A 111,908-nucleotide genomic window follows, 5' to 3' on the forward strand; every position below is an offset into this window, starting at 1 on the left:
CAGTTCATGGCGTCCACAAAACCTACCTGGGGGTCCAGTTCGTGAAAGGCCTTGACAACTTCCTGCTCATAGAAGGGTACCTGGAGAAGCTTCGAGGGTCTGAAGCGGGCGTGAACGACATCTGGATCGGGGATAACTTCCATATTGCGCCACAGGTCTATGTTCCTCCACGAGCGGCTGCGGCTTACCTCTGGACTCTGCTCGGGGAACATGGCTCATCTGATGCCCGCTTGCCACGTGCCGACGCGATTGACGCAAAACCTGACAGCCAAGGCCTGGTCGACTTGCATCTTCCAGTCATTGGAGTTTCAGAGAAGCCGGATCATTCTGTTGAGCGCTTGCTTGACCTTGAAACTGCGCGAGAGACGCTTGTATCTGCGGGTGTGGGCGCGAAGAGACTGTCGCTCTTGCCGTATCACCGACTATTCTCGTCTCGTTGGCCGTGGCCTTTCGGCGAGGATGTCTAAGCGAACTGGCGGGAGAGCTACGGGCGTCACGATAGGCCCGCGCGGCCACAAAGGAGCGCAGCGCGGATTATGTGCCCGTCTCGTCATCCTCTACGCCGCCCGATGACTTTGATTGGTCCCACGACATCCGGTGCCGCTTGACGGTCTCACTATGCCGCTCGTCATCGTCGGTATGGAGGTACAACGTCGTGGTGTTTAGCGAGGCGTGGCCCAGGTTGTCGCGCACGATTCGAATGTCCACACCACCATCGGCCATATGTGATCCGGCCGTATGCCGCAGCCAGTGAGCCGATGCCTGTTCCAGCTCTTCGGCACGATCTGTATATTCCGGGCCCTTAGCCGCTATCCACTTGCTTGCGCCCTCAAACACGCCCTTGATCGCGTCATGGACGGCGGAGCGGTGAAGGCAGCGCGTCGACCCCCTGAACGGGATCACGAGCGGCGTTTCTTCGGAGCGTGAGGGAAGGGCGCGAAGCCCGTTTGACGTCCGGTATTGCCGCAGTTCGACGATGAGCTCAGACGAGACCGGAACGATACGTTCTTTCTCGCCTTTGCCGACAATCTCAAGCCACCATCGATCCTGGCCGTCGGGGCCCTGGCGCCGGAAAAACTGCTTCATCTGGCCGCCCGCGACCTCCGAGATCCGCATGCCTTGGAGGTAAAAGAGGGTGGTCAGCCAGCGGCATCGCGCATAGTAGGCCTTCTGCGCATCGGTCTCCCGCGGAAGCTGCTCGACAAAACTCTTGACCTCATCCCACAGGGAACTCGACAGATAGCGGGTGATGCGTTTGGCGGAGCCTTTCTTGCGTTGCTTGAGCAGCGCCATCGGGTTGCCGCGAAGGTATCCGGCGTGAACCAGCCAGTTGAACATGCCGTTCAGAATGATTTTCGCCTGGCGCTGGCTGTCTGGCTGCAATGGCCCGTTGAAGGGTCGCCAGCGTTCGTCGTTGCGCGGGTACTTGCCACCATTCGAAGAGACCCATCGGCTAGCCGGTTGCGGGTCCTGGAGGAACGCCTGGAAACGGATAAGGTCTTCGTGGGTGAGCGACGACAAGGGTTTGCCCAGTTCAATGACGCTCCACAACAAGAGCCGCTCGGCTTCCTTACGGTAGTTGTCGAACGTCGTCCTGTTTGCATAGTTCGCGAGCCAGGCGCGTATCGCGTCCAGATCGTTGTCAGCAGCGACCTGGGCATGCTCACGCACACCGCGGTTGGTTCCGTGGCTGCCGTCGAGTTCCGACGGGACGATCAGCGATTCCACTGGCTGGATCGCGGCGACTGCGGCGTTTTGCATTGCAGGGACTCACTTGACGTGGCTATGCTGAAGTTAGCATGAGATTCGATGTGGCGGTGCGCAGGGGAATTGTTCGAGTCTCGAAAGGCAATTATGCGCAATTTTCCCCTAATATACAACACGACATTATAGTAATAATGTCGTGTAACTGATTCGCCCAGGCGCTCCCCTGTAGCACTGGCGCTACAACGTTTGCACGTTTCTGTGTGCGCGTCTATGCTGAATTCCGACACGCCTCGGGAGGCAATGATGCTGTCTTGTATCGAGATGGGACGTGAGCTCCGGCGGATCCGGCTCAGCGCAAGATTGAGCCAGGCCGCCTTGGCCCGCAAGGTCGGCGTCGCCCGCAGCACAGTCTCGAGAATGGAAACCGGCGCCCACTCTGATATGAGTGTTGACACGGTACTCAGGCTCGCAAGCGCTTGCGGCTTCACGATTACCTTCACGGCGGTCAGAGATGCGTCGTCCAGTCGTCAACGGGACAGCAGCGTCTGGCTTTACGCTACAAACCGGAAAGCTTAATTGAGTCGCCTCTGCGGAGCCAGCAATGCCTACATCTTCGGTTAACGTCCACGGCGCGTCGAGGTCGAGGTCTACGAGTGCTGCGGTAAAAAAGAAACTACTTGGAAGCGCATGGCACAACCACGTGCTCGGCGAGTTAATGACCAACTGTCAGGCCATTTTCGAAGAGAGTTTTGGGGCGGACCGGGCGCCCATCTATCAGCGAGAAGCCCGCAGGCAACTAGACCGGATCTTTCAGTCCATGCCCGATCGGTTCAAACGAGTTGGCGAAGCCTGTAGCGAAGAAGTTCGACTGCACAATGCCACGAAGGCGCCCCAATTGCAAAAGGCACTCAGAGAACTCGAAGAAAGACTCAACCGGGCTTCGCGACAGACGTATGAGTTGCCATCCATGCCGTTGACGCTGACAGACCAACAAGTCCTCGCTCCTATTCGCCGTACGATGGACGGGCGTGGACGAGTGCTTCCATCTCCTGTTACAAAGGACTATTTCGACTTTGCAGCCACCGTCAGACTGGCCGCGGGCGTCAAATATGAGAGTGACTTGCCCGGGGATTTCTTGGGCCGTCTTCATTTCGTCCCATTCCACTTGCAAGGCGCGGCGCGGATTGAACGACTTCTTAAAAATGTCAAGGCGCTATCGGGCACCCCACACCTCGAAGTCGATTACAGGGAGGCGCCCTTCTACTTTGTCCTGGTGCCACCGTCCTTTACGCTTGGCCAGACACTGATGCGACTCAACGAACTTAGCGAGGCGCAGGCCCAAGAGAGCGCGGATGTTCGCGAACGGTTTGCCGATGTCGGACTGGGCGGCCGGAATGCGGATGCTAACCGCTGGCGTATTGTCCTGGTGGCAGAAGACGAAAAGCAAAGGACGGCTGCCCGCGTGTCTGGCTTTTCGACGCTCGACGCATCGAAGTTTGCCCAAGGTTCGACGCCGCGGATCGATATGCCGAGGCCGATGGACGTTGACGCCAACACCAATGCAGCCGACACCGACGACTACTGATTGTGCCCGACTCCTGTCTCGAGCCGCGCGGACGAGCCCACACGTCCTGTTTAACACGCCGGCGCACTGGCGGTGGACACCTTACAGGGCCTCCTACAGACTAGCGAACGGGTACCCGTAAAAATCGGCGCCAATCCCGCGCCAGCCATGACGATAAGCCTTTAGAATTCGACCCGTCTTTTGCTGCAGAATTTAGCTTGCTCATACGAGGCGGAGAATGCGCTTGCGGTGCGCGTAGCCCGCCTCTTGGTCTGTTTTTGCTTTCTGCATGTTCCAATGCCCATTTCGAAACGTAGCGGCCGGCCCGGAAAGCGCCGCGTGAATCTGCCCAAACGCGCCCTTCTGCCGCTGCCGCGAGCTACGGTCGATCAGATATCGCTTGGAAACCATCTCGCGCTCGCGGCATGTTCGGGTAGTGGCGGGAGCGCGCATCTGTTCAACGAATTGGTACGAGCGCTATACCTGACGTTTTACATAGGGGAGATGGGATACGCTGCGGGGACCGTGGAACTTTATCGGGCCGCCGAAAGCGGACTCGAACATAGCATCACGCGTGGTAACGAAGATGGAACATGGGTGCTCGAAGCGTCAGCACGGCAGCTTTTGGAGGAAGTGCTCCGCATTCACGACAATCAACTCGGCTCAGCGCGCGCCGGTGATTTCATGATGGCTGAGCAGAAGCTCAGTCAGTTCATTCACAGCGACAGGAAGGCATCTCCGTTCGACTAGGACCTCTTTCCCTATGTCCAGCCTTATCCTGCCACTCATGAAACCTACCACGCATGAGCAAATACAGACCGCTCGGGGACTATCTCAAAGCCGTGACCGTCAACGAGATATCCCTGACCTTCGGTGAAATCGAAGGGCTGCTCGGCCAACTGTTACCGCCGTCGGCGAGGCGGCACGATGCATGGTGGGAAAACTCGGGCCCCGGTGACAAATCTCATGTACACGCCCGCGTCTGGATGGACGCAGGCTGGCGTAAATTCCGTGCCGATCGACAAGCCGGCGTAGTCGTGTTCCGCCGTGCCGGTACCGACCCTGACGCAGAGGCGCTCGACAGTCTTAAGCCGCGTCGCAAACAGGTGATCTACGACATTCTTCGCAACATCCCTATTTCGGTCGACGGCTGGCATTGGACGAAAGACGGCTATCCGGTCGAAGACTATCGTTCGAACCCACAGTTCTGCTACAACTGGTCGTTCGGCTCGATCCCAGAAGGCTACGCGCTGTGCCTTTGGCACAAATCGTTGGAGTCCTCAGGCGGTGTCGTTTTCGGCAACGAATCGGGCAGAGATACAGCCCTCGAACTGGAGCGGATAGCGAGATCGACGAGGGACGCATCAGCACGCTCGCGAGTGCTCGAGCAAGCCGCACGTGCTTGGGCGTTGGACGCGGCCATCCGCGAGTCTTATGAGCGGGGGCTTCCGATTCGCGCCATCATATGCGATGGGCACCGTCGTGATCGGGAGGAGTTTGCTCATACAGCGTCAGCGGTGAATCGCCGGTTCCTCGATTCGGAACTTTGGTACGCCCATAGCTATAGCAGCGATACGGGGGTGGGCAGGATCGTCAGGGGTTTGAAGCCAGACGCACCGGCGACCAGCTCCATCGAGGACGAGAATGACTCTGAAGCTGACGATGTTGTCCAGCATAGGGCGATCAAAACCCGACGCGGGCAGAAGGATTTTCGCGACCGTCTGCTAAGCGCCTACCGCCGTCGCTGCGCCGTGACGGGCAGCTTCACTGTCGAACTGCTTGAGGCGGCACATATCATTCCGCATGCATCGGTCACGGATTACAGCACCCGGAACGGCATCCTTTTAAGAGCAGATGTCCATACGCTGTTTGATCTCAAACTCCTCGCGATCGACGTCAACATGCGCATTCACATCTCGGCGACGCTACGGCATTCCGAGTACTGGGCGTATGACGGCCAACAACTCAAGACGATTCCCGAGCGATCCGACTGGCAGCCGTCCCGGACAGCGCTTGAAGCGCGGATTGCGGAGTTTCGTGACGCCGAGGCGAACAGACGATGAATCAATCTGGCGACGACTCGGCAAGCGCCCTCGCCTCGCGCTATTTGGACATCCTCTCGACGACAGATTTGGGTGAGATTTTTCGGGAGCCGCATCGTTACTCGGGGGTGTTCCTCGCGGGCTTGCCTCACGGGTTCGACGGGTCAAATCTGCGGATCCTCATTGTGGGCAAGGAACCGAAGGCGTGGCGCGATGGCACGTGCAGGTTCAGGGCTGGTGAGCAACCTTCATTGGTAGCAGTGCTCGAAGCGATGGAGTCCCAGCGGGCGTATCTGGCCAGGCGCGCTGGGTCGGTGAAGTTCATCCAGTTCGTCAAGCAGGTCGTTAAAGCAGCAAGCAGAACCCGCGTTCACGCCCGGGTCTCCGTTCACTGGGGTAACCTCTTTTGCGTCAGCCATGCGGCTGGAAGCCCAGTCAAATCGAGGGGGATCGAGTCCGTCGCAGCGTTATCTGCACGCCTGCTACGCGCACAGATCGCCGTAGTCGAGCCGGACATTATTTTCTTCACGACCGGGCACAGCTACGATGCGTTCCTGCATTCGGCTTTCCCTGACCGGTTTGCGAGCAACCCCATTCAGCCGAAATGTCTGTGGGAATTTAGAGTAGGACGCGCCCTCTGTTACCGCACCAGCCATCCGCGCTACGCCGCACATAATGGATGGCGGGAAGAGGCAATACGGTTGGCCTTCGCGAGCGAGGCGCTGGCCTGTGTGGGTCACCGGGTAGAATAAGCGACAGGTGGTCGGCATCCCCGTTCACCGGCGTGTTTCGAGGCGGCCAGTGGCCGCTTTTTTTCATCCCACTCTGCAGCGCCCTCACCTCCCGTACACATGGTGCACTCCGTCCTCGCGTGTGTTGCTCTCCGGACGAAAAAGAGTCCGTTTTGGCGTCAGTTCGCGGGATCGCTTGTTCGCTGGATATGAGACGCTTACGGTCACTTTTACGATTTCTTGAGGTGGCTTGCGACAGGACGGGCCTCCTCGTTTATTCACATGACGAACATCGTTGTAGCAGGCGCGGGAAAACACATCAGCCGTGAGATGGAAGCTGCTAACCGGGCGCGACGCCGCCGCGAGATGCTGGGCCTCTCTCGAAAATTCGTGGCGGAAAACAGCACCATCTCGATGTCTTCGCTCTCCCGCTGGGAAAAATCAGGCATACCGCTCCATCTCTCGCCGCACGAGGCTCTGAGTTGGGAACGCGTGCTGGGCGTCCCGGGAGGCTGGCTTTTCGGTAATAAAGCAGGCCGTGAAAGGGCGGCCATCAGAGGCTCCGGTGGAGAGCCTGATCTTCGGGCGGCCGGCGCTCGCGCGCGCGCCCGGCGCGAATCGCTCGGCCTCGCGCGCACAACAGTGGCGCTGGCGATCGTCGTCCGCGATTCAAGGCTGCGGCAGTGGGAGATAGATGGAGTGCCTCGCTCACTGAGCGCCCACACGATCGCCGCGTGGGAGGCAATGCTACAGGTTGAACCGGGCTGGATTTTGGGAAGGAACGGTGCTGCAGCCTTGGCACCGCGTCCGAGTGAAGGCGAATCGATAGTCCCGACAATCACGGCAGCTCAGGCGATCACCGAAGCCAGCAGCATATTCGCCTGCGGAAGACCGCAGACCGCTGAGCGAAACGCGGCACTATTTGCCAAGCGTTACGGGGTCAACGCGCCTCACGGAACGGGCTTGGCTGTCATCGGGGAAGAGTTTGGTCTCACCGAAAGCCGGGCGTGCCAGATTGTGGGGGTGATGCTGGCTATCGCGTCTGAATCGGGTCTTCCGGAAAGGCTTGTGCAGGTGTTCCAGACCATCGAGGCAACGGTGAAGCGGCATCTGCCCTGTGCGCCGGAACAACTCGAGAGAATTCTTCGCCCGATGCTTGGCGATTCGCTGTCAATCCCCGACGCGACCCGCTTCGCACGTGACGTACTCGGCAAACCGCTTCTTGCGCTTGAGGCGTACATCGAGGAAGTGGCGTCTCTTGAGTCAGGGGAAGACCAGACGGTTATTGCTCTGAAGGCCATGTCGCGAACCATGATTCGTGCTGTTGGAGCGGCTCACGTCGGCCTGCTGATGGGGCAAACTCTGCAGTTGGGTTGGGACGCTGAAGTGGTCAGATCGATTCGTGAGATCCTTCCGACGATCGAAGGCTTCGAATGGCTCGGCGAGCAGGATGGTGATAACCCCGAGTGGTTCTGGTTCGGCGAAGAGACCGATAACAACCCTGTGATTCTGGCCATCCGGCGGGTGTGCTCCGTGGCGGCCGCGCCGCTGACGGCCGATGCCTTAATGGGTGCGATCGACCGCGCAAGAGCCCTGCGCACGGGCAGAGACGAGCGCCGCTCGACGCCCTTCCCTATGCCGCCGTGGCATGTAACCACAGATATTTTCGCGCGCGCGAGTTTCTTCGCCGATAAGACCGGGCGATACCGGGCGAACACGCAACTCGATCCGTCCAGCGAACTCACCGGAATGGAATACGAGCTCTATCAGGAGTTTCTACGGCATCGCTTTGTGGCCGACAGGCAAACGCTGAGCAGGCGCCTTGTCGATACCGGCAAGATGGAAAGCGCTACGCTTTCGAACCTGCTGGCCCGCTCTCCGATCGTTGCGAGCCACGCGATCGGTATCTACGTATTGCGGGGTGCCAGGCTGGCGGCAGACGCTTTGACGCAAGGCCATAGCGGAGCGCAGGTCGACTGAGCGGGCGGAGCCGGCGCCGCGCGCTTTGCGAGCGAGTTCGCCCAGCTCACCATGGCCGCAGTCGATGCTGCAGGTGATGGATCTCATACACAAAGCATCTGCATATCCAAGGGTAGAACTCGTCCATATAATTCCTGCACGATCAAACATATGCGTGAAGGGACTGGAATGCGAAAGCCACGGGCGGTGCCGAAGGTGCGACTGAACCTTGACATGAGTACAGACGTAAGAGATCGGCTTGATGAGCTTCGCGATCGAGCAAACGCTGATAGCAGATCGGAGTTGCTACGGCGCGCGCTTGCCGTCTATGACATGCTGGTCACCAACGAGATCAACGGGGGCGTTGCGGTACTACGCGGTGCGGACGGAAATGAATCCCGGCTGGTCTTCGCAGAAGCGGTATGGGCCAAGTAGCACAAGACTGTTGCCGCAGGCGCTGCGGGGCCTGTGCGTTTGAAGGTCTGTGTCAGTCGAAGCCCTAGCTCGGAGAAGTGGCGATCGACGTGCTCGAGGTGTCGCAGCCGGTGCAGGCATATCAGCATCGCGTGTGTTGCTCTACAAAGCGGGTCGGGCGTTTTCGAGCGCCCTCCCGCCTTTTTGCCGTGTGTGCTCCGCAAAAGCCAGCACATCGGCGATCCGCAACCCAGTGCTACAGTTCGACGCCGCCCATGCCGGCGTGCGGTTTCCAGGCGAACGCCGTGGTGTTCTCGGCGAACTCCTTCACGAGCATGCTGCGACCGACCTTGTCGAAAGTAAGCATCGAGTTCGTGCCGATCTGCTCGCCCAGGTAGTCTGGCGTGCCGTCCTGCTTCGGGGCATAGAGATGCCCCATGTATTCGATTTGCCACTGGGCCTCACGCACGGACATGAGATCCTGGCAGTCGATGTCGTCCGGCTCGAAAATCGAGCAGCGCCGGGATACGCGCTCCTGCGCGGTAGCGACCTGGGGCACGTAATCGTTCACCAGGTGATGCGCCAGTTGTTCTTTGATCCAACCCCTGAGCAGCTCGGTTTCGCTGTCAAAGCACGCACCCGGCGCCATGCCGGTCAGGGCGTGCTTCAGGATCTGATATGCCGGCAGTACGCGCCTTTCCGGATCGCCGCCGATGGTGCGATTGACCCAATCGTATCCGGCCGGGCATTGCAGAACAACCAACACATCCTGACGTGCCAGATGATCCGAAATCTCTTCCAGGTCCGGCAGCATTTCATCGAGATGGTGGTAGCCGAAGAACAGCGTGAAGCCTTGCTTGATCTGGTTCAGCGAGAGATTCACGCCAAACTGGTTCAGCCGGCTTTTGGCATCAAATGCCGGTGCGGTGAAAATTTGAGACATGACGATTCCTTGGCCAAGAGTCGCGGGAATTCGGTGGACGGTTGTTCGTCCCGCTCTTGACGGAGTTTCGTCAGTTCAAAGGTAGGCTATGTCACCTGAAGACTCAGGTGATCCCGTTGTCGGCCGTCCACGTCCGGGGAGGGAAGTCCCTTGCTGCGAGATGAATATAGCGAAACCCGATGCTCTAGGTCAAGGACGGCACTCAGGTCGAGGTGGGCGCAACAGAATCGGCAACCGACCGCAACCGTGCGTTCGTACACCGCGGAACTGTTGATCCGTGGGACGCGGGTTGGGAAGCGTGGCAGCACCCAGCAGACATTGACGGAGACCGAAACAGAATTCGGCGCGCAACCAAGCGGCGAGGTGGCAGCGAGGCTCGCATTCCGGTTCAAATGCCGCTAATATCAAGGAGGCACCCCATGCCTGCTGTGCGCTGCGGCTCAATCCGCAATGGCGAAACTGGGGCGTAGTCCAACATTGTCCTTGCCGACCAACGACATTCGTCGACGTTCGGGAAACGCGCACATCCGAAGACTCGACGAGACTGTCCTGGAGGCATGCGACATGTTCATTATTCCCCAGCAGGTGCGGCGATTCGCCGGCAGACTCACAGAGTTCGCCGGGTCACTGAATATTTCGCTAACGAACGACCAGGCCCTGGATATCACCGGGCACCTCTGGTCCGACTCATTCGTCAGCGCGGTCGAGAAGCCGGACGCGGATGAATGGCATTGCGTTCTCTGGAATCGCGATGCGGCGGCGACTGGCGAACCGTACAATCTCGCCGCGACCGAGGCTGCAGCCCTGGCATCCGTGCAGGTACACGCCGACGCCGAATCCCATGAAATCGACAAGGTTGAACGTACCGAAGTGGGACTTACCGTCTGGACGGGAGATGAGGTCTACGCGCGGATAGAACCGGTTGATTTTGAGGATCCGGAGCCCGATACGAGACGAAGGATGGCGACACTCGTTACGTCGCTGAAAACCTGGGATCACCAAGGGCTTGAGCGTGCTCTCGCGACGCTGCCTTCGTGGCGGGTTGAAACATACAACGAATCGCCCGTGTGCGACGATGACGCGCCTATCACTTCCTTAAGGGGGCCTCGCCGTGGCGAGTGGCTTCCTCCCTTGTCGTACAACCAGTACGACCTGACCGCCGAAGAACGTCGAGCGGCCCTCGAACAGGTTCTCTTGCCGATGTGGGTCACGCCTAACTCGCTGGCAAAGCTGCTGCAACAGTTACTCGCGGGGCACGAGTCGGCGAGGGAGGCGCCCCCGCTTGCGGCCTGCCAGGACGGTCTTGCACGGGTCCTGGGCATCGCGTCATGGCAGACTCTCGTCTCGCGATTTCGCTCCCACATCACTCCCCAGGTGGCAATGCAATGCGTGATCGATGATACCGTTCCGCCGCTCCGGTTCTGGCGCGGACCCGTGGATATGCTGGCGAGCGTCTACGACGATGCGGTCCAGCGAAAACGGTCCGGGTTGTCACCATTGCATGTGCAGGGAGGACTTTGGCTCGATGAATACAGGATGGCCCTTATCTGCCGCTCAGTGTCCAGAAGCGAGTTGAAGCGCGAAGTCGCTACGGTCGCTGGCGTCCATCCCGATCAGTTCGATAACCCTGACGAGCGCAACATGGCGCGGAAGCGGTGGCTAACCGCCGAACTGGAGTGTCGCGTCAGGGCCGAGGAGTGGTCAGACTCGGGCGATAGCCTTGACATCCTTTGGCCTGCCGCCGATGCGATCAAAGCGGCGCAAAAGGAACTGGAAGGAGTCTAGGTTTTCACTCAAGGCCTTCTGAGAGAAAAGCATCCAGTTCCCGGTACTGCTGCGCAATCTCCGCCGTCGAGTAAAGCGACGTGGTAGCCATGTCAGCGTGTCCCAGCATATTTCTGGCGGTGGCGAGCGCCATCCCGCCGGCAACGCCGTGCGAGCCGAACGTGTGGCGCAGCCAGTGTGTCGAGGCTGCGGCGAAGGTCGCGCCTAGTTCGGGCGCTTCAAATGCCGCCGCGCTGGCCGCGTTCGCGAAGAAGCGCTTGATGGCTTCATACAGCTTGTCCGGGGTGATCGGCTTTTCCTTGACGGGAGGCGCGACGCTACCCTCGCCTTCACTGACACCAGCGTTGGCGAGCGCCTGCTCGGCGGCTTTGCGCCTCGCCTTGTCGCGATTGTCTTCGAGCGCTGGGATGAGTGGCGTGTCTGGCGGGCAGCGCGCCGGATCACGGCTCAGGCCACGCTGCTCTAGATAGTCACCGAGCAGTTTGAGCAGGCCGGGCGAGAGCGGGATCTGCCGCATCACATCGCCCTTGCCGAGCACATTGAGTACGGTAATCGTGCCCAGTTCAGCGCCGGCGAATCTGTGGGCAACGTCGCCAGTGCGGGCGCCGGCCAGTTCCGCGCGCCTTAGACCGGTCCCGTAGGCGAAGCGCACAATGAAGCGCATGCGATGAGTGGCCGGTTTGTCGTCTGGCAGCTTGCGCAGATACCGCTGAACGAAGCGCCACTCATCCTGACTCAGGCTACGCTCGATCTGCATCCGGTGAGTGCGCGTCTGCCGCGCGGCGGACCCATTTGCGCCCTCAATATCGAGCGTGGCGATCCGCACCTCAGCGAGGGGGTTGAAGTCCAGGTAACGCGCATTGGTGAGGGACGAAAACAGGCTCTTTAGGGACGTCATGGCCGATTCGCGACTGCTGTAGCCGAGTGGCCCACGGAATGGCCGCCAACGCGGATCGTCGCGCTTGAATGGCCGCTCCATCACCCATGTGTGGGCCGGATGCGGGTTGTTCAGGAACACATTCAGGTATTCGTGGCAGTCGAGGATGCTCAGGCTGGAGAGCGGCTTGTTCTTTTCCAGGTTCGCCCAGAGCAGCAGCCGTTCCGCCTCGTTCCGGTACTTCTCCGCCGTGGTCGGCTTCTGCGCGTACTTCCGAAGCCAGAAATAGATCGCTTCCCGGTCGGTGAACGCGCCCGTCTTGTTCCGTGAGGCTTGTGCGCGGTTCTCGCCGAGCGAGCCGTCGTGTTCAGGCGCGGGCACGTACAGTTCAAGCGGCCCCATCGCCGTCGACGGCTCGCGGGTCAAGCCCGGGACGACGACGGGATACGCGGACGGCCGTTCGAGTGCAGCCGGGGCGATCGCCATGCCAAGCGCCGCTTCGCTCGCATGCAGGAACGCGACGATGCGCGCGGCGCCCTGCTCACCCAGCTTCGGCACGCTCCGATACCAGCGATATCCGATGGCGTTGATCACGTCGACCAGCTGCCCCAGGGTGTGGAGTCTCGCGTCCGCGAGCCGCAACGCGACCGACGTGTCGAACCAGCCCGTCACGTGATGGTCCGGTCTCGGATCCTCGACGAGCAGGCGCTCGAGCTCGTAAAGCGCTGCCATCTGGCGCCTGCGCAACCGCTCATTGCGCGCCTGCCTGCGTGCGGTGGCCGCATCCTCGCCCGACTGCCCGTCTTCCGGGTACTCACGCGCGAACAGGGCGAGCAGATCGCGCTCGGTATAGAAGCCGTCGGGGTCATGCGCCTCCGCGAATTCCTCAAGCGTGGGGCGCCGCGGCACGTTCTCACCAGCACCGGCTGCAGGTGACGTGGAGCGGATAAGCGACGGCCGGATCTTGAGCAGGCGCGCAGCGCCGAAGTCAAGCCGCTTGCGCGCAGCCGCCACCAGTTCTGCAGTCAGCCACCGCACTGTCTTCTGGGCGCGCCGCGCGTCGCGCCCGATTTCCAGATAGCGCTCGGCCTGTTCACTCAGGTCGAGCCCTTCGAGGTAGGCGCGAAAAAACGCGATGTGGTGCAGACCGATTCGGCGCCGCGCGGGCTCCTTCGCGGGCGCAGCAGCACCTTCCCGTCCCGGGGCACCGGCCCGGACTTCGCCGACGGCGTCGCGCGACGTCTCCCGGAAGTCGACGTCCTCAACGTCGTGCGCCCGTAGACGCAGCCCGGCGAGCGCCTCCGCGTCCGCGGTGGCGGCACGGCGATCATCCAGCAGTTTCGTCATCGCGTTCTTCCTGTTCTTCCGATGGCGCGCCGACGGTAGCCAGCGCTGCTTTTTTCTGGCGCTGTGCCGCGCCGCTTTCTATAGTGAGGCTGGAGTCGCCCCTGTCCAAGGGCGCATCCCTGGCTCCCCGACCCCTGCACACATGCCCGTTACAGAAACCGTAACGGACGTTACGGGCGTTTCGCTCGCCCATGTCGAGGCACCCAGCACGGTGTGTGCGACCTGACCGACAGGGCATTTTTGACCGCCGATTCCTCAGACCACCCGTTGATGAGATTTCGAGGTTCTTCCTGCCAGCCCTTGCCCCACGCGCATCCTAGCAGATTCGATTTAAAAAGGGGGTCCTTGTCGCTAAAACGTGAAGCGCTGGATACGTCCGGGTATCCAGCCCTTCAAAACGCGCTTCAGTTTTATATAAGTGTTTATATACCGCGTTTTCGAGGTTTCGCAGGCGAAAAAAAACCCCGCACATGGCGGGGTCCGTTTGCTGAGGGCTTTCACCCTCTTCTCATGCAGTTTCGTGTCACCGGGCGCTCGCACGCCGGCGTAGCGGTCCGGCCAGCACAGTGACGTCCGCGGGGAACGGCACCGAACGGGCGCGGGTCGCCTCCGCCCGTGTCAGGATGGCGAACCGGTGAAGCCGCGCGCGCAGCTGCTCGGACGTTTCCGCCGGCGGGAGCGCGTGACGCACCTTTTTCAGCTTTGCTTTCATGCGCAATCTCCTTGATTTATAACGAATATCATGCCTGCTCATCTCCGTCAAGCCCGGCCGCGCGCAGCAAGTCGCGCGGCACGTCCTGCTCGAGGCGGACGACCCGCTTCTTCCGGCTCTGTTCCCGCCTGAACCCGTAGTCCTTGTAATAGTCGATCAGCGCCGGGTTCGGCTGGTTGATTGCATACACCGAGCACCGCGCAGCAGCCGCAAAGAGTTGCAGGTAACGACTCGCGACACCGACAAACGCCGCGTGGCGGTTCTGCGCGGGATCACGCTCCAGGAAATAGATTGAGGCGACGACGCGGCTGTCGCTGATTCGGCCGAGCACCAGTCCCCACAACTGGATACCGTCCTGGTCATGCGCGTAGAACGCAGCGTCCACGCGACGCGGCCGGCGGCGGAAGCGGCGCACTTCGTGCGGCCAGCTCCAGCCCGGGACGTGTTCCGACCTTGCGTCATCGTACTGCCAGCGCTGCGCGTGAGCGGCCGCCTCGTCGGAGATTTCACGGATGCTGATGGGAAAGCCGTTTTCAGCAGTCAGGATCTCTTCGGCGGTGTACGCGACGTCGCGGCGAAGCTGGGCGAAGCGGACCCGTGCATCCTCCCGGATGCTTTGGGGGATTGTGTTTTCTTTAATCATTCATCGTCTCTCCTTTTGCCGCATGGGCGGCCTACATAAAAAGGAGGCGCAGCAACGCTTTCGCAAACAGTGGTTGCGGAAGCGGGCTGGGATAGACGGGAACCGGTTCAGGTGATTGCCGTTCGAACGGCTGCCCCGATCATACAGGATGAATGTCTGGGGGCATCGCTCGGACTTGTTCGATCAGCTGGCTTGCGCACGCCGATTTGTTCGCGCTGAGTGGCGACGGCTGAACGGGTGCCAGACAGTCGGGTGGCCGCCCGGCTCAGCGCCACGCCCGGATCATCATCCCCGCAAACATCTCCACACTGCGTCCGGACGGCGATAGCCTTGTGCGGCCAGACAGATTGACCACGTTCAGATTGACTCGCCGTGGTCCGTGAAGCCGCCCAGCCGCGCTGGCGGGAGCCGCACGCGTGCCACGCGGGCCATTCGGAATTCAACAATGTTAAGTGTGGCCTTATCAGGCTATACTGTTCATCCATACAGTATTTTCCATGGGGGAGAGCCATGAGCGCCGTCATGCTGCCCGAAGCGATTCATCCCGATTTGTGGAAGGGCAATCAGCTTGCCCGTGCGGCGTCGCGGGTCGTCCCTTGCGGCGACGACGGTCTCGCTGCCGAGCTACCGGGCGGCGGGTGGCCGCGCGGCGCGCTGACTGATCTGCTGGTCCAGCAGACGGGCTGCGGGGAACTGCGTCTGCTGCGACCTGCTTTCGAGCGTCTGGGACCCAAACCGGTCGTGTTCCTGCAGCCGCCGCATAACGTCCAGCCGACCGCGTTGGCGTGGTGGGGCCTCGATCCGTCGAATCTGCTGACTGTGAAAGCACCGAAGACGGCCGACGCGCTGTGGGCTGCCGAGCAGATTCTGCGTGCGGGCACCTGTGGCGCGCTCGTATTTTGGCAGCAGCACGTGCGGCCCGAGGCGGTGCGGCGACTGCATCTGGCCGCGCAAACGTCCGAGTCGCTCTTTTTCATGGTGCGGCCGCTCGCAACCACACGTGACGCATCGTCCGCGCCTTTGCGGCTTGCGATTTGCGCGGCAAAAGGCGGCGTCGATGTCCAGTTTCTGAAGCGCCGCGGCCCCGCCCGCGATGAACCGCTGTTCGTCGCCCTGACGCCCTCTCCAATCCTGAACGTAAAACGCAATGCAACTGTGGATAGGCGTCCATCTCCCGTTGTTGTGCCTCGAAGTGTTCCGGCCGAAGTGGTCGCATGAACCCGATGACGGCGCAGGCCTTGCCGTGCTCGAAAAGGAGCGCGTCATTGCCGCCGACTCGTGCGCGCGAGCAGCCGGAGTCTGCATCGGCATGCGGCGCAGCGGCGTCCTGACGCTCGCGCCGGCCACTGTCATGTCGGAGCGCGACAGCGCGGCGGAGGTCAATGCGGTGCGCGAGATCGCCACAGGACTGCTGAACCTCTCGCCACAGGTCGTGATCGCCGAGGAAAGCACAGTGCTCGTCGACGTGTCAGCAAGTCTGCGGCTCTTTGGCGGCATCCGGTCGATGCGTCGCATGGCGCGCCGGGTCGCCGACGCAATGGGTGTAACGGCCACGATCAGCGTCGCGCCAACGGGACAGGCGGCATGGCTACTGGCGCGGTACCGCGGTGGTGTTGCGCTGTCGCACGCGTCGCTGTCCCGCGCCCTCGCCGGACTGCCAGTGAGCCTGCCCACACCCGCTCGCCGTCACATCGACTGGTTGACGGGCATCGGCTGCGAGACAGTCGGACAACTAATGCGCCTACCCCGTGCGGGACTGAAAAAACGATGCGGCACGGCATTGCTCGATGTGCTCGACCGCGCCAACGGAGTAGCACCCGAAGTGTACGAATGGTATGAAACGCCGCCGACCTTTCAGGCGCGCGTCGAGCTGCCCGATCGCATTGAGCACGCCGAAGCCTGTCTCTTTGCGGCCCGCCGGCTCGTCGTCCAGCTAACGGGCTGGCTGTCGCAGAAGCAGCTTGCCGTCACGCGCATTGCGCTACTGCTCGAACATGAGCGCGGCCGCGATGCGATCGTCCCGACAACGATCGAGGTGGCGCTCGCCGAGCCGACGTGGCGCGAGGACCACCTGATGCGACTGCTCAAAGAGCGTCTGGGCCGCGTCGAACTGGCGGCGGCCGTCATTGCGTTGCAGCTCGTTGTGCAGGAAGTGAAGGAAGCCGAACCAGCCTCGGACTCGCTGTTTCCCGAGCCGGGCGGCACGGCGGCGGATCACGCGCGCCTGCTGGAACTGCTGGTCGCGCGCCTGGGCGCAGAAAACGTGCTGAAGCCCGCGCCCGTCGCCGACCACCGCCCGGAAGTCGCCGCGCGCTGGGTGCCCGTCACGGACAAGGCAAAGTACGTCGCGCCGGCGACTGACACGCCCCGCCCCGCCTGGCTGCTGGAGTCGCCCATCAAGCTGCTGATGCGCGGCGAGCGACCGTTTTACGGCTCCCCATTGCGCACGGTGTCATCCGGCGAGCGCGTCGAAGCGGGGTGGTTCCAGGGGGAGCCCGTGACGCGTGACTACTTCGTTGCCGAGGCCGACGACCACATCTGCTACTGGATCTACCGCGAGCGCATCGGCGCCGTCGACGAGGACGAGCCGCGCTGGTTCCTGCATGGTCTGTTCGGATAAGTCATGCTGCCCGCTTCGTTCGGCCTGCCCGGCTATGCCGAGTTGCAGTGCGCATCCAACTTCACATTCCTGCAGGGTGCTTCGCACGCCGAGGAACTGGCGACGCGCGCGGCGCAGCTTGGGTACGAGGCCATTGCGATCACCGACGAGTGCTCGCTTGCGGGCATCGTCCGCGCGCACGTCGCCGCGAAGGAAGCGGGCATCAAACTGCTGGTTGGTGCGCATTTTCGCGTTACGAATGCCGACGGCTCGCCTGCCCTCGCCTTCACGGCGATCGCCCAGACTCGCGACGGCTACGGCAACCTGTCCGAACTCATCACGCTTGCGCGCACGCGCACGGCCAAGGGCACCTATGTCCTGTATCCCCACGACCTCGACCATCCCGATCCGCCCTATACGCATCTGCGGGCGCTGCCCGACTGCCTGATTATCCTGACGCCCGAATTTCCCGCGAAGGATGCACGGCTGGACGCACAGGCGAAATGGGCGGCGCAAACGTTCGGCGTAGACCGCTGCTGGATGGGGCTGACCCTACACGCCCGCGCACTTGATGATCTGCATCGCAATACCGTCTGCGACGTCGCCGAACGACATGAACTGAACGTGGCGGCCACCGGCCAGGTTTTGATGCACGTGCGCTCGCGCAAGCCGTTGCAGGACACGCTAACCGCGATCCGCCTGAACCGGCCCGTGACCGAATGCGGATTCGAACTGACACCGAACGCGGAACAACATCTGCGCTCGCGGTTGCGGCTGGCCAATGTCTATCCGGCGGACGCGCTCGCGCAGACCCTCAACATTGCGTCGCGCTGCACGTTCAAACTCGACGAACTCCGATACGAATATCCCGACGAACTTGTGCCACCCGGCACGACGCCGACCGCGTATCTGCGCAGTGAAACCTATCTGGGCGCACAACGGCGGTACCCGCGCGGCATCCCACACAACGTGCAGACGCAGATCGAACACGAGCTTTCGCTGATCGCGGAGCTGAAGTTCGAGCCGTACTTCCTGACCGTGTACGACATTGTCCGTTTCGCACGCAACGAAGGCATCCTGTGTCAGGGACGCGGCTCGGCCGCAAACTCTGCGATCTGCTACTGCCTCGGCATCACAGAGGTGGACCCTGCGCGCGGCAATCTCTTGTTTGAACGGTTTATCTCTAAGGAGCGCGCCTTGGCGGGCGACTATCCGGATGTCGACACCGATTTCGAGCACCAGCGACGCGAGGAGGTCATTCAGTACATCTACAGGAAGTACGGCCGGACGCGCGCGGCGCTGGCGGCTGCCGTGACGACCTATCGCCCACGATCGGCGATTCGCGATTCAGGGAAGGCGCTTGGCATCGATCCAGTGATTGTTGATCGCGTTGCGAAGGAACATCACTGGTTCGATTCGAGTGCTGATCTTATGCGCCGCTTCGTTGATAGCGGGCTGGACCCCGAGACGCCAATAATCCAGCAGTGGGCAACGCTCGCTGCGACGCTGCTCGGCTTTCCCCGTCACCTGTCCCAGCACGTGGGAGGTTTCGTGATCGCTCGCGGCAAGCTCTCACGGCTAGTGCCCGTCGAAAACGCTTCGATGCAGGATCGCACCGTGATCCAGTGGGACAAGGACGATCTGGAAGCGCTGGGCCTTCTCAAAGTTGACGTGCTCGCGCTCGGCATGCTGTCGGCGATCCGCCGCACGCTTGACCTGGTTTCGCAGCAGCGTGGCGAGCCCTTCGAGATGCAGGACATTCCTGCCGAAGACGAGGCGACCTACGACATGATCTGCGCAGCCGATACCGTTGGAGTGTTCCAGATCGAGTCACGCGCGCAGATGAGCATGCTGCCGCGCATGAGGCCACGCGAGTTCTATGACCTGGTTATTGAAGTTGCTATCGTCCGGCCTGGACCGATACAAGGGGGAGCCGTTCATCCTTATCTTCGCCGTCGACAGGGACTGGATCCCGTCAGCTATCCAAGTCCAGAAGTTGAAAAAGCGCTCAAGCGCACGCTCGGCGTGCCTATCTTTCAGGAGCAGGTGATGCAGGTTGCGATGCTCGCAGCGGGGTTTAGCGGCGGTGAAGCGGACCAGTTGCGCCGCGCGATGGCTGCGTGGAAGCGCAAGGGCGGCCTGCAGCACTATCACGACCGCATCGTTGAAGGGATGCTCCAACGGGGCTACGACCGGGAGTTTGCCGAATCGATCTTCGCGCAGATCCAGGGCTTCGGCGAATACGGCTTTCCCGAAAGCCACGCGGCGAGTTTCGCACTGCTGGTCTACGCAAGCTGCTGGCTCAAGCGTCATGAGCCGGCGGCTTTCCTGTGCGCAATGCTCAACAGCCAGCCAATGGGCTTCTACTCACCATCGCAACTGGTTCAGGATGCGAAGCGTCACGGCGTCGACGTGCTGCCCGTCGACGTGACTGTCAGTGACTGGGATTCAACGATGGAAGGCGACGGGACTTTGGCGCCTGTGCGTCTGGGCATGTCCATGATCCGCGGCATGCGTGAGGAAACCGCTCGGCGCATCGAAGCGGCGCGTGCGGTGATGCCATTCCGCGACATAGCGGATCTCGCGAACCGCGCACAACTGGATCGCCATGACCTGCAGATACTTGCGGCTGCGAACGCCATGAAGCCACTCGCGGGCGACCGGCGGCAGGCGCTATGGGAAGCCGTCGCAGCCGTTCCAGACAAGGATCTGTTGCGCGCAACGTCGCGCGGTGAGGAAGCGCCGGCGCTGACGGCACCAACGGAAGGTCAGGACCTCATCGCCGACTACCGTTCGATCGGCCTGACGCTCGGCCGCCATCCTCTCGCCCTGTTGCGCGAGAAGCTGCTATCGATGCGCCTGATGCCCGCAGAAGCGCTCTCACGCTATCGCGACGGTCAGCTCGCACGGGCCTGCGGCATCGTCACCGTACGACAGCGGCCCGGCACCGCAAACGGCGTGATGTTCATGACGCTCGAGGACGAGACAGGGTCTGTCAATGTGATCGTCTGGCAGTCGGTGCTCGAACGGCAGCGGCGCGAAGCGCTCGGCTCGTCACTGCTTGCGGTCTACGGCGTATGGCAGCGTCAGGGCGATGTGAGGCATCTCGTTGCACAACGGCTCGTCGACGTATCGCATCTGCTCGGCGAACTGCCGACGGCGAGCCGGAATTTTCATTGAACCCGTGGTTGAGGGAAGATAAATGACAAACGACGACGTGCTGTTTGATGCGCGGGCTGCCGTCGAGGCGGTGCTACGGGATGTAGTTGCGCGGCATCGGTCGAAAGATGTGCTCACGTGGAAGCTGATTCACCAGATTGAGGAGGAGGTGTTGTCCGCGGTCTGCGCGGAGGGACGGTTCAGCAACCACCTGCTGCAGCTGATCTGCGCGCCAGCCGCCCTGTCCTACCCCAACGACGACCGGCCCGTTTCATTCGAGGGCCATGACTTCGTGCCGATCGTCTTCTCGGCGATCGACGGCGCATGGCGGCTGGCACGTTAGTGGAACGCCGAATGCTGCCTGAGGTTGGACAAGATGGAGGCACCCCATGTGTTACAAAGACCCAGAGAAAGGCATTGCGCTGCTGCTCGAGGTAATCGGTGATCTGAAAAGCACGCACGGCCACACGGCGCTGGAGGATTTCGACCACTTCTGCAGCTACTCGGGCTTGTCCGAGGCTGAAGTGGGCCAACTTCCATTCCTCTGGACAAAGTACGGATATCTGTCGGCATGGAAACCTGCCGACGAGCCGGGACAAAATAGCGCGGTAGCAGTAACAGGCGTGTCCCATCGACCGGAAGATGACGAGATCGCAGTCTCGGCGTTCAAACTGCAAGTCGGCATGCTGCTGCGTGATCTGCCACCGGGAACAGTCGCAGAACTCGACGACCTATGTATCGCGTGGTGGAACGGCCACGATCTCGTCTTCGCTCACCTTTGCGACGACGACCCGGGTCGGATTGAAGAGGAATTCGACCTGGACGATTGCGAATGGCACGAGCGGCGTGAGACTTTCGAAGCATGGTTAAAGGAACCCAGGTACGGCTCGCGCGCGGAGGTTCGCGACTGGGTTTTGCGACAGCGACGGCAGTGAGCGTTCGACGTCCAGCTGCTCACACCCGCTGGGAAAAGCGCCTCAATTCTACGGTTGGATCATAGCGGGTCGACGCTGGAACTCAAGTACGGTACCGATCAAACCAGATCAGTCTCGACGCAACTCGATCGGCCAGTACTGGATCTGGGGCGGCCGCCCCACCGAAACGAGGTAGCCGTAGCGGCTCTGGTGCGCATGCCGTAGCGGCACTGACGATCTCGATAGAGATTTGCAGATCAGCCAGCGAGCATCTGGAACATATGACGGTTTCTCTGCATTTGTCTCTAGGCGCACATGGGGAATTTGAATTCCTGGCAATCCCAGGCATCCCGAAAACTCTCACCTTTCACTGTCCCTGAGGTTGTTCAAGCGGTCACGTAATGTCCTTCGCACGGGTTATTTGTCGCGAAAAGTGTCGCGAACAAAACATTTGAGTGCCTGTTTTAAGGCTTTTTCTTGACACCAAGCATACGGGACATCATAGAATGCCACTGCTTGCTACATGAACTGCGGGCGAGCACCTCCTAATCTGAAAGTGAGTCACCAAGACCATCATGGCAAAGACTGCAACGAAGACCGCAACGAAGGCCGCGCCGAAGGCTACCAAGACGGCAGCTAAGCCTGCTACCAAGGGTGCAGCGACCAAGGCTGCGAACGGCACGGCGAAGAAGGTTGTCGCCGGCGCCCCCGTGAAGGAAACGTTCACGAAGGCCGCCCTCGCCAATCACGTTGCGCAGGCAGCTAACGTTGAACCGAAGGCAGCAAAGGCAGTGCTTGCCGCACTCGAAGACACCATCCTTGGCTCGGTCCACAAGAAGGGGGCCGGCGAGTTCACTCTGTCGGGTCTGTTGAAGATCACGGTTCAGCAAGTGCCGGCAAAGAAGAAGCGTTTTGGCAAGGACCCCTTCACGGGCGAAGAGCGTTGGTTCGATGCGAAGCCTGCGACGGTGCGCATCAAGGCACGCGCGCTGAAGAAGCTCAAGGACGCGGCGGCGTGATCGCTGTGCAGTGACAGCCTCAGGAAGTTGCCAGCGCGGGCGCCCATGTGGCGCCCGTTTTACTTGAGCGGGATGATCGTGGGCGGAGCCCTGCTTATTGCCCGGCCGCCGCAGACATGTGAACCGAGCGTCACTGCTGGCGGCGCGCGGCGTATGATCGGCGGGTTAATGTCGACGATGTCAGCCATGTGCACAAATTATCGAGCAACTCGAAGCGACCTGGAGCAATTGTCACGGCAGTCTGGACTGGACTTTGACCAGGGACTGGGTGACTGGAAGCCGGATATCTGGCCTGACTATGACGCGCCCGCCCTGCTCGCCACGGATGCCGGGACAGAAAGCGTCATGGGGCGGTACGGCTTCTGGCCGAAGTCCCTGCAGCCCGAGCGCCGCAACGCAGCAGGCAAGAAAATGCAGCCGTACAGCACCTATAACAGCAGGTCAGAAGAGGTAGGGTCCAAGCGGCTCTATGCTGCCGCCTGGCGCGCTGGTCAGCGCTGCCTGATCCCTGCCGCTTACGTTGTGGAGCCTTGCTGGGAGACAGGCAAAAATGTGTGGCACAAGTGCGGCCTCATCGACGGTGAGCCGTTCGCCGTAGCCGGTCTCTGGAAGCGCTACGAAACTAAAGACGGCCCGATAACAGGCGTCACGATGCTGACTGTCAATGCCGAGGGACACGCCGTTATGGGGCGTATGCATCGTCCCGCAGATGAAAAGCGCAGCGTCGTACTTCTGCGGCCGGCCGACTTTGACGAGTGGCTGCATTCGACGAATGCCGAAGCGGCGAGATCCATGCTCCAGCTCCTACCCGCTGAGGAGATGCGGGCCGATCCGATTCTGGGTTGATCGGGGAAGTGGGCAAAAAAAGCCCGGCTGCCCTTGAGGGGCGGCCGGGCGACGATCTCCGGTTTATTGGCCAGCCGATATCCAGCGGTTACCGTCAGCTGTTGGAATGGCGGCCGATTCGAGCGCTACATCAATCGCTTTAAATGACGCCACGCGGGCCTCGCGGAATGTCGCGATTGAGCATGCACACTGGACCCGCCACTCTTCGACAGAAAAATACCAGTCACCGATTTCGAATGGGCCTGTTGCCTCCGGGTCGCCTTCGGGCCGCTCCATCGGGTCATCTGAGCGCCAGATGCTAACAGTTAGCTCTCGATATTCGAACTGCTTTCTCTCGCCATAAGCCGGATCCCCGTACGTGAGCCTGCGGGCTCGGACTTCGTTAGTCGCCTGCTCGAAGCGTGGATCCTCGAAAGGGAGTGAGACCCACTGCAACGTACCGCAACGATCGCGCTCGGCAACGTCAACGAGCCACGAGCTGTGGGAATACGGCGACTTGAAGACACCAAGTTGCCCTTCACGTGCAGGCTTGCCCGGATGGTTCGTTCCGCCGCCCGCCAGGCGCGTCCCGTAGGGAATCTCGAGGGGAAGCCGGGCAGACAGATTCGCCACTGGCGAACCCTCATCGTACGTCTCGTCGATGACCCGCCCGTTTTCGTCGAATATGCACGTGGCGTCACGACGCGACTCCAGCAGATCTTTTTCGGCGCGACGCGCTTCTTCGAGGTCGTGCGTCTGAAGATCGACCGGCCCATCGCCATTGCGGACGAAGTATGTCTTGGGTTGCGCGGGTTTTTGGTTGGTCTGTTGCTGATTCATCGATTCTCTCCTGTCGGTGCCTAAGAAAGGCGTTAAAAACCGGAGAGTGGACCACCTCGGGCGAACCCTCTGTGAGGATTTGCCGGAAGACGCCCGATGCGAGATTCGGGATTCGAGAAGCGCTCGAGGGCGCTGGCTGGGTGCTTGCCGATCGAACGGCGCGAGCGTCATTCTATCGCCCGCGAGCCGCGAAAGGCAATCCGGTCCGGCGGAGTCGAGCGCGATACGACCGCAATCAGAGATCACCCGGCGCGCCGTCGATCGCACCCTATTTTTTGTCCGAGCGAGATTTAACATTCTGCAACGTTGCAGAACGGCCGACGCGACTCAATGAGGTTTTTCGGCGCCGAAAATGTCCTCACACACCGACGCTCTCAGATCCGAAGATGCATCACCGTCGCCCGTTTCCACCGCACGTTTTATTTCCGACAGGCTGGTGGCGGGCGATGTGTGCCTTTTCAGTCTCCACGAGCGAGTCTCGAGTCGCGTCGGGGCGGGCAGCCGCAAACTCGACCCGCTGTCTCGGCAGCTCGAGCTTCCCTTCCCGTTCGTGCTGTTGCTGACGCTGACGCAGGTCGATCGTCTGACCGGCGTACTCGCATTTCCCGGTTGCAGCGTCCACGTGGCGGTAAATGCCGGGCCGGGAAGGTATGGCACAGTCAGCGCCGCGGACGGAATGCGAATGGATCATTCGGCCCGGGGGAATGGCGGATCTTTCCACTGCGGGTTTTTCGACGGGCAGAACGAGCGTGGACTTTTTCACGGGCGACTCCAGTTTGGTATGGACTGCTTATGGAAAGGTTTTGCTAGTTACAGCATGCGGTTTGAGGCGCTTGAAGTCTGTGCTATTCCTCACACGACCTGCTTCTGGCCGCTTACTCCCGGCTGCTCGGTAGGGTGAAACCGTGCTGCTCAGGGTTTGCTCCGCTACACTGCTGACCGACAATTGAACTCCGCTTTGGATCGGTCAATCGAGGACATGAAGAAAATCGCTGGTATTGTTTCGCTCGCCGTGACGCTGTTCGCGCTGTTCACCCTTCCCGCCCACGCCGCGTGGGTGATCGTCGACGCAGGGCATACGCCGGGGCGGCCCGGCGCGACAGCTGCGAACGGACGGGTCGAGCACGAATACAACCTCGATCTCAGCGCGGTCGTGGCGCGCGATCTTGAGGCCCGAGGGGATACCGTCACTCGCACGGGTGCGGGCCGCCAGGAAATCGGGCTGGCTGACCGACCGAATGCGGCGCCGGACGCGAACCTGTTCGTTTCCATTCATCACGATTCGCTACAGCAGGCATGGATCGACACTGGCCACGCGCGCGACTATCGGGGATTTGCAGTGTTCGTGTCGGCAAAGAATCCGTTTTATGAGCAAAGCCTTGCCTGCGCCAGGCAGATCGCGGCGCGCCTCGTCGCCGCCGGCGAAACGCCATCCCTTTATCATGCGACGCCAATCCAAGGTGAGAACCGCCCGTTGATCGACCGCGGCTTGGGAATTCACCGGTTCGACGATCTGGTGGTGCTGAGAACAGCGCCAATGCCGGCAGTCCTGGTCGAAGCAGGCGTGATCGTGAATCCGGACGAGGCAGTCCGATTGCAGGATGGGCGCGTCGTTGGTGGTCTCGGGAAGGCGATCTCGGACGGCATCCTCGAGTGTGGCCGCTAAATCGACAGGGCTATCTTCCGGTTCGAAGGACGATGATCTCGGCGTTCTCCCTATGTGCATCATGGAGTTCGCGTAAAAAGGCTTTTTCGCGCGCCCCGTGTCGCCACCCGACGACTGGGGCGCAGCGAAAGAGGCCGAGGGACGCGTCGATCGGAATGTAGGGTGGAAACTCCGCGCCGGGCTGAGCCCTGTTTTGTTCGCGCGTCATGATGACGGTCTCGTCGCGTGCGAGGAAGAACTCGAAAAATTCAGCTTCCGAGGCAGCCTCCGCCCGCTCGAAGTACAACGCCTGCGCGGTGGCTCTTCGGTCGTACCGGTGACCGCGTTGCAACTGACCCGGCGGTGGGCGGAAGCCATGGACCGCGAAAACCTCAAGGGCTGCCGGCGTTATGCCGCGCACAGGCCAGGACCACTCCCTCGAACCCATCAGATGCGTCAGCATCCGGGTGGCGTCGCCAGCCGTGAATCCTTCCGGGTGGGAGTGGATGGCGTCGAACTGCGCACGATAGATCGAATGAAGTGCCTGCCGCAGGTGCGGATCGATCGGACCGGGTGTCATTGTCTGATAGTCGAGAAGGTGCATTGATACCTGAACGGCCGCCGGGCGGCGGCCGTGTTCGTGGTCTTGCTGCTTCGCTTGTCCGGCAGTCCGCTACGCGGCTAGGCTGCGAGGAAATCGACGTGATCAACGACGTCTTCGTCCACGTCGCTGAGCTCAAGTGTGACGCTGACAAGGTCAGCGTTCGCAGGGTAATCGTGGCACTCAAGCCTCGTCAACGCGTCGCCCACTTCTCCACTGAAGCTGTCATTTGGGCTCTTTAACTCAAGATACGGGACCTCTGCCGCCGACATTTTCCCGTCCATCAGAGACAGATCGCCGCTGACGTCGTCTTCGGAGACAGCGATATATTGCACCGAGTAGACATCGAACTTGAAGATATCGTCCTTCGGGCGCTTCGCCGTCGCGTGTGGAAACGCTGTTATCCCTAGCGGCTCAAGCGAATCAGCGACTTCGCGATTGAAAGTCTCGAGCGCATCCCGGACGCTGCCCCCCGCGTCAGCGATGTCCGTTGGCCCCAGTGCACGCCTGAGCGCCAGGACACCTTCCATCTTCACCTCGTACACAAAGTGCCAGGCCGCGAGATACCTGTAGGTGATCGCGTTTATCACCCACCTGCCCTTCAAGGCATCGCGCAACTCGGCTCCAAGGCGGGATTTGGTCGTTGCAACTTCGCCCGGCCTGAGCGCGTACAAGGGACGGCCTTTTCGCGGCGCCGACGCCCGGCGAATATCGAAGTCTCTCGCCGCTGACACAGCGAAATGAACAACGTGGAGGCGATGCTCCGTGTCGACCAGGTGATGTGCCCTGTATGCTACGTCGAAACCTCGCGGATTGAGCTTCTCTGCAAGGGTCGACGCAGCCTCATCGATGCAACTCTGTTCCCACGACGCGTCGCTGATGCCGTCCCGTCGGTTATGCGGATTGCGCGGAATCAGGAAGGAAATCGACAGGTCGAAAAAAAAGCGGACAGTCATCCGGACTGTCTCTGTCCCCGAGGGTTCATCTTTGGATCGGCGCGTCATACGTGGTCCCCGACCAGATATGTGATTGTTGGATTGGCCATTGCCCATCGGCCGTGCCGCCCGCCCGGATGCCACCGTGTCCGCATCGATCCCGCCGCGGAAACGGTGCTATCGCGGCCGAGCTCGAGACCTTAACGTTTAACCGGGCTGAAGTTGAAGTCCTGAACGACCACTACAGTCGCGCGGCCGTATGCGATCAGCAGGCTCATCTCCGCGAGTCGATCCGCGAGTTGTGTCTGGAAAGCCCCTTTGATCCGATCCCGCCCGACCGTTTTGTAGAAGTCCTGCCAGGGGTACGTGAGGGCTTGCGCGGCCTGCTTGCGCATCTGGTCGGCGATCTCGTCAGCGATGGTGGCAACTGCTTTCGGCATTATTTTTCTCCTTGTTGGGAGCCCGAGTATAAATGCGGGGTAACAAAATCACAACGGCAATGTATCAATATTTTTAGGCGCGTCTAAGAGTTGCGTAAGGAATTTGCATTGAGTGAAGGGCCGACGGGATAAGGCTTTTGGCGAGATGGACCTTGAGCGTATGAATTCGCGGAACATTCTGACAGCCATCCGCGGGGGGAAACAAGCTGATTGCGACAGCGCCGGGAAACGGATGCGGACGTCCCGGTCGTCGGTCATCGACTTCGAATCGGAAGCCGCCTGCACAATTCGGCTGGGAAGCCGATATTGCCTGCAAGGACCGCGATCCTCTCGCAGCTCCAGCCAGCAAGCGCCGTTGAAAAAAGGAGAGAGCATGCGCCTGAGCACCCCGATCACGCGCCCAGCCGATGATTACCTAGAAGTCGCCCTGGTGGCGCTTTCCCTCGCCGTCCTTTTATCGATTGCCTGGAGTTTGCTTTACGGTTTCTGGTTGTCTCCTGCGGTGGAGCAATTCTGAGATCTCGTTCCGGAAATCAAGCGTCACGTGAGGGACCGGTCAGCGGTTGCCGTGTGGGCCGGCGTCACCGTCGGGCCGTTCTTCGGAATGGGGTTGATGTTCGCAGCCATCAGCGCAGCTATCTGGCGTAAAGCTGAAGCGGTCGCGGTGGCTATCGAAAACGCGCGGCGTACCTCGAGGGCCCGTTGAAGGTTTGTGACGGAGGCTCACGTGTCTCGACGCGAAGGTAGACTCAGATCCCCAATCGCATCTGGACCGCGCCAGGGTCAGCTGGCCCCGCCATCCGCACCCACCACCTGATGAAGAAACTGATGCTCCGCTGTTCCTTCTCTTGCGTCTGGAATAAGACCACGGACGGGGAGATCCCTTCGCGATACGGGCGACTCACCCCGCCTCGTTGTCACGTCCTCTTTCTCCGCACCACACTTCGGGCAACGATAGTAGTGGAAGGCGCGCCCTCTGGTATGTCGGGTTGCAAGCAATGCCCCGGACCCGCAACGACTAAAAGCCGTCGGGCGAGAGTTGATACGCGAGTACCACCTTGTTGTCGGCCGTCAGGCATTTCAGGGGCATTGGCTCTCCTGAAACCGCAGCGCTTGGGTCCAGTTTTCCTAGAATAGTGCATTTAACGCGCGGCCGATGGCCTTGGCTGTCCGCGACAACGCGCTCCAAGTCCTGTTCTGCGTCTCTTGGAACGGGAGCGGATGCCGCCATTGCAAGACGTTTCCGAAGTTCCCTGTTCTCGAGTCCTGGAAACGCTCACCGTCGACCTGACGTACCTCTTTGATAATTTTCAACTCCCCTCGTGATGCTCTGGACCACGGCTCGTCGCAGCCCTGTTGTCACACCCGACCCCGGACTTGCTGCGTTTCCGCCGAATTCTGTGCTAACGCTATTTCTCGCTATAGCCGATCTAGCCAGGCAGGTCGTCGCTCGGCTTCTGACGCGTCGAGTGGGCGGCCATTTCTATCCCATGCAGCTCTGTGGGTTGCTGCGATATGGGTTGCAACGGTTCCGCCGTCCTCGGCACGGATTCGAATGCAGGCACGTATCGGCGGCACATGATCTCCGTCTGTCGATCGAAGATCGAGTGTCAGATATACGTCGCGGTAACCCGGCGCTTCGCCACACGATACAAGTGTCGCTGAGAAGTCCAGCGGCCCGTTTGAGGTTTGCGACGTCATCCCGGCCAACTGCGCCTGACGCGCCTCGCTGGCCGCGGCGTTGGCATCGTCGTCTTTTTGGGCATGAAACTGCTGGGCTGCTGCTGGAATCAGACGAGCCCATTCTGGCCCGACACGATCCAGTGCTTCTGCCAGCGTGAAATTCAACTGACGAATCCAGTCGGGACGGTCGAGCACCAGCGCAACGGCGAGTTTCTCTCCGATTGAGAGAACATTAAATCCACCTGCGTCAGCATCCTTCGCTTTCATCACAAGGTGTGTCAACTCCGTGTTTCCGATTCTGTCTGTGCCCACTTTGGCCTCCGCAGGTAGTTGGATCTCAGCCGCCTTCGGTAACGTCAATCATCGCCGACGGGACCTTTCTGAACGCCTCATAGTAGTTCTCCATGTCCCTGCTGCCGATCGGATCTTCGAGTCGCATAAGCGCGTTGGCGACCTCGACGGTGAGCATGCGTTTGAAAACCTGAGGGCGATTGGCCTGAAAAAACTCCTCAAGCTGCTCGTTGCTGAAAGGCCTCGACGACCGAGCCCAGCGCTCGTCGCGTACCACGAGGCCGTTCGATCGCGACCACTCGTAGAATTTGAGGTCCCAGAAAAATGTGGCATTGATGTGGCGTCCCGCAACTTTGCGGAAGAACGCTTCGATGTCCTTGGCCAAGGCGTCGCGTGCGATATGTCCGATCTGAAGGTTCTGCGCCTCATCACTCTCCAGACTCGCGATAATCGCCGCACCCGTCTCGACCGCACTTCTGATTGAGTCGCTGTCTCTGGAAAGCTTCTGTTCAATATGGCGGGTCAGCTTCCCATAAGCGCTCCTGACACGCTGGGCCATTTCTTTGAGTCTGTCCGCCGGCAAGCCCTCCGCGATCAGCCCGTTGAGCGTCTGGAAATCCGCATTCAGATCCGCAACAATGCGATCAAAACCCGAATCGTCGGGGACTACGTACTTGAAGATGGAAACCCCGATCTCTACGTGAACGTTAACGTAGGACGGCGTTTGAACTGTCGTTGACATGGCGGACCTCGATCGTTGGGCGTCGGCAGAAGCGCCGCGCTAAATGGGCGATTTCCGAATGATATTCGAAGCGTGGCGCCGGGGACGCCAGGCTCAAAGGAACGGATCGCCACCCTGTAGCGGTAACGACGAGGCCTGCGCCCACAATGTCTACGACAATTTGGGCCGTGTCAGGCAAGAAGCCCATGGAGAAACCATTGCTGCTCCTTTCCTCCGGGGCGAGACGCGCTCGCGATTGATCCTGTAGCACATCGAGTCCTCCGCTTCGGCGACAAGGTAGTCCCGCGAGGCGAAAGCCTCTGAATGCCATCCTCCTTCGATGCGCTCCGGGGAAGACGTGATCCGCAGCGGTGTCCCGTAAAACGGCCGGTGCCCGCGAAACAAAAGCCTGATGGGCGGCTTCAGAAGGAATACTGGTCGAGGCATTCCGGCGGGCGGCTGCGCGAATCGAGCGTCGTCGGCAAGCGGTACCCACCGATTAGCGACTTCAGGACGATGGTCAGCCGTCGGCGCAGCGCGCCTGACGTTCGCGGCGCCTGCGCGCGACCAGCAGCTCGAGCAACCTTCGGTGGTCAGCGGGCGTACCGCCGGGTTCCGGGAAAAGGCTATCGGAAGGTGCCGCTGCAGCTTCCACTTCGTGTGCCTCGGTCTCGTTCGCCATGACGGGAGAAACGAGTTTTACGCGCGCGAGGCGCTCCCCGAGCAGCCGGACCAGGTGCTCCTCCTTCCAGGTCGGCTCGGCAAGCGCGATTTCAAGCTCGGTCGGCGGAACGGCGGCGCGTGCGCTCGTGAGCCAGCCGCACCGCGATGCGCGCGCCGGCCGTGCCGGTTGACCAAGCGGCCGATCATCGGTGCGATCAACCGTCGGGCGGCAAAACGCGCAGTCTGATTCTGGCGAGTTCAGGGCAGCGTTCGCGGCGACACCGGTACTGTATGTACATACAGGATTCCATCGGCGATTCTACCTTTGAAGTTATCGTGCTCAGGCCGATTCGGGGTCAAATCCCAGATGGCCTATGCGGCGGCCGGTAGGCGGGATGCCCTTCTGTGCGCTCACCGCGCGCGGCGGACCAGAAATACCCCGCGTACGTTCCATACACGTCGGCCGCCTCTGTCAGGTCGAACGCCCGAGCCATGACGAGGTGAAGGAGCAATCTGACCATCTCGAGGTTGTCCTGATAGAACGATTCGATTTCCTCGTCCGTCGAGTCAGCCCGATTCGCGGTCTTGGGTTCCTTCTGCCGGTGGGCGAGGCTCACGCTTCTAAGCGTCATCAGGTGCCGGATGACGCCGTGCTGGCTTCCGCCCTTTTCGTATCGGTTATAAAGATCAAAAAGCTCCGAGCGTCTTTGAGACAGCGATTCTTTTAATGCGCTATCACGCAGGGTCGAAAGATCGACTTCGGGTGTGAGGTTGATACCGTGAGAGCCCAGGCGGCGCGCTCTGTAGGCGCAAAACCCCACAAAAAACTCATCATCGCGCAAGGTATTGACGACCGCCGGAATCGCGATGGTCCGGTAGTCCGGATCCCACAACCGGATTAGTGCCATGAGCATTTCGCGGCGCAGCGCCATCCGCACGACCATCAGCGATTGTGTGGCGTACGACTCGCCCATCCGCCTATGTAAACCCTCGTCGTATGCCGTTGGCTTCCATGTCTCATGGAACATGATCGCGAGCCCGATCTCCTGCTCTATCGCCATAACGTCGTGTTTCAGCCGCGTGATTTTTGGGTCGTCGCCTTTCATTTCACCACCCCGGAGTTGTAGTAGCGCTCTGCGCCGCCTGAACGCAACGCGCACCGCCCACTCTGCGCGCGCAACAGCCGCGAGGCGGAGCAGCTGCCCGTCTTCGCTCCCCCTCGTTGGCTGAGCTTCATTGAGGCCAAACCGGCGCGCAGCGTGACGCCTAAAAGAACCTGGGGCGACTTTAGCACTGTTAGGGCCAGACAATTTTTCGATCAGGCGCTCGATGCGACCTGAACAAACGACCGTAACAGCCGATAACGGAAACGGCGAGACGAAACCCTGCAGCTCTGCGTGTGCAAAAGTCGGCACCGTGGTGCACGGAGCGACTTGCACTTGAGGCAAAGCGGGCGAGACTTCAAAGGTACAGACGCACCGCCCGATCCGGGGCGGCCCTCTCTAACGGGAAAACAACGAATGATCAAACCGATAACACGCAAGGTGCTGGCTGGGCTGGCTATCTGTTCAGTTTCACTTGCGGCGCTGGCCACGCCGAGTGTCGCTGATATTGCGACGGCAGTCGATGCGCACGACTACGCGCGCGCAGACGTGATGCTGCAAGATGTCCTGAAGGCGCATCCGAACAGCGCGAAGGCCCACTTCATGGAGGCACAAGTTCTTGGGTTTGAAGGAAGGCCGGCCGAAGGACTGGTGCAACTCGCCGACGCGAAGCGCATCGACCCCACTCTGAAGTTCGCGAGCGAAGAGCGTGTCGCGAAAATCGAATCTCATCTCAAGGCGGAACTTGCCAGCAAACCGTCCGAGCAAAGCACGGCGAGCAAGGCATGGAACGCGGCGGTAACGCCGATCGCGGGTGCCCATAACCCGGGTGCGGAAGTCCAGCCGGGCGACGCGCGGAGTGCAGGCCTACCGGTCGCTTTCTGGATTGGCGGCGCGCTGGTCATTTTCGTGACGGTCCTCGCAACCGTTTGGATTGTTCGCCGCAAGAAGCGGGCGAGCGCGGCGCACGCGGACGACGTGCGCAAGGAGCAGATGCGGCGGCTGACCGATGCCCTTTCGGTCGTCAAGAAAGCAAAACTGGACATCAAGCTGTCGCTGGACGCAAGCGTGCGTACGCTTGAGAGCGACGCGATCGACCTCGAACGCCGGATCGTCGACGTGCTGACGACGCTTGAATCGGGCGTGCCGGTCGCGGAGAGCAACGTCTCGCACCTGGTTGCCGAGGCGGGACAGATCGCAAACCGTGCGGGTGGCAATCTTCCGGCGCAGCCAACTCCCGCAGCCGGCCCGGCGTCGGGGGACGGATATCGATTTGGCGGATCGTATGGCGATCGTCGCGAGCCGACTGTCGCGGCGCCCTACTTTCCTGCAACGCCAGCAGCAGGTCCGACTACTGTCATCGTCGAAAACAATAGTGGACCTGACCTGCTCACCACGGCAATCCTTGCGGACGCATTGAGCGACCGGCGCGAGCGTGTAATCGAACGCGACGTATATGTGGAGCGGGACCTGCCCCAACGCCGCCCGGCTGAGTCGGCCTTCAATCCGGGTGAGGACGATACGCGTCGTCAACGTGGCGACGACACCAGCCGAAGCGTCGACGATGCTCCCGCGTTCGATGTCGGAAACGGCGGAAATAACTGGGACGATGCTGGCTCGGGCGCGTCTTCGAGCGACGGCGGCGGCTGGAGCGATAGCTGAAGACGACCTGCGTCCGCGAGGCTGATGCCTCAAAGCCGGCGCAGGAATACTCCAACCTCATGAACAGTGAAGGTGACGATGGACGCTCAGGTAATTGAAAACTCTAAGGCGCCCACGGCGGCGCAACGCACACGCAAGATGAAAGCGACCGAGGCAGATCTGGCCTTTGGTCGAAGGGCACTCGATGCGGCGGCGCGTCGAGTCGGATATCAGACGTGGAGCGCGCTTCTGGCGGAATGTACTGGTGCGCGAGGCGCACTGCTTCTCGTTGATTTCGTCGTCGACTGCCCGTTTGGCGTCCACGAAGAATACGCGGCGAGCCTGCGTAGGGCCGGTTTGCAAATGCGGGCCGTCCGGTTCGTCGACCTGGTCGTTGGAAGGGCGGACGTGCTCACTTTGACGGAGGGTGACGCGGAGGCCATACAAGCGAGGGCAATCCCTGTGGTTGATCTCGGACTGCTCGACCCGGTCGACAACACCCAGAACAATGCGTAGCGAGGGAGGTTCCAATGGGATGGAAGACTCTTAAAGAGCGATTCGGGATTCAACACCGTGTTCAGGTCACCGACGCGGGGATCTGCATTGGTAGCGGGTACGCTCACAGTATTGTGACCGTCGACGTTGCGACAGGGGAAGTTCGTCAAAGTGATACCTTCCCACGCTTCCTTGAGGAAAATTACCCGGGCTTGCTAAAAGCCAGCGCCGAGGAAATTCTCCGGATTATCGAGACGCCCGACACGTTTGTGGCGTCGATTACCGTCTATACGTTCGAAGAAGGCGTCGTCATCGAGAAGCAGTGCGAGGTCCCGGGATATCCGAATATCACGCACGACGGCTGCCTGATGTACGACAACAGGTTCTCGACGGATATCAACACGGCCGTCGAAAGGGCGAAGCGTGACGTCACCGCTGCAATGACCTTCACGCGCGGCCGCATTGTCGAAGCGGAGAAGGAATTGACCGCGCTTCGCGCGCAGATGACGCTCTATGAGGCGGCACGAACGAAGCTGAAAGCCGAGTATCCAGCAGTCAGTCAGCGAGTCGACGGGTAACCGTCGTACGGTCAGTCTCGCGAGAGGACAACGGTCACAATCAAATCGATGCAAACGGCGATGTTAGATGGGGATCGCGCAGACGTCGGGCGCGAATCCAATCAGCGGGGAGATTGAATGTGGGGACGTTAATGGAGTGTCTGAAGTCTTTGCCGGGTGATCTGTTAATGCGCGATCTCGCTGCTGTGCGTGACGAAGTCGCCACCGTTTCCGAGCACATCACCCGGTTGGGGCGCGATGAGGATGGTTATGAAGTCCGCAAGGAATCGCGGAATTACGGTCGAAACGAGTCGACCGCCATCGGCGTGATCGGTGGGCCGGCAATGTACCGCCAGGTTTGAGGTCGAGTTTCGCGCCACCGATCAACCGGCCCCGAGCATGGTTCCAGAGCACGATTGTGCCCCGCACCGGCATGCGTAGAGAGCGCGAATCTCGGCGGTATCGCGGTCCTCGACGTCTAGCTGGTACGCAATAAAGAGTTCTTCACCAGCCGCGATTTTCCGCGTCGCCTCAATAAAAACGCGATCGCCTACTTCGATAGCTTCACAGTTGGCGTCGCAGGCGTGGTTGAGCCAGCGGGAACTGTTCCCACCCCGACCCCCATCGATTACACGCCCGTCGGACAGACCGAAGAGAAACGTGTGGCCGGACTCCGCGGCGTGACGATATCGGCGGGAGGCCTTCGCCCAGTTCAAAACCTCTCCCTTATATTCGAGCACCCGCTCGCCCGTTTTCAGGGGCGCAAGGGCAAAAACACCCCTGCCATGAACTAACGATTTTTTTACGACGACTCGTCGCATTTTTAAACTCCAGATTGCTGCACGTGACTGCAAGAGGGGATTTTCTACGCAGTTCGTGTTCGGTGTCTAGCCGACAGAAAATCTGAGTATCGTTGCGCTCATTCATTGCGGGAAAAAAAAGCCACCGGCATCCGGTGGCTTTTTCCCCTTCACACGAGAACGCCAGGCAGGTCAGCCAGCAACCGGCTCCTCGGTCACAGCAGCGGCGACGACACTCGGCTCTGCCGGCTTGGCCGCGACCTTCTTTGCCGCGGCCTTTTTGGCGGCCGCCTTTCGTGCCGGCGCACCGCCCTCGCTCTTCTTTGCGGCGGGCTTTGCGGCCGCTCTTTTAGTAGGCGCTTTCACGGCCGTCTTGCTGGCAGCAGACTTCTTCACGGCCGCCTTACTGTCGACCGCGTGGGAAGCCTGGGAGCGATCGATAAGAAAGTCGTCGCGGTTTTTGGCTTCACTGATCCAGGCCGGCGGACGGCCCTGACCAGACCACGTGGCGCCCGTCTTCGGATCCTGATACTTCGGTTGGACTACCCTGCCCGCCTTGGATGCGGTCTTCTTCGACGCGGCTTTCTGCACCGTTGTCGCCGTGGCAGGAGCGCCATCAATCAAAAACTTTGTGCGATCCTTTACGTCCTTGATCCAGGCCGGTGGCCGCGCATGTCCGCTCCAGGTCTCACCCGTTTTCGGGTTGCGATATTTAGGAGGAAGCGAGCCCTTGCCCGCGGATTTTGTTGCGGGCGTCTTCACTGCTTGCGCTTGCTTTGCAGTAGCCTTGCCAAGAGTATTCGGCGCGTTGGAAGAAGAGGCGCGACGACCTTTTTGCGCCTCCGCCAGATCTTCAATAGTCAGATTGGCGGCGGCCATGTCTTTCAGAATTTTCTGTGCATCGCGTATGCGATTTTTCTTTTGAAGAGCTTCTGCTTGATGTTCCAGTTTCGCGATTCGCTTCTGGATCGAATCTAGGCTTGCCATTAGTTTCCCCGGTGCTAGGCGCCCAACGCGCCAGTGCCGGGATTATATGCTTCCAGTTGTATCGCCTAACACAAAAGCGATGACTTCCTAAAGAAAAAGTCTAGTTGGGATTCAAGCGATGCTGGAACAGGTGCGCGAGAGACTCGGGCATCTTCAGTGCGCCTGCGATGTCGAACAGGCTAAATCCGAGTTCGGTCTTTTTCTTCAGACTGGCGCCGTGAAGCAGCAAGGTCTCAAGGACCGGAAAGTTTTCGTTAATCGCGGCAAGAATCGCAGGCGTCAGGCCATTGGGACATGTGAGATCGACGTCGACACCGCTCATGAGACAGAAGCGGGCGGCCGAAGCCGAGCCCGCCTGCGCTATCCGGTGGATCAATGAATATCCGAGGTTGTTTTTGTGCGAAATATTTGCGCCAAGACGGCGGAGCTTCTGAAAGTCCGTGCGATCCTTGTGAAGAAAGAAGAACGCCGGCGTCTCGCCGTGCTCATTCACGGCATTTACGAGGGACGAATTTTCAAGGAGCATGTTGATCGCGGCGCCCCATTGTCCCTTTGCCAGTGTCCGGAAAAGCGCCTCAGCGCCCGGCGTCGGACGACGGATCGCGACCGAGTCCGACGCTTCAGTTTTCAGACCATTTCGGATCGCGCGCAGTACGTCGACTACCTCCTCATCGCCATCTTCCTCGTACGAGTCGAGAACGACTGCCGGCGTGCGTGGACTGAGGGTGTTCTCTATGAGTTGGGCTGTTTCTGTTGCCCACAGCGCTCGCTCAAACTGCAATGATTCGCTGTCGGGATACCGTGCGAGCACGTTTCGCGGAACGACGAAGCCACCCGCGTTCTTATAGACGTCGAGGAAATCGGGATCCTCGGGGTCCGCATACATGAGCGCACCGGAGGTCATGTCCACAAAGAGACCGGACGGAAGTCCTACGACGTCGCGAATCTCTTCATCAACTTTGATCTGGTATCCGACCTGGCCAAGATGGGCTCTGGGGGACCGCTCTGCCGTACTTTTCTCGATCGCCAACTGGTACAGCTCGAAATTATCAAGGCGCTTCATCGCTTCGGGATCGCCGGGCCTGGGCGCAGTCGCCGGAGCCTCGTAGATCTGCCACAAGACGTCTGACCAGCGAGGAATCTCGATATCGTCGTCTTCTGCTATACCGAGTTCGACGAAACCAGCCTGATCAACCGCGTCGGTGACGCCGAAGCCGTACTGGGTCAGGAGCCACTGCTGTTTCTCAAACGAATGTAGCTCGTTCGAACTGACTGCGACAACCGCGCCGCGTGCGAGCGAAGCCTCAATACCCCCCGTGCTTAGCAGGCGTCGGTTGGTATCGGCGAGATCGGCGTCCAGCAGCACGACCAGATCGACCGCTCGATGGGGCTCTCTTGCGAGCAGCTCGTGCAAAGTCGTCTGGACAAATTTGGCGGGGCGAAGGCCGGGGAAAAGAAAGTCTTCACGCGGTGGTCTGGATCGGGAGAACCGGGTTTTGCGGCCAAGCTTCATCCACCCCAGACTCTCAAGGGCTGGCAAAACCGTGACATCAATGGTCGCGTTGCAGTCGAGCAGATCTGGCAGGAGTTGGTACCAGACGCCAGCGTCTTCGAACTCAAGGTTCTCGGCGCTAGAAACAACAATGAGATCAAGCTCCTGTTTCGCCTTCAGATAAGGCGCGAAGCAGTTGATCCACTGTGCAATGGCAAGCGGCGCGGCAAGTGCGCGTAAGCGGCGCGCGAGCGGCAAGCGGTCAAGATAGGGATGGCTGCCGAACAGCAACAGGTCATCTGCGGGCGCGCTAAGAGGTTTCTTGCGCTCTACCGCGGCGACTTCGCTCACGAGCGCACCCCGACATGCCTGATCGTTGTTTTGGCCATACTACTTCCCCCTGCGCCTCGTGGACTTCTCTGCCCGAGGGCGAATTATCGATTCGATCGGCCTTTAGCCGTGTCGTTGCGCGAGACTACGTCGATCTGGCGCTTTAAATCTTCGAACTGTCAGCAATTCAGCCGTGCTTCCGCATACTTGAAATTCTTAAGCTGTTAAATTTTGGCGCACTACCTTCTCTCTTTCGGTAAAAAACGAAATTGGTCTGGAAGCAAAGCAGTCAAATTGACCCCTTTTCAGAATCACAAAAACGCCGCTGAAATTATAGCTGGAAGCCCGTCGTGCACCTACAGACGGTCGATAAAAGCTGATGTTCGGCTCACTGGTCGGGTGAGCAGCTGGGCGAAGAAGCGGAGCCGCAATCGGCCCCTGACCCCAAAAAACGAGTCAAGCTAGCGTCGGAGTCAATTTTCGAACGCGCACGAGAGTACGGTCCGTTTGGAGGTTGCTTCGCTCCTGAATCAGCTGATCCGACAAACCCGCGATGATCTGCCGGCGGATAAATGTGTAGCGCAGAACCCGCGCACCCATGTCGGCGCCAGAAAAGCCGATCGCCTCGAGGCAGGCCTTGACATAGTTATAGGCCGAGGGTGTCGTGAGTTGTCCCCCGTTGGGACGGGTTGGAAAGGCGAGACCTCTTCCCCTGCGCCACGGATACATCGTCAAATGCTCACGCCTGTCGTTAAGCCACTCGACAATAGGTTCAACGCAAAACGGATCGAGGACGGCCGCATAGACCGACTTCGTCGAGCCGTCATCGAGTTCCTTCTTAGGCACGAACAAGGGCAGCTGGTCATTAAAGACGAAGTCGTCCACTGATGCGCCGAGCGCGTGTGCAACCGTGACGCCACTTCCGAGCATCAGCAACGTCAGCGCCCTGTAGCGACGCTGCTCCCAGGTGTCGACCCTGCATTCCTGAAGCAGGTACTGTTGGAGGCGCGCGTCTTCCTGCACCGTCAGGAACACAACATCAGGCTCTTCGTTCTTCCCCCTGATCAGACGCGATGTCTGGAGCATCGGATTCTGCTTTCGGTACCCGCACTCCACCAGGTGATCCATCAGATCGTTTAGAAGGTGGATGTAGCGCCCTTTCGTTGTCAGCCGGATTTCACGATGGACGATGGGTTTGGGCGGCCTTCTAGTCTGCTCCGGCTTCGCTGTCGGCTGCGGTGTCGGGTCGCGACCTTCCAGGCTTCCCAGAAAACGGTTGATACCGTCCGCGCCGATCGTCAGGACGCTCTGTTTCGGATTGCAGTCGAGCAGGAACTTCCAGAACGCCCCAAACATGGCCTTGAACTGGTTGATCGACACATCCGAGTACGCTCCCTTGCTGTGCTCGGCGAAGTGTGTGATCCACAGATCGAACGCGACAGGTGCCTTGAAAATCCAATCGTCGCGGGCAGGCGGCGACAACTGGAAGAGATCCTCCAGCGGTAACGCTTCGTCTTCAGCGAAAAGTTGGCCTTGCATCGCGGCACCCATAAAAACACTGTTTATCCGTACAGTAATCGAGACAGAAGAAGTTTACAAGTGGGGAAATCGTATTTGTAAACAGGGAGTTACAAATTCGACCACCCTGACGGGAATCAACTCCCCTTCCTTCCGTCAATTTCGACGCTTCTCGGAGGCCCCCTTCTTGGGAAACTGCCGTTTTTCGCCCGAAGGGCGAAACTCCGGGGTTAATAAAAAGGCAACCCGGTATATTAAACTAGTTAGGACTCCGAAGGCGCGTGCGCAACGCGATTGTACATCGACAGCTGGCGGGACTGCGTCCGAAGGGCTCTCTTTTAGAGGCAGATTTTTTTATGAGGCCCGGAGGGCCTTGAAGTGGACTGGCTAAGACGTCTACACGGGATATTAAACGGCCCGGTTTCATCAGGCCTTGTTCCGCCAGCATGTTGTGTTAAATTCACGCCAACGGTCCTTCTCGATCGTGCCGCTGGTAATGGCAAAGGCAGTGCCAAGAGAGCTGTACCCAAATTCCGTTAGACGCACAACCCTACGTAGCGCATAACGGTGAGCCAGCCACTGTATTGATTCCGCGCTACGGAAGGAGTTGACATGCGTATGCCCCTGCTCCGCGCCGACTTTGAGCGTGGATCCTTCACGAAGATCGCCAAGGCGCTTCGGAAAGCCTGGTCGCTGGACGATCTCTCGCTCATGCAGTCCCAGGATACTCTTGCTATCCTGTTCGGCTATCACAGCGCTCATGACGCGCGCCGCGAGGCGCAGCCATCATTCCCAGCGGATTTCGGGTCGCCGATCATGAAAGACCTGACTACCGCGATCGCGAAGCGGCTCTTTCTTCGGTACGAGATTGATCCCCTTGCGGCGCGACAGATCGCCTCGCGGCTCCATCTCGGGGAACTGGCCGTGTCGGATATCAGCGCTGAATCAAAAATGATGAGCCTGTTGCGCGACGCGATGTCGCGGGAGACCGGGGCCATTACAACGACGGATGGCGGAGTAGCCCGGGTGTTTCTCGATGAAGCAGGCTACCACGCCGGAAGGCCAAATGATTCCTTGCGCGAAATACTGCGTAACGTGGAAGACATCCCAAACGCGGTGTATCAGGTTCGGGGCGACAAGGTGTTCGTGTTCGACAAGCTGGTGCAACTCGCTGATGCTTTGGGGATGAAGGCGTCCGAGCCGGAGTTCTCCGATCTATCTCGACGTCTCATCGACAAGGCGTGCGTCACGGCGCAAGACGCTGTCACTCACTGGAAAATCGTGCCATCGCCTTACGAGATCGAAGCGATTGCAGGTGGCGCATTCGCCATCAGGCATCGGCCGTTCAAGGCTCGCCTGCCGGGCGTATATGCCTCAGAGGAGGCGATGCACGCGGCCCTGGTCACCCTCTTGATGGGTGGGATCGTTCCCGGACCTGGGAACTTCGAGTATCGCGGACAGCCGATGTCCGCGCAGGCACCGTTCGATCTGGACGGCTTCACTATGGCTCCGCCCGAGGTTCCAGAACACAATGCCAGCCTTTGGCTACGGCTCGGCCGTGTCGAGTGGCGCCCAGGAATGCCATTAATTTCGCAGGAACTGTTTCAACATGCGAAGGAACTTGAGACCGCCTGGAAGCGAGCCTGCAGCAGCATGGAAGCGGCAGTGGACAGATTCACAGCGAGTCTATGGCTGGACGCGACGAGCTTGGGCTTTGAGCAGCTCAACGACCCGCGCGACATTGTTGACGAAGCCGATCGCGATCAGGTGCCGGGCCTCAGAGTCGCCTACCCCGAACTTGAGATGCTATCCGACGGAACGCTGTGGTCGTTATACGATTCTTACCAGTTCGAGTGCTGGCAACTCAGGTCTTGGGATCCAGTCCGGGAAGACGAGTTTCTCTTCTTCCTGATTGGATGTGTTACGGACGTTGCTGCAGGACGCAAAAGGTCAGCGGTCTCGGTCGGGAAATGGGTTGCGTACCACTGGAAATCCGGAAACTCGTTTGCGGAAGCCAAATGGTTCGGCTGCCAGGTTCGCTTCAACAGCGAACTCGCTGGTGATGTCGCCATGCGGATTGCCGACGCGATGGATTTTGTCGAGCAGGATGAAAAGGCACACGACCTGCGCGGCCCGAAAATCACCACCCTTGGAGACGTTATGCGTATCGGACGGAAGCGTAACAACCTCTTTGTGGTCACGCAGGACTCGAGCCAGTTCACCAAAGGCTGAGAAGCTAGATAACCGAGGCACTGTGACAGACGGCCAAACGAAACTGCTGGATCAACAAGTCGCTAAGCCTGAAAAAAGAACAGCATGGCCGTCGCCGGCATCACATCAGATCAGTTTTGCTGTCCTTGACCAGAGGCTTTGAACTCCAAAAAAAAAGGCCGACACCCCGTGTTGCGGGGAGTCGGCCGTGTTTTGCTGGTTCATGGACCGGAAGGTCACGCAGCCTGCCGGACCACCTGTTGCTGTTTTCGTGCTTCGCTGCGCTGAGCGAGGCGGAGCGCCCTTGCGGTTGCGGCGACTACTATCCGTTCAAACTGCTTTGCCCAGATGTCGCAAAAGTCCACCCCTTCAACAACCGACGCCACGATCGAGCAACGCTTGCCGAGCGCGCGGATCTTCTCCGCCAGGACTTCTGCGTAGTGCTCACCGGGACGGAAGCCTCTCTTTTGGTCAACCTTATCCCGGTCGGCGTAGATCACGACGTGATCGTAGTCATCCCAGTTAATGTTGGCCGCCGACAGATTTCCGGCGTTCAGCAAACTGCGCACTTCAACTCGGTTCTGGTGCTTGGCGACAACTGCAAATCCCGTCTCCGCCCCTTCCACTAAAGCAAGCGTACGTGACCGGGCGGTATTGAGCCGGATCGACGAGCCTCTCGCCTTCGTTGAATCGGGTGCACTCATCTCAAGCTTCGAACGGGACTTCCCTTTCTTGTCAAGGAACGGAACCTTCTTTCCCTCGACCGTCAGGTACGTCCGGTGAAGCATGCGCGGCTTGCCATCCGCGGAGCATGCCCGTTTCAGCATGACTGGAAACTTGCCACGGTTCTTGCCATCAACGTCCCAGTAATCCATTCCTGGATGATAGCGGATGTCCGGACTGATCCATTCGAGCTTAAGACCAGGGATTCGCGATGCCAGATATTTCCAGACGGGGGTGTCCTCCGTGATCTGGAGAGCACCGTCCCACGCTTCCTGCAACTCACGACGTTTCTGTTCCGGGGACTTCTCTTTCTTAACCTTGATGCGCTCGGGCTTAGGCCTTTGCGTAGCTACGGCTCCGCCGGCGTTGTAATTCTTGGTCTCAAGCTCGTGGTAAATCTCGCGGTACGGCTTGTCTGTCACGAGATGTATGAGCTCGACGCCAGTGCCCGTGAGGTCGCATCTTGCGCAATGCCACCGGCCATTCAGCGCATCGTGATAGAGCTTGAATACCTGGGTCTCGTCGCCGCATATCGGACACGGTGCCCACTTGCCTGTCAGGTGATGCGAGTCGATGTAGCAAGGTAGAGCCTGCAACCAGTCGACCTTCGTCAAATTAAGTTTTTCTTGCTTCATGAATTAGCCCTCTTGCCAAAGGATTGGCGAATAAAAAAGGCGTGTGTGACTACAGCAAAGAACCTTCTTGATGACGTCGGGCATTGGACGGCATCAAGAAAGCCCCCAAAACGGAGACCTTCAGATCGTTGCGCGCTGGTGGCGCGCAGCGGTCGAATTTCAGAACTCTCGATAATGTTGTTCGAAGTCCAGATAGTTAGTAGACCGTGCGAACGGAATATCGTCATCCATCTCATCGAAGCCGCCGCCTGCCGGAATGCCTCCAGTAGCCGGTCGCGACGGTGCGCGTGTGGACGATCCACCGCCACCACCGCTGCCTCGACTCGCATTTCCGCTGCCACCGGCGGAACGTGCCGGACGGCTGTCGCCGCCCTCTTCGTGGCCACCAGCGTCACCTGCTCCGCTACGGCCGCCGAGCATCTGCATTTGATCGGCGACGATCTCCGTCGAGTATCGGTCGGTACCGTCCTGCGCCTGGTATTTGCGAGTACGAAGACGCCCTTCGATATAGACTGAAGAGCCTTTCTTTAAGTACTCCGACACGATTTCAGCTAGGCGGCCAAAAAACGAGATCCGGTGCCATTCGGTGCTCTCTTTAAACTCCCCTGACTGCTTGTCTTTGTAGCGGTCGGTCGTGGCAAGACGGATGTTTGCCACCGCATCACCACTCGGCAGATAACGTACTTCCGGATCTGCGCCAAGATTGCCGACGAGGATTACTTTGTTCACTGATGCCATTTCAAGCTCCTGATGGCTCCCTTGGGAAGCCGGGTAAGAATTCCTTAGAAAAGGCGGGCGCGATGTTGCTGCGCCCTCCCCTGATGCGACCTAGCCGTTAGCCTGGCGACGTCGTTGATTCAATGCGCGGGCAACCACGTGGAGGTTGTACACGTTCCTTGTGCGCTCCTCGCGGCTCCCGTTTTCACTCACGATCGAGAAAGGCTGCACCCCCTTGCGAATCTGGATGGTGTCGCCCTTCTTGAGATCGAAGCGTTTTGCCAGCGCGTGCATCTCGACGCCGGAGAACTCCTTCTTCCCGTCCGTCTCTGTGAGAAGTTCCATCACATAGATGCGATAGCCCTTCTCTCCGCGCTTTCGATTCTGGAAATGCAGGTTCTCGATGTAGCCCTGGTAGGCAACGTCTTCCCACTCTGCAATACCGTCTTCAACGTGTGTTTCAGCCTCGCGCTCCGTTGCGAGGGGCTCGCGTGCCGGAGAGGCGTGACGTTCGTAGCTTTCCAGCTGCTGCGAACTGAACGACTCCGCTTCCATCCACGGAGGCATATCAGTCGGCATCCCGTCGTCGACGAACGCGGGATGATTCTCCTGACCCTCCGGCGCTTCCGGAGCTGCTGGCGCAGCCTCAGTCTTCACCGAGCGTGGGCTTTTTGCTTTCTTGACTGGCGTTCCGGTCTTCTTCGCCGCGGCAATTTCCTGCGCGGTGAAGCGGATCGCTTCATCAAGGCTGAATGCCATCTTGTGTTCCGCTGCGAGGTTGCGAGTGAATGGAGCGAGCTCCACGTCCTCTTTCTGGTCGAAACGCAAAACGACGCCGTCCTCGCGATACAACGAGAACCGGTAAAACCTGGTTCCGATCTTGAGGTTCGCGTGCCTGTCAGCAATCTTCAGATCGCAAGCGTGGAGACCGCTCCGCTTTGCAACTTCCTGAACGGCTTCGGGCGATTCGGCACGACCCACGACTCGGGCCTGCTTTTCGTCCTCAACCGGCCGCGATCGCTTTGCCGCAGCTTGAGGCTGCGCCGCTGCGGGTGCCGCGCTCGACGCCGGCGCCGATGGGGCCGCCTGCGCGTCCAGACCGGCCTTCGCCTTCGCAACTTCTTTTTCCGTGCGACGCGCAGTCTGGAACGCGAGAAACACGTTCCAGGTGAAGCGACACGCACCGCGCACGCCGGAGAAGATGCTCTTTGCGATATGGAAGCTGAGATCCATCACCAGCAGAACTACGCTGAAGATGCCGAGGTTTTGTCTGCGAAGGGTCATTATTGGACCCTCCAGCCAGCGACATCGACGTACTCGGACAGCTTCATCTCGCAGTCGCGCACGAAGCCGGGACTGGTAATCTCGGAGATCGTGCGGAGCAGCCCTTTCAGATGGGGGCGTACAACACGACCGAGACGACGGCGAAGCGCATGAACGTCGCAACCGACCTGATTGGAAACCCACTCGATCGGCACGTGCACGTCTTTCACCACCTTCCCATCAATCACCTCGTTACGCATGGCACGCTGGAAACCGTAGACCCAGGCGAGACAGTCGTAAAGACGGGTCTGCGTGTGGTCAGGCTCGACGAAGGCAAAAAGATCCATCGACGACGATTCCAGTGGCACACAGACGAGGCTGGCACGCAGGTCATTCGCCATGAGATTCCAGAGCGATTTCGCGAGGATCATCTCCGGCGCGTCCGTGTCGCTGATATCGAGATCACTACCGACCAGTTGCTTTGCGTCCACAGCGGCGTCGACGTCATCGACGTCTGTCGCACGCACCTTGCTGAGCGATACCGTACGGGCTTCGCTCACCTTGGCGTGTTCGAGCACCGACGAGGCGCACAGGGCGCTGGCAACCTTCTTGCCCTTTTTTGCCTTCGGTGCGACGACCGCTTTCGGCGTCGGCACCTTCGCGCGAGGCGCGCGTTCAATGCTTGCCACAAAGTTTCCCCAGTTCATAGTTTCTCCTTGGGTATGCCCTAGAGAGGGCGTTAAAAACCGGAGAAACGGGCCATGAAGCCTTACCCCTGGATCGCATCGAGCGACCACAGGGGAAAAGCCTTTCGGCTTTCCCGCTCGGCTACAGCGCGCTTACGTCAATGACGTAATCGGCCATGCCTTGCAGTTCCTTCGTCTGGGTAACGAAGTATTCGCGGCTGTAGCGCCCGATCTCGAGCACCCTGCGCTTCATTGCTACGAACTGTCGCTTCTTGTCCTCGTCAAGGCGACCATCCGCCTCGTCCGTAAAAAGCGTATCGAACTGGTAACGGCCCGACTCGGCGAGATACAGTGCAACCGCGCGCGTCACGCATTCGTTGACGAACGCTTCCTGCCCGTTGCTCAGATCGTCGATCGAGATCTCTGGACCACCCTGGGTATCCCGGACTCGGATGTCGAAACCCTCCCGAAGCTCCCCCGTGCGCAACTCGTGCTGAGTAGCAAAGCGCACGACGAACTGCCCGTCGTAGCACTCTTTCAGCAGGTCATTGGCATGGGCCGAGATCTCGGGGCCGGCGTCGTCAATCTCGAAGGCGACCAGCCCGTTCTTACCGACGGCGAGAGCGGCTTGTTCCCAGCAAGCGATCTCGAACGTGAGCGCTTCGGCGACCTTACGCACTGGCTCAAGCTGCTCCAGCCTGACCTGGGTCTGCGCCAGTTGGCGCTCGACTTCGGTCAACTGCGCGCGCAGATCTGCAAGTGCCTGCTTCGCTGTAACGACAGCCTGATCAGCCTTATCCCGCGCCGCCACCGCGTCCGCCCGCACCTGTGCGTTGGGTTCAGCCGGTAACGCCGCGAGGCGGGCCTCAAGCCCGGCAATGATGTCTGCCGTTGCTCGACGTCCGAGCGCGACCCGCTGATCGACCTCCGCGGCGAACTTTCGCGCATCCGCAACACTGGCCGCCCGCTTCGACTCCGTCGCAGCAATGAACTGCTGCTTCTGGGTGATCAAGGCTTCGAGCGCCGGACGTTGGCGCCGCGCTTCGGCGACAACCTCTTCGCGCGCTGCTGTCTGCATCAACGTGGTGATCTCTCTGGCGATTGCATCGAGTTCCTCGCGCAACCCGTCACCTTTCGCTTCCAGCGCGTCGAGTTTCGCGACTTCGACGCCGGCTGCTTCGAGCAGCTTGTCGGCGGAGCGATACTCGCTGCGTAGCCTGAAAAGCTCTGCGGCCACCGTCGCGAGTTGGGATTTCGCGGCGAGCGCGTCAGCGAGAAGCTCGCACCGGCTCTGGAGACTGGTGTTGACGCACGGCACCTTCCCGGCTAGCGCGGCAACGACCTCGATCTGATCCTTGCGCTTGCGCGCGGCGGAACCGTTCGTGTGCGCGTTAGCCTTCGCTTCAGTCTGCCGGATCACCATTTGCCGGTGTGGCTTGAGCGCTTCGACCTGCTTCCGGTTTTCCTCAAGCAGCACGGAAAGTTCCCCGTGACGCTTCCGGGCGACCTGAAGTCGGGCGATAGCCGCCTTGATGTCGGCCTCTTCGTTGATGCGCGAAAGAACCTGATCTAGCTGCAGTTGCAGATGCCGGAGATCCTGACCCGCGGAGACAAGAGCCTGCATCAGATCCGTCTCCTGCTGGCGGTAGACTGCCGACGATGCCAGAGCCTGGCGTCGCGTCTCGTTTTCCTGATCGTCACCGCGCTTGCGCTCGGTTTCGATCTGTTGACGCAACTCGGTACGCTGTCTATCGAACTCCCGCATCCCTTCGACGCGGGCGTCGAACTGAACGACGACCGTTCGAGCCTGCTCTGCGGCCGCTTCGGCCTGCGCGATCGCAACCGTCTTGGCGTCGATGCGGATCTTCAGCGCGGCGCGACCTTCTGCGCTCTCGCGGGCCGCCTTCCGAAGCGGCGCCTCTTCGCGCAGCTCCGACTGAAGTTCCGTGAGCCTTGCCTGTAACAAGGCAGACACCTCGGCGGCGTCGGCACTCGTTTTGAGCAAGCGTTCGACGTTCAGCCACACGCTCAGCAACTTCTTGATGTCGCTCGTCTCATATTCCGACAGCATCCGTCGCTTGGAGGCAGCGAAAGCCGTCGTGACAAAGACCTGGCACTTCCCGAGAATTTCATCCAGGCAGCGGTCATACGAACTCGCACTGCCGTCTGACCGGGTTCCGTCGGCAAGCTTGACAGGTTCCCACGTCTGGCCAGTACGCTGCAGCAGATATGCCGTCTGTGACTGGCTCTTCCCGGTGGACTTGAACAGCAGGTTCGAACGATAGACGACACCCTGGTGCTCCCAGTCGAAACGCTTCTCGGCGACGGGTGCGCACAGTTCATCCCAGTACGAAAACGCAGATGGAGTGTGTTTGCCCTTCGCACGACCTGGCATGATCCGGTAGGGATGCAGGTTGTCGAGGATGGTCGATTTGCCTTTGCCGTTAGGCGCAGACAGGGCGACAAGTCTTGCAGTTTCAGGGATTATGGTCAGATCCAGAGTGATCTCGTCCTTGCGAAGACCGGACGCGATACCGCTAAACCCTTTCAGATAGAGGCCAAGTGGCTTCATTTTCGATCTCCGTGCCGCAGGAGCGGCGATTTGAAAACGTCCGAAGCCGGAGTCTCAGAGAGATCGACGTAGATGCTTGTCCTTGTCTGCCTTTTCGGCAAGGAGAAACACCTGCGATTTTTAAAACGTAATGCCGCAGGGGCGGCCAGTGCTGCGGTGCCAGCATACAAAAAATCTGGCCGCAATTCAAGCCTGAAATTCGACACGCCGCTGATCCCCGAGGATCAACGGCGCTCGAGATGCTTCAGGTTAATGCACTGCAGTCGATTCGTCCCACAGCGCCTTCCAGTGGGTCGCATAACACGCGGCCACGCTCGGCACGTGTCGCAAGACAACTGCGTTCTCCGCATGCTTTGCCGAGGCGGCGGCGGCCGTGAAGTTGAACGAACCCAACTCCACCGCGCCAGATCCAAAGGTCAAATTTTTGTCATGGATCATGTCGCGGCGGTTGTCCTGACGGACCGGAATGCCGTGGCTGACCAGGTACTGGACTTTCGACGCTTTCTTGCTCGCGTTTTCCTTTGCGTCAACGACAACGGCAACCTTCACGCCGTTATCTTTGGCCGCCACAAGCGCCTTGGCAACAGGCCAGGATGTGAACTCGTACGCCGTGACCAGGATGCTTCGCTCGCCCTTGCGCTGACTTTCCTCGCGGATCGCCTTCAGTACTTTTTCTCCGGCCGTGCCCTCGGGCGAAAACCCGATATCGATTGTCGCGCCGGGAGGCAACGGCAATTCGCTACACGACGTGCTGCCCTTGCTCGCGATCGCCGGCACTTCAGCGGTGCTGTTGGTACTGCTGCCGCCGATCATCGACGCGACACTTTCCTTTGCCTCTGTCAAAGCCTGCGTAACCGGCTGGACACCCGACGAGATCCAGTCATACGTTCCCGCATGCGACAGCGTTGCTGCTGTCAGGAGCGCCAGTGCCACGAGGGTTTTCAGATTTCGCTGCATCATAAAGTCCTTTCAGAATGGTTGATACGATAGTTTTCGGATCCGACGACTGGAGAAGTTCCAGTCTCGGGACAACTTCATTTGCCTCTCCCCCGGTTGCCTCACACCACCTCGCTACCTTCAGCGGAAGTGATTCGAGCCGGGAAATACCAGGTGCGCGCCGCCGGACAGTTGGAATAATCCGACCGTCGATGCTCACCTCTTGCGCCATGCTTAGCGCCTCGCGAATCGCCTTGCGGTCTACCGTCGCCGCAAACTCTTCGTCGATCTCGTAGATGACGCGAACAAAAGCGCCCGCGCAGTCGATGGCATTTGCACGGATGTAGTCAACGTCGGGCGGACCCGTAAAACTGAAGTCGACCATCCGACACGCCGGCGTTTCTACGAACTGGAAACTGCAGGTGCGTGCACCTACGTCCCAGATGAGGAAGCCCTTTGCGCCCCGCTCACCCCAGTGATTGCGGCCTATGCTGCCGGGATACGCGACGATCTGGGCGATGCCTTCATACTCGCGCTCCCAGCTCTGGTGCTTATGAATGTGACCAATCATTGCTGCCGAACACATGGCTGCATAAATTCCCCCGAGGGAGAATTCATGATCGGGGCCGTCCATGGGCACGCCAGTTTCTGTCAGCGCACCTGCTACTGTTCCGTGGCCAACGAGCACGGTAGGAATGCCCATCGCTCGCACAGCCCGATTCACGGGCGCAAACACGCCAGCCATCAGGCCAGCGAGTACGTCGCCCATTTCCTGCGCAACATGCTCCGCGCCGACCGACGCAACGAGGTCGGCACGATTGACAGTGGGCACGGCCGAAACAACCAGCCGCGCGCCTTCACATTCCTGCGCAGACTGCACCCAGACCCAACGTTCGCCAAACAGCGCGATTTGCCCCACCTGGTCCACCACCTGGACGGAAAAGCGCGACCGGACGAAGCTGAACAGGTGCAACATGCCAGCAGGCTCATGCGAAAACGTTCCTTGCAGCAACAGCACCGGGCAGTGGTCCGCCATGCGCTGTACGTGCCGGACCAGATCCTGAAACGCCGGTGAGTGGGCGTGAAGGGGTCGGTCTGTCGAGTCACCCGTGAAAATGGCGACATCGACGTTTGCAGCGATCGCATCGGATACCGCGCTGGTCATGCACGGTCCAACCTCCGCGAGTGTTGCCGGAGCGAAGTGCAGATCGCTGAACTGCGCGATCTTTACCCCGTTTATTTCCCGATTCATGATTGCTTCCTCCTGCCGCAAATAACGGCGTGTGAAATCAGGAGGGAGGTGACGCTTTTCCAAGGTGCGTACCTTGGAAAAGCCCCAACGGGGCTTTCCTGCTACTGGTTACGAGTGCGTGATCAGGTCCGAGGACTGCTCAATCACCAGCAACGCTGCTTCCCGGCCCTGACCGAAGAGCCCCTCGATATGCGCGACCACCTCGCGCATCTTCGGAAAACTCTTCTGCCACTGGCCGAACTTCTCCGCGGTGTATGCCGCAAGCCGCGTCTCGTCGACGTTGAATTCAAGCGGCAGGAGCCGCGAGCGCACAACGACGTCAAGATCCTTCCCGTGCTTCATGAGTTTCTGCAACGCCTCATGTACCTCGCGCACGACGGCCGCTTTCGCATCCCAACCGTCGCCGTACTTCTTTGCGACGAACCGGAGGAAGAGTGCGCGATCGCATCCCGTCTTCTCCAGATCAGCTTCGATCGCTGCGATCTGGGCTTTCAGGTCAGGCGTTGACGCGAGGGATGCGGCCACCCCGTTGCCGTCGACGGATGGCTGAAGATGCTCCGCAGCCACGACCGTCACGGCTTCAGCGTCAACCGTTGCATTCGGGTGTACCCAGGCGGTTGGGACCATCGGCGCGGTGGGTGCCCCGACGAGGGCTGTGTGATTCATGCCCAGCAACGTACCCATGTCGATATCGGCAGTCAGACGCGGAACCCACTGCAGCCCCGTCACCCGCTTGCCATGCTCATCGAAGTACGTCCGTTCCTCCTGGACCTTAGACATCATGAAAACGGGCTGACCGGGATGGTTCGGGTTCGACGTCGGGATGTAGCCAAGCGCATCCTTGATCTCGTTGAGAGTCGACCAGATGTTTTCCGCCGCATACTCCGAGCTCGTTTCCATCGACACGAGACCGAGTCCGGACACCTTGGGCAGGTAGAACTTCAACTGCCCACGGAACTTGCAATTGCCACTCCGGAATTCCTGGCACACACGTGGTTCGCATGTGCCGCGGACTTCCCAGTCCCGCCGAGGAACACGCTTCACGCCAGCTTTTCGCTGGTCGAGAATCGTCTTTGGCGCGACGGCCGGCAGTGTTTCGCAGACCCGGTTTCCGTTGTCGTCATACGCCGAGCGGAACTTGTTTTCTCCCACGTGGCTTTCGAAGCGGTGGGGGAAGAAGTCCAGCAGGTGGTTCGAATGAAAGGCCAACGGGAACTTGTAGAGATGCCGGTCGACGCCCTCACCTTCGCCATACTCCGCGAGAATCTTTTCCGCGAAGATGGGAAACGCAAAATCCGACGCAGACACGTTGAAATGCTGCGTGTTCTTCGGATACATCGGATAGTTGATACCGAGATCCTGGATCTTCCGCTCAATTTCAGATGCCCGAAGACGCTCCCTTCGACCCTGGTCGTAGATCGCCACCGCTTCCTCGTTCTTCATTGCGGCTTTGGTGAGAACCTTCGTGCCACAGCGAATCTTGCCTGCTGCGCGAGCGCTGCCATTCCGTTCGAGCCGGTCGCTCAGAATCGATTTCGTTTTCATGATGTTGTCTGCCTTCAGGGACGTGCGTCCGAGATGGGTTATCGCCGACGGGTGCCGGTCGATCCTCATGCCAGTGCTGGCAATGTAGGCAGGCGTGCGCGTGTGCGCACTGGGATGGTCTGGGCCATGCCAGTGAACACGCCTCATGCCGAACAGATTGATGAGCGAGGGTAGTAGCCGGCGCCGGAGGGAAAAAACTTCCCTCCGGCGCCCGGCTACTGTTCACATTTACGCCGCGAGCGCCCACACGCCGCGTTCCTTCGGTGCGAACTCGCTATGCAGCTGGAGCGTCTGCCGAACTTTGGCCTGCCAGTTCGGGTTCGAGGCGATCTTGTCGGTCGACGACGCCACAGCCGCGTAGATTGCCGGCAACGGCGCGCTGCCGCCCAGTTTCATCAGCACCAGTTTCACCACGTTTCGCCAGGTGCCCTGCAGGCGGCTCTGCGCCTGACGTGCCGTGGCGCCGAGAACCGCGATGATCGTGCGCAGCTTGCGTTGAAGCAGGACGATGTACTCATGCGAGATGAACGGCAACGCTGTCTTGCCGTTGTATTTCTTGAACGAGCTCATCGTGTTGTGCTGCGCCTTGATCAGCACACCCGCCAGCTCATCGGCCGGCATGCGCGCGATGAGTTCAGCCTGATACGACGTGTACTTGCCCTGGCGACGCCAGTCTCCGATGATCACACCGTAATAGCCACCTTCCTTTGTCGCGTCTCGCTGGTTCAGGACGGCGAATGCAAGCTTCGTGTTGAACTCTTCATCATCGGCGCACCGCGACAGGTCATTCGGGTGTGCCTCATTGCCCCACACGTTTCCCGCCCCGCTATACACGATCTGGGCCCCGTACGGAGGATGCGAGAGCACAAGATCGCCGGGCTCACCAGTACGCTCAAGGATACTGTGCTGAAGCACGTCGAAGCCTTGGTGCAGATCCAGCCCGTAGGCACGGATGTTCATTTCGCGCGCCACCTCGACGCTTGTGCCAGAACCCATCATCGGATCAATGAAAACGGGATCGGCACGCCCGACGAGGATCTGCTCGAAGAGCGACTTGTAGACGTATCCTGAACAGTTGCCACGCCAGGACGCCTTACCCCAGGGGCCGCGCTCGGGAAAGCTCATGATGCTGCTCATCGTTAATCTCCTGTTTTGTGCCGGCATGCGGCGTTAAAAACGGGAGTGTCGGGAGACACACCGGTTGTCACCACGGGTGTGTCCCCAGACCGGAATCGCCGCGGATCAACGCGTGCCGGGTGGGCGTCGCGTTGACCGCATGGTCAGGCTCGTTGTGCTTGCTGCCGGGCACTAATGCCCGCTGCCGCCAGTGCTCTCGGCCACCAGCGCTTTGCGCGCTCGTTTGATGGATGAAGGCTCACTTCGCGTACGCTGCCGTCGATCATGTCCCGCTCACCCGGAATGGTCAGCCACCCGGGAGCGGACGTCTGGTCGCTCGGATCAGCGTGCAGATAGTCGCTCTTGAGACGCTCGACCAGTTCGCGGAACGTGTGCTCGCTGTTTTCCCATTCGTAGCCTTGCTCCGAATATTCGCCTAGTCGTGCGCTTTCATCGGTGACGACCGTGAACGTCTGGTTGATGAACATCGGGTCGATCCATGGAACGCCGAGGGCGAGTGCCGCGGACCGGTGGGCATCAACAATGTGCCCGCAGGTCGTATGGCGTATCCACCCTGCAACACTCCGCAGCTCCACCACGTAACTGGCGGACGAGTCATCGAAGAAGATATTGACGTCCTCACGCGCGTTCATGTTCTTCATGCGCCGCTCCGACCGGACAGGACAAGCGGCGATCGCACGTGCGACCGGGTTTCTTGGTTCATGTGTTTCTCCAGTATGCCAGGATCGGCGTTGAAAACTGGAGTGTCAGGAAACACAACGGTGGCACTGGCCAGTGTAGTGTGCCCTGCGATCGCGGAGGTTGGTGAAGCTCCCCCGATAAGGGGGAGCCTCGCTTCCACTGCTCACTACTACTCGCGGGCAGTGGTATCAGATCAGTCGATCGACTGAGCCGAGGTACCACGACCCACCGCGCCGATGAGGGCTCGGACGCCCGACTGGATCGGTTGAACGACTTCAAGGGTGAAATCGATCACCTCACCAACGAACAGATTTGCGAGTTTTTTCATGAGAATCTCCGGTTGATTTGACCTGGTGAGAATTGAACAGACTTACTTGAGGCTTTTTACAAAGCGCCTGAAGGCCAACCAGGATACCCACCCGAAGGCGATAACGTGGAGGACCAGGGTTGCCACATGCACCGCAGACAGCAGAAAGCCTGCCAGCGGGTCATGCGTGGCCGCCGTCATCCCCTCGATAACCGAGTGACTGAACATGGCGGACTTCGCGACAAGAAAGAGCATCACGACCGACGTCATGACATCGGCGGCGAAGCGCACGAGCATTTCTGCCAGTTCGAACAGTTCTTTCTTGAGTTCTTCGGGTAGCTTGAATTTCATATTTTTATTCTCCATTGCTTGTTGATTCCGCTTCGCAACGTTTCCGTTGCGATTCACGCTTCATGCCGACTATTCGGCGCGGATAAAGCAATCTGCCGTGATGGCATTCCAGAACCACAGGGCTCTGGAATGCCCGAAGGCATTCCCGATTGATTGACGCAGACCGACCCGGGTCAGCAAGTCGGTCACAGGGACCGGCTTGCCGAGACGAAGGATCAGCAGAAGGAGAACTCACCCTGAATACTGGTCGGTTCTTCTTCCACGCCCCCTTTGCCCTTTGCGTCCTTGATCGCTATCAACGCGGCGTAGCGGGCGTGAACACTTTGGGCATCGAGATGCTCGGCATCAAACCCCAGCAGCGTCGAAATCCGCTGACGAACGCTTGCCAGCAGCGCGGCCTCCTCCCTGCTCGGAAGCACGATCGGCCATCCCTTTTCGTACAGAAGGTGCAGAGGGATCTCGGCTTCGATCGCCTGGCGCTGCACTGCGACAGCCTTCGCGTGTTCGACCTGCTCTCGCAGAGCCCTTGACAGGAGGTGCGGCGCAACGTCCGCCAACCACCTGGCTCCCTGAAACGCGAAAGTCGACTTCGCTTCCAGTTCGACCATGCGGACGTACGGCTCGTGGTTGTCTTCGCAAAGCGCAGAAGCGATCAGATCCGCCTCCGACGACATGATGCAAAACGCGCAACTTACGCGGCTCGCACCGTACCGGGTGTAGGCCTCGTGAAGTTCCAGCCCCGCATCGTGAATTGCATAGACCACGTCCTCGACCGGCCACTCGATGATGGCATTCCAGGTCAGGCCCGAGCCCGCCTTCCGGGTCAAGGCAACATGGGGAGCCGATACCGGCATCCTGCTGCGATTGGAGCTTTCCTGACGACGAATGCCCGTCACATTGAGAATGTTCCCTTGCGGGAAGCGCTTTTTCAATGCGGAAGCAATGACCGCTGTCTTCAGTTCCGATGTGCAAAAGCGCATCGACGGCGTGCTCCACGGCAGGATGATCTTCACGCACGACAGATCTTCGTACCGTGCGACGTTGTTACGCCAGCGCCCTTCCCAGCGGGCCAGCATGTCGCCCGCCTGCCGTCGCACAACCAACAATTCCCACCCGAGACGCCGGGCAAGTCGTTCGCAACTGGGCAGACTGTCTTTCCACTCGATGCGTCCGAGGTCCGAATGCACCAGCAGACGCGGTCCCTTATGGCCGATCTCGTCGAGATGCCGCGACACAGCGATGGCACAGGCGTCAGAGTCCTTGCCGCCGGAAACGCCGATCGCCACAACAGCGTCGCTTTCAAGCATCGCCTGTACTTCGGGCGTCAACGCGACCTGATTCGGCTTGCCCGGAGGGGCGCCGTCCAGAAAGCGCGGCCTGATGAAGCCGATTTGCTGTTCGAACATGTTGCTTCTCCAGAGGTGAGCGAGAAGCGTCCCCGTTGGGGAGCGCGTCCCCGCAAGGATTGATGATTTCTGTTGATGAAGGATCAACAAGAGTGCCATTGAATGGCGTTCAGAAAATCACCCTTGTGGTCACAGAGATTCGCAAGCGTTGACGCTTGCGGATCCTTGCGGTCAGCCGGTTCTGAGAGTTGCAGTGCCATCCTGGCGGATGAGACGCGACCGTGAGGTCGCGTCAGGCTATGCAATTTCGACTTTGGGTGGCGCTACAGCTGCACCATCAGTTTGCAGGGTGTGAATCCGCAGGCGTCGCGCTGTAAAGCGCGCGCGCCCAGTGCATGGTGGTGGCCAGCAGTTCGAATACGAGCGCGCTGATACCCACCTCGAACGCACTCCCATGAACAAACTCGGCAACCTGAAACGACAGCGGCGACAAGTGGTGTTCCAGCAGCTCGAGCACAAAGTGTGTCACCTTGTACAGTCCACATGCCGAGCCCAGCAACACCAGCATCATCAACACTGCCGCGTGGCCTTGCAGCGCAAGGGACACGTTCGGGTCGAATTTACGGGACGTCGTGCCGCGAATTGCGCGCCAGAACTTCAGCAATCGCTCGCCGGCTTCCTTCTGCGGCTTCAGAATCGCTTTCAGCCCCACGACCAGAACGACAGCGGTCGTTGCAAAACGAAGCAGCGCGCTAACTGCGCCGGCCGGTGCGATGACGCTCATGAAGAACTGCACTAAGAGACACACGGCGAGAAGTCCGGCCATCTCACCGAGTTCCTTCAGCAAGTCCTTTTCGTGAGCGACCAGGTGTTGACCTTCATGCCGAGCATAGTGCTTCAGTGCTTCGGGCTTTTGCGTACTCTTCGCCGGAGCGGATGGCTTGCTGACCTGTTGCGTCAGTGCGACCTGCGGCGGTGCTGCAACCGGTTTGCGTGCCTTTGCTGCTGCGGCACGGCGAATGTGGTTGCGTTGTTTGCGGGACAGCGGGTGGTGATTCTTTTTCGGGTGTTTCATTTTTTATACTCCGTTCATGCCTGAAAAGGCGGGTTGAATTGAAGTATAGGGAGCGGCTTAAACGCGCTTTAAAGCGGCGGGTGCACCGCCCCACCCTACGGCCGCGCGAAGGCGCAGCGGCGTACGGTGTGGCAGCCAGTGGGCGCACCACCGAGTGGCTTCCGCGCGCGAGGCCGGTCGTGGCCGTGCGCGGAAGCCCTCGATGGGCGTCCTGTTGCTGGTTGATGTCAACGAACTTGCACGCGACGGCGGGCGAGGATCGCCTCGGGATTGCACATGGCACTGTAGTACCACGAGAACCCGGCGAACGAACTCAGAAGCACGAACGTCTGTGCGACCGCGCCGATGCAAAGTTGCGTCGATGAGATGTTGAGGTCAAACATTGCCGAGCTGATGACCACGTAAACGAAGCCCAACGCTGCGATCGCAACAGTCGCGAGCACAACCGAATGCGCCTTGTTTGCCATGGCGAAGCGGAAATCGCAGATTTCGCGGATCGCTCGAGCGTCGGTGGGCGTTGAAAACATCAACGACACGGAACGGACGAAGGACGCGAGTTTATTGATTGCTTTTTTCATGACATTTCCCCGTAGAGTGCCGGAATCGGCGTGGTTAATCAGGGAGATGGAGGTCTGGCCAGCTTCGTCCTGCGCAGCGGGCTTTCCGGTGACGACAGTAAGGGTCACCGGAAAGCCTCCGGAGGAGGCTTTCGGCAGTTACATTACGTGGCGCCTTAGTAGCGCTTGAGAATGCCCGTTTCTGCGTTCGATTCGCGCGCGGAGAGCATCATGTCGATTGCCAACTGGATGCCGAAGGCAACGATCACACCGACGGGAATCGACGCTACGGGCGCGGGAATTCCACGGTGCAGGACAAACGCCATGGCCACCGATTCGAGATATACGGCAACGGCAAGCATGTTCGACCAGAAAAACGTGCGTCGAACCAGCTTCACACGCTTCGAGCGATTGCTTTCGAGCACATGCGATGACTGTCGGGACACCCGGGTTGCTGCCGGGTTGAACAGGCTTGCGAGCGTCGGGATTGCGAGTTTCATGGAAATACCCCTTTTGGTTGCCGGTATCGGCGGTGAAAAAGGGGGCCCGGCACGACGCGTGACGCGTCGCGGGGCTTTCCGGTGTTGCCATTCGGTGCAACGCCGGAAAGCCCCCGGAAGGGAGCTTTCAATTTCAGGAAGGGCTGGCGATCAGATGCCAGCGGCTGCTTGCTGGAGCCAGAGGGCCGTTTTGAACTTTGCGTATCCGACGTGCCAGAGTGCTGCAATGAATCCGGCGAACGTCGCAGCGATGATGATGACCACGGCAGCGTGCATCGTCATCAGGCCGAGGGAGATGCCGAGGGCCTCGAACACGAGACCAGCGAGCAAAACCGACAACGTGACCGTGTTGATTGCGAAGTTGACTTTGGACATTGCGCGGTTCATCGAGTTGCTGATCTTCATGGAAATACCCCTTTAGTTGCCGTAGCGGCGCGGAAAAAAGGGTCACCGGGTTGCCACGCAAGGTGACGTTCCTGGCTTTCCGGCGCAGTCCATCGGACAGGCGACGGAAAGCCCCCGGAGGAGGCTTTCGATTTCAGAAAAGGCTGGCGATCAGATGCCAGCGGCTGCTTGCTGGAGCCACAAGGCTGTTTTGAACTTTGCGTAGCCGACATGCCAGAGTGCTGCGACGAATCCGGCGAAAGTCGCAGCGATGATGATGACCACGGCTGCGTGCATCGTCATCAGGCCGAGCGAGATGCCGAGGGCCTCGAACACGAGACCAGCGAGCAAGACCGACAACGTGACCATGTTGATTGCGAAGTTGACTTTGGACATTGCGCGGTTCATCGAGTTGCTGATCTTCATGGAAATACCCCTTTAGTTGCCGTAGCGGCGCGGAAAAAAGGGTCACCGGTTGCCTCAAAAAAACGAGACCTCAGGCTTTCCGGCGCAGTCGATCGGGACCACGACGGAAAGCCCCCGGAAGGGAAGCTTTCGATTTCACAAGCGCGCTAGACGCTCACGGGTTCCTGGCGCGGTTGGCGCTGAAACACATATTTCACAAACAGCGGAACCGCGACGAGGAGCCAAAGCACCACGACGATTCCTCGCACGTTGGTCGTGTTTGCACCCAGGTGCGCGAAGTGCGAAGCACCCAGCACCAGCCTCCAGATAATGGCGGCGAGTACGGGAGCCCAGAACATCGACGAGAACCAGAAGATGAAAACGCGACGGACAACACCTTTACGAACTTGCATGAGAATCTCCTTGAATGGATTTCGAGGTTGATGAGTTACAGGTTTGCGACACACGAGATCGGAAGACGGGTGCATCGCATTTCTGCGACCAACCCTTACTCCACGTGCACACAAACCCAAGCGCCGTCGATCATGACTTCGGTGAGCTTGCAACCGTTCAGATAGACCACGGAGCGCAGCGGCTCCATGCTGACGATCTCGCGTACCGGAGTCTTTGCGGGCTTGATGATTTGCTGGTTCATGAGTTTTCCTCTTTTGCCGTAACGGCGCTGAAAAAGAGGTCGCCAGAGCGCGAAAGCGCAACAGCTTTCGTGAGCCAGATGGGCGCAAGAAAGCCTTCGCGGGCGCGAGCGATTTCAAAACTTGATGGAGCGAGATAGGCGAGAGACGTTGCAAGGCGTGGCGCAATGAAAACCGCGCGACCATAGCATCACCGCTTGCGTGAGTCGGCTGAGAAGCGGGCCGAGAGCTTAGCAAGCGATCGCTCTATCTATTGATGAGATTCCCCTAATGCCGCAGGAGCGGCCGGTTTTACTATATCCGCCTTGGGGGAGGCGCTTTCCTGTGTTCACCGGGTGATGAACACAGGAAAGCCCTTTCGGACTTCCCCATTCTAAGCAAACGAATGGCGGCTGTAAATAGCTCGACACAGCCTGGTCGTTGTTTCTATTTCACATCTGCATCAGCAAGCTGACCCGCTGCTACTGGCAAGCTTCGCATTCACTCCAGCCGTCATCGCCCGGACGAAGCATGCACACCGGGCCCGCCGGCTCCTCCTCGACCTCTACCGCTGAGGGTTGGCTATAGCGTTCAACAACCGCCGCGCCCTCGTTCTCAACACCGACGCCCTGTGCACTGCGAACGGGTGCTTCCCCTCCAGTCGGGACCGCGTTCAACGTTCCGCGCGCCACAGTCGATTTCTCGACGTGGGTCGCGGCCATCGTACGGAGGTAGTAGGTCGTTTTCAGACCACGCTCCCACGCAAGCTTGTACACCTCGTCGAGCTTTTTGCCCGACGCGTTCGCCACGTAGATGTTCAGCGACTGCGCCTGGTCGATCCAGACCTGACGACGTGCAGCGCACTCGACAAGCCACTTCGGGTCGATTTCGAACGCCGTTGCATAGATCTCACGTAACTTCGCCGGAACACGCTCGATTTTCGCGAGCGAACCGTCGAAGTACTTTAGATCCATCACCATTGCCTCATCCCACAATCCCAGGCGCTTCAATTCGCGAGGCAGACTAGCACTCCATTGCAGGAATTCGCCGCCAAGGTTCGACTTAACTGCAAGATTCGCGAAGGTGGGATCAATGGCCTGGCTCACTCCGACTATGTTTGAGATAGTGGCCGTTGGCGCTATTGCGAGACAGTTCGAGTTGCGCATACCGTACTGCGCGATATCCGCCTTCAACGCTGCCCACTCCTCCTTCAGGCGAACGTTGATCTCGAAACCGACCGGCACGCCGCGGGACTCCTCCAGCAGACGAACGCTTTCGTGCGGGAGAATGCCACGATCCCACAGCGAGCCACGATACGACTGATAGCGCCCGCGTTCTTTTGCCAGATCGCATGATGCCTTGTAGGCGTAGTATGCAATGTACTCCATCGAGACATCCGAGAAGTCCACCGCGGCCTCCGACGCGTACGCGATCCCCATCGCCTGCAGGGTTTCATGGAAGCCCATAATGCCAAGCCCTACCGGACGATGCTTCAGGTTCGAGTTACGAGCCTTGGCAACCGAGTAGTAGTTGATGTCGATCACGTTGTCGAGCATGCGCATCGCGACCTTCACCGTCCGGCCGAGCTTTTCGCGATCGATCTCCAACTTCCCGTCCGCACCAGCCTTCAGGTGCGCAACGAGATTGACCGAGCCAAGGTTGCAAACTGCGATTTCGTCATCGCTCGTGTTCAGCGTGATCTCCGTACACAGGTTCGTCGAATGCACGACTCCGACGTGCTGCTGCGGGCTCCGTACGTTGCACGGATCCTTGAAGGTAATCCACGGATGGCCGGTTTCGAACAGCATGCCGAGCATCTTGCGCCACAGGTCCACCGCCGGCAACGTTTTCGATAGCTTGATGTCCTTGCGCGCCGCCGCAGCCTCGTACTGGAGGTACTTGGCCTCGAATGCCTTGCCATACAACTCGTGGAGGTCGGGCACGTCGCTCGGCGAGAACAGGGTCCAGTTGCCACCGTCATGCACGCGCTTCATGAACAGGTCTGGAATCCAGTTGGACGTATTCATGTCATGAGTGCGGCGACGATCGTCTCCGGTGTTCTTGCGCAGTTCGAGAAATTCTTCGATGTCCAGGTGCCACGTCTCCAGGTACCCGCAAACCGCGCCCTTTCGCTTGCCACCCTGATTCACCGCAACAGCGGTGTCGTTGACGACTTTCAGAAAGGGCACGATCCCCTGTGACTTCCCATTGGTCCCCTTGATGTGGCTGCCCAGCGCACGCACACGCGTCCAGTCGTTGCCCAGTCCGCCGGCAAACTTTGACAGGAGCGCGTTTTCCTTCAACGACTCGTAAATGCCGTCCAGGTCGTCCGGTACCGTCGACAGATAGCACGATGACAGTTGCGAGCGACGCGAGCCCGAGTTGAACAAGGTGGGCGTCGACGACATGAAATCGTTGTTCGACAGAACGTCGTAGAACTCGATCGCACGCGCTTCGCGGTCGATCTCGTTCAGCGACACACCCATCGCCACGCGCATGTACATCCATTGCGGCAACTCGATGCGCTTGCCTTCAACGTGTAGAAGATAGCGGTCAGCGAGTGTGTCGATCCCAAGAAATGCAAACCGTGCATCGCGCTCCGGGCGGAGGGCCGCCGCGAGACGCTGAAGGTCAAAGCTCGCCAGCTTGTCATCGAGCAGTTCGTGTTGCACACCGCGCTTGATGTACCCGGCGAACCCGTCCACATAGACCTGGGCGGTATCACTCGGATGCACGGGCGCGCCGGTGACTTCGGTGAAGAGGTCGGCGATTTTGAGCGCCGCCGCCAGCTTCGAAGCCTCCGGAAACATTTCCATTTTCTCGCGTACGCTTAGCAGCAAGGCTTTGCGTACGTTCTCAGCAGGCATCCCGTCGAAACACTGCTTGAGCGCACCTTCGAGAATCGCGTCGGCATACGGAACGTCGAGGCCCTTCGAGTGATGGGCAATTTCGTTTCGCAGCGAATCGGTGTCGAGCGGCGTGCGGTTACCGTCACCATCCGTAACGTGGATCACCTGCGATACAACGTCGGGTGACTTGCGTTCCGATGCGCGAGCTTCGCGATACATCACGTAGCTTCGCGACAGTTCCCGCTCGCCCCTTCGCATCAGCGAGAGTTCGATCGTGTCCTGGATATCCTCGATGTGGAGCGCGGTTGCATCGGTGCGCATCGCTTTGCGCAGCACGTCATCGATAACAGCGTCGATGATTTCGCGATCGCGTTGCGACAACTCGGCCTTCCCTGCAGCTTTCAGACCGCGTGCGTCGAGTGAGTTTTTGACGAGCGCGATGCGAATGCGATTTACATCGAACGGCACCACTTCGCCCGTGCGCTTGATGACGTTCTTTCCGCTAATAAGATCGTTGTTCACGTAACTTCTCCTGGTGTAATGGCGCATGTGCGCCGGTTAAAAACCATGGACGTACGTGACAGGCATGAGCTGTCACTCGGTAGCGAAATTCGCTACCGGCTAAAAGCTCCAGACACGGTGCAGAAACAGTTGCTGCCGACCGGGGAACCCGGTGGAAAGATGGTTTATTCCCAGGACAGGGCGCCGCCCGTCTGGTAATCGATGACCCGAGTCTCAAAGAAATTGCGTTCTTTTTTCAGGTCGATCATTTCGGACATCCACGGGAATGGATTCTCTTCACTAGGGTACATCACATCAAGGCCGATCTGCTGGCAACGACGATTGCAGATGAAGCGGAGGTAGCTCGTGAACATCTCTGCGTTCAAACCCAGTACGCCCCGGGGCATGGTGTCCGCCGCATAGTTGCACTCGAGCTCGACCGCCTTGCGAAAGATCACGGCGATCTGCTCGCGAAACTCTGGCGTCCACAGGTGCGGATTTTCGAGTTTGATCTGGTTGATCAGGTCAATGCCGAAATTGCAGTGCATCGACTCGTCACGCAGGATGTACTGGTACTGCTCCGCCGCGCCCGTCATCTTGTTCTGACGGCCAAGAGCGAGAATCTGCGTGAAGCCGACGTAGAAAAACAACCCTTCCATGACGCACGCAAACACGATCAGCGACTTTAGCAACTGCTGGTCCGTTTCGACGGTGCCGGTCTTGAATGCGGGATCGGTCAACGTGTGGATGAACGGGATCAGAAACTCGTCCTTCGCGCGAATCGACGGCACCTCGTGGTACGCGTTGAAAATTTCGCCTTCGTCGAGTCCGAGCGACTCGACAATGTACTGATAGGCGTGCGTGTGGATCGCTTCTTCGAACGCCTGACGCAGCAGGAACTGACGACATTCAGGCGCCGTGATGTGGCGATAGGTGCCGAGCACGATGTTGTTCGCCGCGAGCGAGTCCGCTGTCACGAAGAAGCCGAGATTGCGCTTGACGATTCGACGCTCGTCTTCGGTCAGGCCGTTCGGATCCTTCCACAGCCCGATGTCGCGGGACATGTTGACCTCCTGCGGCATCCAGTGGTTCGCACAACCCGCCAGGTATTTTTCCCACGCCCATTTGTATTTGAACGGGACCAGCTGATTGACGTCCGTGCTACCGTTGATAATGCGCTTGTCGGCGACCTTCACACGACCGTTGGTGCCCGCTTCGATTTCCGGCGGCGTAGCGCGTGCTGCGACTTCGTAAGTGTCGGATTTCGCGGCCAGGTGCTGCGATGGCCCGTTCGCGGGGATGACTTCTTCATCCCAGGACAGTGTTGACATGATGAGACTCCATTTGGGTGCGCCACAGCGCGTTAAGAAAGCACCTTCGGTCGACACGCTAAAGCTGGTCGGCCGCAGGAGCCTTTGCCCGGGAGCCACATAAAACAAAAGCCGCCCAGATGAGCGGCTTGCAGACGATATTTTGACTTCCAGGAGCAGACCCCTACGGAATCTGCTCCTGGAGAACACTGTCGATGATGGCAGCGTATTCGGGACTAAGGAGTATCCCGATGTCAAAAGCGATCGACCACATCGCCTCGTGTTCATCACCAGATCGTAGTCGGCGATCGGGGCCGGACACCTGACTGTCCGGTCGGTGCGTCAGAGATAAACCCTGCCGCAAATCATGCCGAAGTATCGGCGCTTTAAATCCTGAACGAATGATAGCCGAAAAATCCCGCAGTGGCACACATTGAATGTCGCCGCGAATATGACGGCATTTAGATCGGCCGCAAACAGCACCGGGTGCAGAATCGGGACATCGAGACCACTTTTGGCATGTTCGTGTCAGCGCCGCCTAGCGGTGCGGCACACTCCCCGGCTCGGGCCAGTGTGGTGAAAAGCGGCGTGCCGTATTCATCCGATCGACTTCAGCGCCGGGAAAGGTCAACACCACAGACAATGACGACTTCGAAAGTACTTCTGACCGAGCCGAAGAACCAGGCAAGGATCCAGGAAATCCGCACCAACACGGATGTGGAGGTGCAGGTGCGTGTCCGATCGCCGCGCATCCGTCGCTGGGTGGTCCGGGAGTTCAACTTCGTCACAAGCCAGCTCTATCTCTCCGTCAATTCAAGGGAGGGCCGCGCGTTGAACAAGAAGCGAAGGCTCAAGGAGTTGCTTGACGAACTCTCGTACTGCGTCGACATGCTTGAGGCCGACACGGAGTACTACGAAGGCGCGATCAACGAAGAAGTGTTCCCGGGCATCAGTTTCGGCCTCCGGCTCGTGTCTCCCGCGGCCTCTGTTATCTACAAGTGCCTGGTCCGCGCTGATATTGCATGCACCAAGTTATACATGAGCGAATTCAACGGGAACCTTGACCGGGACAAGCGCGAGAAGTTGCTGGAGCCTGTCACCCTCGCCCTCCTGGGCATCAAGCAGTTTTCGGCTGGCTTCGTGCCCAAGACGGCTGCCGAGATGGCCGAGGAGCTTGAAATCGGCTAATGCGCGGTTCGTGGTGGATCGTCGAACGGGGCTGCTTCGTGCAGCCCTTTGCATTTCATGGGCGATCGGGTTATCGGTCGTTTTCAAGCGTGGAGCGAGTGCCATGACAACGGGCGGTTTGGACAGGACTTACTCGCGCGGCGTCCGCCGAGCTTGTCAGCCGACTCTTTAGCGCGTCCGTAGCATCCAGATCACTTTTCCACACGAGATCGTCCATATCGGGCGCAGCGGCTTCGACCGGTTGCACGATAGCGGGCGACGCCCACAATTCAGAGTGTTCCCGGACCGTGCGCGCCTTGCGCATAGCCAGGCGGGCCGCCGTTTCACTGCAGCGTTTTGCTGTGCCGACGCAGGATCCATCGCATCCGTCGCAGAAGCGACGCCCTTCCATTTGGGCGGCTGAAGCGGTGAATTCGGAACGTGTTACGGATGGGAGGTCGGGGCCTATCTCCGCGGCAACGATAGAGAATTCACCGTTGAAAGCCTCATCAAGCGCCGCAACCCATGGGGCCAGGGTCGGCATCAGGGTGCCGAATTCGTGTGGCCCTTCCCGTGCGTAAAAGGCCGGCTCGCCGTTGGCTGCGCGCCGAAGGCGATCGTCGACGGCCTGCTGTCCATGCGCGAGTCGCAGCGCATCGATGTGTGCTGCGACCGTGGGCATCCGCTCACGCAGCGGCTTCGGCTTCTTCCTTGGCGTAGACTCGTGCAATGCCGCTTTCCGCGATAAAGAGGCTCGGCGGACTGCCGCCCCCGGTTGAAATGACCAGATTCTTGCGCGCACGCGTCATGGCAACGTAGAAGAGACGTCGCTCTTCCTCCAGCGCACCGTCCTTCGCAGGGAACGTGCCCTCTTCCGCGCCGATGATCCACACGCGGTCGAATTCAAGGCCTTTCGATCCGTGCGCGGTCATCAGCTCGACCACGGTCTCTTTGGAATCTTCCTGCTGCTTGCGCTCTTCCGCCGCGAGTTTGATTGACTTCAGTCGCTCCTTGATCGTTTGAGCCGGGCGGCCATGCTCGGCGCGTCGCGGCTGATAGATCTCCTTGGCGATCTCGAGCATCTTTTTGGCCCTGTTGTCGAGCGCGCCGACCAGTAGCCACTCGTACACGCCGTGGATCAACAGGTTTTCGGTGCCCGCAGCCATGTTTTGCTGCCAGCCGGTAAAAAGCTTGACGAACGATTGCCAGCGCGATTTGCCATCGTCCGAGATGTTAAATCGCTTGAAGTCGTTCGGGCCACCCGTGACCATGGAGCCGTTGAATGCACGCTTGATGCCGCGAAGGTCCTCTTCGCCGACACCATTCCATGAGAGCAAGGTATCGATCGACTGGGCGGTGGGCTCAATGATGGCTTCAAGCGCGGTTCCGAACGTAGCGACCTCTATCCGGTTGAGGATGGATTCGCCAGGTGGGCGCCGATACGGGATGCCGCGATGGGATAGCTGTGATTCAACTTCGTCCAGCCGCCGGTTCGTTCGGGCGAGGATGCCAACGCTCGCACCAGCCCGCAACGCGTCAAACCCATAGGTGGCGGCTGCGTTTGCCTCGTCGATGCGCGTGCCGTATGTCTGCCACTGGGCGTGTCCGCCAGAGCCCTTGTGCGCGACAAGATGCTTGTCAATTCGACCTTGGTTGTTGCGGATGACATTCACAGCCGGGCCAAGGATTTCCTCATGGCTGCGGTAGTTTCGCCCGAGCATCAGCTGGTCGGCACCGAAGGATTTCGCGAATCGCAACATCCCTTCGTATCCGAGCGCGTTCCGGAAACCGTAGATCGACTGGTCGTCGTCACCGACTGCCGTCATGCGAATCTGGGCCTTGTGGTGTTCGGCCGCCCAGTTGAACTGCACGAGGTCGGTATCCTGATACTCGTCGATGAACAGATCGGTCACGTTCAGCGGCGATACGTGGCCCTCCCGAAGGCCCTGGATCGTCTTCAGCAGGATGTCCTGGAAGTCGATGACGTTGTTTCGCTGCATGATGTCCACGTACGCGTGTGCCAGATCTTCCAGCACAGCCTCCGGCGCTGGCGCGCCAGACTTCACCTGCTCGATAACCCGCGAGGCTTCCTCGAGCTCCAGGTCGAGCCCAAGATCGGCCATCGCGCGCATGATGTAGGACCGTCGTACCGGCTCCTTCACGAGCGTCCAGTTTTTCTTGCCGAAGCCCGATCGGGCGTTCGCCATGATATCCGTGGAGAACCGGCTTTTTCGAAGAAGGTGGGGAAACGACATGCTCTGCATTGTCGAGTGAAATGTCCCGACCAGCAGGCGCGGAGCGCATTCCACGCCCGCAAGCTTCACGATCCGCTCGCGCAGCTCCAGCGCGGCCTCGCGCGTGAAGGTTACAGCCGCGAGCCGACGCGTTGGATCCGACAGAATGCGCGTGGCCTTCTTCGCGAGTGTGCTGGTCTTTCCAGAGCCCGGTCCAGCGATGACGATGGCGTTGCGGTCGCAGGTCGCGACCGCAAGCTGGTCATCATTCAGGCCGGCGAGTACGTCGGCCGTCATGGTCAGGCAGCCTTGTCCAGAGGTTCCTGCTCTGGCGCCGGGGCTCCAGCGTCGTTTGCCGGGCGCGGCGTCGCTGCGCGGCGCTTCGTGAAGCGCGAGTAGATGTTGATGTTGGTGCGCGCCGCGAAGCGGTACAGGCCGCCGAACGACTTCTTGTAGTCAAATTCCTGCGTCTTCTGTGCGTCTTCATCCATTTCGTCATTCCAGACGAGGACGTTCATCATTTCCAGCGCATCGTCGTAGTTACGCAGCGCGCGATAGAGCCGCATGCCGAGCTTCGAATGGATCGCCACGTCCATTTCCAGCGCCGGCGTGCTGATGCGCGGCTCGACGAACATGTTCGAGATGTCGTTTTCTTTCGCCTGCTTCACGAGATGCCCCACACGGCTCACTTCCGCGAGAGCTTCCTTCTCGACGTGCTCGATCTGAGTGGTGAGCGAGTCGATCAGCAGCGCCGCCTTGTCGCCCAGCAGCATCTCGCCGCGGCGTTGCAGGTTGCCCGCGCACTGATCGATCGCGCTGAACCAGCGCTGAAACGCCGACGAGAGACCGCGGCTCTTGATGCGCGCCGTGAATTCCAACGCCGCAACGCCGGCCTCCGAGCGCTTGAGATTGGCGACACCCTGCTTACGCTGCTTCGCAGCGCGTGCCATCAACTTGTCGCGCAGGGCGCGGATCTCTTCCTGCGTCAGCTCTGCGTCGTTTCCTTCCCTGCGTTGCACGGCCGGCATTTTGATGCCGGCTTCGAGATCGCTGCCGGACGCGAGATATGCGCCCTTCAGCTCGTTGTAGACCTGTTCCGCCTCGTCGCCTGCAGCGGGATCGCGCTGGCCATTGGTGGCTTGGCCCGCCTCGGGCGGTTCGGTGCCGAGTTCCCTGGCGAGGATGTTGGTGATGGAGCCTTCGGGGAGGATTTCAGACATTTTGAGTCCTTGAGGTGGTGGTTCCTCAAGGATGTCGGTACACCGCGCCCGAAATGCGCGGAATATCACGGCGTTTCATTCATCATTCGTCGCACCGGCGCTCGCAACCACCAGATTGATGCGATCTACATCGGACGCGTATGCCTGTATGTCAGGCATCAGGGGCGTGAGATTTTTCAGGTGGTGAAGCAGCGCCGGCGACGGAGGCTTCTTCCATGTGACTTCATACGCGAACCAGGCAGCGCGACGGGTAGTGTCCACGCCGTTACCCGTGCTCCGGACACTGACGATTGCATTCTTGTGCCGGAAGCCAGCGTGTATGAGGGTTTCCTTAACCTTGGTTTCGAAGTCCATGCTCTGTTGCTGAGTGAGAAAGTACAGCCACTCTATATCCAGGGCGCAGAGCGGATGCACTGAAAAGCAACGACGGAGAACGCGGTTTGAGAGCCGTCTCATGGTGACGACCGAATCGCCCCTGTATGTACGTTGTCCCACAGTGGGACAAAGGGGCATTGATTTTTAAGGAAAAATAGCGCGCGAAGCACGCCAAAACACAGATCCGTGGTGTGAATTGAAACGTACACGGGACTCTATGGTTGAGGCGGCCACGCCAGAATCACCCGTTCTCATACGCTGTTTTTGTGGAAAGCCGCGCCTGGCAGCACTGCTACTCTCGCCGCATGAAAACCTATCGCACCATCGCAACGGTCGCGGCACTCGCGCTCGCAGGTCACCTCACGTCACATCCGCCATTCTCTGGGTTGCCGTTCGTGATACTGCCATTGCTGGTCTGGCTGCAACGCCGCGATGGCCTGGGCGCACCGTGGTATGTGTTTGTTTTCTTTCTCGGCGTGGGCGTGAAGATCCCGCTTGCCGTGATCGACGTGGGATCCGGCTTTGCGCTTGCGGCGACGATCTGGTTGGGCTACGCGTTCGTCGCGGCACTGGTTGGGACGCCACCCCGATGCGTCAAGGGAAGCCTCGCCATGTCGTCGTGGGTGTTTGCGATGCTATCGCTGCCTTTCCTCGGGTTCACCTTTGTGGCGCCCCCGCTCTCGGCGGCGGGCTGGTTTTATCCGGAGACGGGCGTGCTCGGCGTGCTGCTGATTGTCTGGTGCGCAGCGAGCATCGTTGAGGCTGTCCGGTCTCTACGCGTTGTGCCGGTGCTGGCGCCTGCGGCTATCGCGCTAGCGCTCAACGTTCACTATCTCCTGTCGCCTCCCCCGCCGTCCAGCATCGCAGCGCTTTCGATGAGAGTTCCGCAGCCCCCAGATAATCTCGCGAAAAGCATTCTCGCCGGTGTGCGGTATGCACCTGCGGTTCGCGGTACGTTCCAGCAAGGCGCGAGAACTGTTGTGCTGCCCGAGAACGTGCTGGGTTTTCCGACTGCTGGACAGATCAGCATCCTGGGGATTCCTGATGGTGCAACGCTCGTCGCTGGCGGTGTGGCTCACGTACCAGGCAACGACGCCTTCCAGAAAGGGGTCTGGCTTTTGCCCCAGCGGGTGTTTTATCCCGCCATACAGCCCATCCCTGTGATCGAACCGGGGCTGCGACCGCACTGGAGCGCGCTGCACAAGGTTGCAAATATTTCGGGCAATCCGTATTCTCTGCTCGTCTGCTTCGAGGCGAGCACATCATTGCCCATCTATCACCTTGACTATGGGCGCCCGATCATACTGGTCGGCAATGGCTGGTGGGACCGCTCCGGCATCATGGATATCGAGGTTGGTCTAGCCCACTCGTGGGCACGTCTCTTCCGCTCAAGTCTCGCCATATCGCGAGGCTTTCCGCAAGCTTAAAAAGCGGGTTTTTTTCATTTACATTCCAACCCCACGGAAGTGCCAAAGTCGCCTATCTTTGGCATCCATGGACTCCGAACTTTTCTTCACGCGGCACACTTCGAACGACGGCTTTACTGCCGTGCCGGCCCGCCGTCTGCGCATACGCCGTCACGCGCCGGGCGCAAGCTTTCTGGAGTTCGAAGGCAAGAACCAGCGCGTGAGTCGTGATGGATTGTCCAACGAAGGCATTGAGTTCTCGTTCACGCAGCGACTGCGTTATGCGATCAACTTCAAGCTGGCCACGCTTCGCTTCGATCCCGTCGCTCTCTTTTCGAGTCTCGGACGTGTCGGTACTACTCTGCCGCGTGCAATTGGCAAAAGTCTAAAGGGGTCTGGCGAAGGGATCCGCAGGGCCGTCTATTTCGTCCCCAAGCTGATTGCTGTCGCTGTGGTCACGCTGCTTTGCGCTGCAGGTGTCTCCCGGTTCGTTCACGTCGACGTGCGCGCCATTGCGCATTCGGTGCACTTTGCGTTACCGCATTTCCTGACCCCCTGGCGGCCGGTCGAAGATGAAAGCACGGAACCGGCTCAAGCTACCGTCGCACATCATGAAGCGGCGCCAGTCCAGTATTCCCCGGCTGCCGGCCCCGCCGCTGCAGCGAGTGGGACCGCTGGTTCGCCTGAGGCCCAGACACAGTCGCCATCGCAGACCCCAGCATACGTACCTCCATACTACCGCCGCGGCCCTGGTTCGTATCTGCCGATGCCGGCCGATGGACCTCTGCCCGCTGGCATGGCGTCGACGTATGTGCCATCGACTACCGCACCTGTGACCCTCACCGTTCACGCGCCCTTCAGTGAGCCGGACGCGGACCCGCAACAGGACGACGACGTCGTTCTGATGAGCAAGCCGGAAGTGAAGGAAGTGGTAGTGCAGCCGGAGCGGAAAGAAAAACCCACTCCGGAGAAGAAGCCAGAGGCGCGCGCTGCTACGGATAACCGTCAGGCAAACCGTGTCGCACATCCGACAGAGCACCCCGCGCCCACGGCACAGACTTCGCAGCCGGCCCAGCCTGCGCAGCAGGCACAGCAACCCAACACGCGCGTCAGCGGGGACCTCGTGCTGCTTCAGCAAAGCGCGCCAGCCGACACGCAGCAACAGGGTGCCGGTCAGGACGATGACCCGGACGCGCCCGTGCCGTTGACTGTGAACCAGCCGCGGCGCCCGGCAGCAGAGGCGCCCGCCGTATCGTCGGGGCCCGCAAGACCTTCTTTCTCCGTTGTGACGCATACCGACGACTCCATCGTCGTTCGGGTCGACGGACAGATGAAACAGATTTCGATCGGACAGCCGCTGCCCGATGGATCGAAGTTGCTGAGCGTCAATCACGACGGCGGCGGCTTCACAACCTCCCGCGGCAAATTCGCCGCTTACTGATCTCCTCACACCAGGAACCTGACCATGAACACCCCCCTCGCCAGCGTTACCAGCTTCAACCGCCGCGAAGACGACGACCAGATCGAGCGCACCGCCGAAGAAGCTGCGCCGTTCGATCGCGAATCCGCACATCGCACTTCGGCGCGCCTGCTCCCCAACATCTTCAAGACGATGATGGAGCGCTTCAAGCAGACGGACGGCGGTCAGCTCTACATCGATCACGAACTCGAAAATGTCCGCAGCGCGCTCGTCGGAATCCCGCAATTCGAAGGCACGATGGTGTTCGCTCACGGCGTGCACATCCGCGAAAGCCTGAACGCGTCGAAGGGCGTAATCAAGGCGCCGGGCCAAACCGTCATCATCGCCGAAGGCACGCACGTTACGGCGCGCATCGAATGCAAGAAGCTCTACAACCTCGGCACCTTCGAAGGCGCGGCGAAGGTGACGGATCTGCTGCTGAACTACGGTTCGATCGACGGCGAGATCCAGTTCGGCGCACTCGAATCGGCTGGCCCGATCCGCGGCAACATCATGCCGCTGACGGCCTGATCGACTGCCGGCGTCACGGTGACCCGTGGGTTCCTATCTCGCGATCTTCAGACGTGGACGGCTGGTTGCAGTCGTTCTCGTCTTCGCATTTTGGGGCTTCACCCTATTCCGTCACGCCGATCAGGTCCGACAGGTCGGCGGCGGCAATCTAACGAAAGAGATACGAGAGGTCTTCTGCAAGGCGCGACGCTCAAGCGCGGTTGACGACCGCTTTTGTTTTCCACAGAAATAGCGCATGCAGATCACGGGGGGCCACCATGACAGCAGCTACAAAAACACCAGAAGCAACAGAAGCAACAAAAGCAACAAAGCCACCAAAAGCACAAAAAGCACCGAAACCGTCAGAATGGACGTACGAAAGATTATGTGACGCGCTCAGCTGTCTTGGCGAATCACTCGAGACGCTCTACGACACGCTCAAGCAAAGCGGTCCAATTGCACCGCCCGTACAACAGATGCTGGACAGCCAGATCATGTCGCTCGAGGGTTTGCGAGACCAGTTCAAGACGGCGCGCGATGAGTACTACCGCGAACACATCTTCCGCGGCGTCAGCGTTGAGCACAAGATCGTCGCGCCCTTCGGCACGGTGATGTCCGGGAATAGCTGATGGACTCGCGCTTCGGTCCCCGGACGTTTCTGATTGGCCCGCACGGCTCGGGCAAAAGCTCGCTTGGTCGCGCGATGACCGCGCAAGGCTACAAGCATCTGAGCATTGGCACGCTGGCACGGCTGGTCAAGCGCCATCGGCGCCCCGCTGACATTCCCGGCAAACTGCTATTCGAACTCGCACGACACGAACCTGGCACACCTCTCGCACCCCGGGCGGTCGACAGGCTCGTCGAATACATCACGACGTTGCCACGCGTCGTCGTCGACGGCTTCCCTGCAACACGGGAGCACCTCGCAGCACTCGGCGATCTGTCCGAGTGGTCGTTCGTCTACGTCTACACGCCGCGCCAGGTGCGCGAGACGCGTCTGGTCGCGCGCGCCGAAACGACGCCACGAGGCTGGACGCCCGGCGGAAAGTCTGAACGAGACCTCGCGTTGCCGCCTCTTTGCGGCGCGCTTCGGGAGTCGAAGTCACTTTCCTTCTTCGATAACTCTGCGTCTCCTCTCAGCATCGATCCGTCCGATCGGTAACCGAGGTCTCGGTAGCTCGGGAGCCACGTCAGTGGGAGGCTGGTCGGACGACAGCAATCGATCAATTTTCCTTGGTCATCGCCTCCCCTCTCTCTGGCAGTGATCATGCTGGTATCAACGGTTCATACGGCGCCGTGGCGCCCCGCACGGCCGGCAGCCGAACACAGGACGACATCCAATGAATCAAGCGCATGCGCGCAGTTTGGCCCGAGAACAGGCAGCCGCATCGATCCAATGGCCCGAAAAAACACTGCTCCTCTTTAATCCTGATCCGCAGGAGCGAAGAAAGCTTAAGGCGATGGGCAAGCTCATGGGCTTCGCGCTAGGGGTCATGGTTCTCACCTATCTCGCGAGTCCGCTCGTCGACTACTGGACCAAATCAGCGACGGATCGTGAGATCCGCCCGGCGATGGAATCGGCGATGAGGGCGGGAAACCGTGCGGCTGGGACATGGCTTGCCGTTCATTTTCAGGATGACTACCCCGGCCTGCTGCAAAAAGAGTCCGAAGACGGGGATCCGACGGCCATGTTCGATGTCGGGATGTTGATGATGTCCGACCATCCAGAGCGGTTCCTGAAGATCGATCCTTCGCTGACTCATCAGCAGTTACACGCCAAGGCGCTCGAACTGGTTAGCAAGGCAGCCGCTGCCGGCGATCAGAAAGCGCTGCTGTTCTCCATCAAGCACGGTGGCGCGTAGGCTGTCTGTCGAGCATCAGTATGTAGTGACGGAATGTTGCCATGCTCGGCCCGTCACTACAGCCCGACCGCTGGCTTGCGACAAGATGTGCGTGCCGGCGCATAAAAAGAAATTGGAAGCCTTTGAACCACAAGGAGCGGCGAACATGAGTCGGAGTGACCACTCCCCTTTGGCTGTCGCGTGCATCTGGCGGCGGCGGCTCTTTTTGCGATTTCGTTGGTGGGTCGTCGTCGAGCCGCGCGCGACGAGATGCGACCCGGGATGTCGAAACCCGAGAAGCATGAAATTCTCAGACGTCACACCCTGCTAGCCCGTCATCCGCGCATTTTTGTCGCCGCATGTGTGCTGATGGTGGTCATACAGCTGGGCCCCTGGGTTGAGCATCGATTGCATCCGACCGATCCACCTGCCTCTTTCTGCTGGCTGTGCGTGCATGGGTGAACTTGCCCTGACCCGCCACAGGCGCATGCTGCTTTGATTGCGCGGTCTGCCAAGCGCCGACACACGACGATTCCTTATTTGAGAATACCGATGCTAAGACGCTTTTTGTGTAGGGTTTTCGGACACACAGATCCAGTCACCTACAAGTCGCGGGGAATGGCCACTGCAGTCCCTCAACGCCAAATGTCCGTTGAGGTTATCGAGTGGGAGTGTTCTCGCTGTGGTAATAACGCGCGTGCGATCTCTTTTCGCAAGACATCGCCGCGACGCATTCCAGCGTCCGGTCGAATCGAGTCACAACGGCTATAGGGACGAACATGGTTACTCGCACGGTAATGCTCGCGGCCGCGCTAATATTTGGGTGTATCGGATGGTACGGTCTGACGCGCAAACCTGAACCTGGTGCAACCTGCGTACAGCCTGGAAAGCTGGCTACGGCTGGTGATGGATCGCTTCTCACCTGCTCAGACGGACGCACCTGGAAACAGGCGAGGAGATAACAGAGGGAACAACGAAAGACCAATACGCGATCGAGACGCGGACTAAATGGCGGGGGCGGCACAGGCCGCCCCCTTTTATTTATGGTTGATTTCGACGTACTGCCTGCGCAGCGTCAGTGGAGACGTCGACGCGCCCGCACGCGGCACATCTCACAAAAGTGGAACCAGTCTTTCCACCGATGCGAGATGACTTTCCCGTCCAGCACGATCACCGCGCGCTTTCCGTCGTACCCGATGCTCCTGGCGTAGGACGTCACATCAGAAGCGTGCCCAGCCTCCAGCAGTTTGCACATGGCTCGGTGATCTATCGAGCCGCCGTGCCCTCGAGCACCAGATTGCACGGGCGTTTCGCTGCTCTTGTTGTCCCGCGATGATTGAAGGTTCAGGTTCATGAATTTACTCTCCTTATGCCGAAATATCGGCGTTGCAAAACTGGCGGCCGCAGTAGGCAAGCGGCCGCTCACCGACCGAGCGACGCGACGGGCGGCACGAGTGCGCGCACATGGGCAAGATCCGCCGCATCGACGCGATTGGGCTCCGCAAGCGCGAGTTCGATCTGCCGTCCAGGGAGGCGCACGAACAACGTGAGTCCGAACTGATGGTCGTGATTGATGATCCCGGCGCCTCGATCATCGCTTAGCTGCACGATGCCGCTCTGCACACCCAGGCGGGCCGCGCGCCAGCCAGCATCGTCGCCCACGTCGGGGTCCATCGGCGCTGCAAGCACCTCACAATCGATGAAAGTGCCGATCGGCTGATCGCGCATCGAGGTCGTAATGAGCAAGGCAAGCAGACTGTCGCATTCGGGTTGCATAACGTGCTCTCCGGAGGCTGGGGTGGATGGGTGGGTGCTTCGAGGATCGGATGCTTCATTCTGACCAGTCAGGGGACTGGGCAGAATGAAGCTCCCTTGGAAGGGAGCCCCGGTACTACCGTTTGCTGGGTATGGCCGGCGACATACGGTGTGTCGCGGCGGCAAACACCTTAGACAAGCTCAAGCAGCTTGATCGTTGCTTCCTCTTTCAGCTTCGAGCCCTGTCCGAACCACGCGCTCGTCAACCGGTTTTCGCGGCTGCGGGCGCTGATGTCATGATCGATGAACTGGGTAATCGCATTGATCGCTCCCCAGCCACTTCCTTCGACACCGTCGATGAGCGATCCGCGGCCGTGTCCGTTAAAGAGCGCCATGACCTTCTGGAAGCCGTCGGACTTCTCTACGTCCTTGCGTTTTTCTGCGGATAGACGCGGGCGCAACAGATCACCGAGGATCTGGCTGAAGTCGCCGTTGGACAGCTTGAGCGAAGCGAGCAGTTGCATACGCTTCATGAACAGTTCCCAAGCGTCCTTGGCTGCGAGTCCGAGCGCGCCCTTCACCACTTCGGGTTCGAAATCCGTGTTATGGCGGATCTTCACCGCGCAGCTCGTATCACCTGTCAGGGCCAACTGCAGGGTGTTCGCGCAAACGACGCGGACACTCGTAAACTGGGCAACCGTTGACATCGAGCAGTCGTAGCTGGTCGCTAGCAAAAGGTACCCGGTGACATTGTCGGAAGCGACAACTTCGCCAGAGAACCCGGTGCGGGCCAGCACCCAGATACGCTTTCCGCCGTTGAGTGAGCCGGCCGTCTCGATCTCGAAGCCCGCGTCCTCAATGAGGCTGCGGAAGAACTCGAGAACGTCGCGAGGTTGAAGCACGCGATAGCGCGGAGTGACGATACTGATTGGCGCCGACGTGTCACTGCGATACAGCACGTGATGAGCACGAAACGTGTGGACCTTCTGATGCTCGAACTGCACCGGCGCACGCAGGACCTGCCAGTCGAGGCCGGCGGCAGTCTGCCACTCCTCGATCGTAGCGCCAGCACGAACCGCTTGCCCCAAACCATGCCAGGGCGTAAGACCGCGGAACGCCATTTCGTGAAAGCCCGATTGCCGTTGTGTGATCTGGTGGGCCATGTTTTCTCCGTTGATGTGGCGATAGACGCCGTTTGAAAGGCAGTTGCTCACAGGACGCGCGTACTGGCCGCGCGTCCGTGATTACCACTCGATTCCCACCTGCTCGATCTGATCCAGGTCGATGGATAGGTCAGCGCCGATCGGCCCTGCTCCATCCGGTTTGCCGTCCCAGAGTTCGATGCCCACGCGGCCCTTCTCCTCAATCTCCGTTGCGGAGCAGACGGCGCCCCGGAAGAAGTATCCGGAGCGGGTCTGGATGAGCAGAAGGTAGCCTGCACCATCATGCTCAGGCGCGTCCGCTCCGCGGATGACGTTCAGCACGTCATCGCGGGTAGCGCACCGTGTCATGGCTGGCGCTTCGCGGTTACCCCCCGCGTCATGGACGCGGGCAACACCCTCGCTGGCGTCCTTGCGGATCGCATGTTCGGGCGCGCTCACGCGGCCACCGCTTCGGGCTGATCGTTGCGTGCGCTGGCGACGGGCGGACGAACGAGTCGTGCGTTGCCCGTTGCCTGCAGCAGCACACAGACGTCGTCGTCGCTTGCCTTGGGCAGAAACTGCACGAGGAGCGGCGACAGGTAGCTGCCCGTCTTGAAGTTGTCGTTGGGGATGGTTTTCTGTTCCGCCAGCATCTTGCGGAACTGGGAGATGGCCTCCTTTGCGGTGTCGGCCTTGATCTCGCCCTCGCCGATTACGGTCGGCTTGTACGGAGCGATGGTGCCCGCCTCCCAGACGAAGACAGGGCCTTCCACACCGTGACGGCTGGTCTGAAAAAGCCGTGCAATCTGGCTGTTGCAATGTGTACGGACGATACCGATCACTCGACGCGTCTTGTTCGACATGGTTTGTTTCCTCTGTGAATGTGGCCCGAGCCGGGCCGATGAAATTGCTTTGAAAACTGCGACTGAAACTTAATGAATGCGGCCGTAAAGCGACTCAGGCGTGCAGATCGCACGGATAAGGGGCTTCAGGACGTCGCGTCGTTGCTGCTGCCTCGACGCGTCAAGACAGAAATCGACCAGATTGCGGGCGCTGTCGGTCACGACAATGCCGTAGACGAAATTGCCAACGCTGGTCTGTTTCTGGAATTGATAAACCCTCGCTTCGAGCACGTCGAAGACAGGGTTGTTGATGATGACGCGCGCGACGAAATCAGGATGGACGAACAGGGTTCGCACAACCGCGAGATCGCGTTGCTGCAAAGTTCCGGGGGAATAGATAACGCCGGAGGAGCCGACGCCATCACTCGTGCGGGATCTCGGAGCGACAAACTTGGAAATTTGCGCCGGGCCGATGAACTCGTCGAGCTCGATTGCCTTGAGAACGCGCTCAAAGGAACGGTTCCCAGTTTCAGGTACAGGTATCTGCACTGCGTCCTCCTTTTCACGTCATGCCGCAGCGGCGGCTATAAGAAAGAGGACGCCTCTTCACAGAGGAGTGAACGAATCTTAACGGAAGAGCATCGCCGTGTGAAGAGGGATAGCGAACGAGATGACGCGCCGCGTCGCGCGGCTTGCGTTTAAGCGGCGTCGTGTTGGCTCCGGAGGCTGGGTACCCTGCTCACAACCACTCGCGGGTTTGAAAACTTGCGTCGGATAAAATGTGTTGCAGAATCAGTTCAAGGCCGTGAGCGCACCGCTTGGGTAGCGTTGATCGCGGTCAGAAATAAAAAGTGTCCGAGGTGCTCGATGTTTGAGTTTTTCCGGTTTTTCTTTCGCACGCTGTTCTGGATGCCCGCAGCCCTCCTGCTGGTGACGCTTGTCAATTCGTTCGATACCGGCGTGCATATGACCGTCCCCGCAAGCCAGGGGTTGCTGGTCCTCAGCGTCTTCGCTTCGTGGGCAATCTGGATGCGCAATCGCACCCACTGGAACTGGGTTCAAGGTGCCTTCGTGCTGCTCAGCATGGGTCTGCTGCGCGTTCTCTTCGCCTTCAATGAGTACAGCATGTACGCATCGATGGTCTGGGGCGCGGCGTTCATTGGCATGGTCTATGGCCATCGCCGCGAACAACGTCGTCTTGGCGGTGCGTTCGGTGCTGCCGGTTCAGCACCGATGTCGAGTGCAGCCACCGCTGCACCCGCTCCGCGAGCGGCGCAGCCTGCGCAGCCCGCTACGCCGGACTACAGCTTCGACAACAAGATCCAGCGCGCGCGCTACACGTTTGCCGATATCGTCGGGATGACAGAGACGAAGAAGCGCCTGCTGTCTGCCGCCCGCGAAGTCGTGAGTGGTGAAGGCGACAAGCGCAACGGGATGATGCTTTTTGGCGAGCCGGGCAACGGTAAGACGCTCTTTGCCGAAGCACTGGCGGGCGAGCTGAACGTGCCTTTCTTCTCGATCGCCTACGGCGACACGGCGTCCAAGTTCGTCAACGAGACGCCGCAGAAGGTCAAGGCGGTGTTCGAGCAGGCCAAGCGCGTGGGCGTGTGCGTTCTCTTTGTCGATGAATACGATTCCTTCGTCAAACCGCGCGACTCGGGTTCGCATCACATGGACCAGGATCTGACCAATGTGATGCTGACGGAGACGGTGAGCCTGCGCGGTACGCGCGTGGTGCTGGTCGCGGCGACGAACTTTCTGGACCGGCTTGATACCGCCAGCATCCGGGAAGGTCGATTTGACTACAAGATCGAGATTCCCGCGCCCGACCAGGAAGCGCGCGTCGCGATCCTGCGAAAGAGCATCGGTAGCGCGCTGGGCTTTTGGGCCGTCGATCCTGAGGCCGTCGCAAGTCTCGCGCAGCGCTGGGAAGGGTTCAGCGCAAGCCGCCTGTCGACCCTTGGGGGCCAGCTTAAGGACATGCGCCGCGATGGCATCATCGGTGAGGGCAAGGTGAGCTTCGAATCGGGGATGCTTGCCATGCGCACGATGGTTGGCCGTCGGGGCAAACTGCCCGAGAACGTGAAGTCGATCGACGAGATCATCATGCCCGAACAGTCGCGCGATGTGCTGCGTGATCTGGCGTTCAAGATGAAGAACATTCACAGCCTCGAGAAGATCGGTGGTCGCATTCCTGCGGGCCTGGTGTTCTACGGGCCGCCGGGCACGGGCAAGACGCTCGCAGCGATGGCACTCGCCAAGGAAAGCGAATTTGCGTTCCTCAAAACCACGGGCGCTGAAATGATGGCCAAGCCTGATTCGTGGGAAAAGCTGGTGCGGGAAGCCCGCGACATCCGGCCGGCGATCGTGTTTATCGACGAGGCGGATGACGTGCTCCAGAACCGCCAGTATTCGAACGTCGCGAGCCTGACCAACATGATTCTGACCACGCTGGACGGTGGCGGTGGCCGGGTGCGTGACGTGGTCTACATCGCGGCCACGAATCACTTCGACCGGCTGGACCCGGCTGTCATCCGGGGCGGTCGCTTCGCCGAGAAGATCCTGTTCGGCGTACCCGACGAGAAGGACATGGCGAGCTATGTGACGGCGCGACTGACGGCGCTTGCCGGTGACCGTTACACGGTGCTCCCGGGTGCCAGTGAGCGGCTGATTGAAGTCCTGTCGGGCAAATCGATCGCAGATGCCGACGAAGTGCTGCAAAAGACGGTCGATGCGGCGGCCGTCCGGGCGCTGCGCGAGCATGTGTCGAAGATCGGACCGGAAGACGTCAGTTCAGCCGCGCGTGCTGTTTTCGCGGATCAGGCGTCTCAATAGCCGTAACAAGACGGCAGCGGGCACCGCGCCTTGGGTGCCCGCCCGACGTCCGGCCAGCGTCCGCGAAGCCACCCCAGCGGCTGCATACGCGTCCCGCGACCGATTCCACGCCCCTCCACCCATTCATCCCTGAAAAAAAGCGCTCGGAGTCTGAACAACGCTTCAGATCGACCGATAAGCATTGCAGTGGGGTTCCTCTCCTCACCGAACCGCGGCTGTCGGCGCGTCTAACGCCGTTTTCTTACAGGATGATTTCATATATGACAACGATGACCAGGTTGCAGCAGCTTTCGATTTTCATCGCACTTAACCGATTGTTGGCGAACGGGGTTGAGCTGAAGAAAGCCGTCAAAGACCTTCAGAAATGTGATGCGGGCCGGGCCGACCTCTGGGAGGCGGCGGCCGAGCGCCTCGACGAAAGCAATTCGCTCGAAACGCTCGCCGACTGCCTGCGCGGCGTCGTCGATGATGAGGTACGGATGCTTGTTCAGCTGGCTCGATACGAATACAGGAGTAACACGCTGGAAGCCGTGGTCCAGTACTTAACGATCGCTCTGCAGGCTCGGGTGTCCGAAAGCCAATAACAGCAGCCATTTATCTGGACGTTTGAATGCGGGTGGCAACAGCCAATGCCCCCGCTTGCAAGTCGTGAGAGTAGAACCCCTATGGATCAACCAACCCTATCGCTCGAAGCACCTCAAGTGCGAACCGACAGCCGCTCGGAGACTGGTTCGGCCGTTTCCGTGCCTCCCGCCGTCTACGTACCATATGGCCTGGCACGTCTGAGCGCCGAAGAGCGCGAACATGTCCGGGCGATTTTGTACCGCGGGGCGCCACTGTCCGATGACGAGCGGCGCTCAGTGATTAGCGCTTTCGATCTAGATCGGGAAATCAACCTGCCCAGCCTGCGCACATTGTGCGCCGATCTGTCCGTCAAGATCAGCGACGCGCAGAAACAAGCCATCTCGACGGAAATTATTGCGCGCGGCACGATCGACGTGAAGTCGGCACTGCGTATGTTGCAAGGTGAGGTTGCAGAGCCTGGGCAACGGGTGGCGACGACCGTCATCTCGAAGCTGAGACTTGCCAGAAAGCGGGCGCCGTTCGGCTTCCTCGCCGAGGTTTGTGACCTGCTCGATACAACGCCCGAAGCGCTCGCCCCAGACACTGCTGACAAGCTCGCCACGGCGATCGGGAATGGGCGGGTCATGCGAGCTAGTGCCGTGGAAGCGGGCCGGAAGGCGGGTCTCACTCTCTCCTTTGTCCAGCTGATCGAGGTATTGGCCATTGCTCACCGTCGGAGGCGGTTGAGTCGCAAAGCGCGGCTCACCGAGATCACGCCACAAGACCTCGAACGCATCAGGGTCGCACTTGCTGGCGACTTTCCTACGCGCGTGGCAGTTGGCGAAGCGGCGGCACGGGTGGGCCTGCAACTCACCGATCAGTTACGTCGTCTGGCTTCGGCGGCACTGCGAGAAACTTATCCCGTGTACCGCCAGACGATGAATACATCGACGCACACGATGCTGGCGCTGATTCAAGCGAGATGGGGCGTGGATCAGCACATCATCATGGACCGCGCCCTGATGTTCGCCATGAAAGCCATGGTCGAAGCCGGCAGTCCGCGCCTGGGTGATGAGTTATCGGATCCAGTGCTGCGCCGGCTGATTACGACGCGATTCAAGCTCATGAACGCTCTGCCCGAGGCGGCGGAGCCTTTGCGGCGACGTGCGGCGCGAAAGAAAGCGCGCAGAGAGTGAGACGAAAGCGGGCAGAGACGGACGCTCTCGTCCGGTTTCGCCCAAAGGGCGGACACGTTGCATTCGCCGTAGCGTCGCAACGTGCCCAAACGAGCCTTGAGAGACTCGCACATCTTTTCTTGCATCAACACCAGCCGATCGCGAACGGCGAATGGTTCTCAGACCTCAAGCAGTTCAAGCCGGGCGCTCCCGATCTCCGGCTCCATCGGTACAGGATTGCTGATCAGCAGATGAACGGCCCCGACCTGTGTGCCGGATTCACGGAAAGTGCCGGCAGGCACAGGCGTCTGCACGACGTTGTATTGCTGCAGCAATTCGCGGAACGACTCATGGGCTCGCTGGGTACCTTCAACCCAAGCCGTCGACGTGAGGACTGACAGCACGCCGTCGGGCGCGAGGAAGTCCAGCATGTGGCGGACATGTGCAATGTCCTGGGACCTTGAGAACGGCGGGTTCGCTATGATGACAGAGAACTTGCCGCCCAGGTCAGCCGGAGACAGGGAGAGAAAATCCCGCTCATGCACTTCGAATCCGCGCTCACGCAGGACCGCCGCGTTCACCGGATAGCTTTCCACGCAGACCACTTTTGCGCCGAGTTCCCGCGCAACGAGAGCCAACGCACCCTGCCCGGCCTCAGGTTCCAGCACGATGACGCCGTCGAGAACCTTCGGCGCCGGCATGAGAACGTGCCCGAGTTCCCGTGCCGCCGAGATAGCTGCCGTCACCATCTTCCGAGCGAGCGACTCAGGGGTTGCGAAGAACTGCGTCTGTTGCTGCACGTTGATCTTCTCCCCTGCCATTAGCCTGCCGAGGACTTCAGTTGCGTCGATTCCCGGGGGAAACGAGAAAGAGCCGCCGGCGTTATACGACGCGCCCGCCTGCTCGAGTAGCCGCTTGAGTGTCCCATAGTGATGCAGCCGCTCCGACGGAAGCTTGATGCGGCCGTCGACGACGGTGAGTTGAGACATGTCGTCAGCCACCGTGCGGGTGCTTGCCGCTTTCACGCCCTTTTTCGCGAGCGCTGGCAGCAGCACGCCAGGCAATTCCGCCGCGATACGCTCCACGAGTTGGTCGACCAGCGCTTTCGGAATCTGGGCAATTTTCCTTCCACCCAGAATCTGCTGGTATTTCAGATAGAGGCTGCCGTTCTCGAGCAGCTCCAGTCTGTAATGTTTCGGACCGTCGTGTGTGCCGTAGATAGCCCATTTCTCGAGTACCGCAAGCAACGCCGGCGTTTGCGGAACCGCAAGCCAGACGTACATCGAGTGCCTGAGCATGGCCGTCCTATCGAAGCCGGCCCGCTCTTTGATGAGGTATGTCACCCCGAGAGGCACACTCAGCGAGTAAAGGCCAGGGTACTCCGGCGACAAAAAAGGACGTGTGCCTTCGAGCAGTTCGCAGGCCGCGTCGTCACTCAGAAGCCAGTCGGCCGGCGGGTTATGGCTGTCGAACTCCTTGTTCGTGCGTTGGTTCTGGTTCATGAAAATCTCCTTTTGTTTGCCGAAACATCGGCGTTTGAAAAGGAGGCGCCACAATGGGCTTCGCGCAGCGGGTTCGCTCGGCGAAGGCCACTCAAGGTACCAGCGAGAGGGGAAAAAAAGCGGTTCAGGAATGGAGCCGGCCAGATTCCCGAGGGATATCTGGCTGGCGCGTTTTCAGTGAGTTACTCGACGATGCGGACGCCGTTGCCATAGGCAGCGATCTTCACCGCGTCGCCGACTGCGGGTTCATGCAACAGGTCGACATAGGCGAAATACAGCTGGTCGCCCGCCACTTTCACGGCCACTTCAACCGTGGGCGTTTCAGCACTGCCGGGGGCTTTCGCTTCGACCGTCTCCGGCAGGCCAACGTGCTCGACGAGCCGCAGGCGAACGACGGTACCGCGAACGCTCAGATTCGCTTCGACGGGTGCCGGCTGGAACGACTGCGCATTGGCCGTCGAGACAGCGGCAACGGCGATAGCTGCGGAGATGATCGACGCGCGTGCGATTTTCAACATGATGGTTTGCTCCTGAGAAAATGAAGGGGCAAACGCATCCCCGGGGACGGTTGCCCCAGAGGGAAAGGTTGATGCATCGACGTCACACGGACGACGAAATGGATTGCCAGATAACGCGGGTGACGATTGCGGTCACGAGGTTATCGCTGACCTGCAGTTGCCAAACGGTACGAGTTGATAGATGAGTCCCTCATGCCCAGATGGGCGTCTGCAAGAGGGCTAGCCGTGCGCGGGCTTTGGTGAACGCTGTGTTCAACAAAACGCACCCAGGCGAAATTCCTGTGGGAGACGGTCGACGGCTGCCTGAGGGCAAACCGCATGACGTCGGTATCGCATGTAATGCCGATCGAAACGGCTGTGCGAATTCTACGGCGCGCGCACTCAATAGACAAGCCGTCGTTCCCTTTTTGACGGGGAACGACGGTTGACGATTGCGACTAGCCTGCGGTCGATCAGTGTTGGAAGTCCGTCAAGCGGAGCGGGCGCGGTAGCCCATCGATTGCAATATAAGCCTGAAAGGCCCGGTTCCACTGGAAGCGAACACCCTCGAGTACCAGCACATCCATGCCCTCCTGTTTGGGCACGACGCCCTCCGGCACCTTCAGGTCGAGACCCTGAGGCAGATCACCGACCTCACGCCATCCGCCATTCGCGACGTGAAGCTCCGAACCATCCGGAAGGATGAGATGCGAGTGGTCGAACCCATTGCTGTCTGCGTGATCGTCTGGCGAGACCCGCACTTCGCCGGTCGCGCGAAACGGATAGTACGCGAGGACCTAGCCGGATGGCGCGAGCACGCCCGTTGCGCGAAACTCGTTCGGCGAGCACGTGTCGGTGACCACGACGATTACTGGTACGGCCGTCGTGCGCTGGGCATCGGGCGTCGCATTGCGATTTTCATTCATGACAGTCATGCCTCCTTAGGCGTGGGGTTAAGGAGTGAGCCGCATCGGGGCTTTGGGAAGGCCGGGCCTTGCCAAAAACTCGCCGCTCTGTCGGTGTGTTCAGATGCTGCACCGCACGCCACACATCCAGGAGTGGTGGACATGCGGCGTGCGCGCTCTTTCATTATTTCGCCGGGCGCGCGCTCGGGTCGATGTAGACAGGCTCGTGGCGATATTCCGCCGGAGTGCCCTGCCGGTCGAACTCCGCGCTGACAATGCCAGCCGGGAGGTTGACGATCTGATGCGCAATGAACGTCCGTACATCCTGCCTGACACTCGGGCGGGCCGAGGCCTTGTCGACCTTGCATTGCCTGCTTGCGAAGTAGGACGTCGCAACCCGCTCCGCTTCTTCCGCGTCGCGCGCGCAGACCAACTTGTCAACCGTTCGGGTGAAGCCTACGGCTCCCGCGTGTACAGCTTCGAGAAGCGAGACGGTCACGTAAAAGATGGGGTCGTGCGTATAGGGCGACGGTCCGCGTGCGTTCATGGATGCGTTATCTGCTGTAGCCTGGAGATCGTGCGGTTTCATGGTTTGGCTCCTCATGCCTGAAAAGGCGTTACAAAATTGGAGCGCAGCGCGCGCTTCGATAAAGTTGACTCTAGCGAAGCCCGCCTGATGGGAATTTTTCTTAATACGATGCCGGTTGACCGGCTCGACACGGTTCCCGGGAATCGCGTGAGTGGCATCTGTTTATGCGTCAATGCGGGCGACCACTCGGCGGAGATAGGCACCGTTGAAGAACGGTTGCCTATCTCGCTTCGCCACTACGACGCCGCGGCCAGTGCTGCGGCCTGCGCTTCGGCCAACCTCACACGATCTGACAGTTGCTCATCGCGCGTGGCCTTCACAAAGTCCCTCCAAAGCGCTTCACGCTCCTCTGGGGAGTGCGTCTCCTTCCCTTTCCTGTCGAAGCGCGGATACAGCTTGTCGAACCGGCTGTGGAGCGCTGAGTTCCACGCCATGTAGGGGGCATTGTTGCGCACCGCGGCTGGAACATCGATCGTGTCAAGGAACGCCTGGTATATCCAGTTGCTCACTCGTCCCGCATCGAACTCGGCACGCGATCGCTCGCGCTCAAGTGCGCGACGGTGGATGCTCAGGCAGTCGGCTACAGTACGGCTGGCTTCTTCGAAGCGCGAGTCGCGGTACCAGTCGAGTGCCCACGTTACGGCATCGGGGCGGCCATACTCAGCCGCGATGATCCTGCGTGCGAACATTTCGTAACGGAATGCGTCCAGCTCAACTGCCCCGGACTTCATGAGCCGCAGCAGGGCATCGGAGACCTCTCGTGCAATGCCCTCGCCACTCATATGCGACGAAGGCTGACGGGTGAGTACGGCGTCATCACCGTCGCGAGCGGCCGTCTCCTCGAAGCCGTGGCGCTTATACCAGGCAACGAGTCCTTCGTTATCCAGTGCGAGCGCATTGAGCTTATCGAGCCGATCGACCTCAGCCGTCTCCAGCGAAGCATCGTCAGTGTTGTAGAGCAATCGGTGCGCGCTGAGGGAGAGCGTCACCCGTTCGATATCAGCAAGCGAAGACAGGAGCTTCAGTATCGCCGTTCCCGCTCCAATCCTGCGGCGGTCCGACCATAGCTGTTCCAATCGCACCGTGCTGTCATCCGCGGCAACCAACCAGACAGTCGCGAGCTCTATCAGACCCTGTTGCATCACTTCCTGCATACGCGCGATAAGTCGCATCGCGCCGCCCGAAGTTATCGGATCCCGAACTTTCGCTGAAGCGGTATATGGCGTATTCATGCATTTCTCCTTGTTGCTCTGGACGAGCGTTTAAAGGAGATGAGCGTCATCGCTCGGGTGAAATGCACAATCTCACCGGAGCGCCGCAAGACGGGCCCTAGCCGTTTGTGAAAGGTTCGGCCGCACAACACACCTCCCCGGTGGGGAGATTGTCGAGCGGCCGAAGGTTTACGTTAGCTCACCAGCGTGTGGTAGTTAAGCCGTAGCTGGCGAAGTTCTTCCTGGAGGCGATTGCGCTCGCGGTTATGCTCGATTTTCTGGGCAAGTGCCTTCTTCGGATTCTTCTTTCCGTCGTCGTGCAACTTGATCAGGCCGAGCAGCCGGCTGACTTCCGCGGCATGCTGTTCTTCCGTCATCGAGGTCGTGGGCTTTGCCTCGGGCGCCAAACGCCCCGGACATGCCCGCATCAACGCTGAATTGACCGCGGCCGCAACCGTTGCGACGAAATCCTCAAGGGACTCCCCCTTCGGATAGCGCTCCGCATCACTGGTGTGATCGGTTGACTGCCCCGCCCACTGCGGACCCGACTGGACCCAGAGGATGGCGTCATATGTCGTGTCGCCATGTGCCCGAAACGTCCGGGTGCCCTTTTTCGTGGCGTACTCGGCCTTCGGGAAGAACATGCGGATCTCGACATTGACCTGATCCGGATCGTTGCTGCGTGTCGCATTGTCGATGGAAACGTCGAACTTCTTCCGGATGTGCAGGGAGACCCCATGCTCGCTGGAATCGACCGGGCCGCCGCCGAAATTGAGCCGATTGGCCGAGACCGACCACTCATGTCCTTCCGGCAGCCGGATGGCGGCTTTGAGGAGCGAGTCGGCCCGGTTCACGATTGCGACGATCTGCTCGCCGAGCTCTGCCTTGGTCGGGACACTGGCGGTACACTCGCCGCTGATGTGTCCCGCTGCGTCGCCGTGCAACGGGTGACGGGCGGCCGCCTGCGTTGCAACTGCTTGGGATGTGCTGTTCATGGATGCTCCTTTTGTGCCGTAGGACGGCGTGGAAAAGGAGTAAGCGCGGGCGCTTTGATGAGCGTCGCTCAGCAAAACACCTGGAACGTTGACGCGCCATGGATTACCAGTGGCGGCTGCTCGATGTCACTGTCATTCGATGACGTGGCAACACATGAGACTTGATGCCGAACGAACGGCGTATCGGGATTCTATCGGTGAAAGCGAGGTATTGGCAATCGGACCTTGCGGCCTAGTGCGTTGTGCGCACTCCATCGGGTGCTGACGGAGGAGTTTGCTTATCCTTTGACCGACTTGATGTACATGTCATTTCATCAAACGAGCCCGAATCCCGTGCGACCGCAGTACCACCGGGCTATTCAAGCTTGAGAAGCCCGATCAGCGTGTCGACGCAGGCAAATGTCGCATCGACCGAGCGATGGTTGCGTGAATCGACCACGAAGACCTTGCCGTCGCTCGCGCGCAGCAGGATGTGGCGGATCGAATCACTGGCGCCGATCAGACAGACGCCCTTTTCGACCAGGCGCCGGTCCTGGGTTTCCTCTCGGATGCGGTCTGCCGGCCAGAGTCGGGGTCCATATCCGTTCTCGACGCCACGAGGATGGTTCGCGAGATATGTGCCGAACGGCTCAGGCAAGGACGTCCCAAAGGCGTGTCGGAACCATTGATCGAAAGTCATTCGTCGTTCTTTACCGCCGATTCTGTTGGGTAGCGTCTGCGTTCTCAAGCCGCCCCTGGTCGATTCACACAGGGTTTTATGCACCAGGCGACAGGCGCGCCGCTTCAATACGGCCTTTCATGACCTCCAGCGCGCGGGTCTCCCCGCCGGCGGTCGTTGGGCTTACCACCCACTTACCGCCAACTACCAGAGTCGGAACAGTTGTGATGCCCGCGCGCACCATTTCGGCGTGTCCGGCGGCGATGGCATCTTTCACAGCCGCCGAGTGATACACCCGCTCGAATTCGGCGCCGTCGATGCCCTGTGCCTTTACCCAGGCGATTGTCTTTTCGTCGGTGTCCAGAGCGTGGCCGTCAGCTTGCAGCGTTGCATAGATTTCGTGGCGCAGACCCTCAGCTTTTCCCATTTGGGCGAGCGCATAGTACAACGCTGCGTGTCTCGTCAGAAGGTCGCCGCTGCCCACCGGGATTCGCCTGACATGGACCGCATTGCCCTCCGCTTCGATTGCGGCTTGCAAAGCCGGATCGAACGACATGCAGTGGGGACAGTCGAAGAAGTAGTACTCGACTAATTCCACCGCACCATCCTTGACGACAGGAACAGCAGGCGCTGTCTCCATGACCGCGAACCCCTCGGGCGTCGGACCGTAATGCTCGTTTGCCGAGGCCACGCGGTAGAGCATCCAGCCCGCCACGCACACCGAAAGCACTGCAATAACGCTGAGTTTAACGACGGTGTATTTACTGAGCAGTTTCATAGACTGAATATTCCAGTGTGATTCTCGGGAGCCACTTGGTGCCGCATTTGGCGAATAGCCGGGATTGCTCTGCCCCATGGAGGGTGACGTGGATGCGCGCGGGCTTGGCTCGCTCGATGATCCAGGCAAGCCCGGCCATGGGTGGCATCGGGGCGCCCTTGGTAATTTGCCCTTCTGGGAAAATCATGATGTTGTCGCCCGCGCGAAGGTCCTTCACCACGCGGCGGATACCGAAAGGTGCTGTTGGATCGAGATCGAACACCTCTCCGCAGCCGATATACGTCAGGAATGCCATGCCGCGTCGAGCGGCGTTCGAGCGACGCGAGTAATCCGTGTCGGACGCGAACACCAGGGGTAGCGGACAGGTCAGAGAGATGAGGGGCGCGTCGATCTTGCTGACATGATGGCCGGTGACCAGTACGCCACCGCGCGCGAGGATCTCCGCGATCTCGGGTGGGCACTTTACCTTCACGCGAAACAGAGTCAACGCGACGCGCGCGAACACCCACCGGAATACGCGGATCGGAAGAGGCTTGGGGCCACGCGCCGTGGCAGACGGAGTCGCAGCAGACTCCGACGAGGGCTGGGTTGGGATCGGTGTGCTCATACGTCCACTCTACCCAACTCGCGACCCGGCAGAGAGCGAAAAGACAGCAAAAAAAACAGCGCTTTGGGGGACCAGACCGGGTAGCCGTTCGCTAGAATTTCTGGTCGCGCGCGAGGATCACATGCCGCCGCGTGAATACTGGCCGACGGGCACTTGCATGGCGGTAATCAAGGCGCAAGCTCTCGAGCGAGAGACCGCAGCACCCATGCGTGCGCCAGCCAGTCTAACGGGAAAAACGATGCTTGAACAATTGCTGATCCTCAAGGCCGACTACGAGGCCACATATGGTGCGGGTGGCGCCGCGTCCGAATCCGCGCGCGCTCACTTTGCCGACCGGCTGTTATCGGCGTTTCCGAATATCTATCGCGCGTTCGTCGATACGATCGAGGAAAACCGCCTGTTGCGCGGCATGGCGGCCAGCGCGCTGGTCACGCCGGCAGAGAATGCGTCACCACTGGTTTTCGCCGGTCTGATCTCACCGCTGGAGGATGAGGCATTTGACTCATTGCAGCAGTACGCTCTCGAACGCGGTCTCGTGGTTGGAGATGACTTCACGATCACTGAGACGTACACGCGTGACATGCACTATCAGGTGGCAGGCGGCCCAAGCGTCGCCGATCCCCTCGGCCGGTTTCAGTTCCTGACAGGTACCGGACCGCAGAGCGTAGACGAGTCACCATCAACCTTAACAACGCCCCGCGAGCCGGAGTCGCCGCGTGGCCCTGAATTCTGAAAAAAAAATGACAGACGTTTCGAACTTTATCGCTGTAACAGCCCTGCTGCCGAGTGTTACCCTGGACCGTGTGGCGCGCCAGCTATCGCTAACCCTTCACGCGCATGCGCATCCGGATGCGGACGCCGTCGAAGCGTATCTCCTGTCGGACGCGCCGCTCGCGGATATCGATGAGCGCAGCCTGGTGTTCCTGTCGACCGAGCGACGGCCCCTTGGCGGCCACGACCAAAGCAGTGCTGCGGCGGCCTATCTGCAGCAGGTCCACAAATGGGTCAGCGAACTTGTCTCAAAGCACTTTCCGGCCGTTCGTCTTCCGGCTGCCGTCGGGCGTCACTAGTCGCCCGCCCGTGACCCTGGGGCGACGGGCCCGGCGCGGCGTACCGACTTGCGTTGCGGTGTTTTGGCGAGATGATTCAAACATGCCTGGCTTGCATCGAGCACGGTAACCAACGGAGAGAAGGAACAGCATGAGCCACCACTTCAACATGGCCGATCAGATCGCGGGTGCCCTTGTGCGCGGCGTTGCGTACAACGTCGAGCGGAAGATCTTTCACGGCATGAACCTGCCGACAATGCTCGTCGTCGGTGCCGTGATTATTGCGGCCGTATGGTTCTTCACACGCCCTCGTCCGCGCGGGCGTCGATTCTGACTCGATCTATTTGTCGCACAGCAGCCCCATCTCTTTGAAAGGCCGGTAGCGCCGGGTCCGTCAGGATCTGGCCTCCGGCTTTTTTTCCGCCCTCGCAAAATCGGACATCGCCTGCTGGTGTGCTTCGACAGGCCCTGCGTTTCACGGGCCGCCCCTGCCACGGCTTGCGTTCGCACTCTCTCCGCTTACCCTGGATTCGCAGCCACCCATATTGGGTGGCAATTTTCACGCGACAGGAGTTACGGATGGCACAGCACGTCGAAGGGAAAGACTTTTTTCTGGTGCGTATTCGTAGTGGACTTTACATCGTGCGTAATGCAAACCAGATCGATGTCGGGCAGGTGTCGGGGCGGAAAAAAAACTGGGTTGCCGCGCGCCAGGACGGCAGCCGTATTTCCGTCGGGCGGACTCGTGAGAGCGCGGCTGCCGCGGTGCTCGAAGAGTGGAACAGATTGAACCCCAGTCACTGAGACGAGGCCGCATAACGCACTTCGAGGGAACACGCCTAAAAGAGCTGGGGCGGAAGCGGCGCGAGGTTATGCCCCTTCACGCTGACAGGCAGGGTGTGCCCATCGGGGTGAACTGTTTCAACGACGAAATAGCCTTTGCGGGCAGATGCCTTGACCCGGACTGTTTGTCCCTTGGACAGACAGCTTCCACCCGGCCCGATGTATTGGGCAAGGTCCGGAGCTTTCGGAAACTGTGTAGCTCGGCGCATATGGCGTATCTCAGTGGGTCGCTTGTATCATAGCGAAAGGGTCAATCGGCTGCACCACCGCACGCGTGCATCGTTGGCCGGAACCAACTTTGAATACGTGCCCCTAAACGTGCCTCTCCTCGAACAAAGCCCCCGCATGGCGCTTGTCGCCAAGCATGAAGCCGTCCGTCGTGAACTCCGGGTTGCATCTGCTGCGGCCCAGCGCGCGCAGTCTCTCCTCAGTCTGAGTGGGTCCGCCCTGCTCGAGATAGTGTGCGAGCGCGAAGCTGTTGTTCTGCCCTTCTGGGACCGCCTGCACACCTATCACCTTTTCTACCGAGCCGACCTTGACGCTTTCTTTGTGGCTGTGGCGGCGTGCGCGGAAGAAGGATTCGACAACGGACAGCCCCATATCCGCGAAATCCAGACGCTTGGCGAATACGAAGCGGATAACGGCGAAGCCTCGGTCATGTTCAGGCGTACTGCCGCGAGCCGGGTGCTGGACCAGGTCGAGTATCGCGCCTGGGACGCGCGCACCTTTGGCGAAGAGACCAGGCGCACTCAGGTACGCGTGATCACCTACTACTACACCGATGACGGCCGGCTTGCGCACGTGGTCTTTCGCGGCCCGCCTGTTTGCAACGACTTCATAGAAACATACGGTCTGGAGAATTCGTTCGGGCATCCGGGGTTTCAGGATTGGTACGGGCGGCAGGTCAAGAAGCACGGGATCGACATCGAAAAGGCGGCAAGCATCCAGATTGCGATTACTGACAAGCAGACACTTCGCGTAGACGCGCCAATGCGCGACTGTCCCGACTGTGTACGCCGCAGGAAAATGCCAGTCCAGTACACGGCTGAAGCTGACGAAGCGACCGACCCGCGGTCTGCCCGCTTCTCGCCGCGCGGCGCTTTAGCCCGCTTGCGGACCCTCCTGGTCCGCAGCGAGCGGACTGCGTCGTAGAGCCGACCTTCAGGCCGCCGACCGCAAAAGATCGCTGCCAGGGCGCGTGTCGACCAATGCAGGACAGGTATGAATCCCCGCACCCCTCCCAGCATGCAGCATGCGCGCTACGACCTGGGCGCGACCAGTCGCGACACACGCGACGCTGCCCGCGATAGAGCGGTGATCTGACGAGAACTCGCTGCCCCGTACCAGCAACTCGTCTGCCTCGAACAGGACGCGATGCGGCGCGACCAGCGACACCCGCCACAATGACTTGAGCCAACCCTCCTCCCAATGACTTTCAACCCCGTCGGCGCCGGCGGCGATACGAAGCCGCACCGGAGCCGCGAGGCGGTGCACCGTCTGCAGCCCGGCCTTCCGCGTCACAATCTCGTACGCAAGTATCGTCATCCCCGCATAAAGCTGATGTTCGCGTCGCGCGCGAGTTTCCGCTGTCGCACGGTTCAGATTCTGGTTGGTGTTCATGATGGTTCTCGTTCTTGTTGGTGTTCGTGTGCGGCCCGCTTCGGGCGCGTGGATATATCGTGCCCGGCGTGAGCGTCCTCAGTGCCAGACCAGTTCCGAAACGGCAGCGGGCACCTCGCTGATCGTCTGGCGCAATCGACGCGCGACGGAACCCAGGCCGCCTAAAATCCCCGACGGAGCCGGGGCACCGATGTCGCCGGGATATGTGCGGCCGTCACCGCCGAAAGATCGCGGATGCAGACCGAGCAACGATCCTTTGGGGATTTCCGCATGTGGCTCAACCAGCTCCACTGACCACTCCGGAACGATCAAATCCTTGCAGGACAGTGTCTCGAGTTTGGGGCGACGGGTTTCCAGCACACGCACTGTGGCGGGCGTCGAAAGCCAGCGATAGTCCGCGCGACCCGACAGGTAGATTTTCAGGCGCGTAACCCGAACCGTCTTGCCAACGCTCTGTTCATAGTCCGACATAGCCCGCTGTGCAAGCTGCTCGGCAGACATGCAAGCTGTGGACGACGCGTTAGCACGCGTTTGGGCATCGAAATAGCCGATCGCCATGGCGACCTCCTCGTGTGACACAGGTGGAAAGGCAGAACAAGACAAAACAAGGTTCGCGCGAACACTTGACTGAGGCGGTCTGGCGACTCAGTCAAAAGCTCAACGGATAGGGGACGCGACAGACGGGAAATCCGTCTGTCGCGCAATTGCTGGGGTTTATTGATGGCGCAGCTGCTCGGTGCCGAAGACAGCGACAACTACCTTCAGCGTCGCGCGCATCACCGTGTTGAAGATGGCGAGCGAGCCGCGGGCAACGAGTTCACCTTCACGGGCGAAGACGTCACCACGGTGAACCTGACCGTCTGCCTGGAAAGACTTGGCATGCAGGCTCAGAAACGCACCGCCCGGGATTTCCGGATGAGGCTCGGCGAGTTCAACGACCCACGTCGGCGAAATCAGATCCTTGCAGGCGAAATTCAGGACCTTCTCGCGCGGCGTAGGCAGAACGCGCACCTTGGCTTGAGTCAACAATTCACGATACTGCGTTGTGCCTTGAGTCTCGACCAGGAGCCGGTGAACAATCACAGTATCACCGCGATACGCGTTGTAATCAGCCAGAGCCTTGTTTTCGAGTGCAGCAGAAGACAGCTTGTTGATGTGTGACGACATGGCGTGCTCCGATCGGACTGTGGAGCACGAACCCGGTGGGCGTGCCCACAAGGGTTGTCATAATGCCGGTTTACCGGCGGTCGAAAACCTTTAGATCGGATCGCCAGGAAGGCGCGATCAACGAACCGATTGTTGCACAGTCGATTCGAAAAGAGAAGCACGTTGTGATGCCCTCTTATGGAGCCACTGCTCGCAAAATGAACCCCGGCACATCCACGTGTAAGTGGAGTGCGCGGGGTTACCGGATTGCTATCAGGCACTTCCTGCAGGATCGAGTACAGGTAGATGCAACGCATCGCGCGCATAGTCGAGCGTGCCGTTGGTAGACCTCAGCGGGAAGGCTTGCTGGGTATCCGGATTCAACAGCCACCAGGATATCCGCCCTTGCCGTTTCTGCACGATCTGCCGGTAGCCCTGTGCCACGGCACTATCAACGTACACCCTTGCGCTCACCGTTCCGGCATCGGTTTCGACGTCGGATATTTCGGCCTGCGTGATGGCACGGCGGGCGGCTTCAGCTTCAAGGCGCTGCTGTTGCGAATCGCGAATCTGCTGCTCGAATGCAGCTCGAGCGGCCGCGTCTAAGCCACAAAACGCGAGGGTCGCCTTTCGACGTCGGGCCGTTGTCAGGCCTCGCAACCTGACACCGAAGTGCTTCCGGAACACCTTTTTTGCGATCTCGTTCGTTCCGTCGGGCGTGTCGAGGATGATGAGCAGATGATGCGCATCACGTGCCTCGAACGCCGCCGCCAGCTTCAAGGACGGCTCGGTCGGATAGGAGTTGCGGAGGTTATCCGCCTGCCGGCAGCGAAACTGGAACTCGCGCTCCGAAATTTCACGCTTGTCACGCAGAGCCTGTGCTTTGGCGACCGAACGGCGATAAACCGCCGTGCAGGATTCGTCGAAAATCTCACGAGCGAGCGCAGTCGTCAGCACTGACACATCTACTTCGGGCTGACTCCGCGTGATCGGTTTATGCGACAACAGACCAGTGCGAAACAGATGATCGTCGACGTCGACAGCCGAAGCGTCCGGCGGGACGACAACCATCGCGCTGATGAACCGCTCGATATTGCTCTCGTCGAGTACTACTTCGGAGCGCGTGGCCGCAACGAGCTTTCGCAACTGGCTTGGACTGAGCCGACCACGAATCGCCGGCAGATCAACAAGCAGCTTGAACACGGCGTCCGCATCAACGAAGCTTCTCGCGCGGCCGTCGCGATATTCCGCGTAGACGTTTGCGGGTACGACCTTCCCTGTGCAAAGCGCCAATGCGACATGCAGTTCGTGACGCATGTTGTGTTCGCGCCCGTCGACGGCCGGGCCTTCATGACCATGCGTCCACAATCGCTTCATCTGCTGATCACAGACCTCGCGTAGATCGGCCGCGGCGGTGGCGCCGCTATCCTCGTTCGGCTTTACCTGTGCAAGCTGGGCGGAGGAAAAGCACGGGTACACACCAAAGGCGGCCAGTCCGACGGCGACCACGGACAACCATTCAATCCGTGTCATCTCGTACGGTGCGCGCATCTTCCCGTCAGGGCGGACCACCAGGCGATCGACCTCGCCGATCATGCTGATGAGTATTTCGAGAGCGTCCCCTTCCTGCTGGACGCCGAGATGACCGTAGCGGTCCGCGACAACCGTCAACGGCACGCCATCACGGGTAACCATGATCCGGTCGATCGGGACGTGCGGAACGATCTGGTCGGCGTCACTCGCATTCAGGTATGCGAGCACCTCTGCAAGCGTTCGGACAGCCACTTCGACACCGTCAATAACCAACGTATAGACGCTCATGTTTCGCTACTCCTGTTCATTGCAGGCCTTCCCCCTGGCGGGCGAAGCCCGCGAGGGTTGTGCCGAAAAATCGGCGTTGAAAAGCATGGGCGACCAAGCGCTTGTCAAAGCCTCGAGGCTTTGGCAAGCGCTCCAGATGGAGCGCGCCTGAATCGGAAGATGGCCGCGCCGACGGATCGTCGGCGCGGCTGTAAGCCGCGTTGTAGCTACGGCTGGGTGCTTGCTGGTGGCTAACGTACGATCGTGATGACTCGCGCATTAGCGCCAGTGGTCTGCAACAAGGTTTTGTCGAGGAACGTGCCCTGAGGCAACTTCTCAACCTCAGCGTCTACCTCGTCCAACCATTCGCGGAACTGGACGGCCTGCGCATCGTTTCTGAAAAACGCGCTCTCACCGATGATCGAAACCAGCACGCCCCCGTCCGCCAGAAGCGAATACGCGTGACGTGCATGCTTGATATCTGCGAAATTGCTGAAGGGCGGATTTTGGATAATCACGTCGTACTCCACACCCTCGATTTCCAGAAAATCGGAGCCGATGACGTTGAAGCCCTTTGCCACCAGAATCTCACTCAGAGCGGGTGAGATTTCGGCAACGTCGGGTTCATAACCGGCATCCCTCATCGCCGTAGCGATATTTCCGTTGCCCGCCTGCGGTTCGCACCAACGCTTGCCCGGCGACGGGCAGGCGCGGAGGGCCCGGGCGACAAGATCCGAGCAGACCGTCTTCGGGGTCGGGAAAAAATCGAACCCGACTTTCTTGCCAACGAGTGCGCGTTCAAGCTCAGTCGCGCGATCCGCCTTCTCGCGTGCCTGCCGGTACTGCAGAAATTCCCGACACGCCGCACGAAACTGCTCAGGTGTCTTGATTCCCATCCGTTCGAGACGCTTGCGGCGGGCGTAAATTTCGCCCCAGTTATTCAACAGCCGCGGGTTTTCACGCCCGAGCTTGTCGATCACTGGTTCAATGAGCTCAACGGGAACGCTGACGCCGGCGCGATCATCGCGATAGGCTTCGTTCAAGTAGGGCTTGAGCTTCGGCGCGATGCGCATCAGGCCGGGCATCTCCTTGATGTGATCAATGAGACTGTCCAGTTGCGCGGGTACATAGACGCGGAAGGTGGGGTATTCGACATACTCGATCGTTGCCAGCGTTGCCGCTTCGCCCCGGCGCTTTAGCTCTTCCGCATATCCGTCTGACGTGGCCTTGATCTCATGACTCTTTGCCAGGGAGATACATTTCTCGAACATCACGACCTGCGCCTTGTCCGTCAGACGGTCAAGGTGCTTTGCGTCGCCGCTCGCGATTGCATCTGCGAGGTTGTGCATCGTTTTGGCGAGCGCGATGTTCTTGCGAGCCTCTTCCTGTGCCGCTGACGCCTGCCCTGCACGCTTTGGCGTGTTGGTCAGCCGCTCGCGATTCAGTTCAGCCTCGGCGGCCTCCTGCGTACGCGTCGCCAGATCCTTCAGCTTGTTGGCGGCTTGCGTCTCTTTCTGCGTCTGTCGGGCTTCGATCTGCTCGGCGTTGCTGACAGTTTCGCCAAGCCCGACCTTTAAAAACTGTTCGGCGCCCTCCCGGGTTTTGAACTGGAAGCCAGGCACGGCGCCATCGCGTCGGTACGACGAGTAGCGGCCGCTCAGACGTTTAGCCGCGGCGTTGAGCGCGTCGTACTGCTCGCGCTCCACCCGTTCTGAGAGCGTGACTACGAAGAGATCGTGCCCATCGCGAGTATGCTTCGTCTCGACGATCTGCATGCCGGCGCTAGTGCTGACACCGGCTACGATTCCCTGCTCCGCCTTACGCTGCCCGTCCTGAAGGCGCAGCCTCTCGGCGACCAGTTCGTCGCGGCGTGCGCGCATCTCCGGGGTGAACTCCGACTCACCGCGTTCTCGCAGGAAGATCTCGAACTCTTCAAGCGTCTCGGGCGCCTTGACGGCCTTCAGATAAGCCTTGACCTTCTCCGTTCGCGCCGCGCGCTCGGCATGGACCGAGGCCCGGTAGGCGCCCAGGTGCTCCGCCGTTAGGCCCGCAAGCTTGCGTCGGATTGCATCACAGCGCTGCACGAAACCGACGCCCTGGATCGACAACACGCCGTTGGTGACGGTCAGAAAGCCGTACGCAAGTACGAGCGCGTCGATCAGGCGCTCGACGAGATAGGCCTTCTTCTTGTCGTGCAGGTACGGGGTGGTGCCGGCACGCGCAATCTTCTTCAGGAGGTCAGCCACCTTGAACTTGCTGACTTCACCACGGACTGCCTCCACATCGCGGATCAGACGCTCGAAGCTCGAACGGACTTCAACCGGGGTGACGGCAACTTCGCCGTCTACGATGCGTGCCATCAGGTTGTCGTGCTCGGCAAGTGTCATGACGGCAGCGGGCAGGATCAGGTGCTGCGCTTCTTCCGTAGCCGGCTCGACCGCCTCGGGTTTGACCAGTACAGCGGACAGGCACGACAAAGGCTCCTGACCACCGCGAATCGTGCCTGCCGACTCGTCGCTACCGACAACCGGTTTGCCCAATACTTCAGAGGCGATCAGCGAGGTAACTGCTACCGCGTTCGGCGGACAACCGTGTGCAGCGGGATCCAGCTTTTTTTCCGGACTCGCCTGAAGAGCGAGTCGACCGGACAGATCGGAAACACCAAAGAGATCCAGCTGCCGTGGGTCGATTTGCATGTGAACTCCATCGTGTGATGGAGCTTGCCCCTAACGGAGCAAGCCCCGTTGAGGGTGAAATGCCGAAACATCGGCGGTGAAAAAGCGGTTTCACGATGGAGTCGCATCAGCGACGCGACGAGTCTAAGCGCCCAGACCTGAGGCCAAAAGCGCTTGGTGCGCCAAAGTGGGCGAAGCAAGCGGTTCTGGAAGTTGCCAGACTGAGGGGATGGAAAGGCGCCCGTGGGCCGCCTGCAAACATCGCAGACGGCCCACAGCGCGTTAATGGATTGCCTGATCCGGATAGACCATGAAGCTCGGCCGACGCGGATACGGGTTCTCGACCTGAACAAAGAGATGGTCGAGTTGACCGTTGATTTCTTCGGTGGCCGTTTCGAGAGATGACACGGTGACTTCGAAGCGGACCATCGTCAGTTCGACCTCACGACCGAAGCAGTCGTCGCAGGCCGCCTTTTCGATTGCGTACGCGCGATCGGCGACCGAGGGCGCGTAGAACCAGTCGAAACCAGCACCACCCGTCGATTGCCACGCGACGACCGAAACAGTGAAACCTTGCAATTGCGCGTCGGCGAGGATGCTCTTACCAACGATAGTTTGCTGAGTGTTCATGTGCGCTGCTCCTGAAAATGCGCGAGCAGCTCCTGACGGAGACGTGCCCCGCAGTTGGGTTGATGCCGAGTATCGGCGGTTGAAACCGGTTGTGGGCCATTGCCCACCAGCCAAGCTGTGGCGTGATAAATGGGATCACGTGACAACTCGACGCGCGGTTTCGCACGACACTGGATGTTTCGGGAGGATTAGCTGGGCGTCGCAACGTTGCTGGCGTGACACGTTCCGTCTGCAACACGGAAACGTGCGCCTTCACGACGCATATGCGGTGCTCACCATTATGGAGAGCGTTTCATGTCGGCCAGCGAGGTGGCCCAAGGTACGGATGCCTGGTAACAGGCGTGCGCTGATTATAGCCAGAATTTGTCGGCCGGTGGTAGTCCCCCGGGAAATGTGAGCGATCTGGACGCGACTGGCGCGCACCGGTCCGCCGACGCACCGTACCTGAAGCGGTACAGTGCGTCACGTTCCAGTTAGCGTTAGCGGGTCGATTTTCAACGCTTACGCGCTTGCACCGAAGAGCTGGCCGTAGACGGCCTGCGTGAACGCAGCGATCTGCGCCTCCGGTGTGCCTGTCGAACGAGACAGCAACATCGGCTCGGATTCCCGGCTTCCCGCGTGTTGCACGGCGAACAGCTTCATGACCAGCGCGCCCGTCATAAACAGGTTTGGCGTGATCCATTGCGGCGAGGTGGTCGACCCCGGAGCGATTTCACCTTCGCGGACGCGGGTTACCAGACCGCGAATCTGTTTGCGCAGCTTCGAAATCGCTGCAGCGCGAACAGCATTGGTTTCGATCGTGAAAGTCGCGTTTTGTTGCTCGTTCATCATTTCCTCCAGTTTTTGCCGAAGATGGCAGTTGAAAAAAGAGGGGGAAAAACGCCTTTGATGCGCCCCATAGAGCGCATCAAAACCGTTTCAGACGTGCGATAACAATCAGGCGACCGTAAAGGACATGCCGACCATCTGGGTCCACGAACTGGTGTCGACCGCGCGCCGGTAGATTGCGGCCAATGCGCACAGCACGGCATCTACACCACTTACGTCGAGGTTCCACGTATATCTGTGGTCGACGGCGACGATGTCTCGCTGGGTATAGGCAACCGTTTTGACAACGCCGTCTCGCGTCACGCGTGCCGTGACTTCCAGCCGGACGCCATCGTGCGCGATTACTTCGACAAGGATGCCGTCGTCCTGATGCTGCCCCGTCGTCGTGTTCGCGAGGCGCTTTTCAAACGTCCAGATCCCGCCGTCATCTGGAAGTGAATCATTCTCGGCAACGAGTAGTGCGGGGGCGTCTGCGTCTGTGTTGACCTCCCCTCCGCAATGATTCGCGACGACCTCGCCAATGGCGCGCATGAAATCGGCGTGCTGGTGTTGCGTGTCGAGTTCTCCGACGCGTTGAGGGTTGATCAGCAGCATCGAAACGATGTCAGCGAGGCGTTTTGCGTCAATCTTTACGGTTGCGGTGTTCATATGGATCTCCTTTGTGCCGGGGACGGCGTCGAAAAAAGAGTCCTTGCCCGCAATGCGTCAAGACGGCGCGAACGCGCGCCAACCGAGCGACTGAGGCTCTCCTGAACGTATCGGCTCAGGAGAGCCTCCCCTTGTATAGGGGAAGCTCAGATTTCCGTGTGCTGCTATGCCGCGTGTGCAGCTACGACGCCGGAGAACCGGCGCGTTCCAAATTGCTGATGCTGATACAGCCGCACCTGCGCAATAGCCGTTTCCAGGCTGAGAAACTCTGGAGCAACTTCGTCCTGCCATGCCATTGTCGGCTCGCCATAGTGATGCCAGAGTGCAAGACGGCGGTTCGGCATCAGTCGGATTTCAACGACCTGTTCGTAGACAGGATGCATCAACTCAGACCACACAACTTTTCCGTCACACGGGATGCTTTCAACGGATGGTTTGAAGTCCGACAGCGAAAACTTTGCACCAACAACGAATCCAGAAATGGTCGAGTTCATGGGATGTTCCTTTCGTGCCGATATCGGCGGTATGAAAGGGATGAGTTCGGGGAATCGACTCGCCGAATCAGCAGTGATCGGGTGAATCGGCTCCCGCGGCCTGCAACTCGTCCGAGGGCAAACGACCGGAAAAGGCGCAGCGGGGCTTAATGAGCGAGGACGTAGTACGCCGCGCGTCGATACAGAGACGAGGGATTTATCGCAGCAGCTGAATGCTGGCGCGTCGCGCTGACGCCGGAAAAAGGAACCCGGTAGCGCAGACTATTTGATGGTTTGGCATGAGCCTTCCGCAGAGGCGGCAGCCGCAGTGTATCCGAGGCGTTCATCCGAAGTCAAACGCCAGTCTGCATGTCTTTCATCTCCGCTCCCTCACCCGCGAACATCCGAATCCTGGCGAAATGGTTTGTCCGGTTGCGCCTGATTCCGGCTTGCGTTGGCAAATGCTGGCCGCAGACTTGAGCTATCTATCACTGCAGGACAACGAGGATCGGCATGGACGTCTGGACCGCAATCGAATACACCGGGTCAGCACTCGGCATGATCGGTGCTACAACTAACTCATATGGCCAGCGCTGGGCGCCGTTCACGTGGCCGGTGTGGCTCGCCTCGAACGCCCTGCTCGTATGCCTCGCAGCCTTCCGCCATGAATGGGGGCTTTGCGCAATGCAGAGCTACTACACCTTCACGAGCATCAATGGCTTGCGCCTGTCCCGACGCGACCGCGCGGTCAAGGCCGTCGAACTTGCATCCGACGAAACGGCCGGTAAGGTCCATCTATCGACCACTCACACGAATCTGGAAAAACACTGATGAACGCTTCCGCACAACTTGACCTCTTTGCCCAGGTTGCCTCTGCCTACGCTGAGGCGAAGCAGACGACGCTGTCAAACGACGCTCTGTACGAGTCGCTGATGGGTCGGATGGGAGTGAGCCGTGATGTCGCTGAAAAGCGGGAAAGTGTCGGCCGAGCTGGTCAGCGTCATTCTTTGTGGAAGCGCAAGATCCGGTTCGCTCAACAGACGCTCAAGCATCTCGGGATCCTTGAGCGTGACGCACAGAAGCGCGGAATCTGGTCGCTGACTGAGGCGGCCGGCAAGCGGCTTCACCGGGCCGGGAAAGGCGTGCGGCTGGTCGCATTCTCAACCGATCTGGGGGTGGCGATGTTCGCGTCCAACAACGACGCGCTGGCGGGGCTCGACGAGCCGATCAGCCTGATTCTGACATCTCCGCCCTTCCCGCTCAACAAGCCAAGGGCCTACGGCAATCCGGATCCGAAGATTTTTGTCGAGTGGCTGGTTCGCACACTAGAGCCAATGGTGAAGCGGCTAGCGCCCGGCGGTGTGCTCGTCCTGCAAACGAGCCCGGATGTGTTCGTGCAAGGCAGTCCAGCGCGCTCGCTCTATCAGGAGCGCCTGCTCATCGCGCTCAACGACGAATTGGGTTTAGCACGCCTTTTAAGCATGCCGTGGGTCAACCCTAGCAAGCCTCCTGCTCCAACCCACTGGGCTTTAAAAAAGCGCGTTCAACTCGTTTCGGGCCACGAATATGTGCACATTCTGACTAACGACCCGCTCAAGTGCAAGGCGGACAACCGCCGGGTACTGGAAGCCCATAGTGAACGTCACAAGGCGTTAATGGCCGCGGGCGGCGAGCAACGCGAGGCCTCCTACGGCGACGGTGCCTACACGTTGCGACCGGGGTCGTTCGGCCGCGAGACGAGTGGAAGGATTCCGCGCAACTACGTGGAGATGGGACATCGTTGTGCTGACACGCTGGCCATGCGAAAGCACGCCGCGAGCCTCGGCTTGCCGCCGCATGGGGCGATGTTTCCGACGAAGCTGCCGAGCTTTCTGATCCAGTACCTGACTGAGCCAGGTGATCTCGTGTTCGACCCGTTCGCCGGCAGTTGCAAAACCGGGCTCGCTGCCGAGCGGCTCGGCCGCCGATGGCTCATGGCAGAGGTCGTTCTCGAATACACCCGTACCGCTGCGGAGGCCTTCCGGAGCTTCGACGGATTCTGGATGAGCCCGGCACTCGCTTGCGTTGGAGAAACACCGTGCTAGGCTTCCCCGCATCGGGCAAGAACGCCCTAAGGAACATAATGAAACTGCCTTTTGCACCCTCTGAGGACGTCGCCCTCGTCCTGCGCGTCGTCTGGACCATCGTGCTCGCCGGGATCTCGCTCGTCGCCCTCGCGATCACCGTCGCGATGTTCTGGCGCGACGTTGGCGTCGCGTCGTACTTTGACCACCTGTTCGGCACGTGGTCGGACGGCACGCTCACCTGCGTGACGATCGTCGTCGACGTACTGGCGATCGCCGCGGTACGCGCGACCCAGAAATCGCTGGCAAGCAGCCGACGCAAGCAGAGCAACAACTAAATTACTGGACGACGGTTTGACTTCATCGCTGTTTTCTCCGCTCGCGAGCCCTGCACTGGTGTTGCGTGGCGGGTCATATCCCTACGGTGAGCGCGTGCCATCGCGGGTGCGCATGCGGCGCACCTGCTGGCCTGATCACGCGGATGCCATGAATGTTCCTCTCTTGCCGATTGCTTTCGTCGGGCAGGAGTACGGCTGCTATGTATCCTCTCAAGGAGACATTGCGACGTTCTTGCCCTTCGACCAGTTGCTGATGGTCGACCGTGATTCGTTTGACGTGGTGTCCTGGCATCCGCGAAGGGATGCTCTCCCGTGACCTTCGTTTCGCCCGGTGCAGCAGTTTAAGAAACTGCCAGGACGCAACTGGCCGTGAGCCGGGTATGCGGCCAACACACATATTATTCAAAGGAGCCCGAATGGCTGTGCGCGCAGAACTGATCCAATTTGACGATGTCCCTGAAAACGGGGTTCTGGATGACGGTGAGCAGGTGCCCGTCGACGGCCGGACATTTCAAAGCGCTCCGGATGGCGGATGTGGCACACCGGATTGCCCGTGCACCAAGGCCTTGATTTATCAACGCATATTTCCCCGCGACGACCGGGGCGTCGTGTTCGGATACACGGTGGAGTTCGACTCGCCCGAAGAGATGGCGGGCCTCACAGAACAGGATTTTGCGCGTCTTGCGCAGCAGGCCATGCACTGAACCTGGCGCCCGCAGCGCAGCGGCGACCGTCGCGCTGCTGGACGTCTTCCACGTGCTGGATCTTTCATGCCGGTTTGAACGGCGCTTTTTCCTTCATTGAACCTACTTCTATGTTCTTCAAAAATGTGACCATCCACCGGCTTCCCGCTCCGTGGGCCGTGAGCGCAGAGCAAATGGAAAAGTGGCTCGAGCCGCACGCGTTCCAGCCTGCCAACACTGTCGAGATGCAGCGACAGGGCTGGGCGTCGCCGCGGGATAACGGCTCGCTCGTCTACACACTCAACCGCCAGATGTTGCTGGTATTCCGCGCGGAGAAGAAGTTGCTGCCCGGCTCGGTTGTGACGCAGTTCACGAAGGTGCGCGCGCAGGAACTTGAAGAGCAGCAAGGGTTCAAGCCTGGCCGCAAGCAGATGCGAGAACTCAAGGAACAGGTCACCGACGAACTTCTGCCGCGCGCGTTCAGCATCAGCCGCGACACCCGCGTGTGGATCGACACGGTCAATGGCTGGCTGGTAATCGACGCCGCCTCCAAGCAGATCGCTGACGACGTGCTTGGACTGCTCGTCAAATCGGTTGGGACCCTGCCACTGTCCAGCGTGCGCGTCTCGCGCTCTCCGGTGAGTGCAATGACGGAATGGCTGGTGTCAGGCGAGGCGCCAACGGGCTTTACCGCCGACCAGGACACGGAACTCACCTCTCCCGGCACAGGCAATGCGACGGTTCGCTATTCGGGGCATGCGCTCGAAGCCGAAGACATGCGCCGTCATATCGAGTCGGGCAAACAATGCATGCGTCTCGCGATGACGTGGGAAGACCGTGTCTCTTTCGTGCTGACGCCATCGTTGACGCTCAAGCGAATCACTCCGCTCGACGTCATCAAGGAATCCTCCGATCCCACAGCGACCAATGCAGACGAGATCTTCGACTCGGAATTCACGATCATGACGGGCGAGATGGCCAAGCTGTTCACCAGTGTGATCGAGGCGCTGGGCGGCGAAGTCGACGAGCAAAAGCAGGCCGCATAGCGCCGTGTCGTTCACGCGCTAGGGGTGTTTGCGCAGGCTCCCTAGCGCTGGCGTAGTCCGTACTCCCCTGCTGCGCAACTCGGGTGTAGCGAGCAATTCACGCCACGAAATAGAGATTTGGCGTGTTTTGCTCGCAACTATCTCGTTATTTTTCAATGGGTTAATGTGTTCGGGTTGTCCCACTGTGGGACGAACACAAAGAGTCCAGAAGCCTGCCCACGACCGCCCTTCGGCGCGTGCGAGATCAACGCCTTAAAAAAAAGCCGTCTGAACGGCTGCATTCCAGCTGAACATTGCCCTTTTCCAACCGATAAAGCTTCCAGAGTTCATGTGCTCGACTACCACGTGCGCAAGCGCGCCGCTCGGTAGCTTGCCAACGCGTTCCTGGAATCCATGTCACTAGCCAACAAACGAAAGAACGTCTTCCCTGTTGTATCTCAAACCCTGGGCGGGCACGCCCAGGCGGGAAATCTTCCGCGCCTGCAGGCAACGACCCTACGTGCGCAACTCGCGACAGGCACGCCTGATCATCCTTCTGACGTACGGCGAGCCGCTACAGCACTTCTTCAGCGCGTCCTCGAGTACTGGCGGTTTGTTGACTACTGCCACCCGGCACTCACGCTCAGCTCCGGCGAACAGCCCCGCGCGATCCCGGCGCCGCAGTTCACGCAAGAGTCGGGGCAACTTCGCCAGGGCCTTCAGGTAAATGACCCGCTCGACGGTCCGTTGAAGGTCTGGAATGAGGCGATGGCGATGTGCCTGAACACTGCTTTACTCGTCGCGCAGTGGGAGTTGGCAACGGCGATGCCGGAGGCTGGTGACCTGTTGCGTAAAGGTCGCGTCGCTGGACTGTCCGCGTGCAAGAGCGAGGCGATTGCGGGCTCTCCGTGGGGAAAAACATCCATGCGTATCTCCACGGTCGGCGTTCGCAAAAGGGTTCTTCGCGCGCTCGGCGAGTTGCCGTCGACGTGGCTGGTGCTGCACCCCGACTCGGGCGCGCCCGCGTTCTACTCGACAGACGACTATGCGCGCATCGGCCCTGTGTTTAGCCGGCGGGCGCTGGAAAACAATCACCCGCTGCTGGTATGCGCGCCTCGGCTCGACGCGGAGCGCGCGGCCGCATAACGGCAGCACGACACCACCTCAACACCACCTCAACACCACCACGACACCAATACGCCCGTATCGGATCCCGGATGAACCGATACCAACAAAAGACAGGAAGCTAAATGAGCGACGTTGAGGATATCGATTACAAATGGGGCGACGAACAGAAAATGGCGCGAATCTTTCAGCTAACCGGCTACGTTGGTGCTGAAGCCCGGCGCGCGCTGTCTCCGCAGGCTGACGCCCTTCTCACACCGCGCCACATCAAGCGCGTGTGGCTGGTCGACCGTGCACTTGAGATCGAGTTCGGATCGCCCGAGGCAATGCTGGAGTTCGGACATCTGTTCATCGAAGGCTGGCGGCAACTGCGGTACGATCAGACGCAGTGGGTGTCTTTCTTCGCGCCGAAGACCGAGCATCCGCTGACCTTCGATGTCACCCTACTTGGGACAAGGACTTCCTGATGAGCGACCTGCAGGATGCGATGCTTCTCTTTACGCGAATGGTGACGCAGATCAAACGTGACCGCACGCTGGCACTGTCTGTGTTTCTTCGTCGCGTCGCCGTGGTCGAAGGAAACCGGGCAAAGTGGGTCGTGGCGAAGTATCTGCTCGTCGCCGAACGTGGCGGCGCGCTGGGCGAAATCGTCTCGCGCATCAGCAACAACTTCGCACAGGAAGCGCGCACCCAGAGCCTCCCCCGCAGCCAGGGCCACGTTGGCGCTCCACTGTCGGAGTCTCTTCAGTGCGCGTCGCTCATCGTGGCAGAAGCGTGCGCGCGGGTGGTAGCCGTTGCCGGTGGCTACCACGGTCAATGCATGGCAATGGCGACGGTTGACGGGGTACCCGTTCCCGTCTGCTGCCAGATCGTCACCGAGACAGAAGCGGCCTTTGTCGCTGCTCGTGCCTTGCTTGAGCCGGGGTCGCCGCAGGTGGTTAAGATCTGGGTCGACGAGGCATCGTCGTCGGTTGTGCAGCGTTTCGAGACCGATGAGCGTTTCCGGCACTTCATGGAAAAGCTGATGCCCGGCGAGCCTGGAGGTGCTATCGACGGATCTCAACCGTCATGACCAAGTGGGTGCGTAGCACGGGCACACTCCTGCTGGCAGCCATCGGTTTCGCTCCGGTGCACGCCCAGACGGCGAGCGATCAAGTCGTTGCGCAATACATCGCTCAAAAATATGGCAGCGGCAACGACCTCTCGATCGCGGCCGCGACGTATGCCAACGCCCTCGCGCAACTCTGGGATAAGGCTGTCGTCAAGCTGCAGTACGACCCGGACATGACGCTTTCCGCGTCGCTGGCCGAGACATGCTTCCTTGCGAAGCTCGAACGTGTCAATCCGGGTCGCGCGACCGAACTCAACATGGAGCTCAAAAAGAACGTAGCGCATACACCGGTACGGTACGCGGGCTATGTCATCGCGGGGCAACTCGCCGACCAGAACTTTGCCCCTCCGCAGCAGTTGACGGAACAGCAGGCATGCAGGCTGGTGCGTGTCCCCAGCGCGCGGTGATCCGCCGCGTGTGTTTGCTTCTCGCAGGCCCGCTGATATCGTGGTTTCGATGTGACGACGGGCAGGCACGATCGCATGTTGCACATTTTTTTGTCAGGACCAGGCAGCACTCTCGTTGTCCAGTAGTTGCCGGGTTGTCCACAACCTTACCCACACAATCTGTGGATAACTACTGAGGGGTGGGGCCGAGCAACCGGTCCAGCATCGCGTGGCGCTGGATCGAAGCAATCCGTTCTGCGGGTTTTGTCTGCAGTGACGTACGCGCGAATTCCGGGCTTGAAGCAATCCCGCCGCTGCCCGGCTTTTTTTACGAAAGGTGTTCAAGATGAACAAGCAGGAACTGATCGAAGCAGTCGCAACTGAAACGAACACCAGCAAATCGGCGGCAGGCGCCGCCATCGACGCCACCCTGAAGGCGATCAGCAACGCAATGGCGAACGGCGACAAGGTTCAACTCGTCGGCTTCGGTACGTTCGCGACGGGCAAGCGCGCCGCGCGCACCGGACGCAACCCGGCCACGGGCGATCAGATCCAGATCCCGGCGTCGATCACGGCGAAGTTTTCGGCCGGCAAGGCATTGAAGGATCTCGTCAACGAGCCGCCGAAGAAAAAGAAGTAAGTCGACGGCGGCGCGCCGCGTGTGGTGCGCAGCATCGAGGGCCAACCCGGTTTTCACCCGGTTGGCCTTTTCATTATGGCGCGATGTTGGACATCTGGGAGTGTCATGCCCAGCTGGTGCTTGTACGACGCATCCCAACGATTTATCATCTCGTCCAGCCGCTCAAACGGCATCCATAGACTCCCGAGTCACGCGGAGTCGAAATCGTCCGGTCCGGACGGCATGAACGTTTCATGCGAGGCCATTTCGATGAGATCCTGATATCTCAACGAAGCGCCGCCTCGATCGACGCGTAGTGCTTCAAACGGCTTTCCACGCCCCTCAGGGCAACCACAGGAGCCGTCCAGATGAAATCGCAAGCTATTGAAGCCACGCAGGTCGCTGATGAAGTGAAGTTGATGTTCTTGCCGGCGATGTTCGGGCCTAACCACATGATCAACGGCGAAAGCCGGCTCTTCGCGCTCGCACGGGCGTTTGCTCCGGAGCACTACACCGGCGGCGAATGGCTCTACTTCGACCTGTCGAACGGCGGACACTACGCGGCACCCAAAACACCCGAGCGTCTCACCCTCACGATCCCCGAAATTCACTTCGAACGTGATCTGTCCAATCATGCGGCCGGGATCGTCATCTGTTTGTTTGCACTGGGGCAGATGGCGGGTGAAGCGCATGAGGCGGGCCATGACGCGGATGTCCGTAACTTCGTCGAGCGTTACGAGCAGCTGCTCGAATTCGTAAGCGAGCACGATGAGCGCGAGGCAATCCGCGCAGCGATCGACTAGGCGCTACATCGCCTGGCGCATCAGGCAACTGCATAAACCCGTACTCACCAGCCCCCGCCGCCTCCCTTCCCGGGAAGCCGCGGGCGGCTGCGCTCGAACACGCCCGACGAACCACTCCTGCCGTATAGATCGCACTCTGATGAGACGTCCCCTCTGATCAGAGTGTCATCCGTTGGAACTCTTTATCCACGCCATCTTCATGGCACGTAACGGAGAGTTCATGAACAGCAAAACTGTCGAAGAACGCAATCTTCAGGTCAAGAAGGAAATCCTGTGCTCGCGCCCCTATCCGGTCGCGCTCCATCACTGGACGGAGGTCGAGTTCGAGCGTTTCCTCGACGAACATCGGTTTCCCCGCAACACGTACGCCGACCGGCTTGCGTCGCGCCGACTGGCGGTCGTGCAAGCGATCGCGGCGGGCGAATTTGTCCCGGCTCAGGTCACCGCTGAATGTCCAGAGCTCGTAGTAGACGGGCAAGCCGCACGCGACGCGTCGGGATCGCTGGTTACCCTCAACGCATTCTGGGCTGAGCGGCAGGCAGCGTTCGAACAGGCGATCGGATTTTGCACCAGTGAGGCGGTGTACCGCGAGCTCATCAAGGAGGTCCTGGTGGGCGTGTTAGGTCGGGCGTTTGATGACATCCGATCGCCGTGGGTGTGGGGCGAGTGGACGATCGTTCTCCGACTCGACCAGGGCCGCGGCGCCAGACACGGCCGGTTCGGGCTGGAGGATGCGGGCCGCGAAAAGCGTCTGCTGATCAAGCCGGGGGCACTTTCTGTCGGCGCGCTCCACTGCGTCGACTGGACCAGGGTCGACAACGCGTTGTTCGAGTTGCTCCGCGATGGGCTGCTGTGTCTCGATCAGGTGTGGTTCCTGACTGGCACGGGCTGGATTCCCGAGCAGATGCGCCATGCTCGTGTGACGGAGGTGGCCAGTGCGGGCGAGATGCTGGTGAACGAGGTCTGATGCCGAACCAACAGTAAAGAGTATCTGGAGTGCTCAACCTCTGCGGAGGTTGGGCACGCCCGGAGTACACCGCGCTCATGGTCGAAAGGCACCGACGCGCGGCGCCACATTTGTGACACTAGGCACGATTGCATGAACAACGCTTGCCTGCCGCTACGACTCGCCCATACAATGCCCGTGAGCCGTTCAATCGGCAGGCAATTCTCCAAAGGCGCCGTCGCGCCGCCATCCCGCGATTTTCCAGCATGCTCC

General features: G+C 59.9%; 117 protein-coding genes. 51 read left to right on the top strand and 66 right to left on the bottom strand.

Annotation, left to right across the window (positions count from 1 at the left end; genetic code table 11):
* Window positions 1-467 (top strand): hypothetical protein (locus SB822_RS00005; RefSeq protein WP_410853552.1); only part of this gene is annotated, 467 nt, incomplete at its 5' end.
* Window positions 468-534: 67 nt separating this feature from the next.
* Here SB822_RS00005 and SB822_RS00010 read toward each other — a convergent pair.
* Complete coding sequence (locus SB822_RS00010; protein WP_410853553.1) at window positions 535-1,761, bottom strand: tyrosine-type recombinase/integrase; 1,227 nt, start codon at window positions 1,759-1,761, stop codon at window positions 535-537.
* A gap of 267 nt (window positions 1,762-2,028) precedes the next feature.
* On the opposite strand from SB822_RS00010, the gene SB822_RS00015 reads away from it, so the two are divergent.
* From SB822_RS00015 to SB822_RS00045, 7 genes are all read left to right on the top strand, one after another.
* Window positions 2,029-2,283, top strand: a complete 255-nt coding sequence (locus SB822_RS00015) for a helix-turn-helix transcriptional regulator (RefSeq protein WP_410854082.1) — start codon at window positions 2,029-2,031, stop codon at window positions 2,281-2,283.
* 124 nt (window positions 2,284-2,407) lie between these two features.
* Window positions 2,408-3,292, top strand: coding sequence for a hypothetical protein (locus SB822_RS00020; protein ID WP_410853554.1), 885 nt, complete (start codon window positions 2,408-2,410; stop codon window positions 3,290-3,292).
* A 318-nt stretch (window positions 3,293-3,610) separates the two neighbouring features.
* Window positions 3,611-4,021 carry a hypothetical protein gene (locus tag SB822_RS00025; protein WP_410853555.1) on the top strand — a complete coding sequence of 137 codons (411 nt, stop codon included), beginning with the start codon at window positions 3,611-3,613 and terminating at the stop codon, window positions 4,019-4,021.
* 53 nt (window positions 4,022-4,074) lie between these two features.
* Entirely contained in the window at window positions 4,075-5,334 is a 1,260-nt protein-coding gene (locus tag SB822_RS00030; protein WP_410853556.1) for an HNH endonuclease, read from the top strand.
* Complete coding sequence (locus SB822_RS00035; protein WP_410853557.1) at window positions 5,331-6,065, top strand: uracil-DNA glycosylase family protein; 735 nt, start codon at window positions 5,331-5,333, stop codon at window positions 6,063-6,065. The genes SB822_RS00030 and SB822_RS00035 overlap by 4 nt, the downstream gene beginning before the upstream one ends.
* Window positions 6,066-6,326: 261 nt before the next feature.
* Complete coding sequence (locus SB822_RS00040) at window positions 6,327-8,024, top strand: helix-turn-helix domain-containing protein (protein WP_410853558.1); 1,698 nt, start codon at window positions 6,327-6,329, stop codon at window positions 8,022-8,024.
* A gap of 213 nt (window positions 8,025-8,237) precedes the next feature.
* A complete protein-coding gene (locus SB822_RS00045; protein ID WP_410853559.1) occupies window positions 8,238-8,438 on the top strand; it encodes a ribbon-helix-helix protein, CopG family in 201 nt (66 codons plus the stop codon).
* A gap of 235 nt (window positions 8,439-8,673) precedes the next feature.
* Here the strand turns inward: SB822_RS00045 and SB822_RS00050 are convergent, their stop codons facing one another.
* Window positions 8,674-9,360, bottom strand: coding sequence for a hypothetical protein (locus SB822_RS00050; protein ID WP_410853560.1), 687 nt, complete (start codon window positions 9,358-9,360; stop codon window positions 8,674-8,676).
* Between the two features lie 564 nt (window positions 9,361-9,924).
* On the opposite strand from SB822_RS00050, the gene SB822_RS00055 reads away from it, so the two are divergent.
* The gene (locus SB822_RS00055) at window positions 9,925-11,145 is read left to right on the top strand and encodes a hypothetical protein (RefSeq protein WP_410853561.1); all 1,221 of its coding nucleotides are present in this window, start codon (window positions 9,925-9,927) and stop codon (window positions 11,143-11,145) included.
* 4 nt (window positions 11,146-11,149) lie between these two features.
* Here the strand turns inward: SB822_RS00055 and SB822_RS00060 are convergent, their stop codons facing one another.
* From SB822_RS00060 to SB822_RS00070, 3 genes are all read right to left on the bottom strand, one after another.
* Window positions 11,150-13,369, bottom strand: coding sequence for a phage integrase family protein (locus tag SB822_RS00060; protein ID WP_410853562.1), 2,220 nt, complete (start codon window positions 13,367-13,369; stop codon window positions 11,150-11,152).
* A 523-nt stretch (window positions 13,370-13,892) separates the two neighbouring features.
* Window positions 13,893-14,081 (bottom strand): hypothetical protein, encoded by a 189-nt coding sequence (locus SB822_RS00065; RefSeq protein ID WP_410853563.1) that lies wholly within the window; start codon window positions 14,079-14,081, stop codon window positions 13,893-13,895.
* 28 nt (window positions 14,082-14,109) lie between these two features.
* Complete coding sequence (locus SB822_RS00070; protein WP_410853564.1) at window positions 14,110-14,724, bottom strand: hypothetical protein; 615 nt, start codon at window positions 14,722-14,724, stop codon at window positions 14,110-14,112.
* Between the two features lie 510 nt (window positions 14,725-15,234).
* Here SB822_RS00070 and imuA point away from each other — a divergent pair.
* From imuA to SB822_RS00105, 7 genes are all read left to right on the top strand, one after another.
* Complete coding sequence (gene imuA, locus SB822_RS00075; RefSeq protein ID WP_410853565.1) at window positions 15,235-15,942, top strand: translesion DNA synthesis-associated protein ImuA; 708 nt, start codon at window positions 15,235-15,237, stop codon at window positions 15,940-15,942.
* Complete coding sequence (locus tag SB822_RS00080; protein ID WP_410853566.1) at window positions 15,872-17,344, top strand: Y-family DNA polymerase; 1,473 nt, start codon at window positions 15,872-15,874, stop codon at window positions 17,342-17,344. The genes imuA and SB822_RS00080 overlap by 71 nt, the downstream gene beginning before the upstream one ends.
* Window positions 17,345-17,347: 3 nt before the next feature.
* Window positions 17,348-20,503 carry an error-prone DNA polymerase gene (locus SB822_RS00085; protein ID WP_410853567.1) on the top strand — a complete coding sequence of 1,052 codons (3,156 nt, stop codon included), beginning with the start codon at window positions 17,348-17,350 and terminating at the stop codon, window positions 20,501-20,503.
* A gap of 22 nt (window positions 20,504-20,525) precedes the next feature.
* The gene (locus tag SB822_RS00090) at window positions 20,526-20,825 is read left to right on the top strand and encodes a DUF2471 family protein (protein ID WP_410853568.1); all 300 of its coding nucleotides are present in this window, start codon (window positions 20,526-20,528) and stop codon (window positions 20,823-20,825) included.
* Window positions 20,826-20,871: 46 nt separating this feature from the next.
* Window positions 20,872-21,417: a hypothetical protein gene (locus SB822_RS00095; RefSeq protein ID WP_410853569.1), complete on the top strand. Its 546-nt coding sequence runs from the start codon at window positions 20,872-20,874 to the stop codon at window positions 21,415-21,417.
* A 554-nt stretch (window positions 21,418-21,971) separates the two neighbouring features.
* On the top strand, window positions 21,972-22,415 hold the full coding sequence (locus SB822_RS00100) for an HU family DNA-binding protein (RefSeq protein WP_410853570.1): 444 nt from the start codon (window positions 21,972-21,974) through the stop codon (window positions 22,413-22,415).
* Between the two features lie 45 nt (window positions 22,416-22,460).
* Window positions 22,461-23,261, top strand: coding sequence for an SOS response-associated peptidase family protein (locus SB822_RS00105; RefSeq protein WP_410853571.1), 801 nt, complete (start codon window positions 22,461-22,463; stop codon window positions 23,259-23,261).
* A 63-nt stretch (window positions 23,262-23,324) separates the two neighbouring features.
* Here SB822_RS00105 and SB822_RS00110 read toward each other — a convergent pair whose 3' ends face one another.
* Window positions 23,325-24,080 (bottom strand): hypothetical protein, encoded by a 756-nt coding sequence (locus SB822_RS00110; protein WP_410853572.1) that lies wholly within the window; start codon window positions 24,078-24,080, stop codon window positions 23,325-23,327.
* A gap of 979 nt (window positions 24,081-25,059) precedes the next feature.
* On the opposite strand from SB822_RS00110, the gene SB822_RS00115 reads away from it, so the two are divergent.
* Window positions 25,060-25,746 (top strand): N-acetylmuramoyl-L-alanine amidase family protein, encoded by a 687-nt coding sequence (locus SB822_RS00115; protein WP_410853573.1) that lies wholly within the window; start codon window positions 25,060-25,062, stop codon window positions 25,744-25,746.
* 10 nt (window positions 25,747-25,756) lie between these two features.
* Here SB822_RS00115 and SB822_RS00120 read toward each other — a convergent pair whose 3' ends face one another.
* The 3 genes from SB822_RS00120 to SB822_RS00130 all read right to left on the bottom strand — a co-directional run bounded on the left by SB822_RS00120 (window position 25,757) and on the right by SB822_RS00130 (window position 27,701).
* On the bottom strand, window positions 25,757-26,329 hold the full coding sequence (locus SB822_RS00120; RefSeq protein ID WP_410853574.1) for a hypothetical protein: 573 nt from the start codon (window positions 26,327-26,329) through the stop codon (window positions 25,757-25,759).
* A 77-nt stretch (window positions 26,330-26,406) separates the two neighbouring features.
* Window positions 26,407-27,282 carry a hypothetical protein gene (locus tag SB822_RS00125; RefSeq protein WP_410853575.1) on the bottom strand — a complete coding sequence of 292 codons (876 nt, stop codon included), beginning with the start codon at window positions 27,280-27,282 and terminating at the stop codon, window positions 26,407-26,409.
* 179 nt (window positions 27,283-27,461) lie between these two features.
* Window positions 27,462-27,701 (bottom strand): hypothetical protein, encoded by a 240-nt coding sequence (locus SB822_RS00130; RefSeq protein ID WP_410853576.1) that lies wholly within the window; start codon window positions 27,699-27,701, stop codon window positions 27,462-27,464.
* Window positions 27,702-28,074: 373 nt separating this feature from the next.
* Between SB822_RS00130 and SB822_RS00135 the strand changes: the two genes are divergently transcribed.
* Window positions 28,075-28,218: a hypothetical protein gene (locus SB822_RS00135; protein ID WP_410853577.1), complete on the top strand. Its 144-nt coding sequence runs from the start codon at window positions 28,075-28,077 to the stop codon at window positions 28,216-28,218.
* 902 nt (window positions 28,219-29,120) lie between these two features.
* Here SB822_RS00135 and SB822_RS00140 read toward each other — a convergent pair.
* The 3 genes from SB822_RS00140 to SB822_RS00150 all read right to left on the bottom strand — a co-directional run bounded on the left by SB822_RS00140 (window position 29,121) and on the right by SB822_RS00150 (window position 32,165).
* A complete protein-coding gene (locus tag SB822_RS00140; RefSeq protein ID WP_410853578.1) occupies window positions 29,121-29,651 on the bottom strand; it encodes a hypothetical protein in 531 nt (176 codons plus the stop codon).
* A 70-nt stretch (window positions 29,652-29,721) separates the two neighbouring features.
* A complete protein-coding gene (locus tag SB822_RS00145; protein WP_410853579.1) occupies window positions 29,722-30,417 on the bottom strand; it encodes a hypothetical protein in 696 nt (231 codons plus the stop codon).
* A gap of 998 nt (window positions 30,418-31,415) precedes the next feature.
* Complete coding sequence (locus SB822_RS00150; protein WP_410853580.1) at window positions 31,416-32,165, bottom strand: hypothetical protein; 750 nt, start codon at window positions 32,163-32,165, stop codon at window positions 31,416-31,418.
* A gap of 414 nt (window positions 32,166-32,579) precedes the next feature.
* Here SB822_RS00150 and SB822_RS00155 point away from each other — a divergent pair, with 414 nt between their 5' ends.
* The 4 genes from SB822_RS00155 (at window position 32,580) to SB822_RS00170 (ending at window position 35,217) form a co-directional block, all read left to right on the top strand.
* Window positions 32,580-33,824 (top strand): tetratricopeptide repeat protein, encoded by a 1,245-nt coding sequence (locus SB822_RS00155; RefSeq protein ID WP_410853581.1) that lies wholly within the window; start codon window positions 32,580-32,582, stop codon window positions 33,822-33,824.
* A gap of 78 nt (window positions 33,825-33,902) precedes the next feature.
* A complete protein-coding gene (locus SB822_RS00160) occupies window positions 33,903-34,319 on the top strand; it encodes a hypothetical protein (protein WP_410853582.1) in 417 nt (138 codons plus the stop codon).
* A gap of 14 nt (window positions 34,320-34,333) precedes the next feature.
* Window positions 34,334-34,876 (top strand): hypothetical protein, encoded by a 543-nt coding sequence (locus SB822_RS00165; protein WP_410853583.1) that lies wholly within the window; start codon window positions 34,334-34,336, stop codon window positions 34,874-34,876.
* 167 nt (window positions 34,877-35,043) lie between these two features.
* The gene (locus SB822_RS00170) at window positions 35,044-35,217 is read left to right on the top strand and encodes a hypothetical protein (RefSeq protein WP_410853584.1); all 174 of its coding nucleotides are present in this window, start codon (window positions 35,044-35,046) and stop codon (window positions 35,215-35,217) included.
* 21 nt (window positions 35,218-35,238) lie between these two features.
* Here SB822_RS00170 and SB822_RS00175 read toward each other — a convergent pair whose 3' ends face one another.
* From SB822_RS00175 to SB822_RS00190, 4 genes are all read right to left on the bottom strand, one after another.
* Window positions 35,239-35,676: an SET domain-containing protein gene (locus SB822_RS00175; RefSeq protein WP_410853585.1), complete on the bottom strand. Its 438-nt coding sequence runs from the start codon at window positions 35,674-35,676 to the stop codon at window positions 35,239-35,241.
* 171 nt (window positions 35,677-35,847) lie between these two features.
* Entirely contained in the window at window positions 35,848-36,642 is a 795-nt protein-coding gene (locus SB822_RS00180; protein WP_410853586.1) for an H-NS family nucleoid-associated regulatory protein, read from the bottom strand.
* Window positions 36,643-36,742: 100 nt separating this feature from the next.
* Entirely contained in the window at window positions 36,743-38,485 is a 1,743-nt protein-coding gene (locus SB822_RS00185; protein ID WP_410853587.1) for an ankyrin repeat domain-containing protein, read from the bottom strand.
* A 435-nt stretch (window positions 38,486-38,920) separates the two neighbouring features.
* The gene (locus SB822_RS00190; RefSeq protein ID WP_410853588.1) at window positions 38,921-40,015 is read right to left on the bottom strand and encodes a tyrosine-type recombinase/integrase; all 1,095 of its coding nucleotides are present in this window, start codon (window positions 40,013-40,015) and stop codon (window positions 38,921-38,923) included.
* A 579-nt stretch (window positions 40,016-40,594) separates the two neighbouring features.
* Between SB822_RS00190 and SB822_RS00195 the strand changes: the two genes are divergently transcribed.
* Complete coding sequence (locus SB822_RS00195) at window positions 40,595-42,214, top strand: hypothetical protein (RefSeq protein ID WP_410853589.1); 1,620 nt, start codon at window positions 40,595-40,597, stop codon at window positions 42,212-42,214.
* Window positions 42,215-42,429: 215 nt separating this feature from the next.
* Here SB822_RS00195 and SB822_RS00200 read toward each other — a convergent pair whose 3' ends face one another.
* The 22 genes from SB822_RS00200 to SB822_RS00305 all read right to left on the bottom strand — a co-directional run bounded on the left by SB822_RS00200 (window position 42,430) and on the right by SB822_RS00305 (window position 64,845).
* Window positions 42,430-43,551 carry a hypothetical protein gene (locus SB822_RS00200; protein WP_410853590.1) on the bottom strand — a complete coding sequence of 374 codons (1,122 nt, stop codon included), beginning with the start codon at window positions 43,549-43,551 and terminating at the stop codon, window positions 42,430-42,432.
* Window positions 43,552-43,710: 159 nt separating this feature from the next.
* A complete protein-coding gene (locus tag SB822_RS00205; RefSeq protein WP_410853591.1) occupies window positions 43,711-44,289 on the bottom strand; it encodes a single-stranded DNA-binding protein in 579 nt (192 codons plus the stop codon).
* A gap of 90 nt (window positions 44,290-44,379) precedes the next feature.
* The gene (locus tag SB822_RS00210) at window positions 44,380-45,552 is read right to left on the bottom strand and encodes a hypothetical protein (protein ID WP_410853592.1); all 1,173 of its coding nucleotides are present in this window, start codon (window positions 45,550-45,552) and stop codon (window positions 44,380-44,382) included.
* Window positions 45,552-46,238, bottom strand: coding sequence for a hypothetical protein (locus SB822_RS00215; RefSeq protein WP_410853593.1), 687 nt, complete (start codon window positions 46,236-46,238; stop codon window positions 45,552-45,554). The genes SB822_RS00210 and SB822_RS00215 overlap by 1 nt, the downstream gene beginning before the upstream one ends.
* A 121-nt stretch (window positions 46,239-46,359) precedes the next feature.
* On the bottom strand, window positions 46,360-48,789 hold the full coding sequence (locus SB822_RS00220; RefSeq protein WP_410853594.1) for a hypothetical protein: 2,430 nt from the start codon (window positions 48,787-48,789) through the stop codon (window positions 46,360-46,362).
* A 249-nt stretch (window positions 48,790-49,038) separates the two neighbouring features.
* Window positions 49,039-49,602, bottom strand: coding sequence for a phospholipase D-like domain-containing protein (locus SB822_RS00225; protein ID WP_410853595.1), 564 nt, complete (start codon window positions 49,600-49,602; stop codon window positions 49,039-49,041).
* 67 nt (window positions 49,603-49,669) lie between these two features.
* On the bottom strand, window positions 49,670-50,977 hold the full coding sequence (locus tag SB822_RS00230; RefSeq protein ID WP_410853596.1) for a hypothetical protein: 1,308 nt from the start codon (window positions 50,975-50,977) through the stop codon (window positions 49,670-49,672).
* A 108-nt stretch (window positions 50,978-51,085) separates the two neighbouring features.
* Window positions 51,086-52,522, bottom strand: coding sequence for a hypothetical protein (locus tag SB822_RS00235; RefSeq protein WP_410853597.1), 1,437 nt, complete (start codon window positions 52,520-52,522; stop codon window positions 51,086-51,088).
* Between the two features lie 228 nt (window positions 52,523-52,750).
* Complete coding sequence (locus SB822_RS00240; protein ID WP_410853598.1) at window positions 52,751-53,659, bottom strand: hypothetical protein; 909 nt, start codon at window positions 53,657-53,659, stop codon at window positions 52,751-52,753.
* A 143-nt stretch (window positions 53,660-53,802) separates the two neighbouring features.
* Window positions 53,803-54,300, bottom strand: coding sequence for a hypothetical protein (locus tag SB822_RS00245; RefSeq protein WP_410853599.1), 498 nt, complete (start codon window positions 54,298-54,300; stop codon window positions 53,803-53,805).
* A gap of 233 nt (window positions 54,301-54,533) precedes the next feature.
* Complete coding sequence (locus SB822_RS00250) at window positions 54,534-54,668, bottom strand: hypothetical protein (RefSeq protein ID WP_410853600.1); 135 nt, start codon at window positions 54,666-54,668, stop codon at window positions 54,534-54,536.
* Window positions 54,669-54,710: 42 nt separating this feature from the next.
* Complete coding sequence (locus SB822_RS00255; protein ID WP_410853601.1) at window positions 54,711-54,998, bottom strand: hypothetical protein; 288 nt, start codon at window positions 54,996-54,998, stop codon at window positions 54,711-54,713.
* A 215-nt stretch (window positions 54,999-55,213) separates the two neighbouring features.
* The gene (locus tag SB822_RS00260) at window positions 55,214-56,404 is read right to left on the bottom strand and encodes a phosphoadenosine phosphosulfate reductase family protein (RefSeq protein WP_410853602.1); all 1,191 of its coding nucleotides are present in this window, start codon (window positions 56,402-56,404) and stop codon (window positions 55,214-55,216) included.
* A gap of 277 nt (window positions 56,405-56,681) precedes the next feature.
* The gene (locus SB822_RS00265) at window positions 56,682-57,191 is read right to left on the bottom strand and encodes a hypothetical protein (protein ID WP_410853603.1); all 510 of its coding nucleotides are present in this window, start codon (window positions 57,189-57,191) and stop codon (window positions 56,682-56,684) included.
* A 455-nt stretch (window positions 57,192-57,646) separates the two neighbouring features.
* Entirely contained in the window at window positions 57,647-58,105 is a 459-nt protein-coding gene (locus SB822_RS00270) for a hypothetical protein (RefSeq protein ID WP_410853604.1), read from the bottom strand.
* A gap of 47 nt (window positions 58,106-58,152) precedes the next feature.
* A complete protein-coding gene (locus tag SB822_RS00275) occupies window positions 58,153-58,476 on the bottom strand; it encodes a hypothetical protein (protein ID WP_410853605.1) in 324 nt (107 codons plus the stop codon).
* A 150-nt stretch (window positions 58,477-58,626) separates the two neighbouring features.
* On the bottom strand, window positions 58,627-58,881 hold the full coding sequence (locus SB822_RS00280; RefSeq protein ID WP_410853606.1) for a hypothetical protein: 255 nt from the start codon (window positions 58,879-58,881) through the stop codon (window positions 58,627-58,629).
* Window positions 58,882-59,031: 150 nt separating this feature from the next.
* A complete protein-coding gene (locus SB822_RS00285; protein ID WP_410853607.1) occupies window positions 59,032-59,286 on the bottom strand; it encodes a hypothetical protein in 255 nt (84 codons plus the stop codon).
* A 146-nt stretch (window positions 59,287-59,432) separates the two neighbouring features.
* Window positions 59,433-59,678, bottom strand: a complete 246-nt coding sequence (locus SB822_RS00290) for a hypothetical protein (protein ID WP_410853608.1) — start codon at window positions 59,676-59,678, stop codon at window positions 59,433-59,435.
* Window positions 59,679-59,773: 95 nt separating this feature from the next.
* Window positions 59,774-59,920 (bottom strand): hypothetical protein, encoded by a 147-nt coding sequence (locus tag SB822_RS00295; RefSeq protein ID WP_410853609.1) that lies wholly within the window; start codon window positions 59,918-59,920, stop codon window positions 59,774-59,776.
* A gap of 459 nt (window positions 59,921-60,379) precedes the next feature.
* Entirely contained in the window at window positions 60,380-63,268 is a 2,889-nt protein-coding gene (locus tag SB822_RS00300; protein ID WP_410853610.1) for a ribonucleoside-diphosphate reductase subunit alpha, read from the bottom strand.
* 164 nt (window positions 63,269-63,432) lie between these two features.
* Window positions 63,433-64,845 carry a ribonucleotide-diphosphate reductase subunit beta gene (locus tag SB822_RS00305; RefSeq protein ID WP_410853611.1) on the bottom strand — a complete coding sequence of 471 codons (1,413 nt, stop codon included), beginning with the start codon at window positions 64,843-64,845 and terminating at the stop codon, window positions 63,433-63,435.
* A 354-nt stretch (window positions 64,846-65,199) separates the two neighbouring features.
* Between SB822_RS00305 and SB822_RS00310 the strand changes: the two genes are divergently transcribed.
* The gene (locus SB822_RS00310) at window positions 65,200-65,745 is read left to right on the top strand and encodes a hypothetical protein (RefSeq protein WP_410853612.1); all 546 of its coding nucleotides are present in this window, start codon (window positions 65,200-65,202) and stop codon (window positions 65,743-65,745) included.
* Between the two features lie 70 nt (window positions 65,746-65,815).
* Here the strand turns inward: SB822_RS00310 and SB822_RS00315 are convergent, their stop codons facing one another.
* From SB822_RS00315 to SB822_RS00330, 4 genes are all read right to left on the bottom strand, one after another.
* A complete protein-coding gene (locus SB822_RS00315; RefSeq protein ID WP_410854085.1) occupies window positions 65,816-66,454 on the bottom strand; it encodes a hypothetical protein in 639 nt (212 codons plus the stop codon).
* Window positions 66,411-68,255: an ATP-dependent helicase gene (locus tag SB822_RS00320; protein ID WP_410853613.1), complete on the bottom strand. Its 1,845-nt coding sequence runs from the start codon at window positions 68,253-68,255 to the stop codon at window positions 66,411-66,413. The genes SB822_RS00315 and SB822_RS00320 overlap by 44 nt, the downstream gene beginning before the upstream one ends.
* Before the next feature lie 2 nt (window positions 68,256-68,257).
* Entirely contained in the window at window positions 68,258-69,178 is a 921-nt protein-coding gene (locus SB822_RS00325; protein ID WP_410853614.1) for a hypothetical protein, read from the bottom strand.
* 75 nt (window positions 69,179-69,253) lie between these two features.
* A complete protein-coding gene (locus tag SB822_RS00330) occupies window positions 69,254-69,532 on the bottom strand; it encodes a hypothetical protein (RefSeq protein WP_410853615.1) in 279 nt (92 codons plus the stop codon).
* A gap of 326 nt (window positions 69,533-69,858) precedes the next feature.
* On the opposite strand from SB822_RS00330, the gene SB822_RS00335 reads away from it, so the two are divergent.
* From SB822_RS00335 to SB822_RS00360, 6 genes are all read left to right on the top strand, one after another.
* A complete protein-coding gene (locus SB822_RS00335) occupies window positions 69,859-70,980 on the top strand; it encodes a hypothetical protein (protein WP_410853616.1) in 1,122 nt (373 codons plus the stop codon).
* Window positions 70,981-71,047: 67 nt separating this feature from the next.
* Window positions 71,048-72,400 carry a hypothetical protein gene (locus tag SB822_RS00340; RefSeq protein WP_410853617.1) on the top strand — a complete coding sequence of 451 codons (1,353 nt, stop codon included), beginning with the start codon at window positions 71,048-71,050 and terminating at the stop codon, window positions 72,398-72,400.
* Window positions 72,401-72,424: 24 nt separating this feature from the next.
* The gene (locus SB822_RS00345) at window positions 72,425-72,949 is read left to right on the top strand and encodes a polymer-forming cytoskeletal protein (protein WP_410853618.1); all 525 of its coding nucleotides are present in this window, start codon (window positions 72,425-72,427) and stop codon (window positions 72,947-72,949) included.
* Between the two features lie 257 nt (window positions 72,950-73,206).
* Complete coding sequence (locus tag SB822_RS00350) at window positions 73,207-73,557, top strand: hypothetical protein (protein ID WP_410853619.1); 351 nt, start codon at window positions 73,207-73,209, stop codon at window positions 73,555-73,557.
* Window positions 73,557-74,090, top strand: a complete 534-nt coding sequence (locus SB822_RS00355) for a hypothetical protein (RefSeq protein WP_410853620.1) — start codon at window positions 73,557-73,559, stop codon at window positions 74,088-74,090. Before SB822_RS00350 ends, SB822_RS00355 begins: the two co-directional genes overlap by 1 nt.
* 178 nt (window positions 74,091-74,268) lie before the next feature.
* The gene (locus tag SB822_RS00360) at window positions 74,269-74,790 is read left to right on the top strand and encodes a hypothetical protein (RefSeq protein ID WP_410853621.1); all 522 of its coding nucleotides are present in this window, start codon (window positions 74,269-74,271) and stop codon (window positions 74,788-74,790) included.
* A 1,054-nt stretch (window positions 74,791-75,844) separates the two neighbouring features.
* On the opposite strand, the gene SB822_RS00365 is transcribed toward SB822_RS00360, so the two are convergent.
* The 6 genes from SB822_RS00365 to SB822_RS00390 form a co-directional block, all read right to left on the bottom strand.
* Complete coding sequence (locus tag SB822_RS00365; RefSeq protein WP_410853622.1) at window positions 75,845-76,123, bottom strand: hypothetical protein; 279 nt, start codon at window positions 76,121-76,123, stop codon at window positions 75,845-75,847.
* 68 nt (window positions 76,124-76,191) lie between these two features.
* Window positions 76,192-76,545 carry a hypothetical protein gene (locus SB822_RS00370; protein ID WP_410853623.1) on the bottom strand — a complete coding sequence of 118 codons (354 nt, stop codon included), beginning with the start codon at window positions 76,543-76,545 and terminating at the stop codon, window positions 76,192-76,194.
* A 170-nt stretch (window positions 76,546-76,715) separates the two neighbouring features.
* Entirely contained in the window at window positions 76,716-77,687 is a 972-nt protein-coding gene (locus SB822_RS00375) for a DUF932 domain-containing protein (protein ID WP_410853624.1), read from the bottom strand.
* Window positions 77,688-77,768: 81 nt separating this feature from the next.
* Window positions 77,769-78,125, bottom strand: a complete 357-nt coding sequence (locus SB822_RS00380; protein WP_410853625.1) for a hypothetical protein — start codon at window positions 78,123-78,125, stop codon at window positions 77,769-77,771.
* On the bottom strand, window positions 78,122-78,529 hold the full coding sequence (locus SB822_RS00385; RefSeq protein ID WP_410853626.1) for a hypothetical protein: 408 nt from the start codon (window positions 78,527-78,529) through the stop codon (window positions 78,122-78,124). The genes SB822_RS00380 and SB822_RS00385 overlap by 4 nt, the downstream gene beginning before the upstream one ends.
* A gap of 69 nt (window positions 78,530-78,598) precedes the next feature.
* Entirely contained in the window at window positions 78,599-79,057 is a 459-nt protein-coding gene (locus tag SB822_RS00390; RefSeq protein ID WP_410853627.1) for a hypothetical protein, read from the bottom strand.
* A gap of 318 nt (window positions 79,058-79,375) precedes the next feature.
* On the opposite strand from SB822_RS00390, the gene SB822_RS00395 reads away from it, so the two are divergent.
* The 3 genes from SB822_RS00395 (at window position 79,376) to SB822_RS00405 (ending at window position 83,103) form a co-directional block, all read left to right on the top strand.
* On the top strand, window positions 79,376-81,343 hold the full coding sequence (locus SB822_RS00395; protein ID WP_410853628.1) for an AAA family ATPase: 1,968 nt from the start codon (window positions 79,376-79,378) through the stop codon (window positions 81,341-81,343).
* A gap of 260 nt (window positions 81,344-81,603) precedes the next feature.
* Window positions 81,604-81,927, top strand: a complete 324-nt coding sequence (locus tag SB822_RS00400; protein ID WP_410853629.1) for a hypothetical protein — start codon at window positions 81,604-81,606, stop codon at window positions 81,925-81,927.
* A gap of 81 nt (window positions 81,928-82,008) precedes the next feature.
* Entirely contained in the window at window positions 82,009-83,103 is a 1,095-nt protein-coding gene (locus tag SB822_RS00405; RefSeq protein ID WP_410853630.1) for a hypothetical protein, read from the top strand.
* Window positions 83,104-83,261: 158 nt separating this feature from the next.
* Here SB822_RS00405 and SB822_RS00410 read toward each other — a convergent pair whose 3' ends face one another.
* The 9 genes from SB822_RS00410 to SB822_RS00450 all read right to left on the bottom strand — a co-directional run bounded on the left by SB822_RS00410 (window position 83,262) and on the right by SB822_RS00450 (window position 90,824).
* Window positions 83,262-84,584 carry a hypothetical protein gene (locus SB822_RS00410; RefSeq protein WP_410853631.1) on the bottom strand — a complete coding sequence of 441 codons (1,323 nt, stop codon included), beginning with the start codon at window positions 84,582-84,584 and terminating at the stop codon, window positions 83,262-83,264.
* Window positions 84,585-84,766: 182 nt separating this feature from the next.
* The gene (locus SB822_RS00415; protein ID WP_410853632.1) at window positions 84,767-85,102 is read right to left on the bottom strand and encodes a hypothetical protein; all 336 of its coding nucleotides are present in this window, start codon (window positions 85,100-85,102) and stop codon (window positions 84,767-84,769) included.
* 776 nt (window positions 85,103-85,878) lie between these two features.
* Entirely contained in the window at window positions 85,879-86,007 is a 129-nt protein-coding gene (locus SB822_RS00420) for a hypothetical protein (protein WP_410853633.1), read from the bottom strand.
* 163 nt (window positions 86,008-86,170) lie between these two features.
* Window positions 86,171-86,575 (bottom strand): hypothetical protein, encoded by a 405-nt coding sequence (locus SB822_RS00425; protein ID WP_410853634.1) that lies wholly within the window; start codon window positions 86,573-86,575, stop codon window positions 86,171-86,173.
* Window positions 86,576-86,811: 236 nt separating this feature from the next.
* A complete protein-coding gene (locus SB822_RS00430) occupies window positions 86,812-87,807 on the bottom strand; it encodes a hypothetical protein (RefSeq protein ID WP_410853635.1) in 996 nt (331 codons plus the stop codon).
* 173 nt (window positions 87,808-87,980) lie between these two features.
* A complete protein-coding gene (locus tag SB822_RS00435; RefSeq protein ID WP_410853636.1) occupies window positions 87,981-88,781 on the bottom strand; it encodes a hypothetical protein in 801 nt (266 codons plus the stop codon).
* Between the two features lie 355 nt (window positions 88,782-89,136).
* A complete protein-coding gene (locus SB822_RS00440) occupies window positions 89,137-89,508 on the bottom strand; it encodes a hypothetical protein (RefSeq protein WP_410853637.1) in 372 nt (123 codons plus the stop codon).
* Window positions 89,509-89,536: 28 nt separating this feature from the next.
* On the bottom strand, window positions 89,537-90,217 hold the full coding sequence (locus SB822_RS00445; protein WP_410853638.1) for a DsbA family protein: 681 nt from the start codon (window positions 90,215-90,217) through the stop codon (window positions 89,537-89,539).
* Window positions 90,201-90,824, bottom strand: coding sequence for a 1-acyl-sn-glycerol-3-phosphate acyltransferase (locus SB822_RS00450; protein WP_410853639.1), 624 nt, complete (start codon window positions 90,822-90,824; stop codon window positions 90,201-90,203). The genes SB822_RS00445 and SB822_RS00450 overlap by 17 nt, the downstream gene beginning before the upstream one ends.
* Before the next feature lie 121 nt (window positions 90,825-90,945).
* On the opposite strand from SB822_RS00450, the gene SB822_RS00455 reads away from it, so the two are divergent.
* From SB822_RS00455 to SB822_RS00475, 5 genes are all read left to right on the top strand, one after another.
* The gene (locus SB822_RS00455; RefSeq protein WP_410853640.1) at window positions 90,946-91,557 is read left to right on the top strand and encodes a hypothetical protein; all 612 of its coding nucleotides are present in this window, start codon (window positions 90,946-90,948) and stop codon (window positions 91,555-91,557) included.
* Window positions 91,541-91,894 carry a hypothetical protein gene (locus tag SB822_RS00460; RefSeq protein ID WP_410853641.1) on the top strand — a complete coding sequence of 118 codons (354 nt, stop codon included), beginning with the start codon at window positions 91,541-91,543 and terminating at the stop codon, window positions 91,892-91,894. The genes SB822_RS00455 and SB822_RS00460 overlap by 17 nt, the downstream gene beginning before the upstream one ends.
* 130 nt (window positions 91,895-92,024) lie before the next feature.
* A complete protein-coding gene (locus SB822_RS00465) occupies window positions 92,025-92,207 on the top strand; it encodes a hypothetical protein (protein WP_410853642.1) in 183 nt (60 codons plus the stop codon).
* A gap of 245 nt (window positions 92,208-92,452) precedes the next feature.
* Complete coding sequence (locus SB822_RS00470; RefSeq protein WP_410853643.1) at window positions 92,453-92,677, top strand: hypothetical protein; 225 nt, start codon at window positions 92,453-92,455, stop codon at window positions 92,675-92,677.
* Between the two features lie 384 nt (window positions 92,678-93,061).
* The gene (locus SB822_RS00475; RefSeq protein WP_410853644.1) at window positions 93,062-93,868 is read left to right on the top strand and encodes a hypothetical protein; all 807 of its coding nucleotides are present in this window, start codon (window positions 93,062-93,064) and stop codon (window positions 93,866-93,868) included.
* Window positions 93,869-93,877: 9 nt separating this feature from the next.
* Here SB822_RS00475 and SB822_RS00480 read toward each other — a convergent pair whose 3' ends face one another.
* The 9 genes from SB822_RS00480 to SB822_RS00520 form a co-directional block, all read right to left on the bottom strand.
* A complete protein-coding gene (locus SB822_RS00480; protein ID WP_410853645.1) occupies window positions 93,878-94,336 on the bottom strand; it encodes a hypothetical protein in 459 nt (152 codons plus the stop codon).
* A 78-nt stretch (window positions 94,337-94,414) separates the two neighbouring features.
* Window positions 94,415-94,894, bottom strand: a complete 480-nt coding sequence (locus tag SB822_RS00485) for a hypothetical protein (protein WP_410853646.1) — start codon at window positions 94,892-94,894, stop codon at window positions 94,415-94,417.
* Window positions 94,895-95,050: 156 nt separating this feature from the next.
* Entirely contained in the window at window positions 95,051-95,503 is a 453-nt protein-coding gene (locus SB822_RS00490; protein WP_410853647.1) for a hypothetical protein, read from the bottom strand.
* A gap of 252 nt (window positions 95,504-95,755) precedes the next feature.
* A complete protein-coding gene (locus SB822_RS00495; RefSeq protein ID WP_410853648.1) occupies window positions 95,756-97,303 on the bottom strand; it encodes a hypothetical protein in 1,548 nt (515 codons plus the stop codon).
* A gap of 230 nt (window positions 97,304-97,533) precedes the next feature.
* Window positions 97,534-99,978, bottom strand: coding sequence for a methyltransferase domain-containing protein (locus tag SB822_RS00500; protein ID WP_410853649.1), 2,445 nt, complete (start codon window positions 99,976-99,978; stop codon window positions 97,534-97,536).
* A 261-nt stretch (window positions 99,979-100,239) separates the two neighbouring features.
* The gene (locus tag SB822_RS00505) at window positions 100,240-100,587 is read right to left on the bottom strand and encodes a hypothetical protein (protein ID WP_410853650.1); all 348 of its coding nucleotides are present in this window, start codon (window positions 100,585-100,587) and stop codon (window positions 100,240-100,242) included.
* A 501-nt stretch (window positions 100,588-101,088) separates the two neighbouring features.
* Complete coding sequence (locus SB822_RS00510; protein ID WP_410853651.1) at window positions 101,089-101,415, bottom strand: hypothetical protein; 327 nt, start codon at window positions 101,413-101,415, stop codon at window positions 101,089-101,091.
* A gap of 108 nt (window positions 101,416-101,523) precedes the next feature.
* Window positions 101,524-102,063 carry a hypothetical protein gene (locus tag SB822_RS00515; protein WP_410853652.1) on the bottom strand — a complete coding sequence of 180 codons (540 nt, stop codon included), beginning with the start codon at window positions 102,061-102,063 and terminating at the stop codon, window positions 101,524-101,526.
* A gap of 164 nt (window positions 102,064-102,227) precedes the next feature.
* Entirely contained in the window at window positions 102,228-102,557 is a 330-nt protein-coding gene (locus SB822_RS00520) for a hypothetical protein (protein ID WP_410853653.1), read from the bottom strand.
* A gap of 492 nt (window positions 102,558-103,049) precedes the next feature.
* Here SB822_RS00520 and SB822_RS00525 point away from each other — a divergent pair, with 492 nt between their 5' ends.
* The 13 genes from SB822_RS00525 (at window position 103,050) to SB822_RS00585 (ending at window position 111,656) form a co-directional block, all read left to right on the top strand.
* Complete coding sequence (locus SB822_RS00525; protein WP_410853654.1) at window positions 103,050-103,367, top strand: hypothetical protein; 318 nt, start codon at window positions 103,050-103,052, stop codon at window positions 103,365-103,367.
* On the top strand, window positions 103,367-104,620 hold the full coding sequence (locus SB822_RS00530) for a DNA methyltransferase (protein WP_410853655.1): 1,254 nt from the start codon (window positions 103,367-103,369) through the stop codon (window positions 104,618-104,620). The genes SB822_RS00525 and SB822_RS00530 overlap by 1 nt, the downstream gene beginning before the upstream one ends.
* Window positions 104,621-104,658: 38 nt before the next feature.
* Complete coding sequence (locus SB822_RS00535; RefSeq protein WP_410853656.1) at window positions 104,659-104,937, top strand: hypothetical protein; 279 nt, start codon at window positions 104,659-104,661, stop codon at window positions 104,935-104,937.
* Window positions 104,938-104,953: 16 nt separating this feature from the next.
* Window positions 104,954-105,253 (top strand): hypothetical protein, encoded by a 300-nt coding sequence (locus SB822_RS00540; protein ID WP_410853657.1) that lies wholly within the window; start codon window positions 104,954-104,956, stop codon window positions 105,251-105,253.
* A 100-nt stretch (window positions 105,254-105,353) separates the two neighbouring features.
* Window positions 105,354-105,641 carry a hypothetical protein gene (locus tag SB822_RS00545; protein ID WP_410853658.1) on the top strand — a complete coding sequence of 96 codons (288 nt, stop codon included), beginning with the start codon at window positions 105,354-105,356 and terminating at the stop codon, window positions 105,639-105,641.
* A gap of 110 nt (window positions 105,642-105,751) precedes the next feature.
* Window positions 105,752-106,666, top strand: a complete 915-nt coding sequence (locus tag SB822_RS00550; RefSeq protein WP_410853659.1) for a recombination-associated protein RdgC — start codon at window positions 105,752-105,754, stop codon at window positions 106,664-106,666.
* 393 nt (window positions 106,667-107,059) lie between these two features.
* Entirely contained in the window at window positions 107,060-107,791 is a 732-nt protein-coding gene (locus SB822_RS00555; RefSeq protein ID WP_410853660.1) for a hypothetical protein, read from the top strand.
* A 104-nt stretch (window positions 107,792-107,895) separates the two neighbouring features.
* A complete protein-coding gene (locus SB822_RS00560) occupies window positions 107,896-108,237 on the top strand; it encodes a hypothetical protein (RefSeq protein WP_410853661.1) in 342 nt (113 codons plus the stop codon).
* Window positions 108,237-108,842 carry a hypothetical protein gene (locus SB822_RS00565; protein WP_410853662.1) on the top strand — a complete coding sequence of 202 codons (606 nt, stop codon included), beginning with the start codon at window positions 108,237-108,239 and terminating at the stop codon, window positions 108,840-108,842. The genes SB822_RS00560 and SB822_RS00565 overlap by 1 nt, the downstream gene beginning before the upstream one ends.
* On the top strand, window positions 108,839-109,288 hold the full coding sequence (locus tag SB822_RS00570) for a hypothetical protein (RefSeq protein ID WP_410853663.1): 450 nt from the start codon (window positions 108,839-108,841) through the stop codon (window positions 109,286-109,288). The genes SB822_RS00565 and SB822_RS00570 overlap by 4 nt, the downstream gene beginning before the upstream one ends.
* Before the next feature lie 325 nt (window positions 109,289-109,613).
* A complete protein-coding gene (locus tag SB822_RS00575) occupies window positions 109,614-109,907 on the top strand; it encodes an HU family DNA-binding protein (RefSeq protein ID WP_410853664.1) in 294 nt (97 codons plus the stop codon).
* A gap of 347 nt (window positions 109,908-110,254) precedes the next feature.
* Window positions 110,255-110,689 carry an antirestriction protein gene (locus tag SB822_RS00580; protein WP_410853665.1) on the top strand — a complete coding sequence of 145 codons (435 nt, stop codon included), beginning with the start codon at window positions 110,255-110,257 and terminating at the stop codon, window positions 110,687-110,689.
* A 220-nt stretch (window positions 110,690-110,909) separates the two neighbouring features.
* Complete coding sequence (locus tag SB822_RS00585; protein WP_410853666.1) at window positions 110,910-111,656, top strand: hypothetical protein; 747 nt, start codon at window positions 110,910-110,912, stop codon at window positions 111,654-111,656.
* Window positions 111,657-111,908 lie beyond the last annotated feature (252 nt).

This window comes from Paraburkholderia sp. SIMBA_054, from assembly GCF_046534875.1.
GTDB lineage: Bacteria > Pseudomonadota > Gammaproteobacteria > Burkholderiales > Burkholderiaceae > Paraburkholderia > Paraburkholderia hospita.

What these genes read in the sequence shown, in the direction of transcription:
- SB822_RS00010 (WP_410853553.1), bottom strand. Translation starts at nt 1,761, where the DNA reads ATGCAAAACGCCGCAGTCGCCGCGATCCAGCCAGTGGAATCGCTGATC.
- SB822_RS00015 (WP_410854082.1), top strand. Translation starts at nt 2,029, where the DNA reads ATGGGACGTGAGCTCCGGCGGATCCGGCTCAGCGCAAGATTGAGCCAG.
- SB822_RS00030 (WP_410853556.1), top strand. Translation starts at nt 4,075, where the DNA reads ATGAGCAAATACAGACCGCTCGGGGACTATCTCAAAGCCGTGACCGTC.
- SB822_RS00035 (WP_410853557.1), top strand. Translation starts at nt 5,331, where the DNA reads ATGAATCAATCTGGCGACGACTCGGCAAGCGCCCTCGCCTCGCGCTAT.
- SB822_RS00040 (WP_410853558.1), top strand. Translation starts at nt 6,327, where the DNA reads ATGACGAACATCGTTGTAGCAGGCGCGGGAAAACACATCAGCCGTGAG.
- SB822_RS00045 (WP_410853559.1), top strand. Translation starts at nt 8,238, where the DNA reads ATGAGTACAGACGTAAGAGATCGGCTTGATGAGCTTCGCGATCGAGCA.
- SB822_RS00050 (WP_410853560.1), bottom strand. Translation starts at nt 9,360, where the DNA reads ATGTCTCAAATTTTCACCGCACCGGCATTTGATGCCAAAAGCCGGCTG.
- SB822_RS00055 (WP_410853561.1), top strand. Translation starts at nt 9,925, where the DNA reads ATGTTCATTATTCCCCAGCAGGTGCGGCGATTCGCCGGCAGACTCACA.
- SB822_RS00060 (WP_410853562.1), bottom strand. Translation starts at nt 13,369, where the DNA reads ATGACGAAACTGCTGGATGATCGCCGTGCCGCCACCGCGGACGCGGAG.
- SB822_RS00065 (WP_410853563.1), bottom strand. Translation starts at nt 14,081, where the DNA reads ATGAAAGCAAAGCTGAAAAAGGTGCGTCACGCGCTCCCGCCGGCGGAA.
- SB822_RS00070 (WP_410853564.1), bottom strand. Translation starts at nt 14,724, where the DNA reads ATGATTAAAGAAAACACAATCCCCCAAAGCATCCGGGAGGATGCACGG.
- imuA (WP_410853565.1), top strand. Translation starts at nt 15,235, where the DNA reads ATGAGCGCCGTCATGCTGCCCGAAGCGATTCATCCCGATTTGTGGAAG.
- SB822_RS00080 (WP_410853566.1), top strand. Translation starts at nt 15,872, where the DNA reads ATGCAACTGTGGATAGGCGTCCATCTCCCGTTGTTGTGCCTCGAAGTG.
- SB822_RS00085 (WP_410853567.1), top strand. Translation starts at nt 17,348, where the DNA reads ATGCTGCCCGCTTCGTTCGGCCTGCCCGGCTATGCCGAGTTGCAGTGC.
- SB822_RS00090 (WP_410853568.1), top strand. Translation starts at nt 20,526, where the DNA reads ATGACAAACGACGACGTGCTGTTTGATGCGCGGGCTGCCGTCGAGGCG.
- SB822_RS00095 (WP_410853569.1), top strand. Translation starts at nt 20,872, where the DNA reads ATGTGTTACAAAGACCCAGAGAAAGGCATTGCGCTGCTGCTCGAGGTA.
- SB822_RS00100 (WP_410853570.1), top strand. Translation starts at nt 21,972, where the DNA reads ATGGCAAAGACTGCAACGAAGACCGCAACGAAGGCCGCGCCGAAGGCT.
- SB822_RS00105 (WP_410853571.1), top strand. Translation starts at nt 22,461, where the DNA reads ATGTGGCGCCCGTTTTACTTGAGCGGGATGATCGTGGGCGGAGCCCTG.
- SB822_RS00110 (WP_410853572.1), bottom strand. Translation starts at nt 24,080, where the DNA reads ATGAATCAGCAACAGACCAACCAAAAACCCGCGCAACCCAAGACATAC.
- SB822_RS00115 (WP_410853573.1), top strand. Translation starts at nt 25,060, where the DNA reads ATGAAGAAAATCGCTGGTATTGTTTCGCTCGCCGTGACGCTGTTCGCG.
- SB822_RS00120 (WP_410853574.1), bottom strand. Translation starts at nt 26,329, where the DNA reads ATGCACCTTCTCGACTATCAGACAATGACACCCGGTCCGATCGATCCG.
- SB822_RS00125 (WP_410853575.1), bottom strand. Translation starts at nt 27,282, where the DNA reads ATGACTGTCCGCTTTTTTTTCGACCTGTCGATTTCCTTCCTGATTCCG.
- SB822_RS00130 (WP_410853576.1), bottom strand. Translation starts at nt 27,701, where the DNA reads ATGCCGAAAGCAGTTGCCACCATCGCTGACGAGATCGCCGACCAGATG.
- SB822_RS00135 (WP_410853577.1), top strand. Translation starts at nt 28,075, where the DNA reads ATGCGCCTGAGCACCCCGATCACGCGCCCAGCCGATGATTACCTAGAA.
- SB822_RS00140 (WP_410853578.1), bottom strand. Translation starts at nt 29,651, where the DNA reads ATGAAAGCGAAGGATGCTGACGCAGGTGGATTTAATGTTCTCTCAATC.
- SB822_RS00145 (WP_410853579.1), bottom strand. Translation starts at nt 30,417, where the DNA reads ATGTCAACGACAGTTCAAACGCCGTCCTACGTTAACGTTCACGTAGAG.
- SB822_RS00150 (WP_410853580.1), bottom strand. Translation starts at nt 32,165, where the DNA reads ATGAAAGGCGACGACCCAAAAATCACGCGGCTGAAACACGACGTTATG.
- SB822_RS00155 (WP_410853581.1), top strand. Translation starts at nt 32,580, where the DNA reads ATGATCAAACCGATAACACGCAAGGTGCTGGCTGGGCTGGCTATCTGT.
- SB822_RS00160 (WP_410853582.1), top strand. Translation starts at nt 33,903, where the DNA reads ATGGACGCTCAGGTAATTGAAAACTCTAAGGCGCCCACGGCGGCGCAA.
- SB822_RS00165 (WP_410853583.1), top strand. Translation starts at nt 34,334, where the DNA reads ATGGGATGGAAGACTCTTAAAGAGCGATTCGGGATTCAACACCGTGTT.
- SB822_RS00170 (WP_410853584.1), top strand. Translation starts at nt 35,044, where the DNA reads ATGCGCGATCTCGCTGCTGTGCGTGACGAAGTCGCCACCGTTTCCGAG.
- SB822_RS00175 (WP_410853585.1), bottom strand. Translation starts at nt 35,676, where the DNA reads ATGCGACGAGTCGTCGTAAAAAAATCGTTAGTTCATGGCAGGGGTGTT.
- SB822_RS00180 (WP_410853586.1), bottom strand. Translation starts at nt 36,642, where the DNA reads ATGGCAAGCCTAGATTCGATCCAGAAGCGAATCGCGAAACTGGAACAT.
- SB822_RS00190 (WP_410853588.1), bottom strand. Translation starts at nt 40,015, where the DNA reads ATGGGTGCCGCGATGCAAGGCCAACTTTTCGCTGAAGACGAAGCGTTA.
- SB822_RS00195 (WP_410853589.1), top strand. Translation starts at nt 40,595, where the DNA reads ATGCGTATGCCCCTGCTCCGCGCCGACTTTGAGCGTGGATCCTTCACG.
- SB822_RS00200 (WP_410853590.1), bottom strand. Translation starts at nt 43,551, where the DNA reads ATGAAGCAAGAAAAACTTAATTTGACGAAGGTCGACTGGTTGCAGGCT.
- SB822_RS00205 (WP_410853591.1), bottom strand. Translation starts at nt 44,289, where the DNA reads ATGGCATCAGTGAACAAAGTAATCCTCGTCGGCAATCTTGGCGCAGAT.
- SB822_RS00210 (WP_410853592.1), bottom strand. Translation starts at nt 45,552, where the DNA reads ATGACCCTTCGCAGACAAAACCTCGGCATCTTCAGCGTAGTTCTGCTG.
- SB822_RS00215 (WP_410853593.1), bottom strand. Translation starts at nt 46,238, where the DNA reads ATGAACTGGGGAAACTTTGTGGCAAGCATTGAACGCGCGCCTCGCGCG.
- SB822_RS00220 (WP_410853594.1), bottom strand. Translation starts at nt 48,789, where the DNA reads ATGAAGCCACTTGGCCTCTATCTGAAAGGGTTTAGCGGTATCGCGTCC.
- SB822_RS00225 (WP_410853595.1), bottom strand. Translation starts at nt 49,602, where the DNA reads ATGATCGGCGGCAGCAGTACCAACAGCACCGCTGAAGTGCCGGCGATC.
- SB822_RS00230 (WP_410853596.1), bottom strand. Translation starts at nt 50,977, where the DNA reads ATGAATCGGGAAATAAACGGGGTAAAGATCGCGCAGTTCAGCGATCTG.
- SB822_RS00235 (WP_410853597.1), bottom strand. Translation starts at nt 52,522, where the DNA reads ATGAAAACGAAATCGATTCTGAGCGACCGGCTCGAACGGAATGGCAGC.
- SB822_RS00240 (WP_410853598.1), bottom strand. Translation starts at nt 53,659, where the DNA reads ATGAGCAGCATCATGAGCTTTCCCGAGCGCGGCCCCTGGGGTAAGGCG.
- SB822_RS00245 (WP_410853599.1), bottom strand. Translation starts at nt 54,300, where the DNA reads ATGAAGAACATGAACGCGCGTGAGGACGTCAATATCTTCTTCGATGAC.
- SB822_RS00250 (WP_410853600.1), bottom strand. Translation starts at nt 54,668, where the DNA reads ATGAAAAAACTCGCAAATCTGTTCGTTGGTGAGGTGATCGATTTCACC.
- SB822_RS00255 (WP_410853601.1), bottom strand. Translation starts at nt 54,998, where the DNA reads ATGAAATTCAAGCTACCCGAAGAACTCAAGAAAGAACTGTTCGAACTG.
- SB822_RS00260 (WP_410853602.1), bottom strand. Translation starts at nt 56,404, where the DNA reads ATGTTCGAACAGCAAATCGGCTTCATCAGGCCGCGCTTTCTGGACGGC.
- SB822_RS00275 (WP_410853605.1), bottom strand. Translation starts at nt 58,476, where the DNA reads ATGAAACTCGCAATCCCGACGCTCGCAAGCCTGTTCAACCCGGCAGCA.
- SB822_RS00280 (WP_410853606.1), bottom strand. Translation starts at nt 58,881, where the DNA reads ATGAAGATCAGCAACTCGATGAACCGCGCAATGTCCAAAGTCAACTTC.
- SB822_RS00285 (WP_410853607.1), bottom strand. Translation starts at nt 59,286, where the DNA reads ATGAAGATCAGCAACTCGATGAACCGCGCAATGTCCAAAGTCAACTTC.
- SB822_RS00290 (WP_410853608.1), bottom strand. Translation starts at nt 59,678, where the DNA reads ATGCAAGTTCGTAAAGGTGTTGTCCGTCGCGTTTTCATCTTCTGGTTC.
- SB822_RS00295 (WP_410853609.1), bottom strand. Translation starts at nt 59,920, where the DNA reads ATGAACCAGCAAATCATCAAGCCCGCAAAGACTCCGGTACGCGAGATC.
- SB822_RS00305 (WP_410853611.1), bottom strand. Translation starts at nt 64,845, where the DNA reads ATGAACACGAGGCGATGTGGTCGATCGCTTTTGACATCGGGATACTCC.
- SB822_RS00310 (WP_410853612.1), top strand. Translation starts at nt 65,200, where the DNA reads ATGACGACTTCGAAAGTACTTCTGACCGAGCCGAAGAACCAGGCAAGG.
- SB822_RS00320 (WP_410853613.1), bottom strand. Translation starts at nt 68,255, where the DNA reads ATGACGGCCGACGTACTCGCCGGCCTGAATGATGACCAGCTTGCGGTC.
- SB822_RS00325 (WP_410853614.1), bottom strand. Translation starts at nt 69,178, where the DNA reads ATGTCTGAAATCCTCCCCGAAGGCTCCATCACCAACATCCTCGCCAGG.
- SB822_RS00330 (WP_410853615.1), bottom strand. Translation starts at nt 69,532, where the DNA reads ATGGACTTCGAAACCAAGGTTAAGGAAACCCTCATACACGCTGGCTTC.
- SB822_RS00335 (WP_410853616.1), top strand. Translation starts at nt 69,859, where the DNA reads ATGAAAACCTATCGCACCATCGCAACGGTCGCGGCACTCGCGCTCGCA.
- SB822_RS00340 (WP_410853617.1), top strand. Translation starts at nt 71,048, where the DNA reads ATGGACTCCGAACTTTTCTTCACGCGGCACACTTCGAACGACGGCTTT.
- SB822_RS00345 (WP_410853618.1), top strand. Translation starts at nt 72,425, where the DNA reads ATGAACACCCCCCTCGCCAGCGTTACCAGCTTCAACCGCCGCGAAGAC.
- SB822_RS00350 (WP_410853619.1), top strand. Translation starts at nt 73,207, where the DNA reads ATGACAGCAGCTACAAAAACACCAGAAGCAACAGAAGCAACAAAAGCA.
- SB822_RS00355 (WP_410853620.1), top strand. Translation starts at nt 73,557, where the DNA reads ATGGACTCGCGCTTCGGTCCCCGGACGTTTCTGATTGGCCCGCACGGC.
- SB822_RS00360 (WP_410853621.1), top strand. Translation starts at nt 74,269, where the DNA reads ATGAATCAAGCGCATGCGCGCAGTTTGGCCCGAGAACAGGCAGCCGCA.
- SB822_RS00365 (WP_410853622.1), bottom strand. Translation starts at nt 76,123, where the DNA reads ATGAACCTGAACCTTCAATCATCGCGGGACAACAAGAGCAGCGAAACG.
- SB822_RS00370 (WP_410853623.1), bottom strand. Translation starts at nt 76,545, where the DNA reads ATGCAACCCGAATGCGACAGTCTGCTTGCCTTGCTCATTACGACCTCG.
- SB822_RS00375 (WP_410853624.1), bottom strand. Translation starts at nt 77,687, where the DNA reads ATGGCCCACCAGATCACACAACGGCAATCGGGCTTTCACGAAATGGCG.
- SB822_RS00385 (WP_410853626.1), bottom strand. Translation starts at nt 78,529, where the DNA reads ATGTCGAACAAGACGCGTCGAGTGATCGGTATCGTCCGTACACATTGC.
- SB822_RS00395 (WP_410853628.1), top strand. Translation starts at nt 79,376, where the DNA reads ATGTTTGAGTTTTTCCGGTTTTTCTTTCGCACGCTGTTCTGGATGCCC.
- SB822_RS00400 (WP_410853629.1), top strand. Translation starts at nt 81,604, where the DNA reads ATGACAACGATGACCAGGTTGCAGCAGCTTTCGATTTTCATCGCACTT.
- SB822_RS00405 (WP_410853630.1), top strand. Translation starts at nt 82,009, where the DNA reads ATGGATCAACCAACCCTATCGCTCGAAGCACCTCAAGTGCGAACCGAC.
- SB822_RS00410 (WP_410853631.1), bottom strand. Translation starts at nt 84,584, where the DNA reads ATGAACCAGAACCAACGCACGAACAAGGAGTTCGACAGCCATAACCCG.
- SB822_RS00415 (WP_410853632.1), bottom strand. Translation starts at nt 85,102, where the DNA reads ATGTTGAAAATCGCACGCGCGTCGATCATCTCCGCAGCTATCGCCGTT.
- SB822_RS00420 (WP_410853633.1), bottom strand. Translation starts at nt 86,007, where the DNA reads ATGAATGAAAATCGCAATGCGACGCCCGATGCCCAGCGCACGACGGCC.
- SB822_RS00425 (WP_410853634.1), bottom strand. Translation starts at nt 86,575, where the DNA reads ATGAAACCGCACGATCTCCAGGCTACAGCAGATAACGCATCCATGAAC.
- SB822_RS00430 (WP_410853635.1), bottom strand. Translation starts at nt 87,807, where the DNA reads ATGAATACGCCATATACCGCTTCAGCGAAAGTTCGGGATCCGATAACT.
- SB822_RS00435 (WP_410853636.1), bottom strand. Translation starts at nt 88,781, where the DNA reads ATGAACAGCACATCCCAAGCAGTTGCAACGCAGGCGGCCGCCCGTCAC.
- SB822_RS00445 (WP_410853638.1), bottom strand. Translation starts at nt 90,217, where the DNA reads ATGAAACTGCTCAGTAAATACACCGTCGTTAAACTCAGCGTTATTGCA.
- SB822_RS00450 (WP_410853639.1), bottom strand. Translation starts at nt 90,824, where the DNA reads ATGAGCACACCGATCCCAACCCAGCCCTCGTCGGAGTCTGCTGCGACT.
- SB822_RS00455 (WP_410853640.1), top strand. Translation starts at nt 90,946, where the DNA reads ATGCCGCCGCGTGAATACTGGCCGACGGGCACTTGCATGGCGGTAATC.
- SB822_RS00465 (WP_410853642.1), top strand. Translation starts at nt 92,025, where the DNA reads ATGAGCCACCACTTCAACATGGCCGATCAGATCGCGGGTGCCCTTGTG.
- SB822_RS00470 (WP_410853643.1), top strand. Translation starts at nt 92,453, where the DNA reads ATGGCACAGCACGTCGAAGGGAAAGACTTTTTTCTGGTGCGTATTCGT.
- SB822_RS00475 (WP_410853644.1), top strand. Translation starts at nt 93,062, where the DNA reads ATGGCGCTTGTCGCCAAGCATGAAGCCGTCCGTCGTGAACTCCGGGTT.
- SB822_RS00480 (WP_410853645.1), bottom strand. Translation starts at nt 94,336, where the DNA reads ATGAACACCAACCAGAATCTGAACCGTGCGACAGCGGAAACTCGCGCG.
- SB822_RS00485 (WP_410853646.1), bottom strand. Translation starts at nt 94,894, where the DNA reads ATGGCGATCGGCTATTTCGATGCCCAAACGCGTGCTAACGCGTCGTCC.
- SB822_RS00490 (WP_410853647.1), bottom strand. Translation starts at nt 95,503, where the DNA reads ATGTCGTCACACATCAACAAGCTGTCTTCTGCTGCACTCGAAAACAAG.
- SB822_RS00495 (WP_410853648.1), bottom strand. Translation starts at nt 97,303, where the DNA reads ATGAGCGTCTATACGTTGGTTATTGACGGTGTCGAAGTGGCTGTCCGA.
- SB822_RS00500 (WP_410853649.1), bottom strand. Translation starts at nt 99,978, where the DNA reads ATGCAAATCGACCCACGGCAGCTGGATCTCTTTGGTGTTTCCGATCTG.
- SB822_RS00505 (WP_410853650.1), bottom strand. Translation starts at nt 100,587, where the DNA reads ATGAACACTCAGCAAACTATCGTTGGTAAGAGCATCCTCGCCGACGCG.
- SB822_RS00510 (WP_410853651.1), bottom strand. Translation starts at nt 101,415, where the DNA reads ATGAACGAGCAACAAAACGCGACTTTCACGATCGAAACCAATGCTGTT.
- SB822_RS00515 (WP_410853652.1), bottom strand. Translation starts at nt 102,063, where the DNA reads ATGAACACCGCAACCGTAAAGATTGACGCAAAACGCCTCGCTGACATC.
- SB822_RS00520 (WP_410853653.1), bottom strand. Translation starts at nt 102,557, where the DNA reads ATGAACTCGACCATTTCTGGATTCGTTGTTGGTGCAAAGTTTTCGCTG.
- SB822_RS00525 (WP_410853654.1), top strand. Translation starts at nt 103,050, where the DNA reads ATGGACGTCTGGACCGCAATCGAATACACCGGGTCAGCACTCGGCATG.
- SB822_RS00530 (WP_410853655.1), top strand. Translation starts at nt 103,367, where the DNA reads ATGAACGCTTCCGCACAACTTGACCTCTTTGCCCAGGTTGCCTCTGCC.
- SB822_RS00535 (WP_410853656.1), top strand. Translation starts at nt 104,659, where the DNA reads ATGAAACTGCCTTTTGCACCCTCTGAGGACGTCGCCCTCGTCCTGCGC.
- SB822_RS00545 (WP_410853658.1), top strand. Translation starts at nt 105,354, where the DNA reads ATGGCTGTGCGCGCAGAACTGATCCAATTTGACGATGTCCCTGAAAAC.
- SB822_RS00550 (WP_410853659.1), top strand. Translation starts at nt 105,752, where the DNA reads ATGTTCTTCAAAAATGTGACCATCCACCGGCTTCCCGCTCCGTGGGCC.
- SB822_RS00555 (WP_410853660.1), top strand. Translation starts at nt 107,060, where the DNA reads ATGTCACTAGCCAACAAACGAAAGAACGTCTTCCCTGTTGTATCTCAA.
- SB822_RS00560 (WP_410853661.1), top strand. Translation starts at nt 107,896, where the DNA reads ATGAGCGACGTTGAGGATATCGATTACAAATGGGGCGACGAACAGAAA.
- SB822_RS00565 (WP_410853662.1), top strand. Translation starts at nt 108,237, where the DNA reads ATGAGCGACCTGCAGGATGCGATGCTTCTCTTTACGCGAATGGTGACG.
- SB822_RS00570 (WP_410853663.1), top strand. Translation starts at nt 108,839, where the DNA reads ATGACCAAGTGGGTGCGTAGCACGGGCACACTCCTGCTGGCAGCCATC.
- SB822_RS00575 (WP_410853664.1), top strand. Translation starts at nt 109,614, where the DNA reads ATGAACAAGCAGGAACTGATCGAAGCAGTCGCAACTGAAACGAACACC.
- SB822_RS00580 (WP_410853665.1), top strand. Translation starts at nt 110,255, where the DNA reads ATGAAATCGCAAGCTATTGAAGCCACGCAGGTCGCTGATGAAGTGAAG.
- SB822_RS00585 (WP_410853666.1), top strand. Translation starts at nt 110,910, where the DNA reads ATGAACAGCAAAACTGTCGAAGAACGCAATCTTCAGGTCAAGAAGGAA.